Below are 115343 nucleotides of genomic sequence, written 5' to 3' on the forward strand. Positions count from 1 at the left end.
ATAGCAAAGAGGAGGCCAATCGTATCAGTTAAATTCCCACGAAGGAATGGCTGCTGTATGTGACCGATAGACAAGTACTCAGTATTTCCAACCATTTATGAATCCTGCAACTGAGATATTATACACATGAACCAAAGGGTGGAAACATCCCGATTACAAGGCAAGTTTCCGGACCCGGAAACAGCGCCTAACGTCCTGTACAATCCCACATTCAAACAGTTGCGAGAGTTCGCGGACGAAGATGAGACGACGACTGAGTACGACAGTCCACAGTACGTCAGCGAACAGAAGTCACGGAGTGCGGGCCGGACGAAAAACTGTGTCGACGACCAGTTTTCCGATGCTGACTGGGACGCAATTGAAGAGTCGCTGACGGTGCTAGAGGACCGTGAGTTTATCTGCCTCGACAGGCAGGTTGGCCGACACGCTGAAACCGCGTTTACCTGTCGGCTGTTCGTCCCACGAGAGTACGCCCGAATCGCCCTTGCGTGGGGGAAGCTCCTCGAACCCGCCGAGGGCGAGCCGGACTTCCAGACGCTCCAGTTGCCCGACTGGGACGAGGACGCCGACCACGAGCGTCGGATTCGAATTCTGCCCGATGGCGGACTCACGTTTGTGTTGGGCAGTGACTATACGGGTGAAGCAAAGAAATCATTCCTGCGCTTGTATATGTACCGTGCAAAAGAACAGGGAGGACTCGGTATCCACGCGGGCAGCAAGCGCGTCACAATCGAAGATGACGACAGTCTACAGACGGTCGGTCAGGCATTTCTCGGGCTGAGTGCGACCGGGAAATCGACGTTGACTGGTCACGGCTGCTGGCTTGACGACCCCGAGGGAGCAGAGATGCTTCAGGACGATGTCTGTGCACTCCTGCCTGACGGGCAGGTTACTGGCAGCGAGGGTGGCGGCCTCTACATCAAGACCGATGGCCTTGACGAGAACGAACAGCCCGCGTTGTACAATGCAGCGACAGACGAAAGCGCAGTCTTCGAAAATGTCTGGGTTGATAACGAGACAGTTGATTTCGATAATACATCGCTGACGAGTAACGGTCGTGCGGTCATCCAGCGCGACCAGCTCGATTCAGCCGCCGAAGACATCGACTTGGAGAGCGTCGACCAGATGTTTTTCATCACGCGAAACCCGATGATGCCGCCGATTGCCCGATTGGATAACCGGCAGGCAGCCGTCGCGTTTATGCTTGGTGAGTCAATCCAGACGAGTGCGGGCGACCCTGACGCCGCCGGTGAATCGATTCGTGTTGTCGGGACGAACCCGTTCATCATCGGGCCCGAAGGCGAGGAAGGCAACCGTTTCCACGACCTCATTGAGGACAATGATGTGGAATGTTTCGTTCTCAACACCGGACATATCGGCCCAGCAAAAGCCGATATCGGCGTCCGTGAGTCAGTAACGATTCTGGTTACTGCTGCCCGTGGCGAAATCGAGTGGGAGCACGATGAGACGATGGACCTCGAACTACCAAGCGAGATTCCCGGGATGGACGCCGACGCGTTCTACCCACCCAAACACTACGACGACTTCGAGCACAAACTCCACGACTTGCGCGAGGAACGGCTAGACCACCTCCAGCAGTTCGAGACGCTCCGTGACGACATCGTGAACTCGGTCTACTGAAACTGTTGTCTGCGTTTGATGTTGCCTGAAGTAATGGCAGATGATTCTTATAAGCCTTCAGACATACAAACATCGATAAGAATAGAGCAGTAGCCACACCACTAACACTGTTGCATGGATTTCATCGAGTAAGTGACATTTCCATTGTCGAGTAACAAGAATCGAACGCCGACGCAGTTCTCGTCGCCGTCTGCGAACTCGGCTATCTCGACCTCGCGGGTTTTGCCGTCCATCGTGGCCTGGACGATGTACTCTCTTGGCTTATCGACAGGGTCGTCCACGGTGATACTCGCAGTCTCGGGGGTCGTTCCTACCTGGTACGTATCAGCAAACATCGGCTCCCCGTCCGCTACAACGGTTATGTCAACGTTGTACGCTTCCGTACGGTCGTTCTGTAACCAAATCCATGCAAGCCGTGGTTGTGGCTGGCTCTCACCACGTCTGAGACAGCCACCGAACAGCGTGGCGGCACTGACTGAGAGGAGGGCGCGGCGTTTCATACAGTCAGTATCCCATGGGTGAACTATAATGGTAACGTGGTAGTCCAGCCTGCGAATCCGTCGAGAAGACCAAGACGGCTGCCCCCAGAAGAGCAAGCAGTTAGCAGGCCGGTGCGTTCCGGGACTCCGACTGTCTCATACAAAGCGGAGAACTGGCTATCGAGAGTGTAGTCAGTACCCCGAGACCTGCCCGTCTTTCCGGGGTTCGGTTGCACCGGAAAGGGTCCCCTCGTTGTTCCTGACCGCTTGTGCACCACCGAACAGCCCCGGATACAGTACTCGCACGTCGTGGCCCTTGCGGGCGAGTTTCGTCGGGATGCCCTCGTGTATCTGTTCCTCAACAGCGAGCGTCCCTTCCTCGCGGTAGCGCCAGCGCGGTGCGTCAAGTGCGGCCTGCAAGGGCATGTCGTAATCAACAAGGTTTGAGATAAGTTGGACATGACCCTGTGGCTGCATGTACCCACCCATCACGCCAAATGCCAGCCAGTCGTCTTCGCCAACCTTTGCGAGTCCGGGAACGAGCGTATGGAAGGGCCGCTTACCGGGTTCGATGCGGTTGGGGTGGTCGGGGTCGAGCGAGAACGACGCCCCGCGGTTCTGCAGGGCGATGCCCGTCTCACCGGCGACAAGCCCGCTCCCGAAGCCGGCAAAGCGAGAGTTAATAAATGAGACGATGTTGCCCTGGTCGTCGGCTGCACAGAGAAGGACGGTGTCGGCATCCTCGCCGCTGGCATTGGGTGTTCCAACCGCAACATCCGAAATTGGTTCCTCACTGATTTCGTCGGCGCGCTGGCGGGCGTACCCTTTCGAGTGGAGCGGCGGTACGTCCTCATACTCGGGGTCTGTCACGTGGTAGTGACCGTCATGGAACGCGAGCTTCATTGCCTCGGCAAAGTCGTGCACACGTTCGGGTGAGTCGTAGGGGTGGTCACCGGCCCCGATTTCTTCGGCAATGTTGAGCGCTTCGAGTGCAAGTTGGCCCTGATTGTGCGGCCCGAGTTCGTAGATTGTGCTGTCGCCGTAGGTCGTCGAGAGTGGTTCGGGCCACTCAACCTCAAACTCCGCAAGGTCGTCTATCGTCATGAATCCGCCTTTTTGTTGTATCTCCTCGACAATTGCCTCGCCAATTGGTCCCTCGTAGACGGCGTCGGCCCCCTGCTCTGCGATGCGTTGCATCGACTCGCCAAGGCGAGGAAGAACAGCAGTCTGGCCCACGCTCGGGGCTTGGCCGTCGAAGAGATATGCCTCACGAGCGTGGGCATCATTGAACAGGTCCTCCGCGTGTTGCCACTGTGCTGAGACGACTTCGGTGACGGGATAGCCGTCGATGGCATACCCGATTGCCGGGTCGAGTACGTCCGAAAGCGACAGCCGGCCAAGCTCCTCGACAGTGGCCTCCCATCCACGGGCAGTTCCGGGAACAGTGACAGTGTGGGGACCATGCATTGGCATCGACACGTCGCCGGGGGCTTTGTCTTTCCCGTCGGCAACGCGCTCGCGGACGCCACTGAGCGTCGACTCCTGTGGCGCGCCGCCAGCGGCTCGCATCGCGCCGACCTCGCCGTCAGCGGTCCGATAACACGCGAACACATCGCCGCCAAGACCGGTACTCGTCGGCTCAACGACGTTCAGTGCCGCCGCCGTGGCGACGGCAGCATCGAAAGCGTTGCCACCCTCACGGAGTATCTCGACACCAGCCTCAGCCGCGAGTGGCTGGCTCGTGGCAACGATGCCGTTCGGTGCGTACACTGTCGACCGGCGAGAATCGAAGCTATCGATGTCCGGGTCCATGCCTCGGGTTGGTGTCTTGCAGATAAATAACTGTGTGACACCAGCCAATTCGACGAGTTGTTACTCGGGTTTGGCTTGGTTGAGTTTCGTTCTGTACGTTACAGCCATATTACTCGTCGGCCTCATATAAATCGGCGGCCGAGTCAAATCCCATCTCGGCTTCCTGTCGGGCTCGACGGGTTTCACATTCGGCAATCGCCTCCGGGTCAGGGTTAGCGTCGTCGTCAACACGCGCCCAAGAGCCATGCACCTTCGCGTGACACCAGCGACAGAGATAAACCGTAATTTCGTGACTCATCTCGCCAGAGCCGTCTCCGGAGTCGTCCGCATACGAGAGGTGATGTTCTTCGAGCAAGGGCCGTTCGTCAGCGTGGGCCATCCGCTCTTCGCTCAGTCCACAGCGGACACACTCACGGTCGTGACTCCGTCTCCGAAAGTGTGGACAGTCATCCCACTCCCATGGCCCTGTCGGGCCCTCCTCGTCTGGGTCGCCCGCAACAGGACACTGGAACTCTTCGGCTCGGCGGTCGGCAGCAAAGGCCGGGTCGCGGTCGCCGTGTTCGAGGGCAAAGCGACATGTCCCCTCTGAAGCGAGGTGGTCACACCGGTCAACGACTGCGTACGGGTCGTCGACGCCGACCGTGGTTCCCGCCTCCGTCTTTTCCATATGCAAGGGTTACAGGCCAGCGGCTTGAGCGTTTGGCTGGTCGATAGAGCGACAAAACAGGGAAGCCTATACCGCTTCGGGTCACATCTGCGAGCAATGACAATTCGGGTCCGTGGCATCTACACGACTGCACTGACGGCCCTGTTCGACGATGTTGTACAGGCGTCGCCACCCATCCAGCAGCGATTCGAAGAGTCGTTCCCAGTCGCGCCGGCGACCGTCTCCATTACCACGACGAGTGACAGACAGGGGGTCTGTATCACTGGACAGGCCAAACGGGTTGCTGAGGTTGGCGAAACACTCAACAACAGTGGTCTTGATACGTTTGTCTGGCAGGCACAGCTCTCGCGGGGCGCAGTTTTTGCCGGCGAGGTGGTCGAGACACTGGGCAGCGGTGCGCTCGTCGAGTGCGGTGCTGTCGACGGTGAACAACTGGATACGCCGGTCGCCGGCGACCGCTGTGGCTTTCTCCCTTACTCGAAGACAGGGGACCGAATCGAAACAGGGGATACACTGCAAGTACAGGTCGACGAGCCACGGCCGCCGTGGACCGACGGCCGCCCGGTCTTAGACACCACGCTCCGGATACACGGCGAGTTAGCCTCGCTCATCAGAGGGAATTCCACGTCGCACGGCCAGCCCGAACTCGCGGAGATCCTGCCAAGCGACCCGCCCAGTGGTTGGAGCGTGACGTGGAACAACACAGCAGATGACGCTGGACTCGATGCACTCGATGATACATTAGACACGCTTGGCGCTCGCGCCGAAAAGCTTGATGCTGCCCTGAGCGATGTTGAATCTCCAGGCGCGATTGCACCACACTGTTACTGGCCGGGGGAAGCAACCTGCTGGGTCTGGTTTGGTCGCGAGTCACGGTTCAGTCTCGATGCGGTTCGTCGTGAGGTTGTCACGACAATGCCCGGCCACCACCGGGTCAAAGCGGGTGCGAACGAAGCAAGCGCGGCAGTCAATTTCGTGGAGACGCTGTGTGACGACCTCGGTGTCGGGGAGACACCCGAAGATGAGGCGTTTCCGTTCGCAGTCGTTACCAACCAGTTCGGTCCAAGAGAGGGCGACTCGATCCACATCGAGCACGGTAAGCCAGACGGACGGTTGTTCGACCTTGGGGCAGGTGAAGTCACTGAGCGGGCCACAAGCGGGAAACTGACAGTCACACGGGAAATGTCACCCGGCGGTGACTACGACGCACTGGGTGTCAAGCGACAGGCCGGGGACATCGCTATTACAAAGTTCGAGGAGGGTCGCTGGTGGTATCCGACGGTGTACCGAAGCGACAGCGGTGAGACACGAGGAACATACGTCAACGTGTGTACGCCTGTCGAGGTATTCCCCGACAGCGTTCGGTATGTTGACCTCCACGTCGACGTGGTCAAACACGCCGACGGAGCCGTCGAGCGTGTCGATGACGACGAACTGGACGAAGCAGTCGAAGCTGGCCATATCTCAACCGAACTCGCGGAGAAAGCACGGGCAGTCGCCGACGCAATCTCAAAGTCGCTGTGAGGTGTCGGCCCCGGCCCAAACAGCACCGTACAGGCGGAACTCGTCTGGTGTGCCAAAGGGGTTCGCCGTACAGCCACCTCTCTACGGTGTAGACAATGGCCTCATCGCTGTGGCGACCACACCCCAGTAACGAGTCAATCGAGCTTTCTGCGTCGAAACAAACACGGTGTATGCTCGATTCGCTCGCACAACACGAAAAATCACTCGGACAACCTGTTCCCGAGTACAGCACCTCCGAGTTGCGAGAGCGTGCCCAGTCGTTTATTACACAGTGTTACACGGAACTGGACAGGGAGTGGGCAATCGAATCACGGCTCGCCGATATCGACCGCGAGATATCGCTAACAGGGACGTACACCCACACAGAAAAAGAGTTGACACATGGGGCACGGATGGCGTGGCGTAACAGCAACCGCTGTATCGGGCGACTGTTCTGGCAGTCCCTAGAGGTACGCGACGAGCGCAGCCTCAACACTCCCGAAGCGATACATGAGGCCTGCTGTCGTCACATTGAACACGCCAGGAATGGCGGCGATATCCGTCCGATGATTACCGTCTTCAGGCCTGAGACACCACAGACCGGACGCGTTCGTATCTGGAACTACCAACTATTGGGATACGCTGGCTATGAGACAGAGACGGGGGTTGTTGGCGACCCATCGGAGTGTGCGTTTACCAGCTACTGCCAGTCACGAGGATGGGAGGGCGCTGGTGAGTCTTTCGACCCCCTGCCCCACGTCATTCAGGTCGGTGACAGCGAGCCAGCCCTGTTCGCGGTCCCCGATGAGTTGTTCGACGAAATCGAGATAACACACCCGGAGTACGATTGGTTTGCCGAACTTGGACTCCGGTGGTATGACGTGCCAATCGTCTCGAACATGCGTCTCGAAATTGGCGGTATCAGTTATACAGCTGCGCCGTTCAACGGGTGGTACATGGGTTCTGAACTTGGAGCCAGGAATTTCGCTGACGAGGACAGGTACGACAAACTCCCAGAGGTTGGAGAGCGATTGGGATACGATACCACGAAGACACGCTCGCTCTGGAAAGACGAGGCATTGGTTGAACTTAACCGGGCCGTGTTACACTCCTTCGAAAGCGCAGGGGTGAGAATCGTCGACCACCACACCGCAACCGAACAGTTTGCACAGTTCGAGCGAAACGAGGCAGCCACAGATCGGACTGTAACTGGTGACCGAAGTTGGCTCCTACCACCCATGAGTTCCGCGACTACACATGTCTTCGACCAATCGTACGAGACAACGGTAGAGACGCCAAACTTCTTTTATATGCCCGACTCACTCTCAGCGGAGTAGGTTGTTTGATGCGTATTGAGACGACGGGCGTGAAGTTATCCTCTGATTGAAAAAGATAGCCCTCACAATCATAGTTTCAGCAGTCGTGAATCCCGACATCAGCTACTCGAAACGAAGAGAGGAGTGAACAACCGTACTGGGCTACATACCGGTGATGAGGAAGGCAAGCCATGAGGGAAACCCGACTGCACCCGTGACGGCAATTATCGCAGCACCCATGGTCTTTGTTTCGTCGTCATATAGCCGGTACCCGGCATACACGGCGACCAACCCAAAGAGCGGAATGAGCACCCATGAGATAATTGCTGACGCGACGCCACCCCAGAAGTAAAGCGTACCATCCTCATTCAACGCTTCCAGTATCGGTCCTACGCCCGATGGTTCATCCATTAGTTCACTCAGTACTCTCTTGGAGTATGGACATTTATGCGTTGGCACGTGCCATCTAAGGCGCAGTATTTAACCGCCCTTGTCTGATACGTACAGGTAGTCTTGGATGAAGCTTCTGTCGTGTAACGCTGGCTATCTGCTCGATTACGAAGGGTCGTATCACGAGTATGTGTTACGACCCCATCGCGGTCTCATCGGCAGCAAGCGGGCTGAGGAGAACGCACTCTCACAGTTAGTTGATGTCATCAACGACGAACAGCCTGATGTGGTCGGACTGGTCGAGGTCGATCAGGGGTCACTTCGAACCCGAACTGACGGGCAGGTGGCAGACATTGCACGTCGTCTTCGAGAGCGAGGGCTAACATACCACCCACAGGCCGCGACGAAGTACGGCAGCGGCGGCGTTATCCCGTCGCTACCAATGTTACAGCACCTTGCAAACGGCGTTCTCTCGACTGCCGATCACGAAACAGTGGTTCACTACCTCGAAACAGGACCAAAGCGGTTGGTTATCGAAGTATCGACACCTGAGGTCGATATCTTTAGCACGCACCTGGCGATGAGTGGTCGCGCGCGGCGTAGCCAACTCCAAGAGCTAGCAGAGCTGGTGACAGCCCGTGAGAATCCGGTTGTTGCTGGCGATTTCAACACGTACAATGGACTCGACGAAGTCGAGGCCGTATTCGACGGAACCGAGTTGACGGTCTATGAGCCGGGTGAGACGGTTCCGCCGCGACCGTTGGATACTGTCGTCACAGACACCAGAACACTTGATTTCTTTATTGCGCCCGAATCAATGGCTGTCTCACGATGTGATGTGCTGGACGTGCAGGTGTCAGACCACCGGCCAATTGTCATGGAGTTCGAGCCCTGACTGTATGAGAGAGCGTCTCAGCGGAACGATTGTGAGAAGACAGTGCGATGTTGACACGAGCAGGTCCTATCACCAGAAGTAACGACCAGTCGTAGAGACCACTGCCAAGCAGCGTCCTCTTAGTAGGAAACGTGCTCGGTAAACCGCTCGTCGTAGCCTGAGCTGTATGGATTGGTTGGTTCCTGGTCTTTGAGTACCACGCGAGCAAACTTATCCCAAGTATTTTCTTTGAACAGGTGGACGAATTCGGCGCGGCGGTTGAGGAGATTTTTGAAACTCTCGTTACGGTAGCACCGCGGGTTAGCGTCAGATTCGATAGCTGCCGTGAGGTCGTCAGCGCTCTCGATAGGTCGGTCGTACTCGACGTATGCCTCTCCGATGGTCGTGTGGAGGTGACTGTACGAAGAAACGTACGTGGACACGTCAAGGCCACTGGCAATCGACTCCATCCTGCTGGTGTGGAACCACCAGTTTTTCGGGCAGAATACCTCGACGGCATCGAAGAGATGGCTGTATTCCCGCAGGTCGTCTCCGGAGAGACTCATCGTGAGAAACTCGGGATGGGGTGCAAGTAGCGTCTCGTCTCGACGGTCAAGTTCGGCCATTGTCGCCTCGAACGTGAGGAAGTCCGGAATCGGTTCGGCGGGGTCGATGGCGAGGACGTGTCGACGCCTGTTCCAGCGATCGGCAAAGCACTCACGAGCAGGGACAACGAGTAACTCGTCGTCAGAGTACTCCTGAGCGCGCTTTCGGATATCGGAGAGATGCGTGAAGTGTGGCGCGTAGACGAGCGCGTCAAGCCCTGCCTCCTTGGCCCGCCGGACGACCTCGTCGTCAAGTATCTTTACGTGTAGGTCGACACGTGTCGGCTCATCGGCTGCCATTGTGTCTCTTTTCGACAGCCCAGCAATAGTGTATTTCGAAATATACGCAGCAAAAGAGAGACGACAGGCTGTGCGGCCGGAAGTTGATAGAATAGAGTCACGAAAACAAACGTTTCAGCTGGAAGTAGAACGTGGATTACAGTCGTCAGGCGAACGTCCGCGAAACGTCGTCTTCGTCAGTTTCCTGCTGAATCTTGTCGTATGCGTTCTCAAAGTCACTCATCTGAACTTCTGTCCGGTCGTCACGGATGGCGAACATACCCGCTTCAGTACAGACAGCCTTGATATCAGCTCCTGACGCGTCCTCGACCATTCCGCCAAGCTTCCCGAAGTCAACGTCGTCGGCGACGTTCATCGAGCGGGTATGAATCTGGAATATCTGTCCGCGGCCGGGCTCGTCGGGTTTTGGCACCTCGATGAGACGGTCGAACCGACCGGGCCGGAGAATAGCACGGTCAAGCATGTCGAAGCGGTTGGTTGCGGCGATAATCCGGATATCACCACGGTCTTCGAAGCCGTCCATCTCGGCGAGAAGTTGCATCATCGTCCGCTGGACTTCCGCGTCGCCCGAAGTTTTCGAATCGGTCCGTTTGGCGGCAATAGCATCGATTTCGTCGATAAAGATGACCGCCGGCTGGTGCTGGCGGGCAAGCTCAAAGAGGTCACGAACAAGTTTGGCACCCTCGCCGATGAACTTGTGAACGAGCTCGGAGCCAGCCATCTTGATGAATGTTGCGTCGGTCTGGTTGGCGACAGCCTTGGCAAGCATCGTCTTTCCCGTCCCGGGCGGCCCATAGAGGAGAACACCGGCGGGCGGGTCGATTCCAACATCGCCAAAGCGCTCAGGACTTTGCAGCGGCATCTCGACAGTTTCCCGAACTTCCTCGATCTGGTCCGTGATACCGCCGATATCCGAGTAGGTAACAGATGGACTCCTATCGACTTGCATGACACGGGCACGCACATCTGTCTCGTCATCCAACGTCTGGACAATAGACAGGGAGTTGTTCACCGCGACGCGGGCATCCGGTTCGAGTTCCTCCCGCATCTCTTCGGTCACTTCGGTGAGTGCCTCCTGGTTGTTGCCGTGCTGTTTGATGATGACGCCGTCATCGGTAACTTCCTGTACCGTGGCGACAAACAGCGGTGACTGCTTGAGTTTCTTGTTCTCGTGGGTCAGCCGCTCCAGTTTCTGCTGGTACTTGTTGTTCTCGGCGTTTGCATCGAGCAGCTTGTCCCGCATCTCCTCGTTTTGTGACTCCAACACGTTCACCCGCTCCTCCAGCGATTCGATCTTCTCCTGTTTGGACGTGTCTTTGTCGTACGGCAGGTCGACATCGTCCACGGTGTCGGTCATTGTACGCCTTTTACGTTTTCTCTAATAAGAGGCTTCGGGTCAACGGCAACTTCTGACAGGGTGCCTCAACGCCTAATAGATGTTCCATGGTAATTTTTCTATGTAGTAAATATTATTAACCTGCATCGCACAGAACAGTATACGATGAGCACATCAGAGACGGTCCAGACACAAGCAGAGTCCGACACAGAATCCCTCACCGAGCTTCCGCCAAGTGCAAAGCTCGTTGCGAAGGTACTGGAGTACAACGACACACTGACACAGAGTCAACTCGCAGAGGAGACACTGCTGCCGGCACGGACAGTCAGGTACGCTTTGACGCGGCTGGAAGACGCCGATGTCATCGAGTCTCGATTCTCCTTCGTTGACGCCCGCAAGCGCGTCTACACGCTGGCGAAATAACGAGAGACCACCACCCTTATACTACGTCTTGCCGACTCATTACGCATGATTCGGCGGATCCTAGCCGGATGCACCCTCGTTGCAGTCGTCGCGACGACGGGTAGCCTCTATTTTAGTGAAGTGGCGAATTACCTCCCCTGCGAACTGTGCTGGTACCAGCGCATCCTCATGTACCCTCTTGTCGTCGTGCTTGGTGTCGCTACTCTCGAAGAGACCAAGAGCGTCTGGAAAACAGGGCTCCCGCTATCGGCTCTCGGTACTGTCGTTGCAGCCTATCACACGTTCATCCAGTTTGCACCCGAAGCAGTTTCGGCGACATGTACTGTTGGCGGCTGTACCAGGACTGACTGGACGGGATTGGGTGTCCTCACGATTCCGCGGCTCTCGCTGGTCGCGTTCGCACTTGTGACTGCTGGTTTATTCGCTGTCGCACACGTCGATTATCACACGCAGTAGTGCAAGGAGAGAGAACAGCAACCGGTGTGTTACGTTCAGGGTGCTCACGGAATCCATTTAGGGCGGCCACTCCTACCGGCGAGCAATGACGAGGATACTCCATACGGGTGACACACATCTGGGTTATCAGCAGTATCATCGCCCCACCCGGCGGGAGGATTTCCAGGCCGCCTTCACGCAGGTCGCCGAGGATGCCGTCGCCGATGACGTGGCTGCTGTCATCCACGCTGGTGACCTCTTTCACGACCGGACGCCGACACTCTCAGACATTATGGGAGCGATGTCGGTGCTCCGGATTCTCGACGACGCTGACGTGCCGTTTTTAGCTATCGTCGGCAACCACGAGTCGAAACGCAACCAGCAGTGGCTCGACCTCTTCGAGTCGATGGGGCTGGCAACACGCCTTGGCTCTGAACCGGTATCCGTTGGAAACACCGCCTTCTATGGACTGGATTTCGTCCCACGGTCACAGCGCGAGTCCTACGACTACGAGTTTGCGTCCCACGACGCCGAGTACGCCGCAGTTGTCACACACGGGCTTTTCGAGCCATTCGAGCACGGAGACTGGGACGCGAGGACAGTGCTTGCCGAATCTCCTGTCAGCTTCGATGCCATGTTGCTCGGAGATGACCATACGCCACAGACGAGACACATCGAGGAACCGACCGAAACGTGGCTTACCTACTGTGGGTCAACCGAGCGTGCGAGCGCGAGCGAGCGCGATGAGCGTGGCTACAATCTTGTCACGTTTGAAGATGGCGTCGACATCCGCCGACGAGGTATCGACACCCGTGATTTTGTCTTCGTCGATGTGGAACTCAACGACACAGAGGGAAGTTCTGTCGTGCGCGAACGCATCGAACAGTACGATATTGACGACGCCGTCGTTATCGTCACCATCACCGGCGAAGGCGAGGAAGTGATGCCAGCGGGCATCGAGGAGTTCGCCGAGGAGCGGGGCTCGCTTGTCACTCGCGTCAACGACCAACGCGAGATAAGCGAGGAGGCCGATGTCGACGTTACCTTCGCAGACCCTGATGAAGCAGTTAGAGAGCGCATTCAAGAACTCGGATTGAGTCCCGTTGCCCGTGAAGTCGACGAGACAGTGCGTGCAAGCAAGGTAGCAGATTCAAACGTTGCTGACGCTATCGAGCGCCGCGTTAGTGAGGTAGTCGAAGAGGCTGATGACGGTGCGTTCGACGATGCTAGAGCACGTGAGAAAAGCGGTGATGAGACACCCAGCGAAAGCGGGACAGACGACGAAAAAAGCCAAGAGACAATGGAGGATTATCTATGAGATTCGAGCAGGTTCAGCTACAGAATTTTAAGTGTTACGAGGATGCGAACCTTCGTCTTGACAGTGGTGTGACGGTTATCCACGGGCTAAACGGCGGCGGGAAATCATCGTTGCTCGAAGCATGTTTCTTCGCACTCTATGGCTCCAAGGCACTCGACAAGACACTCGACGAAATCGTGACTATCGGCGCCGAGGAGACTATCGTCGAACTCCAGTTTACACACGGCGGGGATGACTACGATATTAGACGGCGGATTCGGGTCAACAATGGAAACGCACGGACCGCCGAGTGTGTAATGAACGGACCCGGCGGGACCACCGAGGGTGCAACGGACGTACGCAACCGCGTTGTCTCAATGCTCCGGATGGATACCGAGGCATTCGTCAACTGCGCCTATGTCCGGCAGGGAGAGGTCAACAAGCTCATCAACGCTTCACCAGCAGTCCGGCAGGATATGCTCGACGACCTCCTCCAACTTGGCAAGCTCGAAACGTACCGTGATAGGGCAAGCGACGCCCGTGTGGGCATTGGTCGTGTCCGTGACGACAAGCAGGGCGCACTCAGCGAGGTCGAGGAACAACTGGCCGAGAAAAAAGACAAAAACCTCCACGGACAGCGCAACGAAATAGAGACAGAGCTCTCCGATATCGCGGAGCAAATCCAGCGGTACGAAAAGAACCAGGCCGACGCGAAAGAAAGCCAGGATAAAGCGGTCGAAGTCATCGAGAAATACGAACAGAAACGCGAGGAGTTGGCCGAGGTCGAAGACAGTATCGAACAGCTCCGCGAGCGAATCCAAGAGACCGAACGCAAACGCGAGGCCCTTGCTGACCGCACTGGGGAGTGTCAAGAAACGCTTCGTGACCGGCGTCAAAAGCGTGATGAGCTGCTCGAATCCGTTAATATCGAGGCTGATGATGATGACCTCGACACTCGTATCGAGGCACGTGTTGAGAGCCTCCGTGAGGAGATTGACGAAGTGACCACAGAGATTCGTGAGTTAAGCGTCAGCAAGACAGAATACGATAACGAGGCAGAACGGCTGGCTGCGGAGGCCGACGACCTCGAATCAACGGCAGAAGAAAACCGTAAGCAGGCCGATGAGTTGGCAAAAGAACTGACAGACGCTCGGGAGCGGCTGTCAGAGCGGCGCGAGAAAATCGATGAGATGGCCGCTGATATCGAGACAAAACGGGCGGCGTTCGCGGACGCACCGGTTGCGGTCGGCGCGGCAAGTGAACACCGTGAGGAAGTTGCCAAAGAGCTTGCAGAGATCGGCAAGCGCCGAACAGAGCTGTCAGCAGACCTCGACAACGAGCGTGAGCGCCTCAGCGAGGCCGAGTCGTTGCTAGAAGCGGGGAAGTGTCCAGAGTGTGGCCAGTCCGTCGAGGGGTCGCCTCACGTCTCGGATATCGACGAGCGACGGGCACGTATCGAGGACCTCGAAGCCGAACTCGCCGACATCGAGACACGGGAGCGCGACCGTGAAGATGACCTTGACCGGATAAAAGAACTCGAATCACTGGAATCTGAGATTGAGAGTCTCGAATCTGACCGTGAGAATCTCGCCCAGATACTCGATGAGCGCGAAGCAAACATCGCCGAAAAGGAGCGCCGTATCGAAGAACTCCGTCAAGAGGCAAGCGAGGCCGAGAGCGATGTCGAGACGCGCCGCGAGGAGGCAACAGAGGCACGGAAACAGGCGAAGACGTATAAAAAACAGATTGCGGAGTATAACCAGCGTCAGGCAGACCTGAAAGACCGTCTCGATTCACTCGAAACGGTAACCGATGTGCTCGATGAGATAACATCACTGACAGAGGAACAAGAGCGCCTGCGCGACCAACGCGAGGACAAAGGCCAGATGAACGACGAGCGCCGTGACCGATTAGGAGAGTTGCGCGAGCGTCGGAGCGACCTGCAAGCAGAGTTCGACGAGGAGCGTATCAAAGAGGCACGGGATCAAAAACAAAAAGCGACAGAATATCTCGAACAGGTCGTCGAGACGCTTGCAGACCTCGAAGAAAAGCAGGCGAACCTGCAGGGGAAACTCGGCGGTATCGAAGCCGAGATAGACGTAATGGCTGAGTTACGCGAGCGACAGGATGAGCTGAGCGCAACCGTTTCACGGCTTGGCTCACTTTATGCCGAGGCCGAGCAACTCGAAGAGATGTACCGCACGCTCCGGTCAGAGCTGCGTCAACAGAATATCGAGAGTCTCGAACGGATGTTGAACGAAACGTTTGACCTTATTTACGAGAACGATACCTACTCACGTCTCGAAATCGACGGGGAGTACCGGTTGACGGTCTATCAGAAAGACGGCGCAGAGCTCGACCCTGAACAGCTCTCGGGTGGAGAGCGTGCGCTGTTCAACCTCAGTCTCAGGTGTGCAATCTACCAACTCCTCGCGGAGGGTATCGAAGGGACCGCACCGATGCCGCCGCTCATTCTTGATGAGCCGACGGTCTTTCTTGACTCAGGACATGTCTCACAGCTCGTCGAACTTATAAACGAGATGTATAGTCTGGGTGTCGAGCAGATTTTGGTCGTCAGCCACGACGAGGAATTAGTGTCGGCCGCTGACGCACTCGTGACCGTCAAAAAAGACCCAACGACAAACCGCTCGACCGTCGAGCGTCTCAAAAACGTAGACGGAATCGACGAGGAGTTGCTCGCCACGGCCGGAGACTGACTACGTTCGGAGGGCATCGAGGGCGTCGGTCGCAACCTCGGTTGTTTCGTATCCACGTTGGCCAAGGACAGTTGTTTCGGCAACGAAGCCTCCAGCCCGGAGCTCAGTCAACAGTCCGTGCAAATCGCTCTCACAGAAGTCGTACTCTGAGAGGAGTGTCCGGACGCTCAGTGGCCCTTCCTCGTCCAGTTCGAGGAGAAGTGCAAGCGAACGTTCGTCGTGGACCGAAGTAACGAGCGAGACCACAGGCTCAGGCAGTGCGCGAAGAACAGTGTCGGCTGCTGTCGCATCGTCGACGGTATCGAGGTCGTCATTTGGGATGTGCTGGCGCTCACCAGTCTCCGGGTGCCGGACGAGACTGGCATCAGCAGAACGTTTGAGAAGCAGGTAACGGGTGCCCTCGGTATCTCTAACGGTGCGTCGCGTCATCGTGTGTGTCTCCAGTTGGATTTCATCGTACTCAGTTCTCGGTTTCGAGGTCGAATTCGCCGGCATCAAGTCGGGCCTTTCCCCGGCGTGTAAGCTCTATAGCATACAAAAAGAGGAGAACACCGCCGACGGTGAGCGCTGGCCCTCGCGTGGGATGGGAGTCAAATACCCAGAGTAGTATCCCGAGTGTTAGGCCAAGTACGGCAATCTTATACAGGAAAACGAGTTTCCAAAACAGCGTCTTGAACGCAGGGTCGACATCGCTTGCCTGTGTACGGAGTTCTTCTGTCCGGGTCGATGGCGGGTCCGGGACATCCGCACTGGGACGCTCGGCGTGTGGCCGTTCGGCGGTCGGTACAGCGACACCCGACTCTTCAGACTGTCGGTCTTCAGCGAGTGGCTCGTCAAGCTCCTGAAGGGGGTCGCTGTCAGTCACACCTCACGTTAGACGGTCAATAGCAAAATCCGTTCGGGTCTCGGCTGGTTAGACTACCTCGTCAAGTCGGACTGCATTGTCGGACTGAATCCATGCGAGTGGCTTTTCTGTGTCGTAGAGGACAATTCCCGAGGCTGTCTCGTAGACGCCCGTCGCATCAAGCGAGCCATCTCCCGTTTTCTCAGTCACAGCACGATTCGTCTCGGTCGACGAATCCATCGAATCAACCATACTTCGTGCTACCACATGACATGGTTGAATATATATGTTCGGGAGACGGCGAGATTGGCAGGAGTCACCCTACGGCTCGTGGCCCATAGTGAGGTCACCAAGGATTGTGTGACAGTCAGAACAACGGTAGAGCTTGACAAGTCCATCCGGTTTCTCATCAACGTAGTCACAGCCACAAGAACACGACCGTAGCTGTGACGGCGGCGTCACGCGTTTCCACTCCATTGATTAGGGTCGAGGCCTGAACAAAAAAAAGCCTGACTCTACCTATCAGCCATTCTGTTCAAATAGAAAGAACATACTGGCAAGTAAAGTAACCGACCGGCTTGACGCGCTCGCACAGCGGCTGATGTTTGGGCGGTCCAGCGAGTAATCGACAGTGTCGTATGCGGTATTTGCAAAGGTCTGCGCTGTAATCAGGGCGAGTAGTAGTATTCGCCAGCGTTTTTCTGTTCGCGGTCAAGCTGGCTTCCGGGTTTGTTGATGCGTGGACGACCAGTCCGCTCGTCACGTCGGAACGTAATGTCCAGATTCGAGAGGAACTCATTCATTCCTTCGCGCATCCCCTGTGGTGGAGTCGCGTGGCCTTCGACAGCCGGCTCGCCGTCGAACACGAGCAAGCGGTCCGAAAGCAGGTCGACCATATAAATATCGTGGTCGATGACCATCGCCGTCGCGTCGTTGTGTTCAGCGTATCGCCGGATTGCCGTGGTGGCGCGGACACGTTGCTCGACGTCGAGATGTGCCGAGGGTTCATCAAGCAAGTAGAGATCGGCATCCTCCGAAAGGCAGGCAGCGATAGCCACACGCTGGCGTTCCCCGCCCGAAAGGTCCGTAAGGTTTTGCTCCATAATAGGGTCGAGCTGGAGGGGCTGGGCAATCTCAGTGTTCCAATATGAGGAGCCGAACTCGTTGGTAATCGAGGAGAGGAACGCATCGACGCGCATTGGCTGGTCAATCTCGACATACTGCGGTTTGTATGCGATATCGAGGCGTGCGTTGACTTCACCTACGTCGGGTTCAAGTCGACCCGCGAGTAGCTTGGCGAACGTCGACTTGCCGATGCCGTTCGGGCCGACAACGCCTAATACCTCGTTTTCGCGGATTTTCCCGCCTTCGACCGACAGCGAGAACTCGCCGTCGCCGTAGCTTTTCTCCAGCGATGGGTACTCGACGACTGTCTCACCAGTTGAGTTCGAAGCGGGCGCGTGTTCCTCGAACTCGATATCGGTTTCCCGGATACGCATGTTCTCGTTTTCGAGGTAGCCCGAGAGGTACTCGTTGATGCCATTTTTCACGGATTTTGGCGGCGTGATGATACCGAATGCACCAGATTGCCCGTAGCCAATATGAATCGCGTCCGCCAGCAAGTCAAGAATAGCCAAGTCGTGCTCGACAACAAGCATCGACCGGTTCTCGTCCTCAGCGAGTTCACGGATCAGTCGGGCGGCAGTCATCCGCTGGCTGATATCAAGATACGGCGTAATCTCGTCAAGAAAGTAGAAGTCAGCCTCACGAGCTAGCGTCGCAGCGAGTGCAACACGCTGGAGTTCCCCGCCCGAGAGCGTGTCGATGTTCTGGTCGATAACCGGCGCGATGTTCAGGCGCTCGACTAACTCATCCAACACGTCGCGTTCGTCGGTCCGTTCAAGCAGCGCGCGAGTCGACCCGTCAAATTGGTCCGGAATCTGGTCGACGTACTGTGGTTTTCGAGCCACAGTTACGTTCCCCTCGCGCATCGCTTCGAGGTATCCCTGCAGTTCCGTTCCGCGGTACGCGTCAAGAATCTCGTCCCAGTTTGGTTCAGTCCCGACCTGCCCGAGATTCGGTGCGAGTTCGTCAGCCAAGATATGCACAGCCGTCGTCTTTCCAATTCCGTTTGGGCCGAGAATGCCGGTTACTCGGCCTTCTTGGGGTGCGGGAAGGCCATAGAGCGCAAAGCTGTTTTCGCCGTATCGATGGACTGGTTCCTGGTCGAGTTCCTGTGGCAGGTTGAGAATCTGAATTGCGTCAAACGGACACTTCTCGACACAGATGCCACAGGACTCGCCGAGACAGAGTTCCTCGGAAATCCAGATTTGGTCGTCGGTTCCCTGGTAAACATCGTTTTCTTCGTAACGCTCGTCACGAGTGGTGATACACTCTTTTCCCGTCCGGTTGGGTGGACAGAAGTTAGCACACTCGTAGTTACATCTATCCGGTTGACACTGCTCTAGGTCGACGACTGCGATACTGTCATCTGCCATGGTTAGAATGCGTCCGTCGTCAGGATGATTCCCCACGAGAGGAACCAGAGGATGAACGTCATCAGCGTGATGTAGAGGTTCCCTTTGATACCGAAGTCGTCAACCTCAAGCCCGATTACCCGGTACAAAATAAGTTGTACGAAAATCGCCACTGCGACGAATGCCAGCGCTGTATTGTTCTGTGGGTCGCTTATGTAGAGCGCGGAGACGATGGCCGCGGCGATACCCGAGAGCGTCGAGCCCATCGTGACGATGGCGCTTCGCTCGTAATCGCTGAAGCCGCTCTCATCGTCGGTATCGACAGCGGAGCCTTGGCTCCCGGATACGTCGTCGGCCGCACCCTCACCCGTCTCTGTCGCCATACACATTTCTCTGCCACCCGGCGTAAAAAGCCGTTCGTTCCGCGTTCGACCGCAAGGCGACAAATAGCCCCGTCGACCAATTTATCTGCATGGGGTGTGCACAACGAGAGCGATGAGTGAGAGTGACGCGTCACCGTGGCTATTCCTGTTCGGGCTGGTGGTCTTTCTCGGGTCCGGCACCCTGTTTGTCGTCGATTTGGTGCGTGGTGTCGACCCATGGTGGTCGATAGTGGCCAACGCCACGGGTGCGGTTGTTCTTATCGGCTGGGCCGCGCTTGATACGATACGGGACCCCGACTCGGCAGTCGCTACAGTCGGCGGCGCGACCGGGACGGCACTCTTGCTCTATGGATTGTATCTCAGCGGGGCGGGCGTCGTCATCACAGTCACCGGCCTACTCCGCCACGACCACCTCGATATCGGCGTGTTGTACCTCGGTGTCGCGGTGACGGCCGTCATCCTTGGCTATCTTGTCTTCCCAAGCGGGACTGTTCTTGGAGAAGATGACGAGCGCGAAACGACCACAGCTAGCGGAGAGGTGCCATCGGCACCGTCATCGTCATCCGAGAGCGACACAGAGGAATGACCGGCGAGTACCCGGAGAAGGCAATCTAAAACGCCTGCTATACTGTTATCTCGAACACTCACTGAGACAATCCCTCAATCTTTATACAGCGCGCGACAGTAGAGAGAGGCGATGACAGAATCCGACGAGGAGGATATCGCAGACCTGCCTCCGAGTGCGAAGCTCGTCTACAAGGTGCTCGAATATAACGGGCCACTAACACAGAAAGGAATCGTACAAGAGTCGATGCTCTCGGCCCGGACTGTCCGGTACGCGCTCGAACGACTGGATGAAATCGGCGTCATCGAAGAAGACGTCTACTTCGCAGACGCCCGACAGAACCTCTACGAGCTGACAGAGGGGGTCGTCGAGCCAGAAGCTGCCGTCTCCGACTGAATAGGGCGGTTTTTACGGGGGGACGTTCAAGAGGGGACGACGGTAATTGTCCTGCCGAAATCTATTGCCTTCTCTAGCTCTTCAGCTATTGCGCTGCCTCGCGAGACCTGTATTTCGCCACCCCGCGAGACCGTAGCGGTAAACAGGTACTCGCTGTCGGCCCGTACTTCAACAGTCTCGCCGGCGTGTCCCTCTAACGGAATGACGACGTGCCGAGACGTGACTTCCGGCGTGACAGCCATGCCGCCCGTGTTTTGTTGCCCACTTTTCTCGTCTGATGGACCGTCTCCGTCGGGCCGGTCTTCGAGCGTGCGGACATCGATATCGATGCCGAGGCGATTCTCGATGTCGGAGATACGACCACCGCCTTTTCCGATGACTGCTGAAATGTCGTCGTCCTCGACCCAGACGACGGTTGTATTCGGTCCACGAAGCTCAACCTCGACGTGGCCGCGGGCGACCGAGCGAATCTCACGTTCAATCTCCTGTTTGGCGATGCGGTCAACGCTTGAATCGTCACTTTCCTCACCACCCACCGGAACGGTAACGACCTGACGGTTGAACGTATAGATTTCGTACTCCGTCTGTCCAGTCTCGAAATCACGAATCATGATGACTGGCCGGGCAAGGTCTTCTTCCATCAGCCCTTCGGGAACCTTGACCTCGGTCTGGACGTCGTAGACTTTGCTCACGCTGCCAGCCTCGATGTAGACAACGGTGTCGGCGACCTGTGGGATGAGTCCGAGTTCGACCCGCCCGATGAGTCGCTGGAGTGCATCGATAGCTCTTGTCGCGTGAACGACGCCAACCATACCGACCCCAGCGAGGCGCATATCTGCAAACACCTCGAAGTCGTCGGTCTTGCGCACCTCGTCGTAGATTGTGTAGTCAGGTCGGACCATCAACAGTGAATCTGCTGTCTGTGACATCTGACCCCCAAGTTCCGTGTACTGTGTGATTTCGGGGCCGACCTGCAGGTCGCGCGGTTTCTCCATCGTCTTGACAGCAAATCCGGAGTCGTTCAAGAACTCTGCGACAGCCTGTGCAAACGTTGATTTCCCCGCTCCAGGTGAGCCAGAGATGAGTACACCCCGCTGTTTTTCGAGCAGGCGCTCGCGAAGGTCGTCAGCGTACTCGTAGTCGTCGAGAGTCGTCTTGACGATAGGCCGGACTGCAGTAATCTCTAATCCATCGCTAAACGGAGGTCGGGCAACAGCGATACGATAATCCTTGAACTGAACGATAGTCATCCCCGGCTCGTCAAGTTCGATAAAGCCGTCCGGCGAGATGCGTGCACCATCTTCGATGTCGGCAGCATACTCATGGAGGTCAGCCTCTGTCAGCGCCCCGTCATCGATTGTCTGATAAGCCATATCGCCGATTGCACCGCGTTTTCCCATCGGCTTGACTCCGACTTTAAGATGAACACTCATCGTTTCGTCGTCGAAAAACTCCTCGATAGCGAGCGTCTCGAACTCGCGTACGTCTGGTTCGATGTACTCAACCTCGAACCCCTTGGCGCGGGCGACCTCAGCCTGTACATCGTCGCTGGTGACAAGTGTTGCGTCCCTGTCGGCGGCGATATCACGGATGAGTGCATCGATATCGCCCTCGTCAGCGTCGCGTTTCTCGGACTGTGCGGCCCGGCGGCCAACGTACTCGACAGTTATGGTGCCGTCGTCATCGAAACCGACCAGTCGCTGGAGTTCTTCGAGTCCCTCCCAGCCGGTTTCCCGGCCGTCATTCGCCTGCGATTCGAGTTCTCCCACGACCGCCTCGGGAATGATGACGGTCGCACCCGTGAACTCGCCGTCTTCGACGCGCTCCGAGACGCGGCCGTCGATAACGACGCTTGTATCCGGGACAATTTCCATACACTGTCTTGCTCGCGGCCATTGATAAGCCTCCGGATAAAGCCAGAGCGGTATGTCGAGTGTTAGATTTGTCGACCCACGCGATGGGGCACTGTCACAGATGGTGGATGAGGAGGTGACTCCACGGCGAGGTAGACACATAGTCGATAAGCATTTTCACCCCCTCTTCGTAGGTAGTGTATGGAAATCCTCGTTCTTCGACAGAAGATACACGGCATGGATGCAAGCGGGTACGCAGAGATTCTACGCGAAACATTCCCCGAGCAGACGGTCCGAGAAGCGACGACGCCGGCTCAAGAGCAAGAGTCCCTACAGAGTGCTGATATAGTGACGGGGTTTGAACTTTCTCCTGAGGATTTAGAACATGCCGAGAACCTGGAGCTGTTTGGCTGTGTGTTCGCGGGAACAGGGCACCTCGAACTCGATGCCTTCAAGCAACGGGATATCGCGGTGACCAATGCTTCGGGCGTCCATGGCCCGAACATCTCCGAGTACGTCATCGGCGCGATGATTCACCACGCCAAACGGTTCGGCCGTGCACACCGCCAGCAGGAACGCCGCGAGTGGCGCAGCTACAAAACGGATGACCTGCACAACTCAACGGTCACCATCGTCGGACTCGGGGCAATCGGAACAGCAGTTGCCGAGCGCCTCGATGGGTTTGGAATGGAGACGGTCGGTGTCAGATACACACCAGAGAAAGGCGGGCCGACCGATGACGTCTATGGCTTCGACAAGATTCACGAGGCTGTCAACGACGCCGAGTACGTCGTGCTGGCGTGCCCACTGACAGATGCAACTGCCGGACTTATCGACGAAGACGTATTCAAGACAATGCACCCCGACGGAGTACTCGTCAATATCGGCCGTGGGCCGGTTGTCGACACCGACGCACTGGTGTCGGCCATCCGCTGGAACCGCATCGGTGGGGCGACACTGGACGTAAGCGACCCCGAACCCCTACCTACGGACCATCCGTTATGGAGCATGGATAACGTCATGCTCACCCCACACAACTCTGGATACTCCCCAGAGTACTTCGAGCGCCGGAGTGCTATCCTCGAACGAAATATCGAGCGAATCCGCGGGGGCGAGCACGAGGAGTTGGAAAACCAAGTCGTCTGACCGGATAGAACGCCCCTGTTCTCGCAGTTCCAGTTCACCGCCGCCCAATCGGCGTGCCGACACAGCTTGTCGTCGGTGCACAGGCCGTCGGCGGCGCGATGGGGACACTGGTGGCAACTGACAACATCGTCGCGGCGCTGGCGACTATCGGTCTCGTCGGGGAAGGGAGGCGAATCGTGCGGTTGAACCTTATTTTGCTGCTGTACTACGCCTCCTTCGTGGGTGTCCTGACAATGGTATTCTCTTTTGTCCTCTTCACGGGGGTGTTCTGACGGGGGCGGTTCACCCGGCCGTTTACGTATGACGGGACCAAATTTCGACCGACCAGCGGGCGAACGTATCCATGACACAGGACACCCCGACAACCACGTACGAGCAGTTCGCGTCCGTCGCCAGCGAGTACGGCATCGAGCCGCGACGTGTCGAGCCGAACGGCGTCGCCGAAGCTGTCACCGAGATGCTCGACCCACCAGCTGTCGGAACCCAGCTCCCGTGGGAGGACGCGACACTGCCCGACGGCGTGACGACGGAGCCGACGCCTGCGGATCTCCGGGCAGCGACGACGGGCGTCACAGCCGCGTCGCTTGCTATCGCCGAGTACGGGAGCATCGTTCTCGACGCCGACGAAGACGGCAGCGACTCGGTCAGCCTGTTCAACGACTTGCACGTGGCGGTCCTCCACGAGGACGACATCGTGCCGGATATGGCGACCGCATTCGAGCAGTTCGGTGAGCGACTGCGCGAAACGCGCGAATCGGCGATTATCGCCACGGGCCCCTCGGCGACCGCCGACATGGGCGCACTGGTAAACGGGGCACACGGCCCGAAACAGGTGGAGGTGATCGTGGTCTCATGAGCTCCCGCGAGTCGAAGGCCGAGCACATCCGGCGGATTATGGCGACAGAGGGAGCCGCCGTCGGCGAGAACACCCGCGGGTTCAACCAGGGCCGCTACGAGTCGGTGGCGAAACTAGAGGACTACGAGGAACTGAAAGACGAGGCCCGCGCCATCAAAGAGGATGCCATCGAACGCCTCCCCGAACTCGTCGAGGAGGTTCGGGCGGTCGTCGAGGAAAACGGCGGCACCGTCTACCTCGCCGAGGACGCCGCCGACGCGAACCGCTACATCCGGGAGGTCTGTGACGCCCAGGATGCAACGCGGCTGGTCAAAAGCAAGTCGATGACCAGCGAGGAACTCGAAGTCAACGAGGCACTGGAATCGGGTGGCATCGAGGTGATCGAGACCGACCTCGGCGAGTGGGTCCTCCAGGTCGCCGAGGAGGCTCCGAGTCACATCGTCGCGCCGGCAATCCACAAGTCACGCGAGGAGATTGCCCGCCTGTTCAACGAGTACTTCGACCCCGAGGAGGAGCTCGAAACCGCCCAGGAACTCACCGAGTTCGCCCGTGAACATCTGGGCGAACTCATCGAGGGTGCCGACGTGGGGATGACCGGCGCGAACTTCGTCACCGCGGATTCGGGAACCATCGCGCTCGTGACCAGCGAGGGTAACGCCCGCAAGTGCGTGACAGTCCCGGAGACACAGATTGCCGTCGCCGGCGTCGAGAAAATCGTCCCCAGCGTCGAGGAACTCCGGCCATTCATCGAACTCATCGGCCGCTCCGGGACGGGACAGGATATCACGAGCTACATCTCACTGTTCACTCCGCCAGTCGACTCGCCGACGGTCGACTTCGACCGGCCGGAGGAGCCGATTGCGGGGGGCGACACCGCCGGCGACCGGGAGTTTCACCTCGTACTCATCGACAACGGTCGGATGGCGATGCGCGAGGACGACGACCTCCGGGAAACGCTGTACTGCATCAGGTGTTCGGCGTGTGCGAACACCTGCGCGAACTTCCAGTCGGTCGGGGGCCACGCCTTCGGCGGCGAGACCTACTCCGGGGGCATCGCCACCGGCTGGGAGGCCGGCGTCCACGGCCTCGATTCGGCGGGTGAGTTCAACGACCTCTGTACCGGCTGCTCGCGGTGTGTCCCGGCCTGCCCGGTACAAATCGACATCCCGTGGATAAACACGGTCGTCCGTGACCGTCTCAACAGCGGCGAGGACGTCCCACTGGAGGTGCTCGTCGAGGGACTCACGCCCGACGCCGAGACGGAGGGGCCGGGACTCCAGAAGCGGCTGTTCGGCAACGTCGAGACACTGGCGAAACTCGGCAGCGCGTTCGCCCCGCTCTCGAACTGGGCGGCGAACTCGCGGCCCGCGTCGGCGGTCCTCGAACGGGTCGCGGGCGTGGCAGGCGAGCGAAACCTGCCTGCCTTCCAGCGGACGACGCTCCGGGACTGGATGGACCAGCGCGAAGCGGTGCCGGCGCTCGACCCCGACCGGAAGGTGGTGCTGTACCCGGACCTCTACACGAACTACATGTTCGTCGACCGCGGGAAGGCGGCCGTCCGGACGCTGGAAGCCCTCGGGGTTGAGGTGCTCGTTCCCGCCGCGCCGGGGTCGGGGCGGGCACCGCTCTCCCAGGGGATGATTTCGACCGCCCGACGGCAGGCCGAGGGTGTTGCCGACGCGCTCGACCCCTACCTGGAGGAAGGCTACGATGTGGTGGTTATCGAACCGAGCGACCTGGCGATGTTCCGGGACGATTACAGCAGGCTTCTCCCCGAGCGGGAGGCTGAATTGTTCGCCGAACACAGCTACGAGCTACTGGAGTACGTCTACGGGTTGCTCTCGAACGGGGCCAACGTGGAGGTGCTCGATACGACATCTGGCGAAGAGACTGTCGCCTATCACAGCCACTGCCAGCAGCGCACGCTGGGGCTGGAACCGTACAGCGTCGAGGTGCTGACGGAGTGTGGATACACGGTGACGACCAGTGACGTGGAGTGCTGTGGGATGGCCGGTTCGTTTGGCTACAAGGAGCAGTACTACGACCTCGCGATGGACGTTGGCTCGCGGCTCGAAGCGCAACTCCGTGAGGCAGACGCCGACCACGTCGTCGCCAGCGGCACCTCCTGTACGGACCAGATTGGCGACCTGCTCGGCCAGGAACCCCGCCACGTCGTCGAACTCGTCGCACCGCCAGAAGAGACCTGAGAAAGAAGTATGTCAGCAACGACAACGTATACGCGCCGACGAATCCAAGTGGACGCCGAACCGCACGACACAGCAAGGAGATACGATGAGTGATACACAGACCGAGGACCCGATAGCGGAATCGCGCGGCGACCCGGAGGTCGAGCGGGGCGAAGAGTCGGTCGCGCCCCCGCCACACGACCCCGCGAGCGAGTCACGGAGCAACTACGACTACGAGAGCCGGGACGTCGAGAACCCCGAGTTGCTCGCCGCACTCGACGCCCGGGTCGACGGCGAAGTCCGCTTCGACACCTACACGCGGAGCCTCTATGCCACGGACGCGAGCGCCTACCAGCAGTTGCCCATCGGCGTCGTCGCACCAACATCGACCGCGGACGTGCAGGCGGTCATGTCATACTGTTCCACAAAGGGGGTTCCGGTGTTGCCCCGCGGCGGCGGGACGAGTCTCGCAGGGCAGGCCGTCAACGAAGCCGTCGTGCTCGATTTCAAAAAGGAGATGGACGCGGTCCTCGACGTCGACCCGGAGAACCGGACCGTCCGGGCCGAGCCAGGGGTGACGCTCGCCCGCCTGAACGACCGACTGGAAGAGCACGACCTGAAGTACGCACCAGACCCCGCATGGGGAGACAAAAGCGTCCTCGGGGGATGTATCGGCAACAACTCGACGGGCGCACACTCCCTGAAATACCACAAGGCCGACGGCTACCTCGAATCCGTCGAGGCGGTGCTGGCCGACGGGACTGTGACTGAACTCGGCTGGGTCGACCTCGACGACCTCCACGAGCGGGCGGAGGCAGTTGGAGACGGTGAGGACGCCGATATCGAGGAGCGCATCTACGCCGAAGTGTCGCGGATTCTCCGGGAGGACAGGGAAGAAATCGAGGCGCGCTACCCAGACCTGACGCGGAACGTCTCGGGGTACAACCTCGACAAACTCGTCGAGGACGCCGGCGAGCACGGGGCAGTGAACCTCGGCAGGCTACTCGCCGGTAGCGAGGGGACACTCGCCATCGTCACGGCGGCGACCGTCTCGCTGGAGCCGATTCCCGAGTCGAAAGCCGCCGTCCTCCTGACCTACGACCACGTCCTCGACGCGGTGGCGGATGTCGCGCCAATTCTCGAACACGACCCCGCCGCTGTGGAGGTGATGGACGACGTGTTCCTCGATTTGGCGGCCGAGCGGCCCGAGTTCGAGTCCGTCGTCGGCCTCCTCCCCGACGGGACGGACTCGACGCTACTGGTGGAGTTCTACGCGGACTCGCCCGCTGATGGGAAACAGAAGGTTGCGGACCTGCTCGCCGACAGGCTTCCCGGCCACGAAACGCCGGTCACCCCCGCGGAGGGGGCGGCTGACCGAAGCGATGCGCCGCGACGTGCCGTCGACGCGCTCGAAGCCTACGACCCCGACCGGCAAGCGAAATTCTGGAAGATGCGCAAGGCCGGGCTTCCCATTTTGCTCTCACGGACCGGCGACGAGAAACACTGGGCATTCGTCGAGGACACCGCGATTCCAGCCCAACACCTCGATGACTACGTTGCGGACTTACAGGAGCTGTTCGAGAAGCACGATTCCTTCTCATCGTACTATGCCCACGCAGGCCCCGGCGTACTCCACATCCGCCCGCTGTTGAACCTCAAAGCTGAGGACGGTGTCGAGACGATGACGACAATCTCCGACGCTGTGACTGACCTCGTCATCGAGTACGACGGGTCAGTCTCGGGCGAACACGGCGACGGTCGGGCACGGACGCGGTACAACAGGAAACTGTACGGAGACCGGCTCTGGGAGACATTTCGTGACCTGAAAACCGCGTTTGACCCCGATTGGCTGTTGAACCCAGGCAGTGTCTGTGGCGAATTCGACCCCGCCGAGCAGCTCCGCTTTGACTCGGAGTACCAGTTCGATGCGACATTCGAGCCGTCGATGAACTGGGACAACGAGAACGGCTTTCAGGGGATGGTAGAGCTCTGTCATGGCTGTGGCGGCTGTACCGGCCATCAGGAAACGACCGGTGGTGTGATGTGTCCGACCTACCGGGCAGCCGATGAGGAAATGCTCTCGACGCGAGGTCGAGCGAACGCACTCCGGCAGGCAATGAGTGGCGACCTGCCTGAGGACCCGACAAACAACGAGTTTACTCAAGAGGTACTCGACCTCTGTATCGGCTGTAAGGGCTGTCGCAAGGATTGCCCCAGCGGTGTCGACATGGCAAAGCTCAAAGCGGAGGTAAAACACGAACATCATCAAGAGGCAGGTATCCCGCTGCGAGACCGCTTTTTTGCAAACGTAGAGACACTGTACTCGCTTGGCAGCGCGTTTGCACCGCTGTCGAACTGGGTAACGAGCATGCCCGGGAGCGGGGTCCTCGCCGAGAAGATACTGGGCATCGCCCGCGAGCGTGACCTGCCGACATTCAAGCGCGAAACGCTTCAAAAGTGGGCAGATGGGCGCACTCCGGTGGTGCCAGCACAGAGCACTGAGAAACATGTCCTTCTCGTCGCCGACCCATACACGAACTACACCCAGCCCGAAGTCGGAAAGGCCGCCGTCCGTGCTCTCGAAGCCACAGGAGTACATGTCCAAGTGCCCGACGACGTGGGCGACAGCGGTCGCCCCGCCCATTCGAAAAGCATGCTGGACAAGGCGCGGGCAACTGCACGTAAAAACGTCAACACACTCACACCGCGAGTCAATGAAGGGTGGGATATCGTGACCGTCGAACCCTCCGATGCCGTAATGTACCAACTTGACTACTGTGACCTCCTCAGCGGCGAAGACGTGGAGACGGTGGCGGCAAACACCTACGGTGTCATGGAGTACATCGACACCTACAAGCTCTACGAGCAGTTGCCCGGCGCTGATGGGGAGATGCTAACTTATCACGGCCACTGCCAGCAAAAGGCGACCACAAAAGACCATCACGCAGTGAACGCACTGGAACAGGTCGGCTTCGAGGTGGACGAACTCGACTCGACGTGCTGTGGGATGGCCGGCTCCTTTGGCTACGAGGCCGAACACTACTCGATGAGTACGGCCATCGCTAGCCTGCTCTTTGACCAGGTGGCGGACTCGCCCGGTGACCGAGTGGTTGCGCCTGGAACCTCCTGCCGGACGCAGTTACTCGACTGCGACGACGTGGAGGGCAAGCCGCCACACCCCATCGAGGCGTTCGAATCAGCTATCGAGCAGTGATACCGCGCCTGAAATAGTGCAGAAGACTTTATCGACCAGTGGGAGACGGCGACTATATGCCAACGGGAGAGACAGGTGAGACAGAGGAGCCGACATCCCGGCGAGCGATACTCGCGAGTATCTGCGGGACGACGGCGGGCTACGCCGAGGCAGATACCGACCACTGGCCGCGAGTGCTGGAAACCTTCGAGACGCTCCGAAACGAGTAGCACAGCCCAACATCTTTTTTCGGACTCTTGGAACGTACACTGACAAGTCGTGATTCGAAACGAGCCAGACCTCGCCCGGACGCCAACACACGAGCACGCTCTCCGCGCGATAGCGGCGGGTATCGACGCCGCCCATCCTGAGACGGTCATAGCAGAAACCGTCTCACTCGACGGTGACACGCTCTCCATCGCTGACGACGGGTACGACCTCAACAAATACGACCGCCTCGTCGTGCTCGGTGGCGGGAAACCTGCCGGTGCTGTTGCCCGGGCGCTGGAGGCGGTGCTAGGGAACCGAATCGACGACGGAGCCGTGGTCACCAAGACGCCGGAACCGACAGACGAGATAGCGGTCTACAAGGGAAACCATCCGTTACCCACGAAGGAAAACGTACACGGAGCGACGGCTGTACTCGACCTCGCGGCGACAGCAGGCCCTGACGACCTCGTGCTGGTCGTCGCCAGCGGTGGCGCGAGCGCACTGCTGTCCGCACCGGTCGATGGCGTCTCTGTCGAGGCCTACCGCGACCTAACTGAGGAACTGCTCGAAAGTGGCGCGACGATAGACGAACTCAACGCGGTCAGGAAACACCTCTCCCGACTCAAAGGCGGCCGACTCGCCTGCGAACTCGCGCCAGCGACGACGGTCGGCGTGGTGTTCAGCGACGTGGTCGGGAACCCGCTGGACGTGATTGCGAGCGGACCGACCGCGCCGGATAGCTCGACGTATGACGATGCGCTTACCGTACTGAAACGGTACGATATCGACGCTCCACCGGAAGTGACGGACGTGCTCGACGCCGGCATAGCAGGGGACCGACCGGAAACACCCGGTCCAAACACCGCGGTGTTCGAACATGTGAGCAACCACGTCCTCGCAGACAACCGGACAGCACTCGACGGCACGGCGCGGGTCTGTGAGCAAGCCGGGTACGAGACAGTCGTCCTCTCGACGCGAATCGAAGGGGAGGCTCAGGAGACAGGCCAGCGACACGCCGCCGTCGCCTTAGAGTGTCTCAACAGCGGCGACCCCGCCGAGCCGCCGGTCGCCCTGCTGTCGGGCGGTGAGACGACGGTTACAGTGACAGGAAACGGTCGAGGCGGACCAAATCAGGAGTTTGCGCTGGCCGCCGCACTCGAACTAAGAGGCGAGGAAGTCTGCTCCGTGGACAGCAATATCGTCCTCGCGAGCGTCGACACCGACGGACTCGATGGCTCGACCGACGCTGCCGGTGCGCTCGTGGACTACGGGACGGTCACGACCAACAGCGCGGACGACGCACGGAACGCGCGTGATGATAACGACGCCTACGGCTATCTCCACGCTCGCGGGAGCCTCATCGAGACAGGGCCGACCGGAACGAACGTAAACGACCTGCGTCTTGTGCTCGTCGGAACGCCACGGTGACGAACCTTTTTGTGACGAGGGGTCCCGTTTGAGAAACGATGGACTCCGCGGCACTCACAAAAGAACTGGTCGAGATACCGAGCCACGAGGACGAGACCGAGGCCGGGGACCGCATCGAGCAGTGGCTCCGAACCGAAACGGATGCCACGGTCGAACGCGACACACATGGGAACGTCATCGCCCGACGAGGAGACGGTGACACCTCACTCGCGTTCGTCGGTCACCACGACGTCGTCCCGCCGGACCCCTCACAGGAACGTGACGGTGGCTACGTTGTCGAAGAGCATGACGGACGCATCTACGGGCGCGGGGCTGCCGACATGAAGGGGGCAGTCGCAGCTGCGATGTGTGCATTCCGGGATGCCGAAGTTTCGGGATACGAACTCGTCTTCGCCTCGTTCGTCGGTGAAGAGGTCGGCGGGACAGGAGCACGCGGTGCACTCGAAGACGGATTCGCACCTGACTACGCTGTCGTCGGAGAAGGGTCGACAAACTACTCGAAGCAAGGAGTAACCGACGTGGTAGTTGCCCACCGAGGCCGTCGCGGGAGCACCGTACACGTCGAGGGAAAAGCAGCCCACGCAAGCGAACCCGAAGCCGGGGAGAATGCAATTTACCGGGCGTCGGATGCAATCGATGTTGTCCGAGACCTGCCGTTCCCCGAGACGACCGTACTGGGTCACGAAATGCGTGGCTCTATCGCAGTTACTGAAATTGACGGCGGAACTGCATGGAACGTCATTCCCGAGGGTTGCTCGGTGACTATCGACGAGCGAACCGTTCCGAACGAACGGACACCACTCAGTCACGTTGAGGAGGTGCCCGGTGTCAGGGTCGAGGTTGACCAAGACCTGCCACCGATGGCGTGTGACGATGCGGAGTTTGCCGATCTCGTTCTCGACGCGGCAACCGCCATGCAGGACAAAACGCCAGAACACGTTCTCAAACCGCATGCAACTGATGCCGGATGGCTGGCCGAAGCAGGGACAACCTGCGTTGTCTGTGGCGCATCCGAGCCCGAAGAAGCCCACACCGCAGACGAGAGTGTCTCGGTCGACGTGCTTGACCGCTGTTATGACATCTATCGGCAGTGTGGAGAACAGTTCGAGACGCTGCTGTAGGCTGTCTCGACTCGTGGCAAGCAGAGAGATAGCAACGAGTCGATAGTCTATTTCCTTCGAAAGAAACAGTCAACATCTCAAACAGTTACTCACAATAATCTACACGAATGTTCGTAAAGGAGAGCGATGAGTTGATGGGGCTGGTTGTACTACAGGGAGGTATGTCATCGGAGGCACAGCAGTCCGAAGAAGTCTACGAAGCATTTCTTGAGCATGTACGCAAGTATAACTACGTCGGCGATGCGTCCGGCGTGCTGAGTTGGGACCAGCAGGTAATGATGCCAGAGGGCGGGACACCAGCCCGTTCGAAGCAGAGTTCAACGCTATCGACAGTACACCACGAGTTGCTGACAGACGACAAGCTGTCTGAGTGGCTGGACGAACTCGACGGCACGGTCGACGACGAACAGCAAGCCGTCGTCCGAGAAGTCAGACGGTCCCACGAGCGCGCAAATGCCATTCCGGAGGACCTCGTCAAGCGTCTTTCTGAGGCTAGTTCTAACGCACTCCCGGTCTGGGAGGAGGCGAAAGCAAAATCGGATTTCTCGCTGTTCGAGGAGACACTCGAAGAACTGGTCGAACTCCGACGAGAGTACGCTGCGGCAATCGACCCCGACCGAGACCCGTACGAGGTCTTGTTCGAAGATTACGAGCCGTATATCGATATCGACACCGCTGAAGCAATTCTAACAGAACTCCGCGAAGAGCTTCCGGCTCTTATCGATGCTATCGCCGAGAGCGATGTCGAGCCTGCCGACCCATTCGAAGGCGAGTACGACGCGGAAACACAGGAATCACTCGTCACAGAGGCACTCGATACGCTTGGCTATGACTGGGACCGCGGCCGCCTCGATACAGCACCGCACCCATTCTCGACGGGGACACAGTTCGATGCCCGCGTTACGACACGGTTTGCCCCTGATGACCCGATGGGTGCCATCGGGTCGACCATCCACGAGTTCGGGCACGCAAGTTATACACTTGGTCTGTCCGACGACGATTACGGGACACCGCTGGGTGACAGCCGTGATATGACCGTTCACGAGTCTCAGTCCAGACTCTGGGAGAACCACGTCGGACGGTCCAAGCCCTTCTGGCGACTATTCGCCTCGGAAGTCGAAGAACAGTTCGGTATCACTGCCTCACCGCAGGCGTTCTACGAGCACGCAAACGAAGTCTACGACGATAATATGATTCGCGTCGAAGCCGACGAGTTGACCTATCATATGCACATCGTCGTTCGGTTCGAAATCGAGCGTGACCTGATTCGTGGCGATCTCGACGTGAGCGAGGTCCCACAGGTCTGGAATGACAAGGTCGAAGAGTATCTCGGCGTGCGACCGGACAATGATGCAGAGGGCTGTCTACAAGATATCCACTGGACGCATGGCAACTTTGGCTATTTCCCGACGTACTCTCTTGGGTCGGTTCTCGCCTCCCAGCTGTTTGGGGCTGCCGAGCGCGAGCTAGGCGACCTCGACGATGATATCGAATCCGGAAACTTCGACCGTCTTTACGGCTGGCTCAACGAAAACGTCCACGAGCATGGCTGTCGGTACACCACAACGGACCTGATCGAGGAAGCCACTGGCGAAGCGTTCACCGCTGAGTACTTCCTTGACTACGCAAACAAGAAGTACGGCAATCTCTACAACCTCTAAGAGTCGCTAGCGTCCCGAACGGAGACGGCAAAAAGGTGGATAATCGATGAGTGTTTTTATCCCCCCGTACTCCTCTCAGGTATGAGCGAGGAGGAATCTACTGTCCATTTGAGCGAATCACACACTGAGATGACCGAGATGCTTCTGCCTGACGACACAAACGCGCTTGGGCGAGCACTGGGTGGCGTCGTGTTACACTGGATGGACATTTGTGGGGCTATTTCGGCGATGCGGTTTGCGAACAAGCAGTGCGTGACGGCATCGATGGACCACGTCGATTTCATCGCGCCAATTGACGTTGGTGAGATTGCCGTTATTAATGCCTACGCGTTCAACACAGGCGAGACGAGCGTTGATGTGAAAGTCGACGTGCACTCCGAAGACCCGCGTACTGGCGAGAAACAGGAGACAACGACTTCATTTCTGACCTTTGTCGCAATCGATGACGACGGCAATCCGGCGACAGTTCCCGAGGTGGCCTGCAAAACTGAGGCCGAAAAGGAACTGCGCAAAGAAGCAGTCGAGAAGCGTCAGGCGGAACTCGAATCTATCATCGAACGGATGACAAACGACTACTGAGAGTCTCAACCGCCAGTGAAAGTTGTCCAGTGGGTCTGTTATTTCTTGTTTGGAGGCTTTTCATCGAACGGAAGCGTTACCGTTCGGTCGACGGCAAAGAGAGCAAACAGCGCGAACAGAGCGTACAGCGCAGGTTCGTTTATCCAGATGCCGAGGATGCCAAGAACGCCGAGTCCGCCAAAACGGCTGACCTGAACCGCCATATTCGGTCTGTACTGGTTCCCCGAGTAAATCTCTGGGGACCTGTCATTACTCCCAATACTCTGTGTCGGCGTCAAGCGGAAAGTAGCCTTCAAACGTCCGCTCTTCGCGACCGCCGGGGGGAGAGCCGACGTAGACGCCGAACTTCTCCATCTCGGGGTAGACAGTTACATCTGGTTCTTCCATCGTCGAGACGACGAGATATCTGAGCGACCCACTACTGTCATTGACAACTTGGTGGCCGCCGTCTTCTGTTGCGGGAAAGGCGACGAAATCACCGGACTCAAGCGGGCGCTCATCACCATTAAGACGGACTATCCCTGTCCCATCAAGGACAAACAGCGCTTCCTCGTTGGCAGTATGATAGTGGTACGGCCACGAGCGATTCCCCGAAGGGAGTTCATAGAGGCTACAGCCGAGTTGTTCTGCCGCAACTGCGTTAGTGAGTTCCTTACGCCGGAACTCGTGGCCTTCCTGTTCGTACGCTTTCCAGTCGATATCACCCTCATTGATGTGTCTCATCAGCAACTCTGTTCAGGTGGCGATAATAAAAACCTGCGCCAAGGCTCAGTCACCGACCATCGTCACGGACGTATTTGAGTGCCTCTGCTAGCTCGTGGCGGTCGATACGGTCTTCGGACTCTTCGAGACGCTCGCGGAACTTTCTCGGTGTCATGGTTATTGATAACATACAACGAGATTGTGTATAAGACCTTCGCTACGAATGATAATAAAGCTCAATCTTCGGTGTGGTCGTTTTTTCACTCATCGCTGAGAACGGTCGGTATGGTCGTTACAACTGACGATATCGAGACTGTTGCGGTCATCGGCGCAGGAGAGATGGGCCGTGGAATCGGTGCGGTTGCCGCGCTCGCCGGCTATGACGTTGTCATCAACGACATCGACAAAGACCAGTTGGCAGAGGCACACGACCAGATTGAGTGGTCCTATGGAAAAAGCGTCGAAAGCGACGCTATTACACAGACAGCGGCTGACGACGCTCTCAACAGAGTTTCATTTACGACCGAGTTTGAGACGGCTGTCGGGAACGCTGATTTCATCACCGAGGCCGCAGTCGAGCAACAGTCGGTCAAAGAAGACATTTTCGCTGACCTCGATGAGGCTGCCCCCTCAACAGCAATTCTTGCGACGAATACGTCAGGGCTGAATATTACCCGACTCGCCGAGGTGACCGACCGGCCCGGGCAGGTACTCGGGACTCACTGGTTCAACCCACCAATGCTGATGGACCTCGTCGAGGTGGTAATGACCGAACACACGCCCGACAGAGTCGTGGATACGGCGGAAGCACTAGTCGAAGACTTCGGGAAAACACCGATTCGGTGTCAAAAAGACGTGCCCTCGTTCATCGTCAATCGGCTGATGCGTCCCTACGGCGAGGAGCCGGCGTGGATGGTCTACCGTGGCGAGCATTCAATGGAAGCAATCGACTCGGCGATGAAGTTCAGTGAAGGGTTCCCGATGGGACCGTTCGAACTCGCTGATTACACGGGAGCGATTCAACTCCGCGTCGAAGGAGCTGAAGACCATCTCGAAGATGAGCGGCCACTCTCCTACGAGACAGATGTGTGCCCGCTGCTGTACCAGCTGTATGATAAGGGACGATACGGTCGGAAGACTGACGCGGGCTACTACGACTACAGCGACCGCGATGAACCCGAGATTTCCGTCGACACTGGTCAGGCGTTCGACCCACTCCTCGTCTGGGCACCAATTGTCAACGAAGCTGCGAAGATGGTCCAACATGACGTGGCGAGCGTCGAAGACGTAGATACCGGCGCAAAACTCGGGGGGAACTGGCCACAGGGTCCCTTCGAGAAGGCCGACGAGGTCGGCGCGGATGCGATTCTCTCACGGTTAACCGACGTTGCCAGTCGTCATGAGTCGACGAATAAAGTTGCTGAAACGCTTCCTTGTGAGTTGCTCGTCCAGAAGGCAAAACACAACGAGTTGTTTTACGAGTAGCCCGTCGCTACCGCTCTTTTGGGCCACCCTCCCAGTTTCGGGCAGTCCCAGTTACGAGCAGTCACTCGGACCGTCGGGGGACAACCTGTCCCCAGACGTGCTTGTCGAGAAGACGCACCCGCATCGGCTCCTTGACCGTGAGACAACAAGAGAGACGCGGGTAGCCAAACCGGACCGCAGCTTTGTCGTGCCAGTGTGTTGGCTCGGGTGCGGAGTCAACCTCGACGGTACAAGTCGCACAGAGCCCGCGGCCACCACAGTTAGCGTACCGGGATACCGTGCCATAAACTGGAAAGTCGCGTTCGAGCAGCGCGTCTCGGAGCGTCCGCCCCCGCTCTATTTCAATAGTTGTCTCTGAGTCACCGTCGCTGACGGTGACCGGTACGGTCTCGCTCATACTCAGCCATACAAGCTGGACGCGTATCAATCCGGCTGCGCAGTAGAAGGTATATCACATCTGCCCCACACAGCAGTTACATGGCTGACTCCGACGATATCGAGCAACGCCTTGATTACCTCCGTAGCACGTACGGCGAGTTTCCGGTCGAATCCGATACCTACTATCACGCAGACAAGGATTTCGAGCGCGTTCTGAGAAACCACAAACGCGGTGTCCCGGGTGCCTCGCGCGTCTGGGTTGAACGAAAAGACGAGACGTTGCTAGTTCGCACGCACGGCGGTCCCGACGGTTGGGGAGTTCCTGGCGGCTTCATCGAGCCGACAGAACGCAGTGACCACGCCGGCGAACGTGAAGTCCATGAGGAGACAGGCATCGACTGTGAAGTGTTTGATGTCGCGTACGTCCACATCGCCGAAAACCGGCTCGAAGACGGCGACTGCAAGCCAATCGAGGAGCTGGGAGTAGCGTTTCTCGCCAGTGCCGTCGGCGGCAAGGTAGACCCACAGGAAGACGAGATAGCAGCAGCTAAATGGTGGAGTGCGTTGCCAGACAGTAGCTATCCACCAGCCTCGCGTCTCGGACCAGAACGCCTGTAGACCCAACTCAGAGCAATCGACGACGCACAGCCGCCCCAATCAATGCAACGGCGACACTCCCAAGAATACCCGAAAGCGTGAGAAAGGTAACAGCCCAGTTAAACGAGTCGGCGAGCAAACCAACACCGAACGACCCCGACGCACCGAACACCATATACGTCGTACGGATGAGACCGAATCCAACTCCCTCTTCTTCTGGCTCCATATTATCGATGAACTTCGGAAGCATCGTTGCCCCCCAGCTCATCGCAATTCCGACAAGGACAGTTGCAGCCATAACACTGGCCAGCCCAGGACCGCGGACGTACAGCGCATAGCCGCCAACACCAGCGAGCGAACAGACCACCATCGCGGCATCACGCCCAATGCGGTCCGAGAGCCACCCCATCCCCGGCTGGCCGACACCCTGTACCACGAAATACCCAGAAAAGATAGCGCCAGCCACAGGCTCGGAGTAGCCCCGGTGTTCGACCAGAAACGTGGGGAGAAACGAGGCAGTACCCTGCCAGACAAACGCAGCAAGCACGGAGACAACCATCGTCCCCGCAATCGGTGGCCGCGTCAGCAACTCGCCGAAGGCGGCAATATCGAGACGGTCACGTATTCGCTCGTTGGGCCGTCGTGGCTCGACCGGGGCGATACCATGGGCAACGAGTGCTGTGGCCGGAACAGCCGCGACAGCTCCGAGCGAAACTGCGTGGCGCCAGCTGACATGTGACCCGAGATACGCCGCAACAACGGGTGCGAGCAGCCCGGCAATCGGTGCGCCAGCGCTGTGGACACCGATTGCAGTCCCGGTATTCGAAAACAACCGGGAAAGAAGCGTCGTCGCAACGCTATAGTGCAAGCCAGCGACACCACCGAGGACGACTGTCAGGAGCATAAACACACCAAACGTCGGGGAGAGTGCGAGCGCAAAGCTTGCGAGTGCAGTCCCGCCAACAGCGACGAGAATGACGACTCGTTCGCCGTACCGGTCGCCAAGCAAGCCACTCGGGAACTGTGAGAGCGCGTAAGAAAGCCACATCCCTGAAAGTGCCAGCCCGATATCAGCGTTCGAGACGTCGAGATTGTCCGCAATCGCCGGTACCACGGGGCTGATGACTAGCCGCGCGACCATCGTGGCAAAGAAGGCAAGGGTACAGGCGACGAGGACTGTTCTGTTGGCCGACCAGCGTGCCATCTACTGTGTTGCCGGCTTGAGCCCTAAAGTGTCTCTCGGTTTCCGTGGGCACACCGTTTCTTACTCTCCAAGAGACGACACAGCGAAATAGCGAACGCTATTTTATATACCGGGCCGCCATCGCTGGGAATATGGCACAGCAGTATTGTCGGGGTTGTGGGTCGAGCGTCGCATTTGGCGACCGCTACTGTCCGGAGTGTGGGCAACGCCTCGATACGAGTGACAGCCAATCGGACCACGCCGGAACCCAGACAAATACTTCCCATAGCTCACAGGGACAATGGGGAGCCAACAAGAGCCAGAGGGACACCAACACGGCTGGGACGAGAGGGGGACACGGGTACGGGCGTCGAAATCAGTCGGAGACAACCATAGCCGCCCTCACACATGTACTCGCTCTACTTACATGGGTCATTGGCCCTCTTATTGTGTATGTCGTAGTCGATGACCCATTTGTCAGGGCGAACGCGGCGAACGCCACAAACTGGCAGGTTATGTTGACATTCTATATATTCATCTCAGCCATGTTCATGGTTGGCTATGTTGGAATTTACTTCGCGTTTATGCTCGTGATGCTCGGGACAGTGTTTGTTGTCATCGCGGCTATCAAGGCGAGTAAGGGTGAATGCTGGTCGTATCCACTTACACCACCAATTCTGTGACCCCTGAGACTAAGGCACGCCGGTCCGCCCTCAACACATGGATACAGTTGTCGTTACCGGTGCGCTCGGGACACTGGGTCGGTGGACAGTCGAGAAGTTGGCCAGCGACTACGAGATTCTTGCCGTCGACCTGCAGGAACCACACAGTTCGCCCTACGAGACCGTCGAATATCTCGCCGCCGACCTGACCGACCAGGGACCGGTTTGGGAGATACTGTGTGACGTACAGCCCGACGCCGTGGTCCACCTGGGTGCCGTGCCGGGTGCGGGCCACCGAGCCGGCACCGAGACGTTCGTCAACAACGTCACAAGCACATACAACGTCTTCACCGCAGCAGGCGAGGTGGGTGCCGATATTGTCTGGAGTTCGAGTGAGGCGACCTACGGTGTTACTTACCGCGACGAGGCACGCCCACTTGCGTCGCTGCCTGTCGACGAAACACACCCACAGCGACCGGAGGATGCTTACGGCACATCGAAAGTCGTCAGCGAGATTGTCGCCGAGCGAACAGCTAGACGATACGGCGTGTCCGTTGCCTCGCTCCAACCCTCGTGGATTCAGGTTCCCGGTGCGTACGAGACCCCCACAGCCAGGGAATCGTTCGACCCTGACAACCCAACACCGTCGGGAAGTCTCTGGTCGTACATCGATGTCAGAGACGTGGCACGGCTGGTCCGTTGTGCACTCGAAACCCAGCGGACGGGCCACGACAGGTATATTGCTGTCGCCAAAGACAACTATATCGACACATCGACCGCTACGGCAATCGACAGGGCATGGGGTGACCTCGCCCCCGAGTGGAACCCAAAAGGCGACAATGCAGCCTTTCTGAGTGCCAAGGCACAGCGTGACCTCGACTGGGAGCCAGCTCACTCCTGGCGAACCGCCGAGGGCGAGACTGTCGACGGTCCCCGGCTCAAGGGAAGCTCATGAAACTTGACGATAGAACGGCCATCGTCACCGGTGCAAGCAGTGGTATCGGACGGGCAATCGCGACCGAGTTTGCTCGTGAAGGCGCAAACGTTGTCCTCGCCGATATCCGCGAGGAGTCACGGGCATCTGGCGACACCCGGACAACAGGTGAGGTCATCGAAAGCGAGGGAGGAAACGCCGTTTTCACGCAGACAGATATCACAGACGAATTAGCTGTCAAACAACTGGTCGAGCGCGCTATCGAAACCTACGGCGGTATCGATATTCTGGTCAACAGCGCAGGCGTGACAAGCAACAACTCTGTTCAGGATGTAACCGACGAGGAGTGGGACCACGTCCACGACGTAAACGTCAAAGGCGTGGTCCGCTGTTCGAAACAGGCACTCCCGCATATTCGTGAGAGTGACCACGGCCGTATCATCAATATCGCCTCACAGCGAGGGCTTCGTGGAGGCGACGACACTGAAAAAGCAGCCTACGTCGCCTCGAAAGGCGCAGTCACGGGACTTACCCGGCAGATGGCACTAGATTACGGTCCGGACGGAATACCGGTGAACGCTATCTGTCCCGGCCCCGTCGAGTCAGGCATGACGCCAATCGAAACCGACGAAGACGAACAGGAGCTACTCGATGGAATTTTGACGCCTTTCGTCGGTCAGCCCGAAGACATCGCTCCAGCAGCGGTGTTGCTCGCAAGCGATGGCGGCCGGTTTATTCACGGTCATACCCTCGTCGTCGACGGCGGCTACCTGGTGAAGTAACCCGAAGTGAGGTTTATGCCTGTCGGGGCCAAGTGCGAGACGATGACAGAAATCGGCATTGTCGGCGCTGGTGTGGCAGCCGCCGCGGCGACGTTCGTCCTCGACAGCGCCCATCATGACACGACGGTGACCGTCCTCGAAAAGTCCGGCGGCGTCTGTGGGCGTGCCGCGACTCGCCGGCACGAGGAGTTGACCTATGACTACGGCGCGAACTACGTGAAAGACGACGACGAACGTGTTGTCGACCTGCTGACCGACACGCTCGACACAGAGGGGCTATCCGACATTCCCGAGCCGATTTACACGTTCGATGCCGATGGGACCGTCTCGGAAGGACGCGACTCGGACAGTCGGAAATGGACCTATCGGCAGGGTCTCACACAGATTGCGAAACGGCTTTTCGACCAAACGGATGCGACAGTCCACCGACGAACCCGCGTCGAGGAGCTCCGGCACAGAGACGACAAATGGACTGCCATCGACACTGACGGCGCCGAATGGGGACCGTTCGATATCCTCCTGATGAGTCCCCCAGCACCACAGACGGCGGCGTTGTTGCAGAACACTATGTGGGACTCACCAGTCCGTGAAACACTTATCGAGGCCGTCGAAGGGGTGGAGTACCGCACCATCTGGTCGGCGGTCCTCCGCTATGAGTTCGAAGTTGACGTACCGTACTACGGACTGGTCAACCCCGGAAAAGACCACGAAATCGGCTGGATTTCACGCGAAGAGTGCAAGCCCGGCCACGTCCCTGACGGGGAGACGCTGTTCGTCGTTCAACCCAATCAAGAGTGGTCAGTTACTCACTACGATGACGACCCGGAGGCGAACGTGGCTGCCCTCGCGGAGTACGCCGCCGAAATTATCGGAGACGACCGCCTGCAGACGCCTGTCTGGAGTGACCACCAAGGCTGGCGATACGCACTGCCCGAGTCAGGTGTCGATACAGGCCCCCTCGATTCAGCAGAACGCGAAGGGCTATACTGTCTCGGCGACTGGGTAACCGGCGAGGCCCGTGTCCACGCTGCCCTGTCAAACGGACTCAACGTCGGCGAGGGAATCGTCAACGCACAGTAGCTACTCCTCGTCGCGAACAACAGTGACGGTGACAGGAGACCGTCGAACGACTGATTCGGCGACGTTCCCGAGGAAAATACGAGAGGCTCCCTGTCGGCCGTGATTGCCGACAACGATGTGGTCGATAGCGTGTTCTTCAGCGTACTCGATAACTTCATGGGCCGGGTCCCCGACTGTCACTTCTGTCGTGTACTCGACGTCCTCATCGGCGAGGAGGTCGGTCACTTCATCGACAAAGTCTTCCTCAACCGCTTTGCGCTGGTCTTTGAGCGCTTTTTGAATCATGTTGACCGTCGCATCAATCGAACCGCTTGCGGCCTCGACAGTGTGCAAGAGCACCAACTGTTCGTCGGGATGTTCCCGAATAGCGTGTTCGACCGCTGCCTGTGCCGGGTCGGAACCGTCGTATGCGATGAGGACAGTCATAGCTGGTGCTTCGAAAAGCAGTGTAATAAAGAAGGCGACTACGCTGTTTCAGTAGTCTGGTGGGCAGTTTCGACAGTCGAGCAGAGTGCGCTACGGTCCGAGCGATAGAACAGATGTGAGTCACAGCCACAGTCTGAACAGCCAAACGCTGGAATTGAACTGGCCTCAATGGTATCGGCTATGGCGCATTCGGCGTCGACCCCAGCAGAGCGAATAACTGTTTCGAGAGTTGATGCTTTGTGACCGAGCAGATAGTCGATATGCCAGTGTCGCACGTCACGCTCTCCATTGGCAATTTCTTGATGGCGCTCAACGCGACTGAACCCGCCCGTCCCGAGCGCGCTCCCGACGTAGGCATACCAACCTGACTCGAAAAAGTACTCACCGAGTGCCCCCACCTCAATGTCGGCGCACTCTGGAAGTTCGACGAGCAACGTGTAGGTCCCACCAGCCATGTGTCGACGTTGCCCCGACAGCTATTCAGGTCATCGTTCCCCACCAGTGACGACAACGAAGACCACCTCGTGTCCGTGGTCTATCAGTAGCCGACCGACTGTCCGTGCCATCGTGTGCTGGCAGTGCATTGTCACTGCTGAGAATGTGGCCGCAGTATTAATACACGTAACAGTCGAACACTCCGCAACAACTGCAACTGTAACGCCATATGAAAGACAGTATTCGGTCGCTCGCGCTTGCTGTCGTCACCGTCACAGCAATTATTGTTGTTGTTTCTGCCGGAATGAGTGGTGTCAACGCCGATAGCGAGACGAATTTTACCGTCACAATGGATACGAGCGATGCAGTCGATGGAAACGACAATCTTGCTGTCGATGTGACCGTTACAAACAAGGGAAACGTCAGCGGTGAGCAACAGATTAATTTGACCGACGGCAGCGGGATCGTTCAGGATTCGACGAACGTCTCACTCGATGCTGGACAGTCGAAGTCGGTGACGCTGACGTGGCGTTCTGTCCCTGTCCCGGAAGCTAACCCTGCTCCAGATTACGGGCGGACAATTACCCCGAAAGTACAGAGTGGAGACGACGCCGACTCAACAGTCGTCACGGTGCGCTGGGAGTATTTTTCGGTCGATAACATCACCCCACCAACGAAGACAATCGTCGAAGGGAACGCATTCGATATCGAGACAACAATACAAAACGTTGGGACGCTCGACGGCACACAGGATGTCAAACTGCTCGTAAACGGGACACAACAGGCCGTCAAACCCGACACCAGTATCGGTGCTGAGGGGTCAACAGAGCTTACTTTCAGCAGTATCAACCCCGGCCTGGATCCGGGCACTTACAACTACACTGTCGAGACAGCCCAAGAGAAAACGAACGGGACGCTGACAGTACTAGAAGCGGCCCAGTTCACTGTCATCTCGCTCGATGCGGTCTATAAAAACGATCAAGTCACCGTCGATGCGGAAATAAAGAATGAGGAATCGATTGCCGCCGAACAGCCTGTGGCGTTAGATGTTGACGGACGAGAAATTAAGACACAAAATATCTCTCTCGCTGCGGGGGCACAGACCGACGTGACGTTTACCTACGACCCTGAATCGGTCCCACTCAATGCGACCGTAGAGACAGCACTCGATACTGCTTCAATCCAAGTCGGCACGGTCGAGATAACGTCGATGGGCGGCACACACGAAGACGGCACGATTACTGTAGAGACAGTCATCGAAAACAAGGACCCAGCCGGTACCGAGCAAACTGTCGTCTTCGAGGCGGACGGCCAGACAATCGAGGAGCAGTCAATCTTTCTCCAGCCGGGAGAGCAACGCACACTTACAGTCACACACGAGACCACTGCACTGCCAGTCAACGTAACAGCACTAACTGCCATCGATGCAGCGTCGACCAGTGTCCCCACCGCAAATATCGAGAATGGACCGACTGTGGAGGCTGTAACCCCAGAGCGGCTCGACGTGGGTAGTGCCGTTACAGTCACGTACACCGCTTCCGGAGTGAACCTTGACCAAGCCCGACTGCGTGTCGAGGCCCCGGATGGGTCACGCGTTCTCGACAAGCCAGTCGACCCGGGCGTGTCGGCTGAGTATACCCTCTCACAGGCAGCGCTTCCGGCCTACATAGAAGGTGAATATGACGTGACACTCTGGGTCAAAGACGAGTTCGGCGGGACAGAAAGCCACACGCTTGACGACGCCTTCGAGGCCACTGCCGTCATCGAGAACAGCCCGAAAGTTGAGCGTGTCACACCGGACACCGTACAGGTCGACGAAACGGTGTCTATCGAGTACTCCGCCACTGGCATCAACATGCAGAACGTGACAGTCAAGATTGACGGGCCGGATGGAAACGTTGTTTTCGAGCAGACAGTCAAACAGGGCGTAGGCGAGCAGATAGAGATTAATCCACGCGATATCGAGGGTATCGAAGATGGTCCACACGATGTGACAGTCGCGATGACGGACGTGTTCGGTAACGTTGAGTCCGATACCATCGAAGGAGCCTTCGATATGAAGCCGGTGTACAACCCGGACAACGCAGATTTTGGAACGACAGCGAGTTCGCCAGACGTTGCCGGTGCATATGAGGGGACAGCAGGTGATTTCGTCACAGTCAGTGTCGCGCTCAACGAGATTGAACAGGCGTACATCATTGTTGGCGGCGACCGAGCAGCCGATGAGTCACAGTCCGGCGCGCCACTCGACATTCTTCACGTCAGCGGCTCGGCGACGTTCGTTATCAACACACGGCTGGTCGGGACGGACCGACCATCCGAGGAAGTGTACATCCCAGTCGAGGGCGACGTGACGAGCTACGCACAGGAACTCGGTCCCGACGCCAAGCCAACGGGCGTCTTCGAGGGACTGCAGTTCCAGAATCAAAAGTACGAACAGATTGCTGAGACCCTGACTGGCTACCGGAAAGCAGCCAACTCAGGCGTTCAGGCACGGCCGCTACAGCCGGGAAGCGACGTGAGTATGGTCATCGGCGGCGGAGACTCGGTCATCGTAAACGAGGATGGAGTGCCGGATGCACGGTTCCCGCTTGACCGGGCAACTATTGCGTTGACTGAGCCTGAACTTACGAACGTGACAACTTACCGGTTGCCAACCGGAACCGCCGACGAGCGGTCGTTCCAGCTTCCTCCCGATGACAGTGAAGAGCTCACTCCGGGTGCCGTCGAAGGGCTGCTCGATTCGGCACAACCAGCTGGGACAATCGCACGCAACGATCGGCTACTTATCGAAGTCAACGCGACTGGGTTCTACGGGTCACTACTCGACAGCACTAGAGGAAGCACCCGAATCGGCTCGGGCGAGCCAACTTTAGTCTCCCCAAGCGAATTCAAGACGTTGCTCGACCGCCCGGAAGGAATAGAGCTGTCTCTTTCTCACCTGAATGCAGGCCGAAACGTTCCCCCGACGACCGTGGACCTCTTCGAGGCAGAGAGTGACGACGTGAGTATCCTCCTCAATCCGGGCTTTGCTGAAGACCCGACAGCGATGGAGCAGTTCTATGTCCTTGTTGACACCCGAGGACCGGAGCCGTTCTCACCAACGCCAGCAGACGGTGCGAGATTCGAGGTCAACATGAGCTACACTCCGCCACAAGAGGAACGGTACCGGTTCTCTACTGTCTCAAGAGGTGTCCTTCCAGACCCATTCAACCCCGAAGACCGCGGCCTCAACCCGCCACCGTTCCCGTACCTCTCCCCGGAGAGCGAGAAGCCAATCGAAAGTTCAACGTTCACCATCACAAACAGAACTGTGGAGTACGACCGGACGAACGACGATGGAGAGCCAATCGTCGCGAACGGGTTGGGGGCAACTCTCTCCGGAACAACAACCCTCGCACCGGGAACCGACTTGCCGGTGAACATCGTCATCGACGTAATAGACGAGTCAACCAAAGTCGAAATCAACAACGTCGCTATCGACGAAAGCGGGAACTTTAGCGTCAACACAGACCTGTCAATGCTTGAGCCTGACGAAGAGGTCACCATCGAGTTCTGGGCCTACCAAGAGAAACTGGACGAGCGGTCGCTGGCAGTCGTCGAAAAAGATAATGTCAGCGGCGAGTACGAGGTGACGGACCTGACTGCCGACTCCGTTGTCACTACGAACGGAACACTCGTCGAGATGTCGGGCGTTGTTACCAATACCGGGCTCCTCTCGGATAACAAGACCGTCGACCTGATTCTGGACGCTGAGGTTGTTGCTAATAAGACGGTCGAGCTTGCACCAGGCGAGTCTCGGACGATGCATTTCGAGGACGCACTGGACGACCTCGAACCCGGACAGTATCCGTTGGAGCTTCGGACGCCAGACGACTTCGAGGGAGTCTTGCTCGTTGTCGATGAGTCTGACGGGGTTTTCGAAGTGGCTGATATCAATGCAACCTCGACTGTCACGGACGGCGAGGCTGGACTTGCCTTCGAGACGACGGTCCGCAACACCGGAACGATCAACGAGACAGGGACAGTTGAGCTGTTGCGTGACGGTGAAGTGGTCGCTGAACGGACAGCGGACCTACTCGTTGGACAGGACGTGTCTTACTCGTTTACTGATGAGCTTACCGAACTCGGCCCCGGAAACTATACCCTGACAGTCCGGACGCCGGACGAACAGGAAACGGTCGATGTGAGTATCAAAGAGCCTGTGGCAGTCCTCGAACTCGACGGCGTCGATGTCCCGAGCTCAATCCAGCAGGGTACACAAATCGCTCCCAAAGCTGTCGTCAACAACACGGGGACAGCAACGGCTGACGGACCAGTGACCATCGCTCTCGGTGGGGAGTCACTGGGTGAGAGAACAGTTGAGCTATCGGCTGGCGAGAACACAACTGTTGCCTTCGACGAGGTGGCAATCGGCCGAGAACCCGGAACATACACCCTCCGCGTCGAGACACCAGACGACGAGATAACAGTTGAACTTGTCGTCGAAGGCGGAGACGACACCGAGAGCAATGGGACAGAAGGCCAAGGTGAAGACAGCGACGGGAACGATGCTGGCGGAGCCGATGGTGACGGGACATCAGGAGTAATCAGTGTCTTTGGCGTTGGTGTCGGCCGGGGTGCGCTTATCGGTGGGAGCGCACTTGTCGGCGGTATCCACGTGCTTGGCTACTGGATATAACCAGAATCGGTCTGGACGTAGCCGGCCATAGTTGTGATGATATCGGCAAACACAGCTTCGCTTTCGAGAGTTGCGTTGCTGTTCGTGGTATCTGTCAACGAAAGACAGACTGCCGTTACATTGATTACAACCAACACCGAAGAATGGGTGTGTGAAACAATGTCGATGGGAGCCTACGATAACGATGAGCACGAACGTCGCGAGCGCATGAGTAGTGAAGTTGACACAAGTTTCGACGACGAGCGCAACGAGTACCGTGGAAGCGTCGAATACGAGAGCGGAGAGTCCGCAGAACAACTCCTCGACCAGTTCAAGCAGATGCAGTCAGAGTGACGCTGTTGGGTGCCGTTCTGGTGGTCTACAGAGAACAATAGCGAGTGCTGTGACGATGAGTACCGCACAGACGTGTCCAACGAGAAGCCCAAGTAGCAGTGGCTCGTCAAGCAAGAACGGGACAAAGGCCAGTTGCACGAGGCCGAATGCCGCCGTTTCCATATCTGCCCGTCGGAGATTCTGTCGGGTTTCTCCATCAAACCGATGCTGGACTGAGCGCCAGAGCCCTGCAACGCTACTCCACCACGCCGCTCCAATGCGGTAACACACATCCCAGATAATAATCAAGAAGAGATAAACTGCCGGAGCTGGCTGGTCTGTCCCGAGCAGTGATTCGATGAGTGACCTATCAAAGGCGAACAGATAGGTAATGAGTGCACTGAATGCAAAGACAGTGAGCACAACTTCGATATTCGAGGCGAACAGAAACTTGCGGTAGGAAACAGGGATACGCTCGCCACGGATACGGCGCGCGATACGGACCATCTGTGCACTCCCAACGGTTGTCACGATGACGGCGACAGTTCCCGCGACGACCGCCGACCAGCGATTATAATACCATCCAAGTAACAAGACGGCACTCTCGAACAACAAGAACTGCAGTACCAATGCGACTCGCTGGGTGAGGTCGATGCCGGGAACTGCGCCGACAATACCCTCATACACCCACGTCTCACCGTACTCGGGTTGGCTCACCGCTCACCAGCCCCCGTGGCCCGTGGCGGCGCAGTTCCCTGAGCCTCGACACCACCGAGCGCCTGAGCGACGGAGTCATCAAACTGTGTCAGGTTGACCGAGACGTGGTCGGTAATGCTGTCATCGGTGACCACAACAGGATTTCGCAGTCCCTCGATAAGTGGGCGGGCAACCCAGCGGTCGATGTCGGTAACGAGTCCAATCCAGTACGAAGACAGGCGCGGCGACAACACCGGAACAGGAACAATCAGCGGGACCCGGCGGCCGGCGACCGAGGCCGTTCGCTCGATGACTTCACGGTAGGTCAACACGTCCGGCCCGCCGATTTCGTATGTCGTCCCAGCTGTCTCAGGGGTGTCGAGAACACCGACGAGGTACGCGATAACGTCGTCGATAGCAATGGGTTGACACTCGTTGGCTACCCAGCGGGGTGTAACCATGACCGGAAGCCGGCACGCGAGGTCGTAAACCATCTCGAAACTCGCGCTGCCGTCGCCAATGATGATGGCCGCTCGCAACGTCGTCAAGTCGTAGCTTCCCTCACCGAGGACTGCCTCAACCTCTCGGCGAGAGCGGAGGTGTCGAGAAAGTTGTTCCCCTTCTTCACCGAGTCCGCCAAGATAGACAACCCGGTCCAGCCCTGCCTCGCTGGCCGCGTCCGCGAAGTTACGGGCCGCAGTCCTGTCCCGTTCCTCAAAGTCTGAGCCGGTTCGCATCGAGTGGACAAGATAGTACGCAGCGTCGACGCCATCGAGACACGCGTCGAAGCTTCCCGGCTCAAGCAGGTCCCCCTCGAAGACTTCGACCCCATCTGGCGAATCGTAGCCACCGGCATCCCTGACTAGAACCTGAACGTGGTGATCCGCCGCACGCAATGCGGGCACAAGGCGACTCCCGACGAAACCGGTCGCCCCAGTGACGAGCACAGTCATACAACAACGTGGGACCAGAGCCGTTTAATTCCCCACGCAACAACGGAGGTCGAAATTACCGTCTGACGCTGAGATGGGACTGGCGTAGACGGTGCTGGTTTTGTTGTTCGGAGGCCAACCTACAACAGCAGTTACGACACCAAACATCGTCACAACTAGCGACCGAAACGGTAAGGAGGAGGGGGACGAACTGAGAGATATGGACGACGTGGACAGCAAGGAGATGCTCGGGACTGTCGTTGAGGAGTATCTTGAACAGGAGCGTGGCACACGCGCCTTGCTCGACGAGCTGGAGAAGCTGTCCATCGAAGGAAAACACGAGAAGCTGCGTGAGCGGGTGCGGTCGTTTGCCGAGCACAATCAAGAAGTATTCTATACGGTGGCATTGGCGCTGACGAACTCGGCACATTTCTTTGGCGACGTGGAGGCCCAACTCGGTGTCGGCCCGGCCGACAAACTGCGTGATCTCGCCGAAACCTACCCCTCGCTGGCCGAGCCGTTCTATCTTGTCCGGGTCGAAGTCACACAGGAACGGCTCAACCCCATCACTGAACTCGATGTAACGACGAGCTACCACCACGAAGAGGAGGTGCCGTTAGTCTCTTACTCTGCAGCCTCCGGCGGTGTGAACCTGTATGACTACAAGGGCACTCCACACGAAGTGCTCCAGACAGCCATCTTCCTCGCGGAGGCGACAAACGACTCGCTTGAGGCCGCACTCGCCAAAGACCACTCAGTCAACACCGACGAGTTGAGCGAACTCATCGAACGCCACGAACAACTCGAATCCGAGCTGAACGCCTTGCAGGACAACATCGACGCCCTCCGGCGGAAACCGGTCGGCGACGAGTAGACACACAGTTTCTTGCGTTCGTTCCTCTAGCCGTCGAGACGGACGACTAGCCACCGGCGTCGAAAATCGGTGGTTTGAGCTTGGTTAATTAACGTTAACTAACTATGAGCGAAGAAATCCTCGAAACAGCAGTGAGCATTCTCGTGACTGAGGGGTACGAGTCACTGACGATACAGCGTCTCGCGGAGGAACTCGACATGACAGGGGCCGGCGTGTACTATCATTTCGAGTCGAAAGACGAGCTATTAGTTGCAATAGTCGATTACTTGAAAGAGGAACTAACCACGGAACTCTCGTCGGTAGAGGGCCCGCCGGACGAACGTCTCGCGACGATGGTACAGGAAATGTTTGCTGCCGCCGAGGCAGTACAACAGATGGAGATGCTGCCCCCGAGCAGCCAGTTGTTGTTGTCGACGACAGATAGCAACGAGATGTTGCGCCAGTCGCTGTTGGAACTGACTGAGGCGTGTGTCGGGCAGTTCACGGAGACGATTCGAGAGGGTGTGGAGAGCGGTGTCTTCGAGACGGAGCATCCAGAACAGACTGCCAGACTGCTCCTTGCAATAATCGATGGCGCCGAACGGCGTGCAGTATTCGGAAAGTCGAGTGAACCACTGGTGCAGGGGACAGTGCGGTACATCCTCACGGACCTGTACGTCGACGGACCGCCGGAGCTTGAAATAGAACAATGAGTCTGGGCGTTACGATCGTCGCAGGTCTGGGACTACTGGTTGCACTGGCACTGGCCGGCGGGTCAGTTCACTTGGCCACACAGGGCGGCCTCAACTCGGTGAGCCTGTCGGCCAAGAAGGCGTCCATCCTTCTCGGAGTTCAGGGGTTAGGAATCACTGTCGTCGTCGGGAGTCCAGCCGTAGTCGGGATGGCGTTCTGGGAACTTGCGCCCGAGACGATTGGTCTCAATGAGTCAGTGATAGCGCTCCCACTCGGGATTGGTGTTGGCTGTGCCTCCTTTGGCGTGTTCGTGGGAGTGAAAACACCGTTCGAAGCCGCCGGGCTCTCGTTCTCGCAACCGTTCGAGGACGCGATGCCCAAGACCGGCTGGGAGATGGGATGTTACGCCGGAGGCATCGCTGTCGCGTCATCTGCCGAAGAGTTGCTCTTTCGGGGCTCATTGATCGGTGCGATGGCAGCGATACTTTCGGTTTCGCCGTGGCTCCTGATTGTTCCGTCGGCGATTCTGTTCGGATTTGCACATGCCGACAGAGGCAGTGGCCATATCGTCGTGTTGACGCTTCTCGGCATCGGGTGGGGTATTCTCTTCGTCTTCAGCGGGCTGGTCGCTGCTGCCATCGCTCACGTTGTGACCAACGGTCTGTACGTCTTCTATCTCGGCTTCGTTACGAACGACAAGTCGACGAATGACTCACACGAACAAGGGACTTCAGTATAGGTTTCTGCCTGGTAGTCGTGGTCAAACAACCACGACACCGATCAAGGTACCAGCAACGACGGCCAACAGCGCGCCGACGAGGTTGATACCAGCATTCCACACCGCCAGCCGACGGTCGCCCGTCTCGAATAGCCGGACCGTCTCGAACGCAAACGTCGAAAAGGTGGTGAACGCGCCACAGAACCCGACTGCGAAGACAAAAAAGACCGGGTGGGTCTCGGGGACTGCGAGCAAGGCCCCGAGCGTGAAACTCCCGAGGACGTTCACCGCGAGCGTGTCGCGCGTCCGGGTGTCGATACGTTCACCGAGCAGGTGGCGCATCCACGCACCGAGTATTCCACCGGTGCCGACGAGCAAGAACTCGATCACCGACTCCACCTCACGGCGGCACGGCCAAGCAAAATAGCGGCGAATCCGAGCACGTAGTTTGCGACCACGTTTGCCGCGGCCAGTGCCGGAGACAGTGACACTGTTTCGGCCGCAAACGTGCTGTAGGTGGTAAACGACGAACAGAAGCCGGTGCCGACAAGCAACCGCGTCTCGGCGCTCAGTCGGTCAGCGAGGTGCTGGTCGTACAGCACCACACCGAGCAAGAACGTGCCGAAGACGTTTGCGGCGAGTGTACCCCACGGAAATGTCTCCGGAAGCCACACGGCCAGTGCGTAGCGTCCGCCCGCACCCACGAACCCGCCAACAGCAATCAGCGCAAACGCCGACGAGCGTGACGACGACATACAGCGGGTCACGAGGGAGAGCTACTCCACACTTTCGAAAATCTGAGATTGTTTCAGTACTGGGGCGTCGGGGATAAAAACAGAAACTAAAGCTAGGTTGAAGTCAGCAACAGTTACATGACGGGATGGTGAACTAAGGGATAACATGCAAGTCGTCCTGATTGGTGTCGGCCAAGCCGGCGGAAAAGTAACGCAAGTGCTGGCTGAGTTTGACCAGGAGATGGGATTTGATGCGGTGCAGGGCGCATTCGGTGTCAACACTGCGAAAGCAGACCTCCAGTCTCTCAGTATCGATACGATGCTCATCGGCCAAGACAGGGTGAAAGGTCATGGTGTCGGTGGTGATAACGAACTCGCCGCCGAGATTATGCAAGAAGAGTCAACGGAGGTGATGGACTCCCTCGACGGACGTATCTCGACCGATGCCGAGGCGGTCGTCATCGTCGCTGGCCTCGGTGGCGGGACCGGCAGCGGCGGCGCACCTGCACTCGCGAAAGAACTCAACCGTGTCTACGATGTTCCGATTTATGTGGTCGGTGTCCTCCCGGGTCGTGACGAAGGCTCGCTCTACCAGGCAAATGCAGGACGGTCGCTGAAGACAGTCGTCCGCGAATCTGATGCTGCCTTGCTCATTGATAACGACGCTTGGCGGAGCAGTCAGGAAACCCTCGAAGAAGGGTTCGACCAGATTAACGACCAGATTGCCCAGCGTCTTGGCCTCCTGCTGGCCTCCGGCGAGGCCGTCGAGGGTGTCGGCGAGAGCGTCGTCGACTCCTCAGAGATTATGAACACGCTGCGTGGCGGTGGTATTGCCTCGCTTGGCTACGCCAGTGCCGAGGCGGCAGACGACCCCGGAGAGAACGTCAATACGATTACGAGCCTGACGCGAAAAGCGCTGCTAACGGGTATGAGCCTACCCAACGCAGTTGATGCTGAGGCTGCATTGCTTGTCGTCGCCGGCGACCCAGACTGCATCTCGCGGAAAGGCGTCGAACGCGCCCGCAAATGGCTCGAAGAGGAAACTGGCTCGTTGCAGGTCCGTGGCGGAGACTTCCCACTCGAAAGTGACCGTTTGGCAGCGCTGGTCGTCCTTGGTGGCGTTGAGCGGTCACAGCGCATCGAGGAGTTCATGGACCGCGCCCGTGAGGCACACGAGAACGCAGAAAGCCGCGACCCGGTCGAACAGTTCGAAAACGATGAACTCGACGACCTCTTTTAGGGCCTGACAAGAGTTGCTCCGTCGAACTCTCCCCGGTCGTAGTCAATATCGAGCAAGGTAAGCAGCGTTGGCGCAATATCGTAGAGGTCCGCGTCCTGAATCTGTGCGTCTGGGTGATCGATAAACAGCGACGCATCCTCGAACGTATGCATCCCGTTCCGTGCGGTCTTGGTAAACACGTCGTCCGGGCCGTTGAACGAAGCCTTGAGGTCAAATCCGTCATGGGGAATCGCGACGAGGTCCGGTGCAATTTCGTCGTGGTTCCCCCGGAACGCACTCTCTTTTGTCTCGACACGTTTGATAACAGATGACCCATCAGGCCCAGTCATCTCCAGTAGGGCTTTTTTTAGTTCCGCTTGAGTCGCCTCGTACTCTGTTTCAGGAATCGTCCCGCGTGGCTCGCGCCCCGCAAGGTTGAGATAGAACCGGCCAGGGATAAGCGAGTACGCCCGAGTCTCGTCGCCGATATCGTCAAGTCCATCTGGCGTTTCGGTTCGGTAATCGAGCCAGCCCGTCTCTCGGAGCCACTCGTTACAGTTTACCTCGTGAGAAAGTGTGGTAAAGCCGTGGTCAGAAACGAGAATGAGCGTTACATCGTCTGGTAGCTTCGCCCGCAACTTGCCAATGTAGCCGTCGAGTTTCCGATAAAAGTCCATGAACGCTTCGTGGCCCTCTCCGTTGTGTTCATACTCTTCAAACAGGAAGTGATTGACACGGTCTGGCGTCATGAAAACGCCAAAAAAGAGGTCCCAATCGTCGAGTTCGATGTAATGTTCGAACGCTTCGAATCGCTTATCCATTGTCTCGTGAGCGTCGTCGAGAAACGCCGATTTATCATCGCGGTGGCCAAGCTTTGCGTCGACATCGATACGGTAGTCGATATCAGTGAGGTACTCCCGAATCTCGTCTGGGTAGGCAGCCCTATCGACGCCGGGGGAGAGAAAGCCAGACACCATGCGCTGAATATCGCGGTCAGGTGGGAAGGTAACAGGGACGTTCAGCACCGTCGCCTGCCGGCCAGCGTCATGGACACGAGTCCAGAGACGGGTCGCCTGTGTGTCTCGTCCCATCGGAATATACGTGTCGTAGGCGTCGATTTCACGATCTATCGCGCCGTAGACACCAGTTTCTCCCGGGTTAACGCCGGTCGTAAGCGCCGGCCAGCACGCGTTTGAATCCGGCGGAATGATACTATCGATGGCTCCTGCCGTTCCCTCCTCAGCAATCGCCCCGAAGGTTTCAAACTCATCAGAATTCTGGGACAACAGACTGTAGGGTACCCCATCGATACCGACAACAGCTACTCTGGGTTGGTCGTCGCCACGAAGCCGGTCGAACAGGCCCATATCCGGCTTTCAGGTGTCGACTACAAGAAACTTCTTGCCGCCGGCCGTGATTGTGGCCGGGTTAACACTCGCATGGGGACGAGTCACACTCCGGACAGCAGTGAGAATCAGGGTCGAAGTTCGACGGCACGACTGTTGGATGGTCGACCGCGACTGGTGTTTCTGTGGCTGACATCACACATACTCATACTACGTCTACGTTAAAATAATTACCCATGCGCATAACTAATGCCGTCAGCACCCCTCATGTTTGACAAGCATATTAGAACGAATTCATGTAGCTGGGGTGTATCGTGAAGACTGAGAGTATTTCGATAGACGGGAATAAGCGACAGAACTACTTTGGTATAGTCCAAGGCCTCGATATGAAAACCGGGATTGCTCTGTTAAACTTCGGCGAACCGGCCGAGCCGGAACGAGACCGCGTCGTCGCGTATCTCGAACGCATTTTCTACGCAAACGCGGACCTCGAAGAGGCTGACACCAAGGAGGAAGCAAAAGAGCGGGCGAGACAGCTCGCAAAGCGCCGTGCTCCCGGCCTGATCGAGGAGTACAAGGAGATTGGGGGCTCTCCGCTCAACGAGCAAGCTGGGACACAGGGCGACCTGCTTGAGTCGTCCCTTGCAGACCGTGGCTACGATGTGACCGCTTATAACGGCATGCAGTACACTGAACCGTTCATCGAGGACGCTGTCGAGGCCGCGCGCGACGACGGTATCGAGAAGCTGATTGGACTCCCAGTCTATCCCTTGTGTGGGCCGTCGACAAACGTTCTCGCGCTGGATGAACTCGAAGAGGCAGCCGAGAACATCGACTTCGATGTCGAGATTCAAGGAATTACTGGCTGGCACAAACACCCGACGTATAACCGCGTCCGTGCCGACGCAATCCGGTCAGTCGTCGATGAACACGGCCTCGACCTGAGTGACCCTGAAACCGCGTTCGTCTTCTCGGCACACGGTACCCCCGCCCACTATCTCGATGAGGGGAGTCGCTACGACATCTACGTCGAGGAGTTCTGTGAGACAGTCGCCTCGATGCTTGGAATTGAGGAGTATCATCTGGGGTATCAGAACCACGGAAACCGGGATATTCCGTGGACGGAACCCGAAACCGAGGACCTCGTCGCTGAACTCGACCACGACCGAGTCGTCGTCGACCCCGTCAGCTTCCTCCATGAACAAAGCGAGACGCTGTCGGAACTCGACATCGAACTCGACGAGGATGCAATCGACGAGAACCAAGAGTTCTATCGTGTCCCGATTCCACATGACGACGCACGCCTAGGTGAACTGTTTGCAGACCTTGTCGAACCGTTCCTCGCCGATTTCGAGCCTGAATACTACCAGTACCGGCAGTGTCAGTGCCGGGACGAGCCAGGGACGATGTGTCTGAATGCACCCCGAAGTGACTGAAGCGGTACCAGAAACGCCAATGACAGAAACACACCACACTGTCGGCATCATCGGCGGAGGCATCACCGGGCTAGCGCTCACACATTATCTCGCAGAGCAGGGTGTCGATAGCATCGTGCTAGAGGCCGCTGACGAGCCGGGCGGTGTCATCTCGACAAAACAGGTTGACGGCCATATACTTGAAGCGGGGCCACAGCGAATGCGTAAGACGCCGGGTGTCGCCGAACTCGCAGACGCCGCAGGCGTTGCGGATAGGTTCGTCGAGGCCAAACAAGAGGACCTCTACGTCTATGCAGACGGCGAACTCGGGCAGGCCCCGCTTTCAGTGTCAGCGTTTTTCAAAACGGACCTACTGTCGTGGCGGGGCAAAGCACGGATGGTCGCCGAACCGCTCACCGACAATGGCAGCCCCGAAGAACGTGCCGGTGAGTTGTTCGTGCGGAAGTTCGGCCAAGAGGCCTACGAAAAGTTCATCGGGCCACTGTATGGCGGTATATATGGCTCTGACCCGATGGAAATGCCGGCGGCGTTTGCGCTCGAAGGCTTGCTGGCGCAGGAACAAAAAGCGGGTAGCTTGCTCCAAGCGTTCCGAAAGCGGGTTGGCGGCGGCCACTCGGCTCCGCCGGTCACCTTCGAAGGGGGGAACCAGACACTGCCGGCCGCCCTCTGTGACACATATAGCGACCGTGTCCATCTCGACACGCCAGTGACTAGCATTGAACCGGTCGATGACGGCCGTGTCGAGGCGAAAGACGGTTCCGGGCCGTATTACCTCGAAACGGCCAATGAGAGCTACGAGGTCGACCAAGCTGTTGTGACAACACCAGCAGACATCGCAGGAGAGTTGTTGTCCGACCTCGGAGACGGCACTGATGAACTCGACAATCTGCGGTACAACCCTCTCGCGATGGTCTTTTTGGAAGCTGACCACGACTGGGTCGGCAAGGGATACCAAGTAGGCTACGGCGAGGAGTTGCACACGTTAGGTGTCTCTTGGAACAGCCAGATGTTTGGCCGGGACGGCGTCCAGACTGTCTTCCTCGGTGGGATGCACGAGCCGGAACTGCTCCAAGCATCTGATGAGCGTCTCGGCGAGATAGCAACTCGTGAGTTCAAAGAGGCAGTTGGAACTGCAGCGTCAGTTATTACGGTCGAACGACTCGATGTTGGGTTCCCAGCGTGGGACAGCTCGTGGTGGCTGCTGGACGATATCGACCTCCCAACCGACGTGCATATGGCGACAAACTACACCGCCCGGATGGGTATTCCAAGCCGTGTCCGCGAGGCACGTCAGCTCGCAGATGAGCTCGCAACGCTAGAGTACGGGACAGCATCGGCAGAGACGACCGTCTCAACACCGGCCGACGACTGACAATCACTGCGTTGCCAAGACACCTGCTGTGTTCTCGTTATCGATAGTGAAATTCGTGAGGTGGCCTATTTATACCTCCGGCTGAAACAGAGTATACAGTATGAGTGACCGTCAGCGGCATGGAGAGCTAGACACGAAAGAGGGCACTGCCGACACAGTCGACGGTGAGGCAGACGAGATACAGGATTCGCTCGCCGACCTGGAAGGAGCTGCACGGGATATCGCCGACCGAATTAACGAGATTCGAGACGGCTCCCAACAACAGTACAACGACATTCAACAGGTTTCAAAGGAGATATCCAACCTCTCGGCGTCGGTCGAAGAGATCGCCTCTTCTTCCGAAGAAGTATCCTCAGCCGCCAGCGAGGCCCGTGACCTCGCACAGGAGGGCCAAGAGACGGCAACAGAAGTAAGCGAGTCGATGGGTGACGTGAACGAGGCAGCTGACGAGGTCGCCGAAAACGTCCGGACAATCCAAGAGCAAGTCAACGAAATCGACGAAATTGTCGATGTTATCAACGATATTGCCGAGCAGACGAATATGCTGGCCTTGAACGCGTCTATCGAAGCGGCACGCGCTGGCGAGGCTGGCGAGGGGTTCGCCGTCGTCGCCGAGGAGGTGAAGTCGCTCGCCGAAGAATCACAGGACCAAGCCGGCCGCATCGAGTCGATGATATCACAAATTCAAGAAGATACGGCGGTCGCCGTCGAGAGTCTCGACCGAAACAACGAGCGCGTTGAAGACGGCATCGAGTCGGTTGAGGAATCTGTCGAGATTCTCGAAGAGATTCACAGCGTCGTCGAAGAGGTATCTGACGGTATTGCGGAGGTGGCAACGGCGACCGACGAACAAGCCGCTTCAACCGAAGAGGTTGCGAGTATGGTCGACGCCTCGGTGACAAAAGCCGAAGAGATTGCCGACGAAACCGGCGCTGTCGCGGACGACGTTGTCAGACAAAGCGAGCGGATTAATGACATTGACCACCAGATCGAGATGCTCATCGCAGATGTCAAATCAGCCGAAAGCGCTGACGACTGAGCGACAGAGCGAAAAACGAAACAGTCCCACTGTCCGCTGACGAAAGAAGACAACGACGCGGCAATCAACACGTTTTCCCCTGCAGCTGCCACAGGAATGAGTATGTTTTCCGAGTTCGAAATAATTCCTGCAGTCGACGTACAGGACGGACAAGTCGTCCAGCTCGTCGGCGGAGAACGCGGTACTGGGCGGGCCTACGGCGAACCGGTCGAAGCAGCGACTCGGTGGGTCAAAGCAGGAGCTGAGACGCTTCATCTTGTCGACCTTGATGGTGCATTCGAGGGTGAGCGAGCGAACGCGCCGGCAATCGAGTCAATCCAGAACGCATGCGATATTCCCATACAGCTTGGGGGCGGTATCCGAACCGTTTCGGACGCGACTAGTCTTCTTGAACGTGGTGTCGACCGTGTTATTCTCGGAACGGCTGCCGTCGAAACCCCGGATATTGTTGGCGAAATCAGCGAGCGACACACGGACAGTGTTATCGTCAGCCTCGACGCAAAAGACGGGGAAGTCGTCGTTTCTGGCTGGACGGAAGGGACGGGGCTTGACCCTGCCGAGGCTGCAAAGCGTTACGAGGAACTCGGTGCTGCCGGCATTCTGTTCACAAACGTCGATGTTGAGGGACAACTCGGTGGTGTGCGAACTGAGCCAGTCACAGCGCTGGTTGAGAACGTCGATATCCCAGTCATTGCCAGCGGCGGGGTGGCAACTGTCGACGATATTCTTTCCCTCCGAAAAGCCGGGGCTGACGCAGTTGTAGTCGGGAGCGCACTGTATGAGGGTCAGTTTACACTCGCCGAGGCACAGAACGCCCTCGATTAGCCACAGCCAAATCAGGCCGGCAGTGAGACGGAGCTTACGGACTGATTGCGCTTGCTATCCCAGAAAATCAGCTCGTCGACCGTCCAGGTAACAGCCTCTATCTCGCGGGAGACAAGGTTCTTTGCACGTTCGAGTGACCCACCGCGGGCAATAGTAATGTGTGGGGAGTACCCCTTGCCTTCGATTTCATCAACAGGATCAAAACGTGTCGTAAGGCGCTGGTGAAGCCTCTCTAGCTCTGCAGACTCTACATGAAAGTGGACGACTGGTGACGAGCCGGTCGGTGCATCCGCGAAGTATTCGATTGATGTGATTCGGGTTTCGAAGGCGGGCTGACCGGCCAGTAGCTCTCGGGTTTTGGCTTCTAGACGGCTGTAAGGCTCGTCAGCCTGGTTCACCAACCGTTTGACTCCAAGTGTATGCGAGCCACGGGGGCGTGCGTGGGCGTTCGGAAGTTCCCGTGCGAGGTCGCAGGCGTGTCTGGCAATCTGGCCTGGAACCGGGATGTTCAGGCTGTACACGTACCCGAAAAGGGAAACAATCCAAAAAAGTACGTCGATTCACCGAACACCTAGTCAGACAGGGAAGGCACCCGGCATGCTCCGGCCACACACCACCAGCGTCTATATCCGGTCAAGCAGCCAGAGGACAATGAGGCCAGCGATAACGAGGCCAATGAGGTTCGGGAGCAGGCTGAGAACGCTGCCAAGCAGGTCGACCGTTGCCTCAAGCACGGCCAGAACGAGCCAGACAACCACCAGTACCAAGATTATTTCAAGAAGGGTGTCGGCGTCGAGTTTTGCTCGCATGGGCGACAGTTTTTCCGCCAGGTTGAAGTCTTTTTTCCCGCTTTCTTCTTTCGATACGGGAAGGCAGGAAAACAGTCTACCGACACGGTCGGACACAACACAGTTTATACAGCCGCCAAAACAAGCCGATGGTGAGTCATATTGGCTGGGTTGTTCGCTAGCCACCACTGTCGTCGGGGCCGACTGGTTCTCTACTTACTACACGAAGAGTTAGTAGACTGCTGTGACATCGGACGAGGCCTAGATACAAAAGGAGAGAACCAGTGCACTCACTGGCCACGAAGTGGCCGAGGTTGTTCGTGATATCGCTGACTCAGGTGCCGGGCAAACACCTGCCGGAGACGACGAGACAGGGCCGCTAGTGACCGAGACTTGCAGTCTTGCTCCGACAAGACGCCTGAAAGAGGGCAGTGCAATCAGACTGGCGGCCCGGATGAGACGCCGGGTGACTCTCCGGAGGATAACATCGACGACGAGTCTCCTGAAAACGACGACAGCACTGGTGACGATGAAGGAGTCACGGACGACACAGGTGAAGGATCGAATGCCGATAAAGCGGGCGATGACAGAGAGAACTGCCCTCTGGGGCGAGAGGATGCGGTCAAAGAGCAGACCAAAACACAACGATAATCGCCCCGGGGGTCATGGGTAGATATAGACGATGAGTGGATTCATTTACGACCACAAGCCGATGGAGATAGCCAGTGGCGATGGCGTCTATCTCACCGACAGCGAGGGGACGGAGTACCTCGACTTCGGCGGGAATTACGCCTGCGTGCCGCTCGGCCACGGCCACGATGCCGTCCAGTCTGCAATCCAAGACCAACTCGCAGATGTCACCTTCGTACAGGCAGTCTATCCGGTCGACACTCGACGACAGCTCCACGAAACGCTCGCCGAGGCAGCACCTGACGGGGTTGACAACGTCTGGTTGTGTAACTCCGGGACTGAGGCAAACGAAGCAGCCCTGAAGTTTGCTCGCTCAGCAACAGGGAACACAAAGTTCGTCGCCACAACCGGCGCGTTTCACGGCCGAACGATGGGGTCGCTGTCACTGACCTGGAAGGACAAGTATCGGAGCCACTATGAGCCAATGCTCGACGATGTTGAGTTTGTCCCCTACAATGATAGCGAGGCGCTAGCCGACGCGGTTGACGACGATACCGCCGCAGTGATGATGGAACCGATACAGGGTGCAGGTGGCATCAACCCCGCCACCGAAGAGTTTCTCCAGACGGCACGAAAAGCAACCGAGGAAACGGGGTCGGCGTTGGTTTTCGATGAGATACAAACCGGCCTCGGCCGAACTGGACGCCTTTGGGACCACGAACGAGCCGATGTTGTCCCCGACATGGTAACAAGCGCGAAAGGATTGGCCAACGGGTTGCCAATCGGCGCGACCCTGTGTCAGGATTGGCTTGCGGAGGATTACGGCTCTCATGCCTCGACGTTTGGCGGCAACCCCGTCGTTGCTGCTGCTGCCGAGGCGACCGTTTCGACCCTGCAAGCAGACGAGATACCTTCCCATGCCGCAGACGTGGGGCAAACGCTCCGACACCTCCTCGAACGCGAACTTGGCGATGCAGTGCAGGATATTCGGGGCGAGGGACTGATGGTCGGCATCGAAATCGAAGGGAGCGCCGCAGACGTTGTCGCCGACCTCGCTCACGAGGAACAGGTGCTTGCTCTGACTGCAGGGAAACACGTCGTCCGGTTCCTTCCGCCGCTGGTCGTCACGGAAAGACACGCCGAGCGCGCGGTGACGGCGCTCTCGAACGTCTTGGACTGAGCCAACAGCAGTCGTTTCCGTCAAAAGAGTATGCACAGACTAACTATCAGTTTGCTTTCCTTGAGAGACACCGAAAAACAGGCCGAGTCATAACCGTAGGTTGATGGGCCACAGCCGTTGGCTGAGACAGATACAGGGTGCCACAGCGCCGGCCTCCAGAGTTTCTTCGAAGGTGTTTATACTACCGGCAAGCCACCGTTGCCCATGTCGATTGCCGAGGAAACAAGGGAGGCAGTCAGAGAGCATCCGTTTCTGTACGAGGCGTTGCGTGCTGGCATCATCAACTACACTGCGGCGGCAGATTTTCTGGATGTGAATGATACAGATGCGGTCACGGTGGCACTCCGACGGTATGCCGACGAACTGGCTGTCACAGATACAACAGCTGGGGACAAGTCAGTGCGTGTCCGCATGAAGCGTGGAATCGGCGAGGCTGACGACGGACACGGACTGCTTGTGGTCGGCGACACTGGGTTTGCACCCGACACCGGAGAGTTAACCGCAATTCTCGCGACCGGCGACCTGACAGTTACGACCGCACAGCGTGTTCTCGGTCGGTGTGCAATTGCTGATGTGACCGTCTCGGCCGCTGGGTTTACTGCTGAGATGCTCATACTGGTTGTTGGCCGACACGACGGTCCCGACACGCTCCGCCTCGTCGAATCTGTCGTCGGTTCAAGCACAGAGTCGGCAACTGATATATGACAATGTCAGCCATAGCCACACAAGAGACTGACCGGAAGGTATTAGTAGGACGATAGGCCAAGAAGAGAGTACATGAGTCGGACTCACCTCCTAGGCAGTCATTCGCCGGGCAGTGAGTCCACCGAGCGACCACTTCGACAGCGACGACCGGGCCGTTAGGCCCGTACTCATTTTTCTCCCCACGACCGGTATCGGCTTGCAGTTTCCGTCCAGTAGCTTGGGCGGTCATCGCCATCACGTTTCCAATCCATATGACAGACACAAACCGTGTCGCGCTCGCCTTTTCAGGTGGGCTCGATACCACAGTATGCGTCCCGCTGCTCGAAGAAGAGTACGACTACGACGAAGTTATCGGCGTCACCGTTGACGTCGGCCAGCCAGAATCTGAGTTCGAGGAGGCAACCGAGACGGCCAAAGCTCTCGACTTGGAACATTACGTTGTCGACGCCCGCGAGGCGTTTGCCAACCTGTGCTTGCAGTCGGTAAAAGCAAACGCAACCTACCAAAGTTACCCGCTCGGAACAGCGCTTGCCCGTCCAGTCATCGCCGAGGCAATTCTCGACGTGGCACTCGAACACGACTGTACAGCACTCGCCCACGGCTGTACCGGCAAGGGTAACGACCAGTTACGCTTTGAGGCGGTCTGGCGTGACTCCGGAATGGAGGTTATCGCACCGGTCCGCGAACTCGGGCTTACTCGCGAGTGGGAACAGGAGTACGCTGACGATCACGACCTGCCCGTCGAGGGTGGCTCGGAAGGAAAGTACAGTATCGATACGAACCTTTGGAGTCGCTCGGTCGAAGGCTCCGAACTCGAAGATCCGGCTACGATTCCTGAAGACGATATCTACGACTGGACAAGCAGCCCCGACGGAGACGACCCCGAGACCGTTGTCCTCACGTTCGAAAATGGGATGCCGGTCGCAGTTGATGGAGAATCGCTTGACGCAGTGACACTCATCGAGACACTGAACGAGCAGGCAGGCGCCTATGGCGTTGGCCGGACCGATATGATGGAAGACCGCATGCTCGGGCTCAAGGTGCGCGAGAACTACGAGCATCCGGCGGCGACAGTGTTACTGACAGCCCACGAAGCTCTCGAAGGACTAGTCTTGACCACCGAGGAGCGTCAGTTCAAAAACCATGTCGACCAGAAGTGGGCCGAGAAAGCATACGAGGGCCTCGTCGATGCGCCGCTCGTCGATGCCCTCGATGGGTTTGTTGAGACGACACAGAACCGTGTCACCGGGAGCGTCACGGTTAAAATCGAAGGTGGTCACTGTCGTGCGGTCTCCCGCGAGAGTCCACACGCAGTGTACAGCGAGAGCGCAGCCTCGTTCAACGAAGCAGACGTGACCGGCGGTATCGAACAGGCAGACGCAACGGGCGTCGCAAAATATCACGGCTTCCAGTCGCGTCTGGCAAACCGCGTCAGTGAGGACGGCACAGAAGAAGCTGAGGAGTCGCTTGAACTACCCCAAACGGACTGACAATGAACAAAGACCAGGAGGAAAGCGTCGTTCGCCGCGACCGGTTTAGTGGTGGCCCTGCGCGGGCATTTCTCTCCTCGCTGGCTGCTGACAAACGCATCTTCACGGCAGACCTAGCCGTCGACCGCGCCCACGTTGTGATGCTCACCGAGCAAGCGATTATCGACGAAACCGACGCCAGCGAGATTCTTACCGCACTTGAAGCGATACAGACGGCGGGACACAGCGCACTTCCCGACGGCGAAGATGTACACGAAGCAATCGAGACAGCCGTCGTCGAGCGTGTCGGTCCCGCCGGGGGACGGATGCACACCGCCCGCTCGCGCAACGATGAGGTGGCGGCCTGTCTCCGCTATCGTCTCCGTGAAGATATCATCGAGACGCTCGAAACGGTCGTTGGCGCGCGTGCAACCCTACTTGATACCGCCAGCGAACAGACGAAGACGGTGATGCCGGGGTATACTCACCTCCAACCCGCTCAGCCGACGACAGTGGCTCATTGGCTGTGTTCCTACGAAGAGGCGCTGAGTCGGGACACAGAGCGGCTACTCGGGGCATACGAGCGGCTTAACCGTTCGCCACTGGGGGCTGCCGCGTTCGCCGGGACACCGTTCGACATCGACCGGAAACGCACAGCCGAGTTGCTCGGCTTCAATGGTCTCGTCGAGAACGCGATGGACGCCGCATCCGCCCGGGACTTCTTGGTCGAGACGACCGCCGCCATGGCAGGGCTGGGAACAACGCTCTCGGGACTCGCTGAGGATGGAATTTTGTTTGCTAACAAAGGCTATCTCGACCTCGCCGACGAGTACGCCTCAACGTCGAGCATCATGCCCCAGAAGAAAAATCCCGACACGCTCGAACTTGTTCGTGGCCGTGTCGGTGACGCGACCGCAGGCCTCGATGGTCTCTTGACAACGCTGAAAGGGCTACCCCGTGCGTACAACCGCGACCTCCAGCGCGCAAGTCATCATGCTTTCGACGCTCTTGACTCGGTGACAGATGCGACTGCGGTTGCAGTCGGAGCCATCTCAACGGCCACGTGGCAAGAACAAACGCTTGAAACAGCAGCCGGCGACGGGTTCTCGGCAGCAACCGGCGTTGCTGACCTGCTCGCACAGGCAGGAGTTCCGTTCCGGACGGCGCATGAAATTGTCGCCCGCGCCGGCGAACAAGCCACAGGCGACACACCGGACATCGAGACGCTCGAAACCGTGACCCAGACAGTACTCGACAGTCCGCTCACAGCGTATGTTGACACAGGCGAACTCAACCACGTTCTCGACCCGGCAGGGAGCGTCGCCAGCCGCGACTCGCGGGGTGGACCTGCACCCGAAACGGTGACGACTCATCTTGACCGCGCCATGGCGGTGCTCGACGAGCACCGTGACGCGGTTGTTACCGAGCACGAATCGCTCGAAAATGCTCACCAACAACGCCAGTCGGCGGTGACAACCTATGTCTGAGATACAGACCGACCACGCAACAGCGAGCACGCTGTTGGACCAGTGCCTCGGTACGACCGAATTGGTCGATTCCATCTCGACGCCTGACCAATCGTGGCTCGACACACCAGTATCGGCCCGAGCGCGACGACCACCACGACCATCCCTCTTCAGGGATGGTGACATTATTCTGACGTTGGAATCAGAAAGCGCGGTTTTTGATGGTTTTTGGCACACTTAGACGGTACTGTGTTAATGTAATTCAGATTATATTTTCAAAAGTATTAAGTCATACACTCACCCAGTAGGTATCACAATGGTAGATTGCATCGAGTGCGGGGCCGACGTGTCCCTGTACGACGACATCGAAGCTGGAGAGATACTCGACTGTGGAACCTGCGGTGTTGAGTTAGAGGTCCTCAATGTGGACCCCACCGAGTTGGATACTGCACCCGAACTGCAACAGGACTGGGGTGAGTGACATGCTCTCTGGTGACCGTTACGGGAGGTGGTGGCAGTGAACCTCGGGCTGTGTTACTCGCGTCTCCGCCACGACGAGAAACTGCTGCTCTCGGCGTTGCGCGAGCGCGACCACACAGTCGAAAAGATAGATGTTCGTGACCTGCAGTTCGATATCTCGGATCCACCGTCAGCGTTGACCGATGTAGATATACTGTTGGACCGCTGTCTGGCGACCAGTCGGAGTACGTACCTCACAGAGTTCGCCGACGCCTACGGCATCCCAATCGTCAACAGCGCCGAAACGGCACAGACCTGCGCTGACAAAGTGGAGACGAGCCTTGCGCTGGAGGCAGCAGGTGTGCCGACTCCAGAGACCACGGTTGCGTTTACGACTGATGTTGCACTCTCGGCAATCGAAGAGTTTGGCTATCCGTGTGTCCTAAAGCCGGTCGTCGGCTCGTGGGGCCGTCTCCTCGCAAAAGTCGAGTCACGGACGGCTGCCGAGGCGGTGCTCGAACATAAGGAAACACTCGGCCACTACGAACACAGCGTCTTCTACATTCAGGAGTTTGTCGAGAAACCTGGCCGTGATATCCGGGTCCTTGCTTGCGACGGCGAGCCACTCGCTGCGATGAGCCGGACAGGAGACCACTGGGTGACAAACGCCGCGAACGGTGCTGAAACGGATGCATTGGCCGTCAACAGCGAAATAAAATCCCTCGTTGAGCAGGCGAGTGATGCGGTCGGCGGCGGACTGCTTGGTATTGACTTGATGGAAGTCGGTGTTGGCGACGACGAGACTGCCGACGGCTACACCGTCCACGAAATCAACCACACAGTCGAGTTCAAGGCGCTGAACGATACGGTCGCGCTCGACGTTCCGGGTGCGGTCGTCGACTGGCTGGAGTCAGTCACGACCGAAAGCACGCATAGCGACACGATGACAGGTAAAGCCGTACAGACGGAGGGGGACTAACGTGACATACACTGCAACTGTCGTTGGAGCGAACGGGTTCACTGGAGGAGAACTCTGTCGTCTCCTTGTCGGCCACCCCAACTTCGACTTGGTGCAGGCAACCAGCCGGTCGAACGAAAACCGGACGTTGGGCCATGCCCATCCGAACCTCCGCGATATTGACCTGCGGTTTTCGAGCCCGGATGACCTCAAGAGTGTGGATACGCTGTTTGCGGCGACCCCCCATGGGGTGTCGATGAGCGATATTGACCGCTTCCAAGACGCTGCCGACACGGTTGTCGACCTCTCAGCGGATTTCAGACTGCCTGCGGAATCGTTCTACGACGACTACTACGACGGACATAGCTGTCCCGAACTGCTCGAATCCGCCGTCTACGCGTTACCCGAACTCAACCGTGAGAAACTCTCCGGTGCCGCGTTCATCGCCGCGGGCGGCTGTAACGCGACGGCGACGATACTTGGGCTCTTGCCACTGGTCGAGAACGGGGTACTCGACGGCGACGAACAGGTCGTTGTGGACGTGAAAGTCGGGTCAAGTGAAGGCGGTGCGAGTGGAGGTGAAGCTGCCTCTCATCCTGAACGGTCGGGAGTCGTCCGTCCCTACGCGCCGGCAGGCCACCGTCACGAGGCCGAAATTTCGGCGTTCCTTGGGCTGGACGTTGCTTTTAGCGTCCATGCTGTCGATATGGTTCGTGGCGCATCGGCTACGTGTCACGTCTTTCCCGAGGAACCGGTATCGAAAGCCGACCTCTGGCAAGACTACCGCGGCACGTACGACGAGGAGCCGTTCGTCGATCTCGTTGCTGGCGGTGGCGGCGTCTACCGTTACCCTGAGCCCAAGTCCGTGGCCGGAACAAACCGCGCCGAGATTGGGTTCGAACTCGACCCTGAAAGTGAGCGCATCGTCGTTCTCTCGGCTATCGACAACATGATGAAAGGATCGGCAGGGCAGGCCGTCCATGCTGCGAATATCGCACTCGGCATCGACGAGAAGACAGGGCTGACACAGCGTGGACTTCACCCGGTGGGTGCACCATGACTGCATCGACTATCGTCGTCAAAATCGGTGGTGCCCGGGCTGTGAACCCAACAGAAGTCCTTGATGACGTAGCCGAGCTTGTCGAGGCAGGAACGGAGGTTGTCGTCACCCACGGCGGCTCGACAACTGTCGACGACACGCTCGAACAGCTGGGACAGAGTCCGGAGTACGTCGAAACACCCAAAGGTGTCGTCGGGCGGTTCACTGATGAAAAGACGATGGAGGTCTTCGAGATGGTCCTCCCTGGCCTCTTGAACACGGAACTCGTCACGGACCTCCAGTCGGCAGGAGTCGATGCAGTTGGCCTCTCTGGGGTAGACGGCGGGCTCCTCACCGGACCGCGTACGTCAGCAGTACGCGTACTGGATGACGGAAAGAAGAAGATACGCCGCGGCGACCACTCCGGTCGACTAGAGTCGGTAGATGCCGACCTGCTAAGCTCGCTACTTTCGGACGGGTATACGCCGGTCGTCTGCCCACCGATGGCTGGCCACGAACAGGACGGGCAGATAACAGCCGTAAACACCGACGCCGACGGTGTGGCGGCAGCGATTGCTGGAGCGCTCGATGCGACAGTCGTTTTCTTGACCGATGTCCCGGGAATCTGTACGGACCCCGACGACGCGACATCAGTCGTAGAGACAGTCGAAACGCCCACCGACTGGGAAATGCTTTCAGACGCTGCCGAAGGATTCATGAGTCGGAAAGTGATGGCAATCGAGAACGCGCTCTCGGACGGTGCACCAGAGGCAATCGTCGCCGACGGCGGGGCGACAAAGCCAGTAACGGGAGCCCTCACGGGTGACGGCACACATGTCCACCCCGAGGCACTGGACAAGGAGTGCTGTCTAACAAACACTGAAAGTATGGAGGTTGATACCGCATGAGTGACTTCATCTACGCGACGAAGCCGATTCAAGTCGAGAGTGGCGACGGGTTGTTGCTCACCGATGACAATGGAAACGAGTATCTAGATTTTGGGGCAAGTTACGCCTGTGTCCCGCTCGGTCATAGCCACGAAGCAGTCGAGACAGCGGTCACCGAGCAGGTCTCAAAGCTTGCCTACGTACAGGCGTCGTATCCGGTCGGTGTCCGTACTCAACTCTACGAGACCCTCGGTGGGGCCGCACCGGACGGTATTGACAACGTCTGGCTCTGTAATTCCGGGGCAGAGGCCGTCGAGGCAGCGCTGAAGTTCGCCCGCTCGGCGACGGGTAATGCAAAGATTATCTCGACGATGCAGGCATTTCACGGGCGGACAATGGGCGCGCTGTCAGCGACCTGGAAGTCGAAGTACAAACAGCCGTATGAACCGCTTCTCGACGACGTCGAGTTTGTCCCTTACAACGACAGCGAGGCCCTAGCCAAGGCGGTCGATGACGACACCGCTGCAGTCATTCTTGAGCCAATTCAGGGAGAAGGAGGTGTCAACCCAGCCACCGAGAAGTTCCTGACGACTGCTCGTGAGGCAACCAATGAAAGTGGCTCGGCGTTAGTTTTTGACGAGATACAGACCGGTCTTGGCCGGACAGGTGAGTTATGGGCCTGTGAGCGCACTGGCGTTATCCCTGATATAGTGACGAGCGCAAAAGGACTTGCCAACGGGCTGCCAATCGGCGCTACGCTGTGTCGGGACTGGATTGCCGAGGATTACGGCTCACATGCCTCGACGTTTGGCGGTAATCCTGTCGTTGCTGCTGCCGCCGACGCGACTGTCTCGACACTGCAGGATGACGATATTGCGGACGACGCGGCGAAGATGGGCACATACCTGCGTGAGTCTCTCGAACGTGAGCTCGGCGACGCGGTCCGGGATGTGCGTGGCGACGGACTGATGGTTGGCATTGAACTGAAAGGCAACGCCGGTGCTGTCGCCCGCGAGTTGGCGGTAGACCATCAGGTACTCGTCTTGACCGCCGGGCGGACGGTCGTCCGGCTTCTCCCGCCGCTGGTCGTAAACGAGGCAGACATCGACCGGGCGGTCAATGCGCTCGGGGCGGTGATTACATGAGTGACACGATGGCGATGCCTGATCAGTCCACGGCACGCGGCTTGCTTGTCACACTGGTCGAAACGCCGTCTGTGAGTGGCGAAGAAAAAGCCTGCACGGAGCAACTCGTCACGTTCTTCGAAAACCACGACCGCGAGGTCTGGACAGACGAAGTCGGCAATGTCCACGCACCAGCCGACGACGGCGTCCTCCTCACCTCACATATCGACACCGTTCCCGGAACGGTGCCTGTCCGTGTTGCTGAGACCGAAAACGGTAATCGGGCACTGTGGGGGCGGGGAAGTGTCGATGCAAAAGGCTCACTCGTCGCGATGGCTGTCGCCGCCGTCCAGACTGGCGCGAGCTTTCTCGGTGTTGTCGGCGAAGAGACGGACTCTCGCGGGGCCCGCCATGCAGTCGACACGCGGGATGCCCCCGACGCGGTCATCAACGGCGAACCCTCCGGTTGGGACGCAATCACACTTGGCTATCGCGGCATCGTGACCGCGACGTACACGCTTGCGACCGACACAACCCATACCGCAGGACCCGATTCCAACGCTATCCAGGAGGTAATTGACTGGTACACCCACATCGAGCACGGGCTGACAGAGCTAGCAAGCGACACCGAGACCTTCGAGTGCGTGACCGGCAAGCCAGTTGCGATTGACGGCAGTCCCTCCGATGACGGGATGACAGTTGAGACAACAATAGAAGTGGAGTTTCGCCTGCCGCCGGGTGAGAGCGTCACGACCCTGCAACAACGTATCGAATCAATGACTGATTCGGGCAGTATCGAGTGGACAGATGGCATCGAGCCGGTGATGGAGAGTCCACGCACGCCAGTCGCTCGTGCGTTCCGTGTCGCCATCCGTGACGCCGGCGGCGACCCTGATCTGCTTCGCAAGACCGGGACGAGCGACATGAACGTCTTTGCGAAAAGCTGGGATTGTCCAATGGTCACGTATGGCCCGGGTGATTCCACACTCGACCACACGCCGAACGAACATCTCGTCCTGTCTGAACTCGACAGGGCAGTCGACGTGCTCACAGCTGCCACCGAGCAGTTGCTCGCGTCGAACGAACCAACCGAACAGACGGAGACAGAACCATGAGTCTGGCAAATTCCGGCCACAACCACACGAACACCGACGAGAACTGCTCTCTGGTAACTCTTGACGATCTTACACACGAGGATCTCCACGAAGTCCTCGATACCGCCGCCGCACGAAAGGCGACGGCATCCGGACTTCGAGACCAGCCCCTTGCCGGTCAGACCATGGCCATGGTTTTCGAGAAACCATCAACCCGTACCCGTGTCTCGTTTGAAACTGGCATGACACAGCTTGGCGGCCATGCAGTATTTCTCGGTCCCGACGACATTCACCTTGGCCACGGCGAGCCGATTCGTGACACGGCACGGGCGCTCTCGGGGTACGTAGATTACATTATCGCCCGCGTCTTCGACCACACCGATGTCGTCGAGCTTGCCGAGTACGCGACCGTCCCAGTTATCAACGCACTGACCGACAACGCCCACCCGTGCCAGACACTGGCTGACCTGCTCACGATCCGTGAGCAGTTTGACGGTTTTGACGCCAGCGTGGCGTGGGTCGGCGATGGCAACAACGTCTGTCAATCCTTTACACTCGGTGCAGCGATGGCTGGCCTTGATCTGACAATTGCAACACCAGAAGGGTACGAGATTGACGACGAGGTGGCCAACCACGCAGCAGAGTTGGGCAACGCGCCACAAGAAACCAACAACCCTAAGACCGCTGTTGCGGACGCAGACCTCATCTATACTGATGTCTGGGTCAGCATGGGGATGGACGACGAGCGTGACCAGCGCTTGGCCGCGTTCGAAGGATTCCAAGTCACACCAGACCTCGTTGATGACCGTCCAATAATGCACTGTCTCCCAGCCCACCGCGGCGAGGAAATTACCGACGAGACACTCGAAAGTGAAAACGCCCTTGTCTGGCAGCAAGCCGAAAACCGCCTCCACGCACAGAATGGGCTGTTGGCGTGGCTGGACAACCAATAGAGCGAACAGCACCGAGAGGCTGAGTCAATCAGACACCGCATCATCAAGGACGCGCTGGATAAACTCGCTTTTGTTCGCTGTGTATCTCGTTCTATCGTCTGGATACTGCTCGGCCAACTCCACTTTCAGGGCGGCATACTCCTCGGCAACAGCCGGGTTCTCGCGGAGATACTCCCTGAATGCAATTTGCTCCGTATGGAACGTACTGTGTTGTGCTGTCACCGATAAATAATGTGTGCGGTTTGTGCGTGGTCCCTTCACAAAGAACAGTCGGTCCTGTACGTCTTCGTCGGGCCGCTGTTCGTATCCATGTCGCTCTAGAATCGGGGCGAGGTTATGGGCTGTTTCGTTGTCGTCGACAACTATCAAGATATCAATAATTGGTTTAGCCGGTATTCCGTCAATGGCTGTGCTTCCTACATGTTCGATAGATATAATATGTTCTTGGATTACAGGTAATAGTCGGTTTGCTTCTTTAAGGTAGTTGTCGTGCCATTCATCCTGGTGTGCCCGAAGTTCGACCGTGCCACGTTCAAGCCCGACCATACTCCGATGTAGTATCTATGACTCATCGTTCTTTGGAACGGAACGTTCTGTGTCGGTACTTACAGAGACAGACCGAGATAGTACCACAGGTTTCAAACACTCGCCCACGTAGATACGGGCAATGACGCTTCGAGTGACAAACTCGCTCACCGGCGAACGAGAGGTCTTCGAGCCAGCAGACGCTGACTCCGTTTTGTTGTATTACTGTGGCCTGACGACCGCAGACCCGGCACATCTGGGGCACGCTCGCGGGTGGGCTCACGTCGATGTGATGCACCGCTGGCTGGAGTGGCTTGGCTATGACGTTCACCATGTCGAGAACTTCACCGATGTCAACGAGAAAATCGTCGCTCGTGTCGGTGAAGATGGCGACAGTGAAGCAGCAGTCGCTCAGTCATACGTCGGCGACATCATCGAGAACATGCGGTCACTCAACTTGCGTCGGGCCGAAGTGTATCCGCGCGTCTCCGAACACGTCCCTGAGATTATCGAGCTTGTGGAGACGCTCATCGAACGGGGGTACGCGTACGAATCAAACGGCTCAGTGTACTTCGACGTGGCCTCGTTTGACGAGTACGGCAAACTCTCGAATCAAGATATTGATGAGATGGAGGCACAGGGGACGACAACCGAGCAAGCCGAGAAGCGCAACCCCGCAGATTTCGCGCTCTGGAAGGCTGGTGGCGTCAGTCCCGAAGAGATTGCGGACCACCAGCATCCGGAGGCTACGACAGCCAAAACAGCGGCGGAGACAGCCCAAACGTGGGAATCGCCTTGGGGACAGGGGCGGCCCGGCTGGCATATCGAGTGCTCGGCGATGAGCATGGCTCACCTCGACGAAACTATCGACATCCACGTGGGCGGGCAAGACCTTGTCTTCCCCCATCACGAAAACGAAATCGCCCAAAGCGAGGCCGCAACTGGCGGCACCTTCGCCCGCTACTGGCTCCATGTTCGCTTACTCGATGCACCTGATGATGAGAAGATGTCCTCCTCGATGGGGAACTTCGAAACTGTTGCCGAGGCCGTCGAGAGCTACGGCCCGAACGTCGTGCGAACGTTCTTGTTGTCGACCGCGTACCACAGTCCGGCAACCTACAGCGACGAGACAATCGAGGAAGCTATCGAACGGTGGGACCGCCTCGAACGGGGTTACGAACGAGCGGTTGCCGCCGCCGACTCGGTCGACGCTGAAACAAAAGTCGGGGATGACGAGCTACAGACGGCAGTTACGACCGCTCGCGACTCCTTCGAGACTGCGATGAACGACGATTTCAACACGCGGAAGGCGATGACTGCGTTGCTCGAATTGGTTACCGCGGTTCACGCCCACGTCGATGAGTACGAGACCTACGACTACCGCCAGTTACGCCGTGCAGTTGAGACATTCGAGACGTTCGGTGGCGGCGTTCTCGGACTCGCATTTGGTGATGCTGCAGGCGAGAGCGACGTATCGATAGCCGAAGACCTCGTTGACCTCGTGCTTGACGTGCGCGAACAAGAGCGTGTCGACGGCAACTACGAACAGGCTGATGCTATCCGTGATGACCTCGAAGCGCTTGGAGTAGAGGTACAAGATACAGGCAACGGCGTCGACTACCGTCTCCCCTGAGTAACGGTGTCGACAACGCCTGTTCAGTTACTGAACGCCACCGTATGAGGGAGTCTGTGTTGTGGACCGGCCGGCAGACTCGTTTGTGAGATCATCAAAGTCGACGTTGTCGAACTCCTCCGGTCGTTTCCCGTCTCTCGCATAGAGGTACAGCGTAGTTTTGACAACGCCTTGGAGAGTCTGAGATATAAGGAACGAGAGCAAGACACCGGAAAGAACCAACCCAATACCGACGATACCGACCCCAGTGTTGATAAGATAGATACCGGGCAACACGAACGGCACCGCAACGATGGCCCCGACAATGTTGATTGCGACAAGCGTTATTGGCGCTTCGCCCCAGGTCTGTTTGAATGTCTCTGCGCTCCGTTTGAACAGTCCTGTCGTCGAGGATTTCTCGAAGACGATGACGGGAACGACAAAGAACGTCATCAACGTCCATGCAACACCGAATATCGTGCCAAGAAGACGGGCAACCCGAGATTCAGAGTTCTCGATGGCGTTGATGAGCAGGCCGATTGTCGCACTGATTAGAGACCAGACGAACAGATGGCCTTTGACTTTCCACGCCGCAGCCATGCCTCGCTTCAGCGACGCATCGTTTCCACCCAGTACTTCCCGAGTCTGGTGTACCAGCCCAGCACTGAAGAAAGTCGTCACGAACGTGAGCGCAAGGTAGCTAAAGAACAATCCAACAATCATCACCCCGTCCATCGTGACAGCCAGTAGACCGAACGTCACTCCGAAAAAGAGAGCGAGAAACGTTAGCCCAGCAATGCCACCGACAGCCGGGAACACGAAGAGTGACCGGTTGTTGTTCATCAGCGAAAGGCTGTCTTTGGTCAAGACGAGTCCTGTTTTGAGTCGCTGTAATAATCGCATATCGACTCGTATGTCACATGTTCGTATATAACTCTAGGGGTATTTTCGCACCCAGAGACAAGATGATTCCACCACAGCACCAGCTACGAGTGAACGGGCACTTCGTTAAGTGTAATACAAAATACCATTACAATAAAAGATGAGGTTAATTAATTGTAAGGATATTAGACATACCGACACATTTATTCGAGATAATCGCTGTTAAATGGATATGGATTCTATTGAAATCCGTTCGTACTCTCACTGTGTGAGAAATCACATTGTGGATTCCCACGTCGACGAGTGGCGAGTCCGGAGTGCGAATAAGCAGTTCTTGATGGCTGTAATCGACACGCTTCAGGGGGACGACGGAGTCGGCCTAACGGTAGAGTGGCTTAGTGACTCCCAGACACTCAAAGACCTGGAGAAAGACTTCCTCATCGCAACGAAGATGAGCGAACTAACCGCAGACGACCATCTGTCCGTTCGAACCAGCACAGAGACGGCTGGAAACACGCCAACAGTGCTGCTAAGTCCGGAGAAAGCAGTATCACTGCTCCCGGTTCACGGTAACGAAGCCGTGCAGATCGAAATTACGAACGAGGCAGTTACAGAGCGGCTTTGGGAGAAGTACGACAATGAATGGGAGATAGCGATTCCGGTGTCAGTCGACACGCCACCGTATTCCCGGTTACTATCGCTTGCGGAACACAACCTGGGAACAGATGTCAAAACAGATCTCGACAACGCGTACGGGGCAATCGAGAGTCGTGCACCTGACGATCGACCGGAACCAGTGACAGTCGGTCTGCTTGTTGGGGCAAAGCACGACTTGTTGTTACGTGACGTAGTCGAGTGGGCGGAGACATCGACACTCGCGACCCAAGGCACCGTTTCAAAGTTGAAACAGCAGCTCGAAGATGTTGGAGTGGTGTCGACGACAAGCGAGAACATCGGCGTTGGAAGGCCGCGTCAACGTCTTACGCTCGCCAAGGAAACGTTCGAATCGCTTTCGTCCGACGAACTCGTTGCCAACGTGCAGAGTGTCCTTCCGTAGGGAAACTGACATAGAAACTTGTCAGTTTCTTTATGGACCGTAGTATCCAGCCCCCCCACCAGCGACTGCTGTCCCTGTCGTAACTTGTAGCAGTACGACCGCTACGAGCACCAGAAGGATGACTCGCCATCTATGCGTTCTAATCTGCCAGAAAGATTTGTATGTTAACATTGCACATACATCTTCCACAGCAAGTGGTGAAAAGATACTTAATAAAATTTACAAAATAAAATACTAATAAATTATATGAAATATCAAGTATTCAATATTGTGAATATAAAACGGAGGTTGATATAGAAGAGTAATTAGACTATAGATTAATCTTATCTCACAGATGGATAAAGCATATCTTTTCCGACAGAAAGTGTATAAATTCTGAGACCGATGTTCGTGATATATGGCTGATTCAGGCGTAGAGTTTGACAAGTTAGACGGTAATGAGATCGCAATTCGGGACACTGTTTCCCACCAGCAGTATGTGATTTCGACAGTCGCTGGCACAATCACACCAGCTGCTTGCAAGTCATTTCCAGCACCGATCACCGAGGCCGTCCATCTCGATACCGAGATAATCCGGATGGCCCAGAGCTACGGTGTCAATATTCGTGACAAAAGTGGCGAAATCCGCGAGAGACCCAACGCCAAACAAGAAAGGTATGCATTCGACAGCGGTGTACACTTTATAGAGATAGACGCACCTGTCAAGACGTACATCCGGGTTGAAGGACCGTTTGAGTATGCGGATAACAATACGGAAACCAGAATCAAGTGTGAGAAAGCACAGCTGACCATCGGTGCACGCGCCTGGCAATGTTATCCACAAGAGACGATTACCGTTACAGAGTCTCCTCACGACCTGATGGAGGCGCTATCGTATTTTGGGGATGCAATGACCACCGCCTCCCCCGAACGGGCCTTTCCGACGCTCCGAGGGTATCCCCCGGCATTACGCGTTGGAAACAGTCTCTCAATTCCCTCGTCGCTCTCGAAAGCGGAAGCTGGCGTAACACTAACCGTGCCACCGGAGCTGCCTGCAGTGTTGAGTGTTGCACCGCTGGCGTATTACCTACTGGCACGGGTAAAGCCGGGTGAGCAGTTCACGCTCCAGACCGCGGACGGATTCACGTACACGCCCCCCGAAGATGACATCTCAACTGCCGTTCAATCACTCCTACAAACGTGTTTCTACATGGACTGTCTCGTCAGGACAGAGGGGCTGTACCCGTTCAACTTGCACCATCGAAACGCCTTCGATGCCGCGACAGAACGTGAGTGGCAGTATGAACATCTGTACGAGCAATCACATCAAGAGCGGCTGCAGTCGTATCTTGAGGCCGATACCGAGCAGTTGTCTGAAGTGATGCCCGCATTGCCACTCACAGCATTCGTTGAACCAGGTTCCACTGCGGTTGAAGCCTTGCCATATCTGGCCCCCGAGCTTGGGCTCATCAAGCCAGCAGACCCACCACGATATAGCGGCGACGAGGCCCGAGAAAAGGTATTGTCTGCCTTCTCTCAGAATGCAGGAAAGAGCCGTTCTACGTCGCTGGTCTTTGACGACCGGGCCAAATACATTGATGTACCCAAGACCGAAAGCCAGCAGACACTCTGGATTGGCGCGGGGATTCCGTTGAATGCGGCTGCAGTCGTTCTCGACGGCTACCGAAATCAACGTCCCATAACGGGCGAGGCGGACAGCCCGACAAGGTTGACAGTGACCGTCGTCTGTAATGAGGCGTCGATGGACAAGGAGCTGGCCGAGGTACAGGAGATCATCGACCCACGCGATGACCTCCCCTTTGCTATCGACGCACAGTCCGGAGTGACAACCAGAGAACTCCGGCAGCTTATCGCGGAGGGAACCAATTATCTCCATTTCATCGGCCATGCGACCTCCGAAGGGTTGGAGTGTCCCGACGGGAACCTCGATACCGAGACTCTCCAGCAAAATGAGGTTGAGATGTTCTTTTTGAACGCGTGTCAGTCATTCAAGCAGGGCGAGGGGCTCGTCGAGACAGGGAGTTTGGGCGGTGTCGTTACCCACGGCGACGTCTCGAACAAGTATGCGCTCGAAGCGGGGGGTCTTGTCTGTCAGTTGCTCAACGATGGCTTCCCACTCGGTGTTTGTCAAGAGATTCTCCGTCAGACGACGCCTATCGGTGGACAGTATACTGTCGTCGGCAACCATGGTGCCATTCTCGCCCACCCCAAAGATGGGCCACCACATCTGGACTACATCGAGGAACGCGGCGACGACTACCGACTTACAATTGAAACCTACACTGGTGGGTTTTCCCAGTACAAGGCTGGCTCCGTTATTGTACACAGGGTCGACCCCGAAGAGGGTTACCTCGCTCCGTCAACAGCCGCGTTCAATGTCGATAGGGAAACGCTCGACGACACATTGTCGGCTGTCGATACTCCCGTTGTCGTGGACGGACAGTTACAGCAACACGAAGCTATCGAGTGGTCGTGAGCCGCCAAATACCAGCCCGTACCATACTCTCACGAGAAAGAGAGCCGTGCTGTGGTGACAGCACAGGTCGGAAACGTACTGTCTCACTCGTACCGAAGCGCGTCGATTGGGTCGACACGTGCCGCCCGCCAAGCCGGGTACAGTCCAGAGATGATACCAGTGACAAGGCCCATCGCCGACGCAATAGCAATCCAAATGTACGGGACAGTGAATCCGACTTCCGCGTACAGCGATGCGCCAAACCCAACAGCGAGACCGAGCGGAACACCGACAACCGCGCCAGCCAGACCAAGTAATACAGCTTCGGTCAGAAACAGCAACATAACCTCGCGGTTACGGGCACCGTTTGCTTTCATGATACCGATCTCTTTGGTCCGCTCGGTGACACTGACAAGCATAATATTGGCGATACCAAACGCACCGACAAACAGGGCAAGGACGCCGATACCAGTCACCAACCGGATGATGTCAGTTAACACGGACTCGATACCGTCGACGAGGTCAGCCGTCGACTGGACTGTGATACCGACATCACCGAGCACCTGGGTCGCGTCCGACGACTCGTTGAGATACGTTTCGACGCGCTTTCGCGTATCCGAGACTTCGTCAGGCTGTGCGACCAGTGTGACCTGCCGGTACGCTGGCTGGTCAACGCCTTGGTTTGCTGACGTCGCAGTCGGCCCGGATTCCTGATAATAGGGGTCTGTTGGAACATAGACTGTCGGCGAGAAGTCGCCAAACGAGCCGAACCCGCCGCGAGCCTGTGTGGCAATACCAACAACTGTGACTGTTTCACTGCCGTCTTCGCGGTTGACCGTTATCGTGTCTCCGACGGTGACGTTTGCGTCGAATCGCTCGACCGCTGACTCACTGAGGACAACCTCTCCCGAGACACCAGATTTGAAGGCGCTCCCGGAGACGATATCCTCCTCGGTGAACGCAGCAGGTGTCGTCGCAGTCAGGCTATCAAGAACGAGAGTCTGTCCGCTGTAACTTACCGCAGTGATATCGACAGACCCACGGGGCAGAACAGATTCTACACCGTCGATATTCCGGAGTTGGTCAATGTCGTATGTCGTTACAGCAGGCAACGCAAAGCTATCGAGCGAGCCGGCAAAAAAGCCGCCATCGTCGCCAATTCCGACATCTCCAGTCACAACAAAGATCTCGCTGGCGGATGTCGACTCGAACTCGGAGACAACATCCGTCTGGACGCTCGTTCCAAAGCTGGCAAAGATGATGACCGTCGCAATGCCGATGACGATACCCACAACAGTAAGCGCCGACCGGAGCCGGTGCCCGGTCAGTGACCGCGTTGCCATCCTGAGCCCGTCACGGAGCTTCATGCTGTGGCCTCGGTCTCTTCGACTCGGGTAATCGTGCCGTCGGTCATGTGGATGATGCGATCAGCTCGCTCGGCAATGCGCCGTTCGTGAGTGACGAGCAAGATTGTGTTACCCCGCTTGTTCGTCTCGGCCAGCAACTCCATGATTTCGTTCCCAGTCTCAGTGTCGACGTTCCCCGTCGGCTCGTCGGCTAGAATCAACGTCGGGTCCGTTGCGAGTGCACGCGCAATCGCGACCCGCTGTCGCTGTCCGCCACTCAACTCTCTGGGAAGGTGGTGGATTCGGTCGCCAAGTCCAACCCCTTCGAGGAGGTCCTGTGCGCGGGTCTGTCGTTGCGTTCGGTCCCACTCAGCAAACACGAGGGGGAGAGTCGCGTTTTCAAGTGCAGTCAGCCGGGTCATCAGGTTGAATGTTTGGAAGATAAAGCCAAGCTGTGTCCCTCGAAGCTGTGCTCGTTCAGACTCCGAGAGAGTCGAGATATTTCGGGAATCGACCGTCACATTACCCGATGTCGGCGTGTCGAGTGCCCCGATAAGGTTCAAGAGCGTGCTTTTTCCCGACCCGCTGGGACCCATCACCGCCGTATACGAGCTTTCGGGCAGTTCAAGAGTTACGTCATCCAATGCCGTGACTGTCCCTCCTAGCTCGTATTCCTTTGTCACATTTTGTACGCGGACAACGGCCCCCGACTCCGATGACTCAGCCATGTCTCACAGGCTAGGGGCGGCAGCAGCGTGAATGTTTTGACTGTACAAGGCAAAGGGTATAATTGACTGAGGACCGTAACCTGTTTGAATGGATATAAACGGCCGCGGCCGACTGGAAGTGGCTGTGTTGATTACCTTTGTAGTTGCGTCTGTTGGGGTTATCGCACTATCCGGCTTCGTTCTTGCTGACGACGAGAAGACCGGAGAAGAAGTCTTGACAGAGATTCAAGATACGTACAATACTGCAGACTCACTCTCCGCAGAGACGGTCGTTACCGTCGAGGGTGAAAACGGCACCGAGCAGTTTGACGTGTCAGTTGCGGCGACGGACGACGGACAGCTCCGACTCAATGGGTCCAGCGGGAACCAGTACTTCATGTTGGGGACGAGCGACGAGACAGCATGGGCCTACGAGTCCGCAACCGGTCTCTCCGGTGTTCTCACCAAAACCGGCGAAGACACCGCAAGCGCTACCCTCCGGACTGGAACGGCAGAACGGCGTGGGGCGTTCAATGCCTTGCCGGTCGAAGATGTGAATTTAGATGATACCGTTGATGAACTCCGGTCAGAGATTGACGAGGGCGAGCTTCCCGCCGAATGGCAGGACGCCCTCGACGAACTACCCGGGAACGCAACCCTCGCCGAGGTCGCAGCGAGCGACGAGGTCAACGAGGTACTCCAGAACGAGTCACGCCCACGCACCGAGACTGCTGACGCGCCAGCCGCCGTGTCACTGCCCGAGCAGTGGACGGAGTTCAATGGCTCAATCGAGTTTAACGAGAGCAAAGTCGAGGCCGCACTCACGGAGTTCGACGCCGGTGAGGTGCCCGAAGAATGGGCCGAGGCTGAGTGGCCAAACAGCATCGAAAAAGTGCGGACAGAGGTTGTTGCAATGGTGAGTGACGACAACCGCTCCGAATCGAACAGCACGGTCAAGCTTGTCGGTACGCCAACAGTCGACGGAGAAGAGACACACGAGCTATTGATTACGTCGACCGAACACGACCACGAAACGCGTCTGTGGGCCGGCGTTGACTCAAACGAGATACACAAACTCGAACAGTCGTCGGCCGAGGTGACAGTCACTGTCGACGTACTCGAAACGCGGTTCGACGTCTCTCCCGCAGACAGCACGTTCGCACCACCTGGCACAACGGAGGTTACACGCATCAACGCGACAACGACCGACGAGGCAAGCGAGTTCGGTACCGACGCCTCGTTCGAAGTCGCAGTTCCCGGCGATACATGGACGTTCGAGCACGGAACGACAGTGACAACGGAGATGTCGATTTCGGTCAACGCTTCGTTCAACACTGACGGTTCCACCCTGCTGGGTTCCTATACAGACGGTGACCAGTCACTACTGGTAACGCAGGCGACTGCTGCTCACGACGAGTGGAACGACACTGAGACCAGCACCGTCGGAGACTATGAGGTCGTTATCACGGAGACCGACGAAGGGATTGCCGGGAGTTGGACAAACGGTGAGACGACAACGACCGTCGTCGGTGAGTTCTCGGAGAGCAAATTACGCTCGATAATTGAAGCGATTCGCTACGAAGCAACGGTCGGTTGAAGAGAGTAGAGGCAGCCACGTTCACAGCGCCAGTGGTACCAGTAAGACCCCCATTAATGTCATCCGTCGCGACCCGAAGCGAGCAGGAATCAGACCGACAACAGTAGCAACAACGAAAACCGCGAAACCAATCAGCCCTGTAAACGCAGTTACCAACACACAGAGAAAGAGCAACACGCTCACCGAGAGCCAAGCGTTGTCAACCGAGCCGACGATATTGAGATACCAGTCACCAACTTGGAGGACAAGCACGAACCCAACAGCAGCAGCAATAGCGACACTGCCAAGCAGTATCGGAAGGTTGTGCGGAACATTCGTGCTCTCAATGGCAACAAGGACGCCAGTCCGCGGGTTTCCAAGAGCAATAAGAGCGAACAGAGCAAAGACAGTATTAGCTGTACTAACGCCGCTGCTGGCGACGACAAATGCGCGGGGGCCACGGTAAGGAACGACGACCATCGCTGCACCCGCCGCGATGGCTGCCGAGATACCGGGGAGATAGCCGACAAACGCACCACACAGTGTGCCGATAAAGCCAACGCAAAGAACAACTCTCCGTGAGGTCGTCACCCGGCTGTCAGCTTGTGGCGGAACGCCTTCACCACCCACCGCTTCGATAAGGATAGGTGCACCAAACAAGCCCGCAAAGAGCGGTGCGAGCATGTTACCCGCTGGAAGGACGCCACCTGCCGGGATATCGAGAGTGAGCGCACCAAGTGCACCGCTAAAGCCAAGCGAGAGCCCTCCGCCAAGACGGGCAACCATCGTTCGTTCAGTGATGACGAGAAGCAATGAGACAGCACCAAGCAGTATCGAGAGATGGGCAGCAATCGTTGGGTACAATCGTGTCATCCCGAAGGTGACCGGAATCGCAAGCGGAACCGCGAATGCGACAGCAAGAACGCTTCCAGCCGCGGAGAGACGAAGTGCTTCACGACCCCTTCCCTGCAAAACCAGCTTGTGTCCCGGTAGTGCTGTGGGTGCCATCGCTGGGTCAGGGACACCGAGGGCTAGTGCGGGGACGATATCAAGAAATGTATGTGTGACTCCCGCCGCCAACATTGCCCCACCGACCCAGAGCGGGTCACCCGGAACTGCGGGCGCAAACCCGGCAAGCAACAGCGCAAAATTGTTCGCGTGGAGGCCGGGGACGAGTCCGCTCACTGTTCCGAGCGCGATACCGCCGAAAACGAACAGTAACGTCATTACTGTTGCCTCCGGCGCGACTCCGATTGTGATGTCTGCCCCCATCCTTGCTCACTGGTCGCGTCTTCGGTCTTAAACAGCAGTGTGGACTGAGACACGAACAGAAAGATCAGAGACTACCCCTCACAACCACGGTACCGCTGCTTTTGTTGTGTGTCATGCTGTTATTTAAGGTAACCTAAAATATAAACAACTGCGCTTTTTAGGTTAGCCTAAATGATGACGACACCTTTGAGCAATATCCGTGATTTCATTAACTCACTGGCGACTGAGTCGGGCGAGTACTATTTAGCCTGTGCCCGGACAGGGGACGAGCCAGTGCCAGCAGCGGGCTATCGGTTCGACTCACAGGAGCAGGCACGCGCTGGTGCTAGAGCGACCAAGCAGTACCGTGCACTGCTCCGACGCTACGACGAGCGCGCCCCACAGTACGAGATTGTCGTTTGTCGGGCTGGCTATCAGGAGTGGCCACGCAAAGAGGACGAGACTGGGGAAAAGGAGTGTCGACACAAAGAGTCAGTCGCCGGGAAACAGGAGGGACTGGCATGAAGACAACGCTGGTTGATAAGGCACTGTCGCGGGTCGCCGAGGAACGGACACTACTCCGGAACCTGCAGGCCGCGTTCAATCAGTTCGAACAGGAGGTCCGGCAGCTTTCGACGGCTCCAACCGGTGGTTCACCACGCCAGATGACCGATGGTGGTGTTACCCCAGTCTCAAAGGCGGTGGGGGCTGCGGGCAGTGGAACTGACCGTTGTCAATCAGTTTGTGAGGTGTTCGCCGAGCGTGTCAAACCACACAGTACGGAGGCAGTTGATGGCGACGAGCCAGTGTTAGAGACAGTTCGTCACGAGTTGGGCGACGAGGTAGCACTGGCACTGGCACCGACGACTGACACAAGTTACGATAAGAGAGTTAAGCAGGGCATCCTCGCCGCCAGTCAACAGCGACGGACCGAAATCGAAGCTATGTGTAATGCGCTCGACGCTGAAGAAGTCTCAGTTGAATCGGCACGGGAACTGGTCACAGTAGTAGAGCAGTTCGCTGCGGACGAGGAACCACTCCTTTCGCTCAGTTTTCGAGCGTTACAGAGCCAACACGAGGAACTAGCAGGCTATCAGGACCGCATCAAGAACCGTCTTGAACAGCGCCAGTGCCACCTCCATGGGTCGACGGGAGTCGACGCAAAAATCGGTGTAACCCACCTTTCGCTTGCCGAACACCTCTACAGTTCGTTCACGAGTTCGTATCCGGTGTTGTCTACGCTCACACAGTTGTGCTCGTGTTGCCAAGCGAGTCAGCGCGAAGTACGTGACCACCTTGTTCGGCGCGTCTAACGCCACGTGGTCGCCACTTAGCACCACAGTCGGTCGTCAGATTACGTTCTACTCTCGAAATCCCGTCGCATCGCAATCTCAAACCAAGGGCAAAGACGAAGCTGTCGGTACCACCGGGGGTGGTGATACAGGCGCTCGTAGGGCACCCACATCACACCGCCGACCTCTTCGGGGTCGGGTTCTAAGCGTGTGTCAGTAAGTGTCGCCTGTAACACTGCACAGACCTCGTGTTCGACACCTTCCTCGTGATAGTATCGCTTGTACTCGAAGCGGTCAGTCACCTGTAGGTCGTCGTACTGTTCGGCGGTAACCCCGAGTTCCTCTTCGAGGCGTTCTGTTGTAGCCTCGATCTGTGTCTGGCCGGCAACTGGATGCGAAGCGACGGTTCCGTCCCAATAAGTGTCCCAGAGACGCTTATCAGGGCTTCGTTGGGCTAAAAGGATATTTCCACCCTCGTCGAACAACAACGTGGTAAACGCACGGTGGCGGATGCCCTCACCAGTGTGTGCGTCGAGTCGGTTGACCATCTCCTGTTTGTTATCGTCACCGTCGACCGCGATAACGTCCTGTCCTGCGTTTTCGTGGGTGCTTTCGTCCGCTCCCGTATTACTCATTGGAAGACATATAGCCCAGCCCCGTAAAACCGTCTTCGGAACGGACCAGCACGAATTTTATATCCGAGCAGTAATATGAATCTATGTCAGAGGTTAACAGCCATAATCAGTCGACAAGAGACGGCGATTCTCAGCGGACACGCTCACCGAACGACTGGGCAACCAGCGAACAGCGGCGTTACGCACAGCGACAGGCTGAGTACGCCACACACCACGATGTGGCTGTCGAGTCTCGGGTCGTCGACACCGAGACTGCAGGTCGAGTCCATTATCTCGTCGCCGGCAACCCCGAGGGCAAGCCCGTCGTGTTGTTACACGGCGTCTCGACAACAGCGGCGACATGGCTCGAAATGGTCCCAGCACTTACCGATACGTATCGAGTCTACATCCCAGACAGGCCGGGCCGTGGATTATCTGTGGCCCCGAGTTACCGTGGCCGGGACCTCCGGGCGTTCATGGTCGACTATTTGCTCGACATGTTCGACACACTCGGTATCGAACAGCCACACGTCGTCGGCAACTCACTGGGCGGCCAACAGGCGTTTTTGCTCGCCATCGATAACGACTGCGTCGACCGACTGTGTCTTGTCGGTGGGCCGGGCGGCATCTCAAAGGAGTTTTCGCTCATGTTTCGGTTGCTAACTGTCCGCGGACTGAACCGACTGCTGTTCTGGCTCAACAGCCTCGGCGACCCAATCGAAAGCGCGCACGACCAGACCGAACAGCTTCTTGTCGCCGACGATTCTGGCGTCTCCGAGACGTTTTACAAGCTACTGGCTGCGAGTAGCGAGATGCCAGAGCGGTCGAAGAGTCTGCGCTCACTCCAGAGTGCGCAGGGCTCGTTTGGCCGAATGCACCCAATCTTTAACCTCCGGGAGGAAATCGTCGATATCGAGCGTCCGACTGCGTTTATCTGGGGGAGTGAAGACGCTTTCTGGCCGCCTGACGTTGGCCGTCCTGTCGCCGAGCAGATGTCAGATGCTGAGTTCCACAAGTTGGCAGGCCACGGACATATGCCATGGCTAGAGCCAGACAAACAGACAGAAACACGCGTCCGGGAGTTCCTCAAAGGGTAGTTACTGGTCGTCAGCCTCGGTTTCGCTTCCCAGCGCGCCAAGACGGTGAGAAACATGCTTCGAGAGCGACTGTGTCCCGAATCGAAGGCGAAGGGTCCCGAGCAAACCGACGGGGACAAAGAGGACGAACAGCACGAAGATGATGCCCGCATAGAACTCCCCGTGGCCAGTCATGAACGAATCGAGAGCCTTGCTGACTGTCAGTCCGCCGCTGATAGTCGCATCAAGAAGACTGTCCGGCAGGTTCTGTTCGAGGAACGGTTGGAGACCGCCACCACTCCCCTCACGTGCGAGGAACTCTTCGACCCATTCAAGGAAGAAATACCCAAACAGTGGGCCAACAAGTGTCTTCAGCCCGCCAATGATTGCCGCAACCAGTGCGAACCCGGTCACGAGGAAGAAGAAACTGTTCTGGGGGTCAATAAAGCCCTGATAGCCGACAAGCAGGCCGCCAGCAACTGCACCGAAGAACGCACTGATTGCGAACGCACCCATCTTGTACCAGAACGTGTTGTACCCGATAGCCTGTGCACGTTCCTCGTTCTCGCTGATAGCAATCATTACGCGCCCGAACGGGGAGTGGATGATACGCTGCATAGCGAGATACGAGACCAACACGAACGCACCAATCGCGAAGTAGGAGACGACGATAGCAGCACTCGTTTCGTTGAATATCGGACCCAGATCGATTCCGAGAAGTGACGTGTCACCGAACGCGCCGATTTCCACCTGCAAGGCGTCAACAAGGGGAACACCGAGTTCTGGAGTGAACGTCTCGATGCCAGAAGGTGTTCCGGGTGTCACCCCATCGGACGGGTCGCTTCCGCCAGGTGTGAGAAAGTCAAAGTTCTCTGCCGCGACAAACAGAATTTCTGAGACTCCAAGCGTAATCATCGCAAAGTAAACGCCAGACAGTCGGAACGCAATCAGGCCGACCAGCACCGCTGCAACGGCCGCGACGACACCACCAAGCACCAGCAAGGTCATAAAGGGGAGTTCACCCGGAAGAAGCGGTAGTTGGCCGTTGTACCCGAGGACAACAAAGTACGCACCGATACCAAAGAAGGTAGCGTGACCGAACGAGAGATACCCCGTGTAGCCACTGATGAAATCAAACGACATCGCAAACAACCCAAGCCACAGCACTGTCAGCATTGTTCGGGGTCTGAGAAGTACGGTCTCAGCAATCAGCCCGAATTGGCCAACGAACAGGTCGTAGGCGAACGGGTAAAGAATGAAAAACGCCACCACGAGCGCATGGAGCGCATGGTCGCGGAGGTACTGTCCTGCCCAAGATGGGACCGGCAGCGAACGGGCGGATTCGGGACTCATCCGTGATCACCTTGTCCCTCGACACCGAATAGACCGCGCGGCTGGAGGATGAGCATCACAACTAAGATGGCAAATATCAGCAGTTGGTCCACGTCGGTGAACGTGACCACTTTGACCTGAAACGCCCAGGTGGCTAGCGCATCGAGCATTCCCACGAGCACCGAGGCGACGACAGTTCCCTTGAATGAGCCAAGCCCACCGACAATGACGATGACAAAAGCGGGCAGCAACACCCCAAGCGCGAGCGGAACGTTTACTCGCCAGAGTGGCGACCACATCAACATCACGCCAGCGGCTCCCGCAAGCCCGGAGCCGATGGCAAACACGACAGTGAACGTCCGTTTGATATTAATTCCTAAAGCTCGGGCCATCTCGTCGTCCTCGACGCCAGCGCGAACGAACAGACCGTAGCGCGTCTCGTTAAGAAAATACCAGATGCCGGCCACGGTGAGCACGCCCAGCAGAATCTGGAACGGATGCAGCCCCCCGATGCTGATACCAGCAACATCGAATGTTCCCTGTAACACCTCGGGAACAGTCTCCTCACGTGGAATCGACCAACCGACAGCCTCCCGACCGCTGTTGACGTTCCAGTAATCCACGATTATCCGCATGAGTTCCTCCATCGTAATCGAGATACCAAACGTGAGCAGTATCATGTAAATCGGGGGGTACTCGTAGAGTCGTCTGATGAGTGCCACCTCGAAGACGACCCCCAACAACGCGAGCAACACGAACACACCGATGATAAGCAAGACGAATACACCAACCGAGCTAACAGCGCCCATCGACCCGACACCGACCGTAAGTACCGCTGTACCGGCGATGTAGGCGCCGTACATCGTGAACGCACCGTGTGCAAAGTTGATTACGTCCATCAGCCCGAAGGTGAGCGTCAGTCCGCTAGCAATCATCAAGTAGAGGCTGGCTTTTGCCAGCCCCTCAATGAAGACGCTTGCAAGTTCCGTTGGTGAGGTAAACAGGTTGCTGATGTCGCCGACTGCAAGTGGGACACCGCTCACGCCAGCCGCCAATGATGCTTCGACGGATCCGAGCGCTGCTGTCGTGAGTGCCGTCATGCCGAGAGATACCTCCTGAGGCGTTCATCATCGACGCCAACCTCACTTGTCTCACCCGAATCGACGATAGTTCCGTGATCCATCACGTAAAACCGGTCGGCAAGGTCAAGCGCGAGACCCAGTTTCTGTTCGACGAGCAAGATGGGAACCGATTCAGCCGCCGAAAGCAGTGCCTCACCGACATCTGTGACGATTTTTGGAGCCAATCCTTCACTGGGCTCGTCGACGAGTAAGATATCGTTGCCGCCGACGAGGCCACGAGCAATAGCGAGCATCTGCTGTTGGCCGCCTGAGAGGTCTCCTGCTCGCTGGTCGGCTCGCTCAGCGAGAACCGGGAACGTCTCGTAGGCCAACTCAAGGGCATCAGACATGCTGGCGTTGTTGGGGACTGCTGCTCTGATATTCTCCTCAACGCTCAGCCGACTGAACATCCGACGGTCCTCGGGAATCCAGCCGATACCAGCATCCGCCACCTCGTAGGTATCCTTGCCGGTGAGTTCCTCCTCACGGAACCGGATAGACCCCTCTTGTGGCGGCGTTAACTGGAGAATCGAGCGGAACGTTGTTGTCTTTCCAACGCCGTTTCGACCGAGCAAGGCGACGACCTCTCCTTTCTCGACTGTCAGGTCGACACCCTGGAGAATGTGACTCTCGCCGTAGTAGGTGTGGACCCCATCGAGTTCAAGAAGCGTCATGCAACTCCCTCCGTGCGCTCTAAGTCGCCCGGCTCGTAGCCACCGAGATACGCATCCTGAACTTCTGGGTCACCCCGGATGGTCTCTGGCTTGCCGTCAGCGATAATCTCGCCCTGATTGAGGACGACAATCCGGTCTGAGACATCCATCACGAGGTCCATATTGTGTTCGACCAACAACACCGCGTGGTCGGTGGCGACATCCTCGATAATCCCTCGGATATCGTCGACATCCTCAGTTGAGACGCCAGCGTTTGGCTCATCGAGCAACAACACATCTGGGTCGCCAGCAAGGGCAATACCGACTTCGAGCTGGCGTTTTTCGCCGTGGCTGAGGTTTTCGGCCGGCTCCGTGGCTTTTCGATCAAGCCCCACTCGCTCCAGAATCTCGTGTGCCCGCTCGTAGTGTTCGTCGAAAGCGTTGACGTTCCGCCAGAACTGCCAAGAGTCGTCGCTGTGGGCCTGCTGTGCGATACGGACGTTTTCCAAAACAGAGCTTGTCGGGAAAATATTTGTTATCTGATACGAACGGTGGACGCCAAACTGTGCAGTCTCGAAGGTAGTGTGGTCGGTAACGTCGACCCACTCCTCGGAGCGTTCGAGTTCAATGCTGCCCTCGCTGGGTTCGAGTGCGCCAGTTAGAAGGTTAAAAAACGTTGTCTTGCCGGCCCCGTTTGGGCCGATAAGCGACGTGAGGCGGTCGTCGAGTGTAAAGTCGACACTATCGACGGCCGTGAGGCCACCAAATCGTTTCGTAAGAGCCGTCGTCCGGAGCATTGCTTACGATAGGTCGCAGTTCACGTCCTCAGCAGGAATCGTTACATCGTCTTGTGAGACCCGGTTTAGGGGTTCTCCGGGCATGATAGCCGCCGGCCAGTTTTCCTGACTATCCGGCGTGACTGTGACGGGCGCGACAGTCATCTCCGAGCGTGCCTGGTTGTTGTACTCTTGGAATGTGTAGCCGTTCTCACCTTTCGGTGTGTCGGTGACTGTCATTCCGCTCATTCCCTCCACGACGGCGTCAGCACTGACTTCGCCTTGTTCGTTCATCGCCTGAACAACTGCCGAGGCGGCGGTGAACGCACCGCTGGTGAACAGGTCCGGAACGACACCATAGGTGTTTGAGTGACTGTCCACGAACTGGTCGTTAATTGCGTTGTCGTACTGGTTCCAGTGGTACCGTGTCGTGAACGGGCCAAAGTTTGCTTCCTGTAGTGCCTCATTGCTGAAGTCATCAAGTGCCCCTTGCAGGGCGTTCCCTACGACGCCTAAGGTTAGTCGAGAGGCGAACCCACCGAACATCTGGAAGTCGTAGTCGCCAGCGAGGAACGAGGAGAAAAATCCAGACAGACCGGCGGCCGTGAATCCACCGACAATCGCCTCTGCGCCGGCATTCTGGGCTTCGTCGAGCAGGCCGGTCCATTCGGGTTGGTCGAGGTCCTCCGGGACAGCGCGCTCCTCAGCGATGGTGACACCGCGGTTCTCGAGGACAGTTCGGTAGTTGTCAACGACGGACTGGCCGAAGGCGTCGTCAGCACCAAACAGTGCAATCTGTTCGACGTCAGTCTGGTCAGCGATGTAGACGCCACCACTCCGGGCATCCATCGCCGTATTCTCGTTGGCACGAAATACCAAGTCTCGGCATGTTCCCTCACCGGCTGTAATCTCAGCTGAGGCGGCTGGCCCAGCGATAAAGGGCACTTCAGCCTGGTCGACAACGCTGTTGATGACCGAGATTGCGCCGCCGGAGTTCCCGACGCCGTACAGCATGTCGACATCGTCTTGTGTGACCAGTTCCTCAGCGAGTTGCTGTGCCTGTGTCGGAGCGAACTGGGTGTCACGGGCACGAATTTCGACATCGATATCGCCGACTGGGTAGCTGTAATCTCCCGCATCAACCGCGTCGGCCGGCAATGGGTCGTCGTCGGCCTTGTGTGCGAGGCCGCTGTAGAATCCGGCTGATCCCTGTGCACCGTATATCGCCAGTTGCCCGGAGAAGTCTTGTAACACACCAATTCGAAGGGTTCCCGAAAGGTCTTCGGACGTGCTATCGCCTCCATCTGACCCGTTTCCTCCATCTGACCCATCGCCTCCATCTGACCCATCCTCACCGTCACTGCCGTCGGAACTATCCGTCCCGTCACTGCTGCCATCATCACCGTCGCCACCATCATCATCTCCTGTACAACCTGCAAGTGCAATGGTACCTGATGCGCCAAGTGCGCCGAGTACACGTCGGCGTGACAGTTTCTCAAGATCCATGCAAACAATTCACACGCCTGTACACATAAAGTATCAAGTTTATATGTTAACATCACTGTATAACCTCGCTCCCGTCACCGGGTTTTGCCAACCAATCGCTCAGTGACTCAAATGATGATCGGAGTTACTGTTTTGTGGCGACAAGACAAAAGAAAAACAACTGGCCCCGACCAGAGTCATCGGACGACGACTCACAGACCGAACAGGCAGGTTATTTGCCGAACGGTCCGTCATCAAGTCCATCTGTATCCGACTCGGAAAGTGATTCGAGCGTCTGGACGACGTGACGGGTCACTTTCTGCTGGCCACGGCGGAGGTTCTTCGAGAAGGCAGGGGCCGAGATATCGAATTGCTCGGCGAGTTCGTTTAGCGTTGTTCCCCGCGGTGACTCGAAATACCCCTGGTCAACCGCCGCTTTCAGCGCCTCTCGTTCGACCTCCGTGAGGTCACGGCAGGCATCAACCAGTTCGAGTCCAGCGTTAACATTCGTCACTGTCTCCTGAACCAGCGGCCCGCCATGTTCATCGCGAGACATTACATCAAACTCGTTGTTGTGGTCAAGTTCCGAGAGCGCTTTGTCGGCGACACCGGCAGAGTCGAATCCAACGTGCCACAGTTCGGAGCCGTCCTCAATGTAGAATGGACCAGTGATGAATCCGTCATGGGACCGGATGCGGTCCATCGCATCAGTCTCGTGGATGACCGTGCGAATCTGCGCGGTGTCGTCCCAGCGCTTTCGAAGCTGGTAATTGTACATGTTCGAGTGTTCACGGAGCGCAGTCATCCCGTTATTGAGCGCCGACCGACTTGCTCCCTGGACGACCATTCGTGTCTCCAGTTCGTGGTTAGACACATCAAACTCCCATTGCACGGCCGAAAACGACACATCGTGGTCCAGGGTCGTGTCAATAAACGGGCAGTCGTGTTGTTCCATTTCCATGGAAATGTCTATCATATACCATACCTCCTTGTATATTCTGCGCCACCTGCAATATTAAATGCTTGCTCTGAGAACGGCTGAGCGATGACAGTCCACGAACACGGGGCCCGTCCGTATCGGTGGGTGGGCGCGCTGAGCGAAAAGCGAGCGACGCTGACGCCCGAACGGACGGCGTTGGTCGACGCCGACACCAACACGGAGTACACGTATGCTGACCTCGATAGGCGAGCCAACCGGACCGCCCGACTCCTCCGGAAGCGCGGTGTCGACGACGGCGACAGAGTAGCTGTCGTCTCCCGTAACCGGCCAGCGGTGGTCGACTGTTATTTCGCTACTGCAAAGCTCGGAGCGGTACTTGCACCGCTTTCTCACCGGCTCGCACCGCGTGAGCTTGCACTCATGCTCGACGACATCGACCCTGCCCTGTTGGTCGTCGAAGCCCCCTTCGCCACAGAGTTGCGGGACGCGCTCGACCACGACGAGTTTTCACACGAGATACCTCCGCTTCTCGGCCTCACTGGCCCGGAAACCGACCATGAGTTTGGCTCTGGCCCCGAGGGGTCCACATGGCACCGCTACGAGGAGGTCCTGCCAACAGATGGCTCAGCGGTCGAGACCGCCGATATTGCACTCTCTGACCCACATCTCTTCTTGCACACAGGCGGTTCGACCGGTCTGCCCAAGCAGGTCGTCCAGACTCACGGCTCTATCGCCTGGAACGCGTTCAACACCATCATTTCGTGGGGATTGCGTCCAGACGATGTGACGCCGATGCTGTTTCCGTTCTTTCATACTGGCGGGTGGAACGTTCTCACGATTCCGCTTTTTCACCTCGGTGGAACAGTTATTATCTCTCGCGATATCGAACCGACGACAGTTCTCTCACTTGTTGAACAATGGGGTGCAACGGTGCTTGTGTCGGTGCCGGCAGTGCTGCGATTTATGGTCCAAGACGACGACTGGGAGTCGACGACTCTCTCCTCGCTACGGTTCGTCAAAAGTGGCGGTGGTCCGTGCCGTGACAGTATCATCAAGGCATGGAACGAGCGTGGCCTCTCGCTCACACAGGGATACGGCCTGACCGAGTGTGGCCCGAACAACTTTGCCATGCCTGAGGGATTCCCACAGGAAAAGACCGCGAGCATCGGCACCCCCGGGCTGTACGTCGATGCCCGCGTGGTCGACGATGACGGAACAGAACTTCCGGTCAAAGAAGTTGGCGAGCTCGAACTCGCCAGCCCCCACGCCACAAACCGATACTGGAACAATGAAGAAGCGACAGCTGAGACCTTCGGCCCCACGAACAAGGATGACTCGAATGGCGACGGCGAAGCGTGGGTGTCGACGGGTGACCTCGCCCGTGTCGACGCGGACGGGTATTATTATATCGAGGGCCGCAAAAAGAACATGTTCGTCTCCGGCGGCGAGAACGTCTATCCACCTGCAATCGAAGACGCCATCGCCGACCACCCGAAAGTCGATGAGGTCATTGTCATACCGGTCCCTGATGAACAGTGGGGCGAAGTGGGTAAAGCCGTCGTTGAAGGCAAAGAGTCCCTGACGCTAGACGAACTAGACACTTTCCTCGACGGAAAGCTCGCTGGGTTCAAGCGACCACACCATCTGGTTGTTATCGATTCGATGCCGACAAGCGGTCCGTCGAAAATTGACCGACAAGCCATCGAATCTGCGTACGGCGACTCATCGTAAGCTACACTAGCCTCGCATCAAGTTCATCACTTCCTCGACGACAGCTGGTTCGACTGCCACGACATACTGGGTATCAGCTGTTAGCGTCGTATCTGAGCCGGCAATCTGTTGGCCATCGTCGTCAGAGACAATGAGCGTGCCGTCGGGAAATCTGACTTCATCGAGTTGTTTCCCGGCGGCTGGTGCTCCCTCCGCAACACGGACCAGCAGGATGTCGAGGTTTCCTGTTAGGTCAGCAAGCGTCTGGACGTCGCTTCCGATAATCTCGTTTGCTGCCACTCGCGCCCCTGCTCGTTCGGGGAAGAGAACGGCATCAACAAGATTGGAGCGGCCGCGCCCAATGGCATGATCGATACGTGCGACCGTCCGGATGTCGGAGGTGAGTTCGGAGCCGGCCCGACAGACACTCATGTTTACCTCCGTTTGCCCGGTGAGACCGGCGATGACATCGGCTCGTTCGATGCGTGCCTGTTCGATTATGTCGGGGTCCGTCGCGTCACCGTGGATAATTGTCGCCATCCACTCTTCGGCGATCTCAGAGACGGTCTCTTTGTCGCGTTCGATTATCGTCACATCGTGTCCGCGGTCGACGAGTATCTCGGCTGTCTGGAAACCGACACGCCCGCCGCCCGCGATGATTACGTTGTAATCGTTTGTCATTGTTAGTCCTCGATTTTTATCGTGGGTTCCGTATCCGTATCCGGCGTTGCCGGCTCTGTCGGCGTCCGCATGCGGTTCAACCCGACGTATGCGACTCCACCAAGCAGTATCCAGCCCGCGCTGAGTCCGAGCGCAAGCGGGTCTGTTCGGAGCAGGTATTCGATGAGTACGCCGGTCAAAAGCAGGTTAAGCGCGATTCCGATAAGCGGCGGCACTGGGTAAAATGGCATCTTGTATGGCCGGTTCATCGCTGGCCGTTCGCGACGGAGGCGGATGACCGCCACGTTGACGATAATAAACGAGAGCAAGAAAAACAGGCTCGACATGTTGCCAGCGCTCTGGGTCGGCAATGCGACCGAACCAAGCATGACAACCGCACTCGCCAGAATGGCGACAAACGGCGTGCCGTAGCGGTGGTGAAGTTGGCCAAAGGACGGGAGCAACTGTCCTTCCCGCCCCATCGAGAACGCGACTCGTGAAGAAGCGATGACGACCGCGTTCAGTGCAGTTAGTGTCGAGAACACCGCGCCGAAGACGATGAGTGCACCGCCGTTCTGGATGACAGGTAGCCCCGTTGGCATGAATTCTGTCGCGGCTGTAGCGATACCAGCCTCGCCAGCGTCGGCCAGCCCTTGTGCGCCGAGTGTCCCGACAGCAACAATCACGACCGAGAGGTAGACAACCACGGTCGCCGCGAGACTGATGAAAATCGCCTTTGGAATGTTCTCTCGTGGGTTCTTGACCTCCTCGGTGACCGTCGTGATAAGGTCGTATCCTTCGAAGGCAATGAAAGTAAGCCCCATTGCCGGCAAGACAGCTGCTGCGCCTTTTTCTTCAGGGAATAATGGCTGGAACTCAGCTCCCGAAAACATCGACGACGTAGCTCCGAAGGCGACAAACACCAGCAGGATGCCGACCTTGATGATAGTGAAAATCGTCTCGATGCTCCCACTTGCGGCTGTCGAGACGGCATTAAGCGCCACTAGCCCAAGCACTGCGATAAAGGCCAGCAGGAAAGCAGGAGGCACTGCAACGTCGACCAACGGCACTGCAATCGCACTCACTTCGTCCGGTGGAGCGACCACGCCATACACGTGTAACAACTCAAGAAAGTTCGGTGCGAATCCAAGGGCGTACAGTGCCCCGGCAATCATATAAGCAAACCATAACATCCAGCCCATTATAAACGAGGAAAGGTCGTCAAATATCTCTCGGACGAATGCGTACCCGCCGCCACTCTTCGGAATCGAAGCAGCGAGTTCAGCGTACGAAAGACCCGTAAACGCGGTGACGACACCATTCAGCGCAAAGACAAGAATTGCTGCCGGGCCAGCGAGTTCGGCCGCCAAGCCGGTCAGTACGAAGATTCCTGCGCCAATCATTGCCCCCATCCCAATCATTGTCGCGTCGAGCAAACCAAGCTCTGCCTGTGGCGAACGGTTCTCGTTTGTCATCGCTTTTTATTGTTTCCGAGACACATAGATGCCGTACACTGCATATATCGTCCCGTCCCACTTGAGAACAAGGGGTGGTCATCGAACAGTGGGAACCAGCGGACCATTTTTGTTGCTTTTCTAGAACATCGACACCAGACAGTCCGGGATAATAGCCCACTGGCAGCCAGAGGTGGCGTTTACTCTGAGGGTACGTTTGGGCTAATATCGACACGCTGGTCGCCGGCAATCTCTGTCTCGGTTTCGCCGGTCGAAACTGTCCCCCTGAAGGTTGCGTCGCCGCTGCTGTTGTCCGGGAGCCGGGCCGTAAGCTGGATTGTCGCTACCGTTTGGGTCTCGGCGTCCCACTGGACCTCAACCACGCCGTCGTCTGTCTCGGTAGTAAGCGGCGTTGGCCCGAACGTCTCGACCTCAGTTGGCGTGCCTGCCGGTCGCTCAGTGAGCACCGTGAGGCCGGGTTCGAGCGGGACCGAAAGCGTGACCTCGTACGACGAGCCCGAGTCGAGTGTCGAGGACTCTACTGACCGGGTCGGTTCCGTCGGTACTGTTTCCTCTCCGCCAGTACTTGGCCGTGACTCAGTCGACGGTGCACCCGCTGTTGCCGGCTCGTGTTCAGTGACCGTGCTGGAGGGGTCACCGTTTACCGACGGCGGCTCAGTCCCGTCTGACGACGGCGAACCGGAAGCACCGCCGGAAATTTGTTCGTCAGGGCCGAGATACTTCGTCCAGAGGACGAGGAAACTCGGCAAGACAAACACGCTCGAAAGGAACGCGTAGATAATCGTGAGAGCAGTGATGAGGCCGAACTCCTGAAGGGGCGGAAGGATGGCGAGAACGAGGACGCCAAACCCACCTGCCGTTGTCGCTGCGCTGCCAAGCAATGCGCCACCAGTCCCGGTGACGCCGCGTTCAAGTGCTTCCCACATGCCGTTACCGCGGGTTAACTCCAGACGATACCGTTCGCTCATGTGGATGCTGTAGGCGACACCAAGCCCGATAGTGAGGCTGGTAATCGTCCCAGTCATCACGTTGAACGGAATCCCGAGCAGGTACATCGAGCCAAGAATCCACGCCACCGAGAGGAGAATTGGCGTGAGTGTAACGGCACCGAGCGTCGCGCTCCCGTGGGCCAACCGGTAGGCAATCATCAAGAAGGCAAAAACAGTCACCATCGTAATGAGGAGACTCTCGATGACGGTGTTGAACAGTTCCTCCTCGACGATGTTGAACACGACAAGTTGTCCAGTAGCGAGAGACGATCTGTCGGTCTGGTCGAGGGTCGCGGCTATCTCGCGAGTTGCGTCGTTTGCTTGGGCCGCTGTCGCGTCACCCTCCATCGAAATAACCATCCGGGCAGACTCGTACTCGCCATTATTCCGATAGATGATGTCGCTAGCGCGGTCGGGTGCCGTCTGGAAGAATGCATCGTAGACGGCAGTGAGATTCTCATCGGGGATGTTGTCACCATCGGTGTCCGCACCAACAAACGTCTCGTTGAACGTCTCGTTTTCGGCCGCAACGGTCTGCATTGTGTCGAGTGGGCTCCGAACATCCGGAACCCCCGAAAGCGTCTGGACAACGTCTTGCTCGCTGGCAGTGTCGGTCGCGGCGTGGATATCATTTAACGTGTCGTCAGTCGTGATATCTTCCTCAAGCAACACTTGTGTCGTCGTATCCTGCCTGACGAACTGTTCGTTGACGAACGCCAGGTTGGATTTGACGCTGTACTCACCGGGTGCAAACTGGCCCGGCAGCGAATCCGTCCATCCCGGCGGTTCATCTGCAATGAAATCTTCTTGTTCGAAAGTCGTATCGACCTGTGACGCACCGTATGCCCCGCCTGCAGTGATAAGTAAGGCAAGAATCACAACGATAACGGGCATCCGCTTTGCCAGCACTTGCCCACCCGAGAGAATCCGAGTGAAGATGCCGCCACCGGTTCCAAACGCCCGCTTTTGCCGGTCCCATCCACGCGCTTGGAGGAACGAGTCAATCCCGACTTTCGCTGCCGGGATAAACGTTCCAAAGATGAGAAGCGTCGATGCGATACCGAACGCCGACACGATGCCGAAGTCCCGAATGGGTCCGACCGGGCTGACGAGGTTCGAGAGGAATCCGAGCACTGCCGTCACCGTCACCCAGATAAGCGCCCCACCGAGACCGAGTAACACCGACCTCATGGATTTTCGGGTGTGTTCGTCGCTGTCGGTGTGTTCCTCACGATGGCGCATGAAGACGTGAATCGCGTAGTCGATTGATAACCCGACCAGCAACACCGGGACTGCAATCATAATCTGGTTGAACGCGATATCGGCCCACCCCATGAAACCGAACGTCCAGACGAGCACGAGCGCGATACCGAACAGTCCCAGAATAATATCGATCGGGTCACGGTAAGCAATCGAGAGCACGACGATAACGAACAACAACGCAAGCGGCAGCACAATAGCCATCGAGTCGGCCATCGACCGGTCAATCTCGTCGCTGATGATACCAGCTCCAAAGACCAGTCCGTCATCGCCGTAGCGCTCGTCGACGGTATCAGCAATAGCAATTTGACTGTCAACAATGGCATCCGGGGCCGACCCTTGGATAACCTCTTGTTCGGGTGCCTGCGTCACAAACAGCTGGCGGGCGTCAGCCTCAGTCGACCCACGCTCGAAGTTAGTTGGAACGAACGCGAGTGGGTCTCGTGGTGCATCCTCGCCCAGAACCTGCCCGAGAACCTGGTCAAGTTCATCAGCACTCATGCCTTCGAGGGCTGCGCGTTGCTCTTTGAGCGTCGGGTCAAGCGATTCGATAGCCCCAGCCTCAGCTTCGAGCTGTGTTGCACGTTCCTCCAAGCTGGCCGCCTCCTCGGCGAGAACTTGTTCCCGAATGCCACCGTAGACGGCCATGATTTCGGCCTCTAACTGCTTGAACTGTTCGTCACGTTCTTGCTCAGAGAGCTGGCCAGCTTCGTACTGCTGTTTGACGCCAGCAAGCTGTCCTTCGAGGTCTCTGAGCTGGGTCCGCAGCTGTTCGTAGGCTGCAAACGACTCGTCGTCGAGTTGTTGGGCTGCTTGCGAGCCGATAGCGTCAAGTTCGGTTGCCAGTCCGTCGGCGTCAGCCGCGTAGGCTTCGCGGTCGATTTCGCCCTGTTCGAAGGAGGCATTCAGCCGGAGGAACTCCTGTTCGAGCGCGCGCGTCTCGTTGAGTCCGTCACTGAGGCGCTGGCCGGTGGCTTCAAGCTTGGCCTTTTCATCTTCGAGGTCGGACCGGCGCTGTTTGAGTGCCGTGGCCCGCTTTTGCTTGATAGCTGCCGTCGCAACGACGTTCGAGAGGTCCGCAAACGCATCCTCGGACGCGAGTGTGGACGCAACCTCGGGGTCGTCACGGATGGTCTGTTGGAGCTCAATTGTCGAAATGAGCGACTCGCGGGTCAAGACATTGTCTCCAGACGAACCACTCTTGACGACAACCTGTACTGTTGTTGTATTCTGTTCTCCTGTAGCGAAGTTTGCCTCGATGTAATCGAGGGCCTTGCTTTCGTCGGATTCAAACTGGAATTGGTCGAGCCCCGACGTGTCGTCGAGGAACATCATGCCGGCACCCATGCCGATGCTCAACAGAAGCATGACAACGACGACGACCGCGCTTCGCTCTGTCACCAGTGAAACAATCCTGTCTGCCAATTTCATCGAGAGACACCCTCCGTAGTCAGCGTTCGAGACAGCTGTCTCATCGGAACTACCATTGTTGGTTGAATGGTTCGTCCGGATGATATTAAACGTTTTGTACTACAATACTAACAGAGTGTGTCGGTAGACGGGAGGTCGAACAGAGTGAGGAGATACGCGGAAACGTTGGGTAGAGCATTAATATAGAGTGGCAGCGTTCAGTCGATATGAACATCACAGTCGATCACGTGCCGTTTGCCTGTCGTGACTTGGAGGCAACGGCCTCGGAGTTCGAACGGCTCGGATTAGTTCCCGAATACGGCGGCGTCCACGGAAACGGATACACGCATATGTCCGTACTGGGGTTCGACAACGACACCTACATCGAACTCATCTCGGAGCAAAAAGAAGGCGACCACAGCTTCTGGCCAGCACACATCCGTGCGGACGCCGGTCCAGCGGCATGGTGTATCCGGGTTCCAGATATTATCTCAGAGTGCCGACGGCTGCTCAACGCCGGTCAGGAGGTCCACGGGCCACTGTATGGTTCGCGTGAGCGCGAAGACGGGACACTCATTGAGTGGGACCGCGCCGAGTTCGGGAGCCACGCAAATCGACTGCTCTTTCCGTTTGCTATCGAAGACAGGACACCATTATCCGACCGCGTGTCCCCCTCTCCGGGGGTGACAGGCGGGCCGCTGACCGGTATTGGCGAGGTTGTGTTGCTCGCCGACCAGCCGGCTGAAGCAATCGACCGTTTTCAGTCGCTGTACCGTTGTCCACAACCCATCGAAATCTCAGTCGACGGGTTCGGGACAGTCGCCTCAATACCGGGCGTCCCGCTCGCCGTCGTGGGTCCCGTGACGACACGACTCGGTGAGCGGATGGACCAGTTCAGGTCGGGACCCTGTGCCTGTTTGCTGGCAACTGAGGACCTTACTGCCGCCAGAGACCACCACCCGCTGGGCGAGACACACAACTGGCCCGGCGGACGTGTCGCTTTCTTCGAGAGTGAACTGCTTGGGAAACGGCTCGGTGTTGTCGAGCGGTAACGGCCGACCGGTGTGCCAGCGTGAGGCAGCAACTCACGTTACTTCGATCTGAGTGTCCAGCAGTCGCTGTCGATTTTTCGACCGCCGGCGTAATCACGCAGTTCGCGGATGACCTGCTCGCCCTGGACACGGTAAAGCACCCGGTATGCATGTGCATCGGCAGGCTTTGGGGTCGGCGTCTCCCCATCAGGAGTTGGCGTCGTTGTCGTCGCCTCGACTGCCATTTGAACTCGAAATCGTTTATTGGTCGACTCAGTATGAGTCACGCGGATATCTTCCAGAGAGCGATACCGAGTCGTTGCCACCGCGTAGACCCGTTCGAACTCACTGACGAACTCGCTAATATTCTCCTCGCTCGGCGACTCCGGCAAGGATGGCAGTCCGTCAACATCGGGCCCTTCTGGACAGGAGTCTGGAAACGGTTTCGGCGTCTCCGTCGGGTCGGGAGTCTCCTCGCTATCAGTTCCCGCCGACTTAGACGTGATACAGCCAGCAAGACTGCCGAGAGCCACTGTAGCAGCCGACCCAAGAACTGCACGTCGTTCCATATGTTCCAGTGGTGGTGCTGAATAAAAATATCAAACGTTGACTGAAATATTGACTGAACTGTTCTCTCACCGAGACAGTAGATTAGCGACAGCGGCGGGGTCAGGCGACGTTTTGTTCGGTGAGTGCCTCGCCACGCTCGAATCGGTCACTGTCGAGCATCGATACGTCAACAAGCGCCGGCTCACCGTCAAAGACAAGTTCGGTGACAATGCTGCCTGTGGCGGGCGCGTGCTGGAAGCCGTGTCCAGAGAACCCGGCAGCAGTGACGAACCCGGGACAACTCTCCTCGATAACGGGATGGTGGTCAGGTGTGACCGCGTACAGCCCTGCCCACCCACGCCTGATGCGAGTCTCCGGGCCGAAGTACTCGGCGTATTCGGCGGCGTTCTCGACTGCACTGACCGCCCAGTCGGTGTCGAGATCTTCGTCGAAATGGTCGGGGTCCATGTCGGGGTCGCTGCCACCGAAGTGCCCCCCGACGAGAGCGATGCCATCCCGCTCGGGGCGGAAGTATGACCCCGTATCGAGGTCGATTGTCAGCGGCACTGACTCGGGGACATCTGGCGTTGGGTCGACCACCGCAATCTGTCGCCGGCGAGGAGAAATCGGGAGTTCGACGCCGGCCATCTCGCCGAGATTGGCTGCCCACGCACCCGCAGCGTTGACCACGTAGTCGGCCTCGTGATACTCGCGGTCTCCGTTGTCTAGTACGTCGATGCCAACAACGCGGCCCTCGTTGCGCTGAATGTCGGTTACTGTGACGCCAGTATGGATATCGACCCCCGCCTCGCGTGCCACGCCAGCATATCCCTGGACGGCAAGGTTGGGATCGGCAACCCCATCGTCGGCGTTGTACGTCGCCCCAACGAACTGGTCCGGGTCGAGACCGGGACAGTACTCGGTTGCTTCCTCGGGAGTGATGTACTCACTCGCCGCACCAAGCTCCTGTTGCATCCGGACGTTTGCACGGAACTGTTTTGCCGTCTCTTCTGTGCGGGCAAGAAATAGATAGCCGTGTTTTTCCAGCCCGATGTCGACACCAAACTCGGTGTCAAATCTGTCCCAGACCGGTTTGCTGGCCAACGAGAGTTCAACATTGACTGCCGTCGAAAACTGGGCACGGATACCACCAGCCGCGCGGGCGGTACTCCCTGCCCCAAGCGAGCCTTTCTCAAAAAGTGTGACATCTGCACCGCGTGCAGCGAGAGAATGTGCGGTCGACAGTCCGACGATGCCGCCGCCGATGACGAGGACGTCCATGCCTCTCATACAGGGGGCAGATCGTATAAAAGTACGACACTGCACGCAGTTACTGACGGAACTGACCAACAACTAAGAGCCAGCGACCCGATGCTGGCGAACATGGTACTCGTACTCTCGGATTCGGCCGTCAGAGAGAGCCTTGACTTGGCGGGATTAGTCGGTGTTGTCGGCGACGCGCTTATCAAACAAACCGCAGGTGAAGTCGAGCGACCGAACCGGCCACACTTTCCCGTCGGCACAGGGATTGGCAAAAACGAGCCATCGGGAACTGGTATCGCCATGCCTGCCTACGTTCACGGCGACGACCAGTACGCGACAAAGCTCGTCGGTGTCCACGAAGATAACGCCAAGCGTGGTCTCCCGACGATTCACGCACAGATTGTTCTCACGGATGCTCAGACTGGCGTCCCCGAAGCCTTCATGGCTGGAACCACCATCACAAACGCTCGGACAGGGTGTATTGGCGCGCTTGCAGTTCGTGAACTCGCCCCGGCAGAGATTACGCTCGGTGTTATCGGTGCAGGCGCACAGGCCCGCTGGCAGACCCGAGCAATCGACACGGTCGCTTCTCTTGACGACGTGCGCATTTACTCGCCAAGCGATTCGCGCCGGGAGTGTGCAAACGAGTTGAACGAGACTGGAGTCCCAGCCCGAGCAGTCAAACGCCCGGCGGCTGCTGTCGAGGGTGCCGATGTCGTCGTGACAGCAACGACAGCAACCGAGCCGGTCTTTCCGGCTGTTGCACTCGAGGCAGGTGCGCTGGTCGTCGCCGTTGGAGCCTTCACCGAGGAGATGCAGGAACTCGAACCAGCGGTCCTCAACCGAGCAGGCACAGTGTTTGCCGACGTGCCCGGAGAAGTAGCCGAGACCGGTGATATCTGTGCGACGTGCCTCGATGCAGCCGACCTCGAACCCCTTGGCGGAATGCTCGCTGACGGTTACGAGCGGGACTCTCTGGATGAGGTCATTGTCGTCGACAGCGTCGGCTCCGCAACGCTTGACGCCGCTGCGGGGACGACCATTTATCAGGCGGCGCGGGAGGCCGGACGCGGAACCAAAGTGTCGCTGTAGTTAACCCCCGAGGAACTGCTAGCGGACCCGCAACGACAGCAGTTTAGACGTCGGGTGTCTCCTCGATGTCGGGCACACCTCTGGCAGTAAGTGTCTCGCCGACAATGTAGGAGGACGCCGAGCTAGCGAGAAAGACTGCGATATCAGCAATTTCTTCGCTGAGTCCCATCCGTCGTTTGACTGTGTCGCGCTCAACATCGTCGGCAGTAATACCCATCTGTGTTTCGACGCCGGGCGTGGCGACAAAGCCCGGGGCGATGCAGTTGACCCGGACACCTTGCCCGGCCCACTCATAGGCGAGCGTGCTCGTGAGGTTAATAACAGCAGCCTTGGCCGCGCCATAGTGGCTCATATAGGGTGCTCCCTGCTGTCCGGCAACACTAGCGAGGTTGATAACTGTGCCGCTGCCGTCAGCGAGTGCGTCGCCAGCGGCCTGCGTGCAGTGATACGTTCCGTTGAGGTTGATGTCGACAATAGTCTCCCAGCCGTTCTCGCTGATGTCGTCGAAGCCAGCCATGAAACTCGCTCCGGCATTGTTGACCAGACAGTCCAGCCCACCGAACGCTGCGACGGTCGCATCGGCAAGCGCCTCAACAGCTTCCCGGTCTGTCACGTCACATTCGACCGCCAGCGCCTCACCAGAATGGTCGCTGTCGTTGATTTCTGTAGCCACAGGGTCGACATTCTCTTGTTCGCGTGAGCAGACGACGACGTTCGCACCGTCTGCCCCGAACGCCTCAGCAGTCGCTTTCCCGATGCCGCTCGATGCGCCTGTGATGAGTACCGATTGTCCGGAGACGTCGAATCGAGTGTTCCTTGCTGGCATATAACAATAGTTGGCCCAACAACACATAAGCACACAGCGTCGGGCCGGGTAGAAGATTTTTCACAGCCTGCAACCCACGTATACTATATGGACCATGAGACGGCCGGGACGCTATCGAGCCGGATTCTCGACGCCATCAGCGAGGCGGTCATCACAGACCGGGACTTTCTGGAAACGACAATGACTGGAATTCTGGCCCGCGGACACGTCCTCCTCGAAGACGTACCGGGGACCGGAAAAACACTTACCGCCCGGAGCTTCGCGCAGGTACTCGGACTTTCCTTCCAGCGGATTCAGTTCACGCCCGACCTCCTGCCGGCGGATATCACGGGATCGAACATCTACCGCGAGGGCAGCGGCGAGTTCGAGTTCTCGCCCGGCCCCATCTTCGCTAACGTCGTCCTCGCCGACGAAATCAACCGTGCACCGCCAAAAACGCAAGCCGCGTTGCTCGAAGCGATGGGCGAAAAGCAGGTAACCGTCGACGGACAGACCCATGACCTGCCAGAGCCCTTCTTTGTCATAGCAACCCAAAACCCTGTCGAGCAGGAAGGGACGTTCGGTCTCCCCGAGGCACAACGCGACCGGTTCATGATTAAAACGTCGGTGGGCTACCCGACCGCTGACGGCGAGCGACGCATTCTCGACCGGCGTGCCGAGCGTACCGCCCAGACGCCGTCTGTTACCCGCGTGCTTGATGGTGAACGAGTGACTGAACTGCAGCGTGTACCCGAACAGGTGTCTGTTGACCCACGGTTGCGTGATTACATGGTAGAACTGGCCCGCCGGACCCGTCACGACGAACGCATTGAGGTTGGCGTCTCACCACGTGGCACCCAGCGACTCTTCGAGGCCGCACGCGCGGTGGCGACCCTTTCGGGCCGTGATTTTGTTGTTCCTGATGATGTAAAGCGAATGGTTGAGCCAGTGTTCACCCACCGCCTCGTCCTGACTGCCGAGGCTGACGTGCGTGATACGACCCGGACAGCAGTACTTGATGATATCCTCGGAGAGCTTGCTGTCCCTGCTGTGAACCCCCGTGCGTAGTGTTGTGTGGTATTGGGACCAGATGATAGGAATCCTCAGCGTCGCATGATTTGCAGTCACGGATACGAGCCACCACGCGAGATAAGTGTCAACGTGTGGCATAAGTATAAGTTAGATGAGTCCGTTGATAAAAACATGAGTGAAGCAGACTCAGACGGGCACATTGAGGAAACAACCAGCTGGCCTGAGCTTGCAGTCGGTCTGTACGATAGGTTGACTGGACGTGGGGCCGAGATTGTCTACGAGTTCGAGGATATGGAGGTTGCTGTCCCAAGCAAAGTCGGTGACGACGCCGACCACGCACACTGGGAAGTCGATGGGACAGTTCGCATCACCACGAACGAGCGTGACTGAGCGTGGCAGCAAGCGGTGACCTAGGACGCACTGTCGAGCGGTTCGCTCACGACGGCCCCGCACTCGATGTCGCAGCAAACCTTTCGGTGACAGTCGACGGCATCGACCTTGCTATCAACACCGTTAACGAACGACTTCACGTACAGGTCCCCTCTGTCCGGGCTGGCTTCTACCTGTTGGGAGGTGAACGTGACCGGATTCCAACCATTTCACGGGTCCTTTCTGAAGCAGACCTGACCGCCGAAATACGAGTTGGCAGTGCAGTACTCGCAGTTGTCGGAGTGGAAGCCACACCCGGCATGCTCTCGAACCTGTTCGCGCTTGGCGCAGTTGAGGTCCGGCCAAAGGCAGTCGTTCCGGCAGCCCTCCGGCTCCGATAGCTGTCTATCCCGTTGTGCGGACGAACAGTCGGTTTCGAGCAGTCACAGTTCAGCGTAATGCGATAGCGAAACAGATGAGACCAACAGCGAGTGCGACAAGCGCGGTCGATGTCGTTGGTGAAGGGAGTGTCCAGACTTCACTGGAGGCAAGCACGACGGCACCGACGGCACCAACTACCCCCACACCTGTCGTCGCCCCCGCATGGACGAGTTCCGTATCCCGTGTCGCAGTGCTGGCGCCGATTTCCCTACCAAGTGTCGAACCGAACCGCCCCACATCCCAGATGAGAAGACTGGCAAGCACTCCACCAAGAACCAGCCACGTCGGTGCGTCGACTGTCGCTGCGGAGACAACGCCGATGAAGAGGCCGGCACTTGCAAGCGAGGACGCCGGCGTCTCTGCCGAGAGAACAGCAAAAAAGAGAGCAACCCGGAGCGCGGTAATGAAACAGAGGGTGACAACGACCAGCGCGAGCGCAAGCAGGATGATGAACAGTTCCTCGCCATAGAGGGCCACAGCCTCGGTCGCCATCGTCCCTACGTTAGACTCTGTTTCCGGGGGAAAAGATTGGAGAATCAATTCGAGCAGCATGTCGTAGACGTGCTCGGCGACAAAGGCGGCAACTAGCGTAATAAATGATCCACCGGCGAGCGGGCCAGCAATGCGGGACAGTTCTCGGGTCGACTGGCGGGCGAGTCGCCGCGTAATGGTTCCGGCTATCGCGGCAACGACTGTGAGAAATAACACGCCAAGTAACAGCACTCGAAGCGTGCTCGCAGTTGCGACACCAATACACAACTCGTACAACGACGAGCCAAGCAGCGCGGCCAGTTCGGCCTCCGACTGACTGAGTTCTAGTGCCAGCGCGACCAGATGCAAGACGAGAGTAACGGCCCATAGCTGTATCAGGTGTATCTTTAGGCGACGAACACGGTTCCCGGCTACCTGAGAATTAACTGCCTCGGCGACCGGCAAGGCGGCAACCGACCAGAGTACGCCCGTCAGCGTGAGCGCAACAGTAAACAGGAATCCGGCCAACGGGAGCCCACCCGAGTCGGTTGCGAGCAGCCACGACCAAAGGAGGCCAAGTACATCGAAACCGGCCGTGAACGGCCCTTCCTGTTCGGAGAGAACGACCTCGGCGACAAGGCCAGCACAGACAACACCCGGGACAAGTGCAGTCACAAACGTCACGCGACCGTACCGTCTGAGCGTTGTCGGTGTTATGATGGTTCGGACACCGAGCGTTGCACCGAGGACTGCTAGAACACTCCCAAAGACGACGCCAGCGTGTCCGACAATCAGTAGTGCCGTTGTCGAGAACAACGAGGGACTCGGAACAGGAAAAAACTGCGACGCGAGCAACAGTGTAACAAGACCTGCGCTGCCGAACAGTCCGATTGCCACGGGAAGTGTGAGAATGCTTACAAGCGGGCGTGCAACAGTTTCGGCGCGGTCCTGAGAGAGGAGCCAGCAACTCACGGTAAATAACACCGCGCCAACGATTCCAAGCGCAACTGGTCTGGTCACGTCGTCAACCTGCCAAAGTAACGCGGCCACAACCAGTCCCGTTACGGCGAGAACAATGCCGGTGCTGGTGTGGGTCGGTTGCCAGTCGTGGGTGCCGGTTTCGGGTGTACTCATCGGTTGTATTGTGTGAATGGTGCTCTCATCGGTGTGTCCGAAGCCCCGGAAGTGCAGCCCGGAGTGCAGTGTCGAAGGGCTGTTTGATTGGCCAGTCCACGGTCGAAGTGCCGAGCCCTTGGAGTGTTCGAAGGCGGAGCCGACGTTGCACGCCGACAACGCGCTGGCCTGTTGAGTCACCGTTGACGGGGTCCGGGCTGACAGCAACTAGGTCGTGCTCTCCGGTGACAGCCCGACAGAGTGCAAGTGGCCAGTTGTCCACGAACGGTGAACAGACCATCACACTGGCATCGGGCGGTATTTGATTGAGTAACCGCATCCGTTCGTCTCCGCCATCGGTTCGCGCAGATGGCTGAGTAGCAGCCGTGCCCGGATTGCCAGCCGACTGGGCGGACGGCTCGGTTTGTGGTTGCGACGATATGAGGTCGGTACGTGGCGGTACTGGTGACTGTTGTTCAGTGCGTGTGCTGGCGCGGTTGAGAGCGGTAAACAGCGCATCGGGTGTCGTTGCTTTCCCCGACCCAGCCCAGACGATGCCCGCCGGATCTGGTTCGAGATTGGCTGTCTCGGTCGACGTGAGGCCGACCGCCGCGATAGTCGTGTCGATACCTGCCTCGGTCAGTGTGTCATAGAGGCGCTCGGCAGCGTAGACCGACCGGTCAACTGCTGTTGGATACCCCGGTTGTTGCGTGACACGGTTGACCGGACGTGCATCGACAATTAGTACAGTTCGACTAGTCTTTTGCTCGCGGTACCGGACGGTGATGAACTCACCTGTCTTGGCGACGTGATGCCAGTCGATTCGGTTCACCGGGTCACCCTGTCGGTACTGTCGTGTCGAATGGAACTCTAGTCCGCTCCCGCCGCTGTCGGTCGTCACAGTGCCTGTGTGGCGTGTCGTCTGCGTTTCTCGTGGCCTCGTCTTTAGCGGCGAGAGACAGACGACCGTGTCTCGTCCGTTAACGTCAATTTCGGTTGTCTCTCGGTCGCTGCCAGCCATCGAGCGGAGACGGACAACCGGGTCATCGAACGTGTACGTCCCGCGCCGTGAGATAACACTGTAGCTGATGGTTCGACGCTCACCGGGCGACAGCGAGGTACAGAGGCGCGGTGACCCCTCAGTGACAATGAGCTCGTCGGGTACACCGTCGATGAGACGCACATCGGGCAACACGTTCTCGCTCTCGTTTTCGACTGTGAGCGTGACATCGACCGGTGTGCCGGGTGCCGGTGTTGCCGACCCAACTGAACGCTCGACAGTGAGTTGCCGCTTAGCAGGGAGCGTCGAGACAGCTCCGTAGAGCACGTATGACAGTGGAATAAGCGTCGCCCCAAGCAGCGTTGCGTTTGCGTACAGTAACCCGACAGCTGCGAGTGCAAGCGTCGCAAGCAACCCAACATTCCATCGCGGAACGCGGGTTCGGTTCATCTGCTTGCCACCCGCTCGATGGCGGCAATAGTTCGCTCGATACGACGTTGGCGCTCCTGTGTGGGGGTCAGCCAGCGACGCACTCGCACCCACAGTGGGAACGACTCTCGCCCGAGAAACCGCGCTGCCACCTTATCGTCGGTCCACTCACCGCTGTCGATGACGGCTGCTGCCTGCTGTTCTGAGATATCGACGCGCTCGGCGTACGCGCTCGTCGCCGTCTCGCGTAACACTGAGCGAACATCACGGAGCTGTTTGCCCCCAGACTCGACAGCCTGTTTAAGATCGTTATCGAGTCCCGCAGCGGTGAGTTCCCCATCACTTACGGTCGCATCCTCGGGGGGCGCAGTCGCCGCACGCTCAAACCGTGAGTCCGACTTCGACGGTGTCGGCCCCTCGGTTGCCGAGCGCGACCGCGCAATGAGTCCGAACGCGACCAAGACAAGTAATCCAGCGACTAAGCCGATAGTCGTGGTCTCGGTGCCCGACAGTGCTGACACACTGGCATCGATAGGGCCAGCACCGCGCAGAAGGTCCGGGACAAACAACAAACCAATACCGAAGCCTGTAGCGAGCGTCCCGAGCGTTCCAAACAACGCACTCCGAACCCTCATCTACGACTCCCCCTCCGTCTCTCGGTTCTGTTCTGTAGAAGTAACCATTCCGCCGTCGGCGCTGACCCATTCATGCGACGGGTTGTGTTCCGTCTCTCGGGAGTGAGCCTGAGTGGCGTGGGTTTCAATTTGTTTGAGTGCACGCTCGGCCCGGTCCAGATGTGTTTTGGGTGGCCGGGAGCCGTATTCGACTGCCCGGAACGCCACCAGTAACGCCTCGACTGGTTCGGCAGGCAACTCATCCTCTTCGATTGCATGTGTTGCGAGTTCACCCGGTGTGTGAGCCGCTGGGTCAGGGACGCTGACGTGCGCGAGAAACGCTTCCCACGCCTGCTGGATGCCGCCGCTTACGTCGACTGCCGGTTCCTTCGAAGACTCGTTACGAGCCATCACTTTTCTGTCAAGCCAGTCGCGCACCCTCGCAATGAGTTCAGTGGCTGACACCCGACCACGCAACACGTCAGACACAGCCCCGAACGCTCGCTTAAGCCGGCTTGGAACCGACCGAATCCAAGTGCCACCGTGTCTGACCACGCCGAGTAAAGCGAGTTGTGTAGCGGTCAACAGCCTGTCGACCATCCCAACGAGACGCTGGCGGAGCACAGACATCTGTCTCCGGCGCCGAACGAGTTGTACCGAAACCACAACGAGTGCACCGCCTACGACGAGGACGAACCCGAGGTTCACGAAGAGACCGTCGACCGTCTGCGTGGCGCTCATTCCGAACCCGCTGGCCCCAATTGTCGCAGCTCGCGAGAATGGGAGACGAACTCCGGCAGTCCCGTCCGCACCAGTTGTGCCGACCTGTTCACCGTCGACAATGATTGGTGCATCGTCCACGACGTATTCGCCCGCACTGACAGTTACAGTTGCCGGGGAGAACGGCAACGGAAGCCGACCAGTCGAAACGGAAATGCTCAGTTCAGGGAGCGTAACTATCTTCTCGCCGGAGACAGGCCCGCGTTCGACTGCAAGTGTTGCGTTTCCAGCCTCGGCAGGCAGTGTCACCTCCGCTCTCCCGTCCGCGTCAGTCACTGCGACCGCTTCGCCATCAAGCAGAACTCGGGCATCGGGCACAGTAACGTCTTCGACAGTTACGGCGAGGGTGACCGTCTCGCCGGGAAGCGTCTCACCCGTCACGCTGACTGTTGCCGCTGTCTCTACGTCGACGGTGGTGTTTGCCTCCGGGTTCAAGAGCTTTAGCGGGCGAGTGACGTTTACCTGTTCGTTCGCGGCCCCGCCTGTCATGTTTCCATTGACACTGCTCTTAGTCGTATTCTCTCCAGATCCGGATGAGTCGTTTGCCGCCTGTACCGGTAACTGCAGGCTCATCCCATCGAGGCTATGCCCGAACAGCCGGTCAGTTTCACCCGGCTTACTCCACGACCAGTCCGCTGCAGGCGTGGCGAGGGCAGCGCTCTCGTTCGTTCCGAGCACGCCGCCGACGGAAGCAACGTTGATACGGAGTTCGTCGTCGTCGGGCACTGTCATTACAACCGTCCCATCGTCGCCGGTTGTTCCGACCTCTCTGCCGTTGACGGTGACGACCACGTCCGAAGCGCGGTCGCCGTCAGACGTAATCTGAATTTCGACCGCCAGGCCGGGAACAGCAGTCCGATTCAGCGAGATGGCATACCACTTCGACCCATCCTCGGACTCGTTGTTGGACTCCCAAGTGTCGGTGATATTCCCCGGCTCGAAGGTCTCACCGGGGCTCCCTGGTTCTTCGAGGTCGACCTCCTCGCCAAGTTCGTCTTCAAGCACCGAGGATTGGGATTCAAGGCGGCTTCCGCCAGGTGTCGGGTCAAACTTTGCCCAGCCCACGTCTGGGAAGTACACCTCAACCCACGCGTGAGCGTTCATCCCACGGACCTCGTACGTGCTGTTGTCGACCGGCTGCCCGGTCGAATAGCCGACAGTGTACCGCGCAGGAATATCCTGAGAGCGCAACATCGTCGTCATCGATGTGGCGAAGTACTCGCAGTATCCCGCATCCATCTCGAAGATAAACGTATCCGCGATATGCTCGCTTTGTTGGCTGGCTTCAAGCGAATACTTCTTTTCGTTGCGCAGCCACTGCTGAATAGCCATCGCCGTATCGTACGGCGTCGATTCATTGGCGGTGAGTTGCTCTGTAAACGTCTCAACCCGTGTTGGCGTGTCCTCGGGCAGTTGTGTGTACTGCTCGACGATTTCCGTCGGGTACTGGTTCCCTGCTGCCCGCAAGATGCCGGGGTCGTCAGCCTGCTGCTGGCTTACTCCCGAGATTGTCGTCCCGGCGTCGAGTTGCGTGGGTGCTCGGATTGCTCCCTGCTCTGTTACTTGCAAGCCGTCAGCACCAGAGAGACTGCGGGGTTGCCATGCGGTTGGTATGGCGCTTGCAGGCTGGTCAAATGTTATCTCGAAGGGGAGTTCGCCATCGGTCAACCCCACGGGGTCAAGCGGCGAACTGTATTCGGTCGTCCCACCGTCTTGTTCCCAGCCAGACCCGGTGTATGTGTCGTACGCGCCGGTCCGCCAATAGGCCGGTTCAGGACTCTGAACCTCAAAGTGGACCGACGTATCATTAGAGCCAAAGGTTTGATCGTCGAACCCTGTATCGCCGCCCACACCGGTTTGCGTGCCGGGGTTGAGCGCACCGAACCCGTTACCACCGCCGCCACCCCCGTCGAACCGCTCGCCGGGGAGCGCGCTATCGATAGGGGTTCCGGCGATGGTATTTGACGCGAGCGTTGGAACCAGCAAAGCGGCGAACACGGCCGCGAGGACACAGCCAACAGCAAGTGCGACGCGAACACGCCGTCTACCTGTGATTTCGTCTCCGTCATCGGGAGCCATGTATATGCAGTCGTTGTTCGTATCGTTGGTTCCAACCCGCATAATGGTGGCGTTCGTTTCAACGTCTGTTTTGCCACACTCCCCGCGCCGGCGTAGTCACAGCCAACTCGATTGCCGGGACTTAGATAGCCACCAAGCTACCAGTCACAGCCTGAATTGCCTGTTATGAAAACAGTGGTACAGGCTGTTTGCGTCACAAAGTACTTTGTAATAGAATGTAAGCAATGCAACAAAGTATAAGTTGTAGCAAATATCAATTACGGAGAAATGGCATCACGTTCAGAACACAGTCAGACAGACACAGAGACAACAACGCATAGCATGCCAAGAGCAAGTCGTTGGATGACACAGACCAAAGCGTTCGCGCTCCGGAACCTCCGTGCGATGCTCCGAACCAAGGCAACGATTATTTGGGGTTTTGGCTTTCCCGCGTTCTGGTATTTCCTGACGAGTCTCGTGTTTCTTCCCGACAGCGGAGACGTTAGCGAGGCAACGACGCTCGGAACCATCAAAGGGTCGACGGCTGTCTCGCTTGGCCTCTTTGGCGTTCTCACAGTGACACTCGTTGCTTTTGCAGGCGGCCTTAGCGACGACCTGACGGCAAAGCGGTACCGGAAGTTACGGTCACTCCCAGTCGCTCCAAGTGCGGATTTCGCGGGGCGGTACCTTGCGGGGGTCGCCGTCGCGGCCGTCGCGTACGTACTGGTCTTGCTGATCGGGCTGCTCGACGGAGCCACCTACACCCTCCGTGGGCCACTCTCAATCCCAGTTGTTATCGGTACGTTTCTGCTCTTTTCGCTCGTCGGCGTCTCTGTCGCGGTACTGGTGACCCGACTTGTCGGGGACTCCGAGCTTGTCGTCGGTATCACGAACGCTATCTTACTGGTTAGCTACTTCCTTACGGGGTACAACGGCATGAATCCGGGCTTGCTGCCCGCTGAAAGCCACTGGGTTATCAACGTCGCACCGAACTCACTTGCCGCACGTCTCCAGGCGTGGCACATGACTGAGATTCCCGCGACAACCCCTGTTGGCGTCGAAAGGGCTGGTCTCACGCCTCCAGCGCTACCAGTCAGTATACAGTTTGTTGGATTACTCGTAGTGTG

General features: G+C 57.7%; 110 protein-coding genes and 1 pseudogene (1 of these 111 only partly in view). 63 read left to right on the plus strand and 48 right to left on the minus strand.

Features of this window, described 5'->3' with window-relative positions; translation table 11 throughout:
• The first annotated feature begins 126 nt into the window (after positions 1–126).
• A complete protein-coding gene (locus N5098_RS09515; protein ID WP_267637611.1) occupies positions 127–1641 on the plus strand; it encodes a phosphoenolpyruvate carboxykinase (ATP) in 1515 nt (504 codons plus the stop codon).
• A gap of 101 nt (positions 1642–1742) precedes the next feature.
• Here the strand turns inward: N5098_RS09515 and N5098_RS09520 are convergent, their stop codons facing one another.
• The 3 genes from N5098_RS09520 to N5098_RS09530 form a co-directional block, all read right to left on the minus strand.
• Positions 1743–2141, minus strand: coding sequence for a hypothetical protein (locus N5098_RS09520; RefSeq protein ID WP_267637614.1), 399 nt, complete (start codon positions 2139–2141; stop codon positions 1743–1745).
• A 171-nt stretch (positions 2142–2312) separates the two neighbouring features.
• Positions 2313–3932: a gamma-glutamyltransferase family protein gene (locus N5098_RS09525; RefSeq protein ID WP_267637615.1), complete on the minus strand. Its 1620-nt coding sequence runs from the start codon at positions 3930–3932 to the stop codon at positions 2313–2315.
• Positions 3933–4041: 109 nt separating this feature from the next.
• Positions 4042–4599 carry a DUF7097 family protein gene (locus tag N5098_RS09530; protein ID WP_267637617.1) on the minus strand — a complete coding sequence of 186 codons (558 nt, stop codon included), beginning with the start codon at positions 4597–4599 and terminating at the stop codon, positions 4042–4044.
• Between the two features lie 96 nt (positions 4600–4695).
• On the opposite strand from N5098_RS09530, the gene N5098_RS09535 reads away from it, so the two are divergent.
• Together N5098_RS09535 and N5098_RS09540 are read left to right on the plus strand one after the other, a co-directional pair.
• Complete coding sequence (locus N5098_RS09535) at positions 4696–6123, plus strand: ribonuclease FAU-1 family protein (RefSeq protein WP_267637618.1); 1428 nt, start codon at positions 4696–4698, stop codon at positions 6121–6123.
• Between the two features lie 170 nt (positions 6124–6293).
• Positions 6294–7439: a nitric oxide synthase oxygenase gene (locus tag N5098_RS09540; protein ID WP_267637620.1), complete on the plus strand. Its 1146-nt coding sequence runs from the start codon at positions 6294–6296 to the stop codon at positions 7437–7439.
• A 141-nt stretch (positions 7440–7580) separates the two neighbouring features.
• On the opposite strand, the gene N5098_RS09545 is transcribed toward N5098_RS09540, so the two are convergent.
• A complete protein-coding gene (locus N5098_RS09545) occupies positions 7581–7829 on the minus strand; it encodes a hypothetical protein (RefSeq protein ID WP_267637621.1) in 249 nt (82 codons plus the stop codon).
• Between the two features lie 106 nt (positions 7830–7935).
• Between N5098_RS09545 and N5098_RS09550 the strand changes: the two genes are divergently transcribed.
• Positions 7936–8703: an endonuclease/exonuclease/phosphatase family protein gene (locus N5098_RS09550; protein WP_267637622.1), complete on the plus strand. Its 768-nt coding sequence runs from the start codon at positions 7936–7938 to the stop codon at positions 8701–8703.
• A gap of 119 nt (positions 8704–8822) precedes the next feature.
• On the opposite strand, the gene N5098_RS09555 is transcribed toward N5098_RS09550, so the two are convergent.
• Both N5098_RS09555 and pan1 read right to left on the minus strand, forming a co-directional pair.
• Positions 8823–9587 (minus strand): PHP-associated domain-containing protein, encoded by a 765-nt coding sequence (locus N5098_RS09555; RefSeq protein WP_267637623.1) that lies wholly within the window; start codon positions 9585–9587, stop codon positions 8823–8825.
• Between the two features lie 145 nt (positions 9588–9732).
• Positions 9733–10944 (minus strand): proteasome-activating nucleotidase Pan1, encoded by a 1212-nt coding sequence (gene pan1, locus N5098_RS09560; RefSeq protein ID WP_267637624.1) that lies wholly within the window; start codon positions 10942–10944, stop codon positions 9733–9735.
• A 144-nt stretch (positions 10945–11088) separates the two neighbouring features.
• Between pan1 and N5098_RS09565 the strand changes: the two genes are divergently transcribed.
• The 4 genes from N5098_RS09565 to rad50 all read left to right on the plus strand — a co-directional run bounded on the left by N5098_RS09565 (position 11089) and on the right by rad50 (position 15795).
• Positions 11089–11346 (plus strand): MarR family transcriptional regulator, encoded by a 258-nt coding sequence (locus N5098_RS09565; protein ID WP_267637626.1) that lies wholly within the window; start codon positions 11089–11091, stop codon positions 11344–11346.
• A gap of 45 nt (positions 11347–11391) precedes the next feature.
• A complete protein-coding gene (locus N5098_RS09570) occupies positions 11392–11802 on the plus strand; it encodes a disulfide bond formation protein B (protein ID WP_267637628.1) in 411 nt (136 codons plus the stop codon).
• 85 nt (positions 11803–11887) lie between these two features.
• On the plus strand, positions 11888–13099 hold the full coding sequence (gene mre11 / locus N5098_RS09575) for a DNA double-strand break repair protein Mre11 (protein ID WP_267637630.1): 1212 nt from the start codon (positions 11888–11890) through the stop codon (positions 13097–13099).
• Positions 13096–15795, plus strand: coding sequence for a DNA double-strand break repair ATPase Rad50 (gene rad50 / locus N5098_RS09580; protein WP_267637632.1), 2700 nt, complete (start codon positions 13096–13098; stop codon positions 15793–15795). Before mre11 ends, rad50 begins: the two co-directional genes overlap by 4 nt.
• On the opposite strand, the gene N5098_RS09585 is transcribed toward rad50, so the two are convergent.
• The 6 genes from N5098_RS09585 to N5098_RS09610 all read right to left on the minus strand — a co-directional run bounded on the left by N5098_RS09585 (position 15796) and on the right by N5098_RS09610 (position 19499).
• Entirely contained in the window at positions 15796–16224 is a 429-nt protein-coding gene (locus tag N5098_RS09585; protein ID WP_267637633.1) for a DUF7346 family protein, read from the minus strand.
• Positions 16225–16255: 31 nt separating this feature from the next.
• Positions 16256–16660 (minus strand): DUF7322 domain-containing protein, encoded by a 405-nt coding sequence (locus N5098_RS09590; RefSeq protein WP_267637635.1) that lies wholly within the window; start codon positions 16658–16660, stop codon positions 16256–16258.
• A 48-nt stretch (positions 16661–16708) separates the two neighbouring features.
• Entirely contained in the window at positions 16709–16891 is a 183-nt protein-coding gene (locus tag N5098_RS09595; RefSeq protein WP_267637637.1) for a DUF7331 family protein, read from the minus strand.
• A 69-nt stretch (positions 16892–16960) separates the two neighbouring features.
• Positions 16961–17116 (minus strand): hypothetical protein, encoded by a 156-nt coding sequence (locus N5098_RS09600; protein WP_267637638.1) that lies wholly within the window; start codon positions 17114–17116, stop codon positions 16961–16963.
• 191 nt (positions 17117–17307) lie between these two features.
• Complete coding sequence (locus N5098_RS09605) at positions 17308–19137, minus strand: ribosome biogenesis/translation initiation ATPase RLI (protein WP_267637640.1); 1830 nt, start codon at positions 19135–19137, stop codon at positions 17308–17310.
• Between the two features lie 2 nt (positions 19138–19139).
• Positions 19140–19499 (minus strand): EMC6-like membrane protein, encoded by a 360-nt coding sequence (locus N5098_RS09610; protein WP_267637642.1) that lies wholly within the window; start codon positions 19497–19499, stop codon positions 19140–19142.
• A gap of 112 nt (positions 19500–19611) precedes the next feature.
• On the opposite strand from N5098_RS09610, the gene N5098_RS09615 reads away from it, so the two are divergent.
• Both N5098_RS09615 and N5098_RS09620 read left to right on the plus strand, forming a co-directional pair.
• Positions 19612–20085 (plus strand): hypothetical protein, encoded by a 474-nt coding sequence (locus tag N5098_RS09615; RefSeq protein ID WP_267637644.1) that lies wholly within the window; start codon positions 19612–19614, stop codon positions 20083–20085.
• Between the two features lie 111 nt (positions 20086–20196).
• Positions 20197–20460, plus strand: a complete 264-nt coding sequence (locus N5098_RS09620; protein ID WP_267637646.1) for a winged helix-turn-helix domain-containing protein — start codon at positions 20197–20199, stop codon at positions 20458–20460.
• Between the two features lie 26 nt (positions 20461–20486).
• On the opposite strand, the gene N5098_RS09625 is transcribed toward N5098_RS09620, so the two are convergent.
• A complete protein-coding gene (locus N5098_RS09625; RefSeq protein WP_267637648.1) occupies positions 20487–22334 on the minus strand; it encodes a PINc/VapC family ATPase in 1848 nt (615 codons plus the stop codon).
• A gap of 180 nt (positions 22335–22514) precedes the next feature.
• On the opposite strand from N5098_RS09625, the gene N5098_RS09630 reads away from it, so the two are divergent.
• The 10 genes and pseudogenes from N5098_RS09630 (at position 22515) to N5098_RS09675 (ending at position 34693) form a co-directional block, all read left to right on the plus strand.
• Positions 22515–23459 (plus strand): D-2-hydroxyacid dehydrogenase, encoded by a 945-nt coding sequence (locus tag N5098_RS09630; RefSeq protein WP_267637650.1) that lies wholly within the window; start codon positions 22515–22517, stop codon positions 23457–23459.
• Positions 23460–23506: 47 nt separating this feature from the next.
• Positions 23507–23731, plus strand: a pseudogene (locus N5098_RS09635) (L-lactate permease); the annotation flags it as partial.
• A 71-nt stretch (positions 23732–23802) separates the two neighbouring features.
• Positions 23803–24315, plus strand: coding sequence for an LUD domain-containing protein (locus N5098_RS09640; protein ID WP_267637653.1), 513 nt, complete (start codon positions 23803–23805; stop codon positions 24313–24315).
• The gene (locus N5098_RS09645) at positions 24312–26522 is read left to right on the plus strand and encodes an LUD domain-containing protein (RefSeq protein ID WP_267637655.1); all 2211 of its coding nucleotides are present in this window, start codon (positions 24312–24314) and stop codon (positions 26520–26522) included. The genes N5098_RS09640 and N5098_RS09645 overlap by 4 nt, the downstream gene beginning before the upstream one ends.
• 85 nt (positions 26523–26607) lie before the next feature.
• Complete coding sequence (locus tag N5098_RS09650; RefSeq protein WP_267637657.1) at positions 26608–29715, plus strand: FAD-binding and (Fe-S)-binding domain-containing protein; 3108 nt, start codon at positions 26608–26610, stop codon at positions 29713–29715.
• 56 nt (positions 29716–29771) lie between these two features.
• Entirely contained in the window at positions 29772–29924 is a 153-nt protein-coding gene (locus tag N5098_RS09655) for a hypothetical protein (protein ID WP_267637658.1), read from the plus strand.
• A 49-nt stretch (positions 29925–29973) separates the two neighbouring features.
• A complete protein-coding gene (locus N5098_RS09660; protein WP_267637660.1) occupies positions 29974–31332 on the plus strand; it encodes a glycerate kinase type-2 family protein in 1359 nt (452 codons plus the stop codon).
• Between the two features lie 38 nt (positions 31333–31370).
• Entirely contained in the window at positions 31371–32453 is a 1083-nt protein-coding gene (locus N5098_RS09665; RefSeq protein WP_267637662.1) for a M20 family metallopeptidase, read from the plus strand.
• Positions 32454–32614: 161 nt separating this feature from the next.
• Complete coding sequence (locus N5098_RS09670) at positions 32615–34114, plus strand: carboxypeptidase M32 (protein WP_267637883.1); 1500 nt, start codon at positions 32615–32617, stop codon at positions 34112–34114.
• 81 nt (positions 34115–34195) lie between these two features.
• The gene (locus tag N5098_RS09675) at positions 34196–34693 is read left to right on the plus strand and encodes an acyl-CoA thioesterase (protein ID WP_267637663.1); all 498 of its coding nucleotides are present in this window, start codon (positions 34196–34198) and stop codon (positions 34691–34693) included.
• Positions 34694–34731: 38 nt separating this feature from the next.
• Here N5098_RS09675 and N5098_RS09680 read toward each other — a convergent pair whose 3' ends face one another.
• Both N5098_RS09680 and N5098_RS09685 read right to left on the minus strand, forming a co-directional pair.
• Positions 34732–34896 (minus strand): hypothetical protein, encoded by a 165-nt coding sequence (locus N5098_RS09680; protein ID WP_267637665.1) that lies wholly within the window; start codon positions 34894–34896, stop codon positions 34732–34734.
• Positions 34897–34942: 46 nt separating this feature from the next.
• Positions 34943–35416, minus strand: a complete 474-nt coding sequence (locus N5098_RS09685; RefSeq protein WP_267637666.1) for a cupin domain-containing protein — start codon at positions 35414–35416, stop codon at positions 34943–34945.
• 264 nt (positions 35417–35680) lie between these two features.
• On the opposite strand from N5098_RS09685, the gene N5098_RS09690 reads away from it, so the two are divergent.
• Positions 35681–36880: a 3-hydroxyacyl-CoA dehydrogenase gene (locus N5098_RS09690; protein WP_267637667.1), complete on the plus strand. Its 1200-nt coding sequence runs from the start codon at positions 35681–35683 to the stop codon at positions 36878–36880.
• Between the two features lie 61 nt (positions 36881–36941).
• On the opposite strand, the gene N5098_RS09695 is transcribed toward N5098_RS09690, so the two are convergent.
• Positions 36942–37277 (minus strand): 2Fe-2S iron-sulfur cluster binding domain-containing protein, encoded by a 336-nt coding sequence (locus N5098_RS09695; RefSeq protein ID WP_267637668.1) that lies wholly within the window; start codon positions 37275–37277, stop codon positions 36942–36944.
• Positions 37278–37357: 80 nt separating this feature from the next.
• Between N5098_RS09695 and N5098_RS09700 the strand changes: the two genes are divergently transcribed.
• Positions 37358–37876 (plus strand): NUDIX domain-containing protein, encoded by a 519-nt coding sequence (locus tag N5098_RS09700; RefSeq protein ID WP_267637669.1) that lies wholly within the window; start codon positions 37358–37360, stop codon positions 37874–37876.
• A 7-nt stretch (positions 37877–37883) separates the two neighbouring features.
• On the opposite strand, the gene N5098_RS09705 is transcribed toward N5098_RS09700, so the two are convergent.
• Positions 37884–39059 carry an MFS transporter gene (locus N5098_RS09705; RefSeq protein WP_267637670.1) on the minus strand — a complete coding sequence of 392 codons (1176 nt, stop codon included), beginning with the start codon at positions 39057–39059 and terminating at the stop codon, positions 37884–37886.
• A gap of 131 nt (positions 39060–39190) precedes the next feature.
• Here N5098_RS09705 and N5098_RS09710 point away from each other — a divergent pair, with 131 nt between their 5' ends.
• From N5098_RS09710 to N5098_RS09725, 4 genes are read left to right on the plus strand one after another with little or no spacing between them, the layout of a single operon-like run.
• The gene (locus N5098_RS09710; RefSeq protein WP_267637671.1) at positions 39191–39721 is read left to right on the plus strand and encodes a DUF4870 domain-containing protein; all 531 of its coding nucleotides are present in this window, start codon (positions 39191–39193) and stop codon (positions 39719–39721) included.
• 37 nt (positions 39722–39758) lie between these two features.
• Complete coding sequence (locus N5098_RS09715; RefSeq protein ID WP_267637672.1) at positions 39759–40655, plus strand: NAD-dependent epimerase/dehydratase family protein; 897 nt, start codon at positions 39759–39761, stop codon at positions 40653–40655.
• Positions 40652–41416, plus strand: coding sequence for an SDR family NAD(P)-dependent oxidoreductase (locus N5098_RS09720; RefSeq protein WP_267637673.1), 765 nt, complete (start codon positions 40652–40654; stop codon positions 41414–41416). The genes N5098_RS09715 and N5098_RS09720 overlap by 4 nt, the downstream gene beginning before the upstream one ends.
• 42 nt (positions 41417–41458) lie before the next feature.
• The gene (locus N5098_RS09725) at positions 41459–42496 is read left to right on the plus strand and encodes an NAD(P)/FAD-dependent oxidoreductase (RefSeq protein WP_267637674.1); all 1038 of its coding nucleotides are present in this window, start codon (positions 41459–41461) and stop codon (positions 42494–42496) included.
• Here the strand turns inward: N5098_RS09725 and N5098_RS09730 are convergent, their stop codons facing one another.
• Positions 42497–42922 carry a universal stress protein gene (locus tag N5098_RS09730; RefSeq protein ID WP_267637675.1) on the minus strand — a complete coding sequence of 142 codons (426 nt, stop codon included), beginning with the start codon at positions 42920–42922 and terminating at the stop codon, positions 42497–42499. It abuts the gene before it with no gap.
• 38 nt (positions 42923–42960) lie between these two features.
• The gene (locus tag N5098_RS09735) at positions 42961–43377 is read right to left on the minus strand and encodes a GIY-YIG nuclease family protein (protein ID WP_267637676.1); all 417 of its coding nucleotides are present in this window, start codon (positions 43375–43377) and stop codon (positions 42961–42963) included.
• A 209-nt stretch (positions 43378–43586) separates the two neighbouring features.
• Here N5098_RS09735 and N5098_RS09740 point away from each other — a divergent pair, with 209 nt between their 5' ends.
• Together N5098_RS09740 and N5098_RS09745 are read left to right on the plus strand one after the other, a co-directional pair.
• Positions 43587–48038, plus strand: a complete 4452-nt coding sequence (locus N5098_RS09740; protein ID WP_267637677.1) for a hypothetical protein — start codon at positions 43587–43589, stop codon at positions 48036–48038.
• A gap of 159 nt (positions 48039–48197) precedes the next feature.
• The gene (locus N5098_RS09745) at positions 48198–48371 is read left to right on the plus strand and encodes a DUF5786 family protein (RefSeq protein WP_267637884.1); all 174 of its coding nucleotides are present in this window, start codon (positions 48198–48200) and stop codon (positions 48369–48371) included.
• Here N5098_RS09745 and N5098_RS09750 read toward each other — a convergent pair.
• Positions 48363–49067, minus strand: a complete 705-nt coding sequence (locus N5098_RS09750) for a DUF7530 family protein (protein WP_267637678.1) — start codon at positions 49065–49067, stop codon at positions 48363–48365. The genes N5098_RS09745 and N5098_RS09750 overlap by 9 nt on opposite strands.
• The gene (locus N5098_RS09755) at positions 49064–49999 is read right to left on the minus strand and encodes an NAD(P)H-binding protein (protein ID WP_267637679.1); all 936 of its coding nucleotides are present in this window, start codon (positions 49997–49999) and stop codon (positions 49064–49066) included. Before N5098_RS09755 ends, N5098_RS09750 begins: the two co-directional genes overlap by 4 nt.
• A 199-nt stretch (positions 50000–50198) precedes the next feature.
• Here N5098_RS09755 and N5098_RS09760 point away from each other — a divergent pair, with 199 nt between their 5' ends.
• From N5098_RS09760 to N5098_RS09770, 3 genes are all read left to right on the plus strand, one after another.
• Positions 50199–50852 carry a hypothetical protein gene (locus N5098_RS09760; RefSeq protein WP_267637680.1) on the plus strand — a complete coding sequence of 218 codons (654 nt, stop codon included), beginning with the start codon at positions 50199–50201 and terminating at the stop codon, positions 50850–50852.
• Between the two features lie 104 nt (positions 50853–50956).
• Positions 50957–51544, plus strand: coding sequence for a TetR/AcrR family transcriptional regulator (locus N5098_RS09765; RefSeq protein WP_267637681.1), 588 nt, complete (start codon positions 50957–50959; stop codon positions 51542–51544).
• Positions 51541–52263 carry a CPBP family intramembrane glutamic endopeptidase gene (locus N5098_RS09770; protein WP_267637682.1) on the plus strand — a complete coding sequence of 241 codons (723 nt, stop codon included), beginning with the start codon at positions 51541–51543 and terminating at the stop codon, positions 52261–52263. The genes N5098_RS09765 and N5098_RS09770 overlap by 4 nt, the downstream gene beginning before the upstream one ends.
• Before the next feature lie 21 nt (positions 52264–52284).
• Here the strand turns inward: N5098_RS09770 and N5098_RS09775 are convergent, their stop codons facing one another.
• Together N5098_RS09775 and N5098_RS09780 are read right to left on the minus strand one after the other, a co-directional pair.
• Entirely contained in the window at positions 52285–52641 is a 357-nt protein-coding gene (locus tag N5098_RS09775; RefSeq protein ID WP_267637683.1) for a fluoride efflux transporter FluC, read from the minus strand.
• Entirely contained in the window at positions 52629–52997 is a 369-nt protein-coding gene (locus tag N5098_RS09780; protein ID WP_267637684.1) for a fluoride efflux transporter FluC, read from the minus strand. The genes N5098_RS09775 and N5098_RS09780 overlap by 13 nt, the downstream gene beginning before the upstream one ends.
• Positions 52998–53142: 145 nt before the next feature.
• Here N5098_RS09780 and N5098_RS09785 point away from each other — a divergent pair, with 145 nt between their 5' ends.
• On the plus strand, positions 53143–54216 hold the full coding sequence (locus N5098_RS09785) for a tubulin/FtsZ family protein (RefSeq protein WP_267637685.1): 1074 nt from the start codon (positions 53143–53145) through the stop codon (positions 54214–54216).
• Here the strand turns inward: N5098_RS09785 and N5098_RS09790 are convergent.
• Complete coding sequence (locus N5098_RS09790) at positions 54213–55562, minus strand: alkaline phosphatase family protein (protein ID WP_267637686.1); 1350 nt, start codon at positions 55560–55562, stop codon at positions 54213–54215. The two genes, N5098_RS09785 and N5098_RS09790, sit on opposite strands and share 4 nt — an antisense overlap.
• A 365-nt stretch (positions 55563–55927) precedes the next feature.
• Between N5098_RS09790 and hemH the strand changes: the two genes are divergently transcribed.
• The 4 genes from hemH to hisA all read left to right on the plus strand — a co-directional run bounded on the left by hemH (position 55928) and on the right by hisA (position 60213).
• Positions 55928–56977 carry a ferrochelatase gene (gene hemH / locus N5098_RS09795; RefSeq protein WP_267637687.1) on the plus strand — a complete coding sequence of 350 codons (1050 nt, stop codon included), beginning with the start codon at positions 55928–55930 and terminating at the stop codon, positions 56975–56977.
• Positions 56978–56996: 19 nt separating this feature from the next.
• Positions 56997–58349: a protoporphyrinogen oxidase gene (hemG, locus tag N5098_RS09800; RefSeq protein ID WP_267637688.1), complete on the plus strand. Its 1353-nt coding sequence runs from the start codon at positions 56997–56999 to the stop codon at positions 58347–58349.
• Between the two features lie 100 nt (positions 58350–58449).
• Positions 58450–59388 carry a methyl-accepting chemotaxis protein gene (locus tag N5098_RS09805; protein ID WP_267637689.1) on the plus strand — a complete coding sequence of 313 codons (939 nt, stop codon included), beginning with the start codon at positions 58450–58452 and terminating at the stop codon, positions 59386–59388.
• A gap of 102 nt (positions 59389–59490) precedes the next feature.
• On the plus strand, positions 59491–60213 hold the full coding sequence (hisA, locus tag N5098_RS09810) for a 1-(5-phosphoribosyl)-5-[(5-phosphoribosylamino)methylideneamino]imidazole-4-carboxamide isomerase (protein ID WP_267637690.1): 723 nt from the start codon (positions 59491–59493) through the stop codon (positions 60211–60213).
• 11 nt (positions 60214–60224) lie between these two features.
• Here hisA and N5098_RS09815 read toward each other — a convergent pair whose 3' ends face one another.
• Positions 60225–60734, minus strand: coding sequence for a 2'-5' RNA ligase family protein (locus tag N5098_RS09815; protein WP_267637691.1), 510 nt, complete (start codon positions 60732–60734; stop codon positions 60225–60227).
• A 102-nt stretch (positions 60735–60836) separates the two neighbouring features.
• Entirely contained in the window at positions 60837–61022 is a 186-nt protein-coding gene (locus tag N5098_RS09820; RefSeq protein WP_267637692.1) for a DUF7554 family protein, read from the minus strand.
• Positions 61023–61394: 372 nt separating this feature from the next.
• Here N5098_RS09820 and N5098_RS09825 point away from each other — a divergent pair, with 372 nt between their 5' ends.
• The 13 genes from N5098_RS09825 to argF all read left to right on the plus strand — a co-directional run bounded on the left by N5098_RS09825 (position 61395) and on the right by argF (position 72965).
• On the plus strand, positions 61395–61652 hold the full coding sequence (locus N5098_RS09825; RefSeq protein ID WP_267637693.1) for a hypothetical protein: 258 nt from the start codon (positions 61395–61397) through the stop codon (positions 61650–61652).
• Positions 61653–61683: 31 nt separating this feature from the next.
• Positions 61684–62811 (plus strand): aspartate aminotransferase family protein, encoded by a 1128-nt coding sequence (locus N5098_RS09830; protein WP_267637694.1) that lies wholly within the window; start codon positions 61684–61686, stop codon positions 62809–62811.
• A gap of 204 nt (positions 62812–63015) precedes the next feature.
• Positions 63016–63516: a DUF7523 family protein gene (locus N5098_RS09835; RefSeq protein ID WP_267637695.1), complete on the plus strand. Its 501-nt coding sequence runs from the start codon at positions 63016–63018 to the stop codon at positions 63514–63516.
• Positions 63517–63767: 251 nt separating this feature from the next.
• A complete protein-coding gene (locus N5098_RS09840; RefSeq protein WP_267637696.1) occupies positions 63768–65006 on the plus strand; it encodes an argininosuccinate synthase in 1239 nt (412 codons plus the stop codon).
• Positions 65007–65008: 2 nt separating this feature from the next.
• Positions 65009–66472 (plus strand): argininosuccinate lyase, encoded by a 1464-nt coding sequence (gene argH, locus N5098_RS09845; RefSeq protein ID WP_267637697.1) that lies wholly within the window; start codon positions 65009–65011, stop codon positions 66470–66472.
• Positions 66465–66692: a hypothetical protein gene (locus tag N5098_RS09850; RefSeq protein ID WP_267637698.1), complete on the plus strand. Its 228-nt coding sequence runs from the start codon at positions 66465–66467 to the stop codon at positions 66690–66692. The genes argH and N5098_RS09850 overlap by 8 nt, the downstream gene beginning before the upstream one ends.
• Before the next feature lie 75 nt (positions 66693–66767).
• Positions 66768–66932 carry a lysine biosynthesis protein LysW gene (gene lysW, locus N5098_RS09855; RefSeq protein WP_267637699.1) on the plus strand — a complete coding sequence of 55 codons (165 nt, stop codon included), beginning with the start codon at positions 66768–66770 and terminating at the stop codon, positions 66930–66932.
• A gap of 36 nt (positions 66933–66968) precedes the next feature.
• Positions 66969–67889 (plus strand): lysine biosynthesis protein LysX, encoded by a 921-nt coding sequence (lysX, locus tag N5098_RS09860; protein WP_267637700.1) that lies wholly within the window; start codon positions 66969–66971, stop codon positions 67887–67889.
• 1 nt (position 67890) lies between these two features.
• Complete coding sequence (gene argC / locus N5098_RS09865; RefSeq protein ID WP_267637701.1) at positions 67891–68928, plus strand: N-acetyl-gamma-glutamyl-phosphate reductase; 1038 nt, start codon at positions 67891–67893, stop codon at positions 68926–68928.
• Positions 68925–69815 (plus strand): acetylglutamate/acetylaminoadipate kinase, encoded by an 891-nt coding sequence (locus N5098_RS09870; RefSeq protein WP_267637702.1) that lies wholly within the window; start codon positions 68925–68927, stop codon positions 69813–69815. Before argC ends, N5098_RS09870 begins: the two co-directional genes overlap by 4 nt.
• Complete coding sequence (locus N5098_RS09875; protein ID WP_267637703.1) at positions 69812–70939, plus strand: aspartate aminotransferase family protein; 1128 nt, start codon at positions 69812–69814, stop codon at positions 70937–70939. Before N5098_RS09870 ends, N5098_RS09875 begins: the two co-directional genes overlap by 4 nt.
• Positions 70936–72033: a [LysW]-lysine hydrolase gene (locus tag N5098_RS09880; RefSeq protein ID WP_267637704.1), complete on the plus strand. Its 1098-nt coding sequence runs from the start codon at positions 70936–70938 to the stop codon at positions 72031–72033. Before N5098_RS09875 ends, N5098_RS09880 begins: the two co-directional genes overlap by 4 nt.
• On the plus strand, positions 72030–72965 hold the full coding sequence (argF, locus tag N5098_RS09885) for an ornithine carbamoyltransferase (RefSeq protein WP_267637705.1): 936 nt from the start codon (positions 72030–72032) through the stop codon (positions 72963–72965). Before N5098_RS09880 ends, argF begins: the two co-directional genes overlap by 4 nt.
• 24 nt (positions 72966–72989) lie before the next feature.
• Here argF and N5098_RS09890 read toward each other — a convergent pair whose 3' ends face one another.
• Positions 72990–73511: a GrpB family protein gene (locus N5098_RS09890; RefSeq protein WP_267637706.1), complete on the minus strand. Its 522-nt coding sequence runs from the start codon at positions 73509–73511 to the stop codon at positions 72990–72992.
• 121 nt (positions 73512–73632) lie between these two features.
• On the opposite strand from N5098_RS09890, the gene cysS reads away from it, so the two are divergent.
• Positions 73633–75123, plus strand: a complete 1491-nt coding sequence (gene cysS / locus N5098_RS09895; protein ID WP_267637707.1) for a cysteine--tRNA ligase — start codon at positions 73633–73635, stop codon at positions 75121–75123.
• Positions 75124–75150: 27 nt separating this feature from the next.
• Here cysS and N5098_RS09900 read toward each other — a convergent pair whose 3' ends face one another.
• The gene (locus N5098_RS09900) at positions 75151–76005 is read right to left on the minus strand and encodes a DUF6159 family protein (protein ID WP_267637708.1); all 855 of its coding nucleotides are present in this window, start codon (positions 76003–76005) and stop codon (positions 75151–75153) included.
• A gap of 211 nt (positions 76006–76216) precedes the next feature.
• Here N5098_RS09900 and N5098_RS09905 point away from each other — a divergent pair, with 211 nt between their 5' ends.
• Positions 76217–77041 carry a transcriptional regulator TbsP domain-containing protein gene (locus N5098_RS09905; protein WP_267637709.1) on the plus strand — a complete coding sequence of 275 codons (825 nt, stop codon included), beginning with the start codon at positions 76217–76219 and terminating at the stop codon, positions 77039–77041.
• Between the two features lie 397 nt (positions 77042–77438).
• Positions 77439–79517 (plus strand): hypothetical protein, encoded by a 2079-nt coding sequence (locus N5098_RS09910; RefSeq protein ID WP_267637710.1) that lies wholly within the window; start codon positions 77439–77441, stop codon positions 79515–79517.
• A gap of 83 nt (positions 79518–79600) precedes the next feature.
• Here N5098_RS09910 and N5098_RS09915 read toward each other — a convergent pair whose 3' ends face one another.
• Complete coding sequence (locus tag N5098_RS09915; protein WP_267637711.1) at positions 79601–80863, minus strand: ABC transporter permease; 1263 nt, start codon at positions 80861–80863, stop codon at positions 79601–79603.
• Positions 80860–81570 carry an ABC transporter ATP-binding protein gene (locus N5098_RS09920; protein WP_267637712.1) on the minus strand — a complete coding sequence of 237 codons (711 nt, stop codon included), beginning with the start codon at positions 81568–81570 and terminating at the stop codon, positions 80860–80862. Before N5098_RS09920 ends, N5098_RS09915 begins: the two co-directional genes overlap by 4 nt.
• Before the next feature lie 88 nt (positions 81571–81658).
• Here N5098_RS09920 and N5098_RS09925 point away from each other — a divergent pair, with 88 nt between their 5' ends.
• Positions 81659–83146 (plus strand): hypothetical protein, encoded by a 1488-nt coding sequence (locus tag N5098_RS09925; RefSeq protein ID WP_267637713.1) that lies wholly within the window; start codon positions 81659–81661, stop codon positions 83144–83146.
• A gap of 21 nt (positions 83147–83167) precedes the next feature.
• On the opposite strand, the gene N5098_RS09930 is transcribed toward N5098_RS09925, so the two are convergent.
• A complete protein-coding gene (locus tag N5098_RS09930) occupies positions 83168–84397 on the minus strand; it encodes a tripartite tricarboxylate transporter permease (protein WP_382230892.1) in 1230 nt (409 codons plus the stop codon).
• 171 nt (positions 84398–84568) lie between these two features.
• On the opposite strand from N5098_RS09930, the gene N5098_RS09935 reads away from it, so the two are divergent.
• Positions 84569–84901, plus strand: coding sequence for a DUF7552 domain-containing protein (locus N5098_RS09935; RefSeq protein WP_267637714.1), 333 nt, complete (start codon positions 84569–84571; stop codon positions 84899–84901).
• Complete coding sequence (locus N5098_RS09940; RefSeq protein WP_267637715.1) at positions 84898–85689, plus strand: DUF7260 family protein; 792 nt, start codon at positions 84898–84900, stop codon at positions 85687–85689. Before N5098_RS09935 ends, N5098_RS09940 begins: the two co-directional genes overlap by 4 nt.
• Positions 85690–85730: 41 nt before the next feature.
• On the opposite strand, the gene N5098_RS09945 is transcribed toward N5098_RS09940, so the two are convergent.
• A complete protein-coding gene (locus N5098_RS09945; protein WP_267637716.1) occupies positions 85731–86303 on the minus strand; it encodes an NUDIX hydrolase in 573 nt (190 codons plus the stop codon).
• A gap of 83 nt (positions 86304–86386) precedes the next feature.
• Here N5098_RS09945 and N5098_RS09950 point away from each other — a divergent pair, with 83 nt between their 5' ends.
• Positions 86387–87379: an alpha/beta fold hydrolase gene (locus N5098_RS09950; protein ID WP_267637717.1), complete on the plus strand. Its 993-nt coding sequence runs from the start codon at positions 86387–86389 to the stop codon at positions 87377–87379.
• On the opposite strand, the gene N5098_RS09955 is transcribed toward N5098_RS09950, so the two are convergent.
• From N5098_RS09955 to N5098_RS09980, 6 genes are all read right to left on the minus strand, one after another.
• Positions 87380–88711, minus strand: a complete 1332-nt coding sequence (locus tag N5098_RS09955; RefSeq protein ID WP_267637718.1) for a branched-chain amino acid ABC transporter permease — start codon at positions 88709–88711, stop codon at positions 87380–87382.
• Positions 88708–89790 (minus strand): branched-chain amino acid ABC transporter permease, encoded by a 1083-nt coding sequence (locus N5098_RS09960; protein WP_267637719.1) that lies wholly within the window; start codon positions 89788–89790, stop codon positions 88708–88710. The genes N5098_RS09955 and N5098_RS09960 overlap by 4 nt, the downstream gene beginning before the upstream one ends.
• A complete protein-coding gene (locus tag N5098_RS09965; RefSeq protein WP_267637720.1) occupies positions 89787–90485 on the minus strand; it encodes an ABC transporter ATP-binding protein in 699 nt (232 codons plus the stop codon). The genes N5098_RS09960 and N5098_RS09965 overlap by 4 nt, the downstream gene beginning before the upstream one ends.
• The gene (locus N5098_RS09970) at positions 90482–91261 is read right to left on the minus strand and encodes an ABC transporter ATP-binding protein (RefSeq protein ID WP_267637721.1); all 780 of its coding nucleotides are present in this window, start codon (positions 91259–91261) and stop codon (positions 90482–90484) included. Before N5098_RS09970 ends, N5098_RS09965 begins: the two co-directional genes overlap by 4 nt.
• Before the next feature lie 3 nt (positions 91262–91264).
• A complete protein-coding gene (locus N5098_RS09975) occupies positions 91265–92746 on the minus strand; it encodes an ABC transporter substrate-binding protein (protein WP_267637722.1) in 1482 nt (493 codons plus the stop codon).
• 211 nt (positions 92747–92957) lie between these two features.
• Positions 92958–93701: a helix-turn-helix domain-containing protein gene (locus N5098_RS09980; protein ID WP_267637723.1), complete on the minus strand. Its 744-nt coding sequence runs from the start codon at positions 93699–93701 to the stop codon at positions 92958–92960.
• A 69-nt stretch (positions 93702–93770) separates the two neighbouring features.
• On the opposite strand from N5098_RS09980, the gene N5098_RS09985 reads away from it, so the two are divergent.
• On the plus strand, positions 93771–95396 hold the full coding sequence (locus N5098_RS09985) for an AMP-binding protein (protein WP_267637724.1): 1626 nt from the start codon (positions 93771–93773) through the stop codon (positions 95394–95396).
• A gap of 6 nt (positions 95397–95402) precedes the next feature.
• Here N5098_RS09985 and N5098_RS09990 read toward each other — a convergent pair whose 3' ends face one another.
• The 3 genes from N5098_RS09990 to N5098_RS10000 all read right to left on the minus strand — a co-directional run bounded on the left by N5098_RS09990 (position 95403) and on the right by N5098_RS10000 (position 101190).
• Positions 95403–96056 (minus strand): potassium channel family protein, encoded by a 654-nt coding sequence (locus tag N5098_RS09990; RefSeq protein WP_267637725.1) that lies wholly within the window; start codon positions 96054–96056, stop codon positions 95403–95405.
• 2 nt (positions 96057–96058) lie between these two features.
• Entirely contained in the window at positions 96059–97510 is a 1452-nt protein-coding gene (locus N5098_RS09995; protein WP_267637726.1) for an APC family permease, read from the minus strand.
• A gap of 179 nt (positions 97511–97689) precedes the next feature.
• A complete protein-coding gene (locus tag N5098_RS10000) occupies positions 97690–101190 on the minus strand; it encodes an MMPL family transporter (RefSeq protein WP_267637727.1) in 3501 nt (1166 codons plus the stop codon).
• Between the two features lie 206 nt (positions 101191–101396).
• On the opposite strand from N5098_RS10000, the gene N5098_RS10005 reads away from it, so the two are divergent.
• Complete coding sequence (locus tag N5098_RS10005) at positions 101397–102221, plus strand: VOC family protein (protein WP_267637728.1); 825 nt, start codon at positions 101397–101399, stop codon at positions 102219–102221.
• A 38-nt stretch (positions 102222–102259) separates the two neighbouring features.
• Here the strand turns inward: N5098_RS10005 and N5098_RS10010 are convergent, their stop codons facing one another.
• Both N5098_RS10010 and N5098_RS10015 read right to left on the minus strand, forming a co-directional pair.
• Positions 102260–102769: a hypothetical protein gene (locus N5098_RS10010; RefSeq protein WP_267637729.1), complete on the minus strand. Its 510-nt coding sequence runs from the start codon at positions 102767–102769 to the stop codon at positions 102260–102262.
• A gap of 100 nt (positions 102770–102869) precedes the next feature.
• A complete protein-coding gene (locus tag N5098_RS10015; protein ID WP_267637730.1) occupies positions 102870–104030 on the minus strand; it encodes an NAD(P)/FAD-dependent oxidoreductase in 1161 nt (386 codons plus the stop codon).
• Positions 104031–104132: 102 nt separating this feature from the next.
• Between N5098_RS10015 and N5098_RS10020 the strand changes: the two genes are divergently transcribed.
• Positions 104133–105104 (plus strand): ornithine cyclodeaminase family protein, encoded by a 972-nt coding sequence (locus N5098_RS10020; RefSeq protein WP_368408014.1) that lies wholly within the window; start codon positions 104133–104135, stop codon positions 105102–105104.
• A gap of 43 nt (positions 105105–105147) precedes the next feature.
• On the opposite strand, the gene N5098_RS10025 is transcribed toward N5098_RS10020, so the two are convergent.
• On the minus strand, positions 105148–105930 hold the full coding sequence (locus N5098_RS10025) for an SDR family NAD(P)-dependent oxidoreductase (protein WP_267637732.1): 783 nt from the start codon (positions 105928–105930) through the stop codon (positions 105148–105150).
• Positions 105931–106017: 87 nt separating this feature from the next.
• Here N5098_RS10025 and N5098_RS10030 point away from each other — a divergent pair, with 87 nt between their 5' ends.
• The 3 genes from N5098_RS10030 (at position 106018) to N5098_RS10040 (ending at position 107711) form a co-directional block, all read left to right on the plus strand.
• Entirely contained in the window at positions 106018–106977 is a 960-nt protein-coding gene (locus tag N5098_RS10030; RefSeq protein ID WP_267637733.1) for an AAA family ATPase, read from the plus strand.
• Positions 106978–107112: 135 nt separating this feature from the next.
• Positions 107113–107331, plus strand: a complete 219-nt coding sequence (locus N5098_RS10035) for a hypothetical protein (protein ID WP_267637734.1) — start codon at positions 107113–107115, stop codon at positions 107329–107331.
• A 2-nt stretch (positions 107332–107333) separates the two neighbouring features.
• The gene (locus tag N5098_RS10040) at positions 107334–107711 is read left to right on the plus strand and encodes a hypothetical protein (RefSeq protein WP_267637735.1); all 378 of its coding nucleotides are present in this window, start codon (positions 107334–107336) and stop codon (positions 107709–107711) included.
• A 49-nt stretch (positions 107712–107760) separates the two neighbouring features.
• Here N5098_RS10040 and N5098_RS10045 read toward each other — a convergent pair whose 3' ends face one another.
• From N5098_RS10045 to N5098_RS10060, 4 genes are read right to left on the minus strand one after another with little or no spacing between them, the layout of a single operon-like run.
• The gene (locus tag N5098_RS10045) at positions 107761–109356 is read right to left on the minus strand and encodes a DUF7519 family protein (RefSeq protein WP_267637736.1); all 1596 of its coding nucleotides are present in this window, start codon (positions 109354–109356) and stop codon (positions 107761–107763) included.
• A 25-nt stretch (positions 109357–109381) separates the two neighbouring features.
• Positions 109382–110785, minus strand: a complete 1404-nt coding sequence (locus tag N5098_RS10050; RefSeq protein WP_267637737.1) for a DUF58 domain-containing protein — start codon at positions 110783–110785, stop codon at positions 109382–109384.
• A complete protein-coding gene (locus N5098_RS10055; protein ID WP_267637738.1) occupies positions 110782–111399 on the minus strand; it encodes a DUF7269 family protein in 618 nt (205 codons plus the stop codon). The genes N5098_RS10050 and N5098_RS10055 overlap by 4 nt, the downstream gene beginning before the upstream one ends.
• Complete coding sequence (locus tag N5098_RS10060; RefSeq protein WP_267637739.1) at positions 111400–114237, minus strand: transglutaminase TgpA family protein; 2838 nt, start codon at positions 114235–114237, stop codon at positions 111400–111402.
• Between the two features lie 342 nt (positions 114238–114579).
• Here N5098_RS10060 and N5098_RS10065 point away from each other — a divergent pair, with 342 nt between their 5' ends.
• On the plus strand, positions 114580–115343 hold the 5' portion of the coding sequence (locus tag N5098_RS10065; RefSeq protein WP_267637740.1) for an ABC transporter permease. Its footprint extends 73 nt past the window's final position; 764 of the gene's 837 nt are visible here — the first part of the coding sequence; it begins with the start codon at positions 114580–114582; its stop codon lies off the right edge, out of view.

The organism is Halovenus rubra (assembly GCF_026586665.1).
In the GTDB taxonomy this organism is placed as follows: Archaea; Halobacteriota; Halobacteria; order Halobacteriales; family Haloarculaceae; genus Halovenus; species Halovenus rubra.

What these genes read in the sequence shown, in the direction of transcription:
- N5098_RS09760 (WP_267637680.1), top strand. Translation starts at nt 50,199, where the DNA reads ATGGACGACGTGGACAGCAAGGAGATGCTCGGGACTGTCGTTGAGGAG.
- N5098_RS10020 (WP_368408014.1), top strand. Translation starts at nt 104,133, where the DNA reads ATGGTACTCGTACTCTCGGATTCGGCCGTCAGAGAGAGCCTTGACTTG.
- N5098_RS09925 (WP_267637713.1), top strand. Translation starts at nt 81,659, where the DNA reads ATGGATATAAACGGCCGCGGCCGACTGGAAGTGGCTGTGTTGATTACC.
- N5098_RS09940 (WP_267637715.1), top strand. Translation starts at nt 84,898, where the DNA reads ATGAAGACAACGCTGGTTGATAAGGCACTGTCGCGGGTCGCCGAGGAA.
- N5098_RS09755 (WP_267637679.1), bottom strand. Translation starts at nt 49,999, where the DNA reads ATGACTGTGCTCGTCACTGGGGCGACCGGTTTCGTCGGGAGTCGCCTT.
- N5098_RS09640 (WP_267637653.1), top strand. Translation starts at nt 23,803, where the DNA reads ATGACACAGGACACCCCGACAACCACGTACGAGCAGTTCGCGTCCGTC.
- mre11 (WP_267637630.1), top strand. Translation starts at nt 11,888, where the DNA reads ATGACGAGGATACTCCATACGGGTGACACACATCTGGGTTATCAGCAG.
- N5098_RS09970 (WP_267637721.1), bottom strand. Translation starts at nt 91,261, where the DNA reads ATGCTCCGGACGACGGCTCTTACGAAACGATTTGGTGGCCTCACGGCC.
- N5098_RS09685 (WP_267637666.1), bottom strand. Translation starts at nt 35,416, where the DNA reads ATGAGACACATCAATGAGGGTGATATCGACTGGAAAGCGTACGAACAG.
- N5098_RS09785 (WP_267637685.1), top strand. Translation starts at nt 53,143, where the DNA reads ATGCAAGTCGTCCTGATTGGTGTCGGCCAAGCCGGCGGAAAAGTAACG.
- N5098_RS09965 (WP_267637720.1), bottom strand. Translation starts at nt 90,485, where the DNA reads ATGACGCTTCTTGAACTCGATGGGGTCCACACCTACTACGGCGAGAGT.
- N5098_RS10030 (WP_267637733.1), top strand. Translation starts at nt 106,018, where the DNA reads ATGGACCATGAGACGGCCGGGACGCTATCGAGCCGGATTCTCGACGCC.
- N5098_RS09960 (WP_267637719.1), bottom strand. Translation starts at nt 89,790, where the DNA reads ATGACGGCACTCACGACAGCAGCGCTCGGATCCGTCGAAGCATCATTG.
- N5098_RS09700 (WP_267637669.1), top strand. Translation starts at nt 37,358, where the DNA reads ATGGCTGACTCCGACGATATCGAGCAACGCCTTGATTACCTCCGTAGC.
- N5098_RS09545 (WP_267637621.1), bottom strand. Translation starts at nt 7,829, where the DNA reads ATGGATGAACCATCGGGCGTAGGACCGATACTGGAAGCGTTGAATGAG.
- N5098_RS09610 (WP_267637642.1), bottom strand. Translation starts at nt 19,499, where the DNA reads ATGGCGACAGAGACGGGTGAGGGTGCGGCCGACGACGTATCCGGGAGC.
- N5098_RS09955 (WP_267637718.1), bottom strand. Translation starts at nt 88,711, where the DNA reads ATGAGTCCCGAATCCGCCCGTTCGCTGCCGGTCCCATCTTGGGCAGGA.
- hisA (WP_267637690.1), top strand. Translation starts at nt 59,491, where the DNA reads ATGTTTTCCGAGTTCGAAATAATTCCTGCAGTCGACGTACAGGACGGA.
- lysW (WP_267637699.1), top strand. Translation starts at nt 66,768, where the DNA reads ATGGTAGATTGCATCGAGTGCGGGGCCGACGTGTCCCTGTACGACGAC.
- N5098_RS09725 (WP_267637674.1), top strand. Translation starts at nt 41,459, where the DNA reads ATGACAGAAATCGGCATTGTCGGCGCTGGTGTGGCAGCCGCCGCGGCG.
- pan1 (WP_267637624.1), bottom strand. Translation starts at nt 10,944, where the DNA reads ATGACCGACACCGTGGACGATGTCGACCTGCCGTACGACAAAGACACG.
- argF (WP_267637705.1), top strand. Translation starts at nt 72,030, where the DNA reads ATGAGTCTGGCAAATTCCGGCCACAACCACACGAACACCGACGAGAAC.
- N5098_RS09730 (WP_267637675.1), bottom strand. Translation starts at nt 42,922, where the DNA reads ATGACTGTCCTCATCGCATACGACGGTTCCGACCCGGCACAGGCAGCG.
- N5098_RS09900 (WP_267637708.1), bottom strand. Translation starts at nt 76,005, where the DNA reads ATGCGATTATTACAGCGACTCAAAACAGGACTCGTCTTGACCAAAGAC.
- rad50 (WP_267637632.1), top strand. Translation starts at nt 13,096, where the DNA reads ATGAGATTCGAGCAGGTTCAGCTACAGAATTTTAAGTGTTACGAGGAT.
- N5098_RS09670 (WP_267637883.1), top strand. Translation starts at nt 32,615, where the DNA reads ATGTCATCGGAGGCACAGCAGTCCGAAGAAGTCTACGAAGCATTTCTT.
- N5098_RS09935 (WP_267637714.1), top strand. Translation starts at nt 84,569, where the DNA reads ATGATGACGACACCTTTGAGCAATATCCGTGATTTCATTAACTCACTG.
- N5098_RS09870 (WP_267637702.1), top strand. Translation starts at nt 68,925, where the DNA reads ATGACTGCATCGACTATCGTCGTCAAAATCGGTGGTGCCCGGGCTGTG.
- N5098_RS09530 (WP_267637617.1), bottom strand. Translation starts at nt 4,599, where the DNA reads ATGGAAAAGACGGAGGCGGGAACCACGGTCGGCGTCGACGACCCGTAC.
- N5098_RS10050 (WP_267637737.1), bottom strand. Translation starts at nt 110,785, where the DNA reads ATGAACCGAACCCGCGTTCCGCGATGGAATGTTGGGTTGCTTGCGACG.
- N5098_RS09615 (WP_267637644.1), top strand. Translation starts at nt 19,612, where the DNA reads ATGAGTGAGAGTGACGCGTCACCGTGGCTATTCCTGTTCGGGCTGGTG.
- N5098_RS09765 (WP_267637681.1), top strand. Translation starts at nt 50,957, where the DNA reads ATGAGCGAAGAAATCCTCGAAACAGCAGTGAGCATTCTCGTGACTGAG.
- N5098_RS10035 (WP_267637734.1), top strand. Translation starts at nt 107,113, where the DNA reads ATGAGTGAAGCAGACTCAGACGGGCACATTGAGGAAACAACCAGCTGG.
- N5098_RS09645 (WP_267637655.1), top strand. Translation starts at nt 24,312, where the DNA reads ATGAGCTCCCGCGAGTCGAAGGCCGAGCACATCCGGCGGATTATGGCG.
- N5098_RS09690 (WP_267637667.1), top strand. Translation starts at nt 35,681, where the DNA reads ATGGTCGTTACAACTGACGATATCGAGACTGTTGCGGTCATCGGCGCA.
- N5098_RS09600 (WP_267637638.1), bottom strand. Translation starts at nt 17,116, where the DNA reads ATGGAGTGGAAACGCGTGACGCCGCCGTCACAGCTACGGTCGTGTTCT.
- N5098_RS09570 (WP_267637628.1), top strand. Translation starts at nt 11,392, where the DNA reads ATGATTCGGCGGATCCTAGCCGGATGCACCCTCGTTGCAGTCGTCGCG.
- N5098_RS09740 (WP_267637677.1), top strand. Translation starts at nt 43,587, where the DNA reads ATGAAAGACAGTATTCGGTCGCTCGCGCTTGCTGTCGTCACCGTCACA.
- hemH (WP_267637687.1), top strand. Translation starts at nt 55,928, where the DNA reads ATGAAAACCGGGATTGCTCTGTTAAACTTCGGCGAACCGGCCGAGCCG.
- N5098_RS09905 (WP_267637709.1), top strand. Translation starts at nt 76,217, where the DNA reads ATGGATTCTATTGAAATCCGTTCGTACTCTCACTGTGTGAGAAATCAC.
- N5098_RS09950 (WP_267637717.1), top strand. Translation starts at nt 86,387, where the DNA reads ATGTCAGAGGTTAACAGCCATAATCAGTCGACAAGAGACGGCGATTCT.
- N5098_RS09735 (WP_267637676.1), bottom strand. Translation starts at nt 43,377, where the DNA reads ATGGCTGGTGGGACCTACACGTTGCTCGTCGAACTTCCAGAGTGCGCC.
- N5098_RS09710 (WP_267637671.1), top strand. Translation starts at nt 39,191, where the DNA reads ATGGCACAGCAGTATTGTCGGGGTTGTGGGTCGAGCGTCGCATTTGGC.
- N5098_RS09540 (WP_267637620.1), top strand. Translation starts at nt 6,294, where the DNA reads ATGCTCGATTCGCTCGCACAACACGAAAAATCACTCGGACAACCTGTT.
- N5098_RS09650 (WP_267637657.1), top strand. Translation starts at nt 26,608, where the DNA reads ATGAGTGATACACAGACCGAGGACCCGATAGCGGAATCGCGCGGCGAC.
- N5098_RS09930 (WP_382230892.1), bottom strand. Translation starts at nt 84,397, where the DNA reads ATGGGGGCAGACATCACAATCGGAGTCGCGCCGGAGGCAACAGTAATG.
- N5098_RS09535 (WP_267637618.1), top strand. Translation starts at nt 4,696, where the DNA reads ATGACAATTCGGGTCCGTGGCATCTACACGACTGCACTGACGGCCCTG.
- N5098_RS10025 (WP_267637732.1), bottom strand. Translation starts at nt 105,930, where the DNA reads ATGCCAGCAAGGAACACTCGATTCGACGTCTCCGGACAATCGGTACTC.
- N5098_RS09665 (WP_267637662.1), top strand. Translation starts at nt 31,371, where the DNA reads ATGGACTCCGCGGCACTCACAAAAGAACTGGTCGAGATACCGAGCCAC.
- N5098_RS09655 (WP_267637658.1), top strand. Translation starts at nt 29,772, where the DNA reads ATGCCAACGGGAGAGACAGGTGAGACAGAGGAGCCGACATCCCGGCGA.
- N5098_RS09780 (WP_267637684.1), bottom strand. Translation starts at nt 52,997, where the DNA reads ATGTCGTCGTCACGCTCGTCGGCGTTTGCGCTGATTGCTGTTGGCGGG.
- cysS (WP_267637707.1), top strand. Translation starts at nt 73,633, where the DNA reads ATGACGCTTCGAGTGACAAACTCGCTCACCGGCGAACGAGAGGTCTTC.
- N5098_RS09910 (WP_267637710.1), top strand. Translation starts at nt 77,439, where the DNA reads ATGGCTGATTCAGGCGTAGAGTTTGACAAGTTAGACGGTAATGAGATC.
- N5098_RS09515 (WP_267637611.1), top strand. Translation starts at nt 127, where the DNA reads ATGAACCAAAGGGTGGAAACATCCCGATTACAAGGCAAGTTTCCGGAC.
- N5098_RS09790 (WP_267637686.1), bottom strand. Translation starts at nt 55,562, where the DNA reads ATGGGCCTGTTCGACCGGCTTCGTGGCGACGACCAACCCAGAGTAGCT.
- N5098_RS09805 (WP_267637689.1), top strand. Translation starts at nt 58,450, where the DNA reads ATGAGTGACCGTCAGCGGCATGGAGAGCTAGACACGAAAGAGGGCACT.
- N5098_RS09920 (WP_267637712.1), bottom strand. Translation starts at nt 81,570, where the DNA reads ATGGCTGAGTCATCGGAGTCGGGGGCCGTTGTCCGCGTACAAAATGTG.
- N5098_RS09890 (WP_267637706.1), bottom strand. Translation starts at nt 73,511, where the DNA reads ATGGTCGGGCTTGAACGTGGCACGGTCGAACTTCGGGCACACCAGGAT.
- N5098_RS09680 (WP_267637665.1), bottom strand. Translation starts at nt 34,896, where the DNA reads ATGGCGGTTCAGGTCAGCCGTTTTGGCGGACTCGGCGTTCTTGGCATC.
- N5098_RS09520 (WP_267637614.1), bottom strand. Translation starts at nt 2,141, where the DNA reads ATGAAACGCCGCGCCCTCCTCTCAGTCAGTGCCGCCACGCTGTTCGGT.
- N5098_RS10000 (WP_267637727.1), bottom strand. Translation starts at nt 101,190, where the DNA reads ATGAAATTGGCAGACAGGATTGTTTCACTGGTGACAGAGCGAAGCGCG.
- N5098_RS10015 (WP_267637730.1), bottom strand. Translation starts at nt 104,030, where the DNA reads ATGGACGTCCTCGTCATCGGCGGCGGCATCGTCGGACTGTCGACCGCA.
- N5098_RS09555 (WP_267637623.1), bottom strand. Translation starts at nt 9,587, where the DNA reads ATGGCAGCCGATGAGCCGACACGTGTCGACCTACACGTAAAGATACTT.
- N5098_RS09985 (WP_267637724.1), top strand. Translation starts at nt 93,771, where the DNA reads ATGACAGTCCACGAACACGGGGCCCGTCCGTATCGGTGGGTGGGCGCG.
- N5098_RS09550 (WP_267637622.1), top strand. Translation starts at nt 7,936, where the DNA reads ATGAAGCTTCTGTCGTGTAACGCTGGCTATCTGCTCGATTACGAAGGG.
- N5098_RS09605 (WP_267637640.1), bottom strand. Translation starts at nt 19,137, where the DNA reads ATGGCAGATGACAGTATCGCAGTCGTCGACCTAGAGCAGTGTCAACCG.
- N5098_RS09945 (WP_267637716.1), bottom strand. Translation starts at nt 86,303, where the DNA reads ATGAGTAATACGGGAGCGGACGAAAGCACCCACGAAAACGCAGGACAG.
- N5098_RS09620 (WP_267637646.1), top strand. Translation starts at nt 20,197, where the DNA reads ATGACAGAATCCGACGAGGAGGATATCGCAGACCTGCCTCCGAGTGCG.
- N5098_RS09720 (WP_267637673.1), top strand. Translation starts at nt 40,652, where the DNA reads ATGAAACTTGACGATAGAACGGCCATCGTCACCGGTGCAAGCAGTGGT.
- N5098_RS10055 (WP_267637738.1), bottom strand. Translation starts at nt 111,399, where the DNA reads ATGAGGGTTCGGAGTGCGTTGTTTGGAACGCTCGGGACGCTCGCTACA.
- N5098_RS09880 (WP_267637704.1), top strand. Translation starts at nt 70,936, where the DNA reads ATGAGTGACACGATGGCGATGCCTGATCAGTCCACGGCACGCGGCTTG.
- N5098_RS09980 (WP_267637723.1), bottom strand. Translation starts at nt 93,701, where the DNA reads ATGATAGACATTTCCATGGAAATGGAACAACACGACTGCCCGTTTATT.
- N5098_RS09840 (WP_267637696.1), top strand. Translation starts at nt 63,768, where the DNA reads ATGACAGACACAAACCGTGTCGCGCTCGCCTTTTCAGGTGGGCTCGAT.
- N5098_RS09745 (WP_267637884.1), top strand. Translation starts at nt 48,198, where the DNA reads ATGTCGATGGGAGCCTACGATAACGATGAGCACGAACGTCGCGAGCGC.
- N5098_RS09525 (WP_267637615.1), bottom strand. Translation starts at nt 3,932, where the DNA reads ATGGACCCGGACATCGATAGCTTCGATTCTCGCCGGTCGACAGTGTAC.
- N5098_RS09770 (WP_267637682.1), top strand. Translation starts at nt 51,541, where the DNA reads ATGAGTCTGGGCGTTACGATCGTCGCAGGTCTGGGACTACTGGTTGCA.
- N5098_RS09565 (WP_267637626.1), top strand. Translation starts at nt 11,089, where the DNA reads ATGAGCACATCAGAGACGGTCCAGACACAAGCAGAGTCCGACACAGAA.
- N5098_RS09585 (WP_267637633.1), bottom strand. Translation starts at nt 16,224, where the DNA reads ATGACGCGACGCACCGTTAGAGATACCGAGGGCACCCGTTACCTGCTT.
- N5098_RS10045 (WP_267637736.1), bottom strand. Translation starts at nt 109,356, where the DNA reads ATGAGTACACCCGAAACCGGCACCCACGACTGGCAACCGACCCACACC.
- N5098_RS09975 (WP_267637722.1), bottom strand. Translation starts at nt 92,746, where the DNA reads ATGGATCTTGAGAAACTGTCACGCCGACGTGTACTCGGCGCACTTGGC.
- N5098_RS09830 (WP_267637694.1), top strand. Translation starts at nt 61,684, where the DNA reads ATGAGTGGATTCATTTACGACCACAAGCCGATGGAGATAGCCAGTGGC.
- N5098_RS09995 (WP_267637726.1), bottom strand. Translation starts at nt 97,510, where the DNA reads ATGACAAACGAGAACCGTTCGCCACAGGCAGAGCTTGGTTTGCTCGAC.
- N5098_RS09595 (WP_267637637.1), bottom strand. Translation starts at nt 16,891, where the DNA reads ATGGTTGATTCGATGGATTCGTCGACCGAGACGAATCGTGCTGTGACT.
- N5098_RS09990 (WP_267637725.1), bottom strand. Translation starts at nt 96,056, where the DNA reads ATGACAAACGATTACAACGTAATCATCGCGGGCGGCGGGCGTGTCGGT.
- hemG (WP_267637688.1), top strand. Translation starts at nt 56,997, where the DNA reads ATGACAGAAACACACCACACTGTCGGCATCATCGGCGGAGGCATCACC.
- N5098_RS09820 (WP_267637692.1), bottom strand. Translation starts at nt 61,022, where the DNA reads ATGCGAGCAAAACTCGACGCCGACACCCTTCTTGAAATAATCTTGGTA.
- N5098_RS09675 (WP_267637663.1), top strand. Translation starts at nt 34,196, where the DNA reads ATGAGCGAGGAGGAATCTACTGTCCATTTGAGCGAATCACACACTGAG.
- N5098_RS09705 (WP_267637670.1), bottom strand. Translation starts at nt 39,059, where the DNA reads ATGGCACGCTGGTCGGCCAACAGAACAGTCCTCGTCGCCTGTACCCTT.
- N5098_RS09835 (WP_267637695.1), top strand. Translation starts at nt 63,016, where the DNA reads ATGTCGATTGCCGAGGAAACAAGGGAGGCAGTCAGAGAGCATCCGTTT.
- N5098_RS09715 (WP_267637672.1), top strand. Translation starts at nt 39,759, where the DNA reads ATGGATACAGTTGTCGTTACCGGTGCGCTCGGGACACTGGGTCGGTGG.
- N5098_RS10060 (WP_267637739.1), bottom strand. Translation starts at nt 114,237, where the DNA reads ATGGCTCCCGATGACGGAGACGAAATCACAGGTAGACGGCGTGTTCGC.
- N5098_RS09695 (WP_267637668.1), bottom strand. Translation starts at nt 37,277, where the DNA reads ATGAGCGAGACCGTACCGGTCACCGTCAGCGACGGTGACTCAGAGACA.
- N5098_RS09875 (WP_267637703.1), top strand. Translation starts at nt 69,812, where the DNA reads ATGAGTGACTTCATCTACGCGACGAAGCCGATTCAAGTCGAGAGTGGC.
- argH (WP_267637697.1), top strand. Translation starts at nt 65,009, where the DNA reads ATGAACAAAGACCAGGAGGAAAGCGTCGTTCGCCGCGACCGGTTTAGT.
- N5098_RS09625 (WP_267637648.1), bottom strand. Translation starts at nt 22,334, where the DNA reads ATGGAAATTGTCCCGGATACAAGCGTCGTTATCGACGGCCGCGTCTCG.
- N5098_RS09630 (WP_267637650.1), top strand. Translation starts at nt 22,515, where the DNA reads ATGGAAATCCTCGTTCTTCGACAGAAGATACACGGCATGGATGCAAGC.
- N5098_RS09850 (WP_267637698.1), top strand. Translation starts at nt 66,465, where the DNA reads ATGTCTGAGATACAGACCGACCACGCAACAGCGAGCACGCTGTTGGAC.
- N5098_RS09915 (WP_267637711.1), bottom strand. Translation starts at nt 80,863, where the DNA reads ATGAAGCTCCGTGACGGGCTCAGGATGGCAACGCGGTCACTGACCGGG.
- N5098_RS10005 (WP_267637728.1), top strand. Translation starts at nt 101,397, where the DNA reads ATGAACATCACAGTCGATCACGTGCCGTTTGCCTGTCGTGACTTGGAG.
- N5098_RS10010 (WP_267637729.1), bottom strand. Translation starts at nt 102,769, where the DNA reads ATGGAACGACGTGCAGTTCTTGGGTCGGCTGCTACAGTGGCTCTCGGC.